Origin of the sequence: Sulfitobacter marinus, assembly GCF_900116285.1 — a bacterium.
GTDB lineage: Bacteria > Pseudomonadota > Alphaproteobacteria > Rhodobacterales > Rhodobacteraceae > Sulfitobacter > Sulfitobacter marinus.
In genome coordinates this window covers 226,845-341,309 of sequence record NZ_FPAJ01000003.1, presented here as the reverse complement: position 1 = coordinate 341,309, position 114,465 = coordinate 226,845, and the positions used below count along the sequence as shown (strand labels likewise).

Annotated in this window: 112 protein-coding genes (2 of these 112 running past the window's edge); 53 read left to right on the top strand and 59 right to left on the bottom strand. The window is 54.2% G+C overall.

All coding sequences use genetic code 11. The features are described from left to right. Both BM347_RS10525 and BM347_RS10520 read left to right on the top strand, forming a co-directional pair. Nucleotides 1-747, top strand: the 3' portion of a protein-coding gene (locus BM347_RS10525) for a flagellar basal body P-ring protein FlgI (RefSeq protein WP_425442460.1). The gene continues 354 nt to the left of window position 1, outside the view; the window shows 747 of its 1,101 coding nt (coding positions 355-1,101); its start codon lies beyond the left edge, outside the window; the stop codon is at nt 745-747. A gap of 503 nt (nt 748-1,250) precedes the next feature. Continuing rightward, nucleotides 1,251-2,924, top strand: a complete 1,674-nt coding sequence (locus BM347_RS10520; RefSeq protein WP_245764244.1) for an ABC transporter ATP-binding protein — start codon at nt 1,251-1,253, stop codon at nt 2,922-2,924. 338 nt (nt 2,925-3,262) lie between these two features. On the opposite strand, the gene BM347_RS10515 is transcribed toward BM347_RS10520, so the two are convergent. From BM347_RS10515 to fliF, 5 genes are all read right to left on the bottom strand, one after another. After that, the gene (locus BM347_RS10515; protein WP_093916417.1) at nt 3,263-4,492 is read right to left on the bottom strand and encodes a hypothetical protein; all 1,230 of its coding nucleotides are present in this window, start codon (nt 4,490-4,492) and stop codon (nt 3,263-3,265) included. Between the two features lie 119 nt (nt 4,493-4,611). Beyond that, nucleotides 4,612-5,352: a flagellar type III secretion system pore protein FliP gene (fliP, locus tag BM347_RS10510; RefSeq protein ID WP_093916416.1), complete on the bottom strand. Its 741-nt coding sequence runs from the start codon at nt 5,350-5,352 to the stop codon at nt 4,612-4,614. Next, the gene (locus BM347_RS10505) at nt 5,349-5,642 is read right to left on the bottom strand and encodes a FliM/FliN family flagellar motor switch protein (protein WP_093916415.1); all 294 of its coding nucleotides are present in this window, start codon (nt 5,640-5,642) and stop codon (nt 5,349-5,351) included. The genes fliP and BM347_RS10505 overlap by 4 nt, the downstream gene beginning before the upstream one ends. Then, nucleotides 5,635-6,231 (bottom strand): FliH/SctL family protein, encoded by a 597-nt coding sequence (locus tag BM347_RS10500; RefSeq protein ID WP_093916414.1) that lies wholly within the window; start codon nt 6,229-6,231, stop codon nt 5,635-5,637. Before BM347_RS10500 ends, BM347_RS10505 begins: the two co-directional genes overlap by 8 nt. Beyond that, nucleotides 6,228-7,868: a flagellar basal-body MS-ring/collar protein FliF gene (gene fliF, locus BM347_RS10495; RefSeq protein ID WP_093916413.1), complete on the bottom strand. Its 1,641-nt coding sequence runs from the start codon at nt 7,866-7,868 to the stop codon at nt 6,228-6,230. Before fliF ends, BM347_RS10500 begins: the two co-directional genes overlap by 4 nt. A 118-nt stretch (nt 7,869-7,986) precedes the next feature. Between fliF and BM347_RS10490 the strand changes: the two genes are divergently transcribed. The 9 genes from BM347_RS10490 to BM347_RS10450 all read left to right on the top strand — a co-directional run bounded on the left by BM347_RS10490 (nt 7,987) and on the right by BM347_RS10450 (nt 16,849). Then, complete coding sequence (locus BM347_RS10490) at nt 7,987-8,475, top strand: flagellar basal body-associated FliL family protein (protein WP_093916412.1); 489 nt, start codon at nt 7,987-7,989, stop codon at nt 8,473-8,475. A 10-nt stretch (nt 8,476-8,485) separates the two neighbouring features. Then, a complete protein-coding gene (locus tag BM347_RS10485; RefSeq protein ID WP_093916411.1) occupies nt 8,486-8,881 on the top strand; it encodes a hypothetical protein in 396 nt (131 codons plus the stop codon). Continuing rightward, nucleotides 8,878-9,498: a MotE family protein gene (locus BM347_RS10480; RefSeq protein WP_093916410.1), complete on the top strand. Its 621-nt coding sequence runs from the start codon at nt 8,878-8,880 to the stop codon at nt 9,496-9,498. Before BM347_RS10485 ends, BM347_RS10480 begins: the two co-directional genes overlap by 4 nt. A gap of 53 nt (nt 9,499-9,551) precedes the next feature. Beyond that, a complete protein-coding gene (gene motA, locus BM347_RS10475; protein ID WP_093916409.1) occupies nt 9,552-10,421 on the top strand; it encodes a flagellar motor stator protein MotA in 870 nt (289 codons plus the stop codon). Then, the gene (locus BM347_RS10470; RefSeq protein WP_093916408.1) at nt 10,418-12,346 is read left to right on the top strand and encodes a hypothetical protein; all 1,929 of its coding nucleotides are present in this window, start codon (nt 10,418-10,420) and stop codon (nt 12,344-12,346) included. Before motA ends, BM347_RS10470 begins: the two co-directional genes overlap by 4 nt. Before the next feature lie 117 nt (nt 12,347-12,463). Further along, nucleotides 12,464-14,578 (top strand): flagellar biosynthesis protein FlhA, encoded by a 2,115-nt coding sequence (gene flhA, locus BM347_RS10465; protein ID WP_093916407.1) that lies wholly within the window; start codon nt 12,464-12,466, stop codon nt 14,576-14,578. Beyond that, nucleotides 14,575-15,348, top strand: coding sequence for a flagellar biosynthetic protein FliR (locus BM347_RS10460; RefSeq protein ID WP_093916406.1), 774 nt, complete (start codon nt 14,575-14,577; stop codon nt 15,346-15,348). The genes flhA and BM347_RS10460 overlap by 4 nt, the downstream gene beginning before the upstream one ends. Beyond that, complete coding sequence (flhB, locus tag BM347_RS10455) at nt 15,345-16,430, top strand: flagellar type III secretion system protein FlhB (protein WP_093916405.1); 1,086 nt, start codon at nt 15,345-15,347, stop codon at nt 16,428-16,430. Before BM347_RS10460 ends, flhB begins: the two co-directional genes overlap by 4 nt. After that, nucleotides 16,427-16,849, top strand: coding sequence for a hypothetical protein (locus tag BM347_RS10450; RefSeq protein ID WP_093916404.1), 423 nt, complete (start codon nt 16,427-16,429; stop codon nt 16,847-16,849). The genes flhB and BM347_RS10450 overlap by 4 nt, the downstream gene beginning before the upstream one ends. A gap of 104 nt (nt 16,850-16,953) precedes the next feature. Here the strand turns inward: BM347_RS10450 and BM347_RS10445 are convergent, their stop codons facing one another. Genes BM347_RS10445 through BM347_RS10405 form a run of 9 tightly spaced genes read right to left on the bottom strand, consistent with a single transcriptional unit; the run spans nt 16,954 to nt 21,520 of the window. Then, on the bottom strand, nt 16,954-17,460 hold the full coding sequence (locus BM347_RS10445; protein WP_093916403.1) for a hypothetical protein: 507 nt from the start codon (nt 17,458-17,460) through the stop codon (nt 16,954-16,956). Nucleotides 17,461-17,471: 11 nt separating this feature from the next. Further along, a complete protein-coding gene (gene flgH / locus BM347_RS10440) occupies nt 17,472-18,200 on the bottom strand; it encodes a flagellar basal body L-ring protein FlgH (RefSeq protein ID WP_093916402.1) in 729 nt (242 codons plus the stop codon). A gap of 9 nt (nt 18,201-18,209) precedes the next feature. Then, complete coding sequence (gene flgA, locus BM347_RS10435) at nt 18,210-18,632, bottom strand: flagellar basal body P-ring formation chaperone FlgA (protein ID WP_093916401.1); 423 nt, start codon at nt 18,630-18,632, stop codon at nt 18,210-18,212. Then, nucleotides 18,629-19,414, bottom strand: a complete 786-nt coding sequence (flgG, locus tag BM347_RS10430) for a flagellar basal-body rod protein FlgG (protein ID WP_093916400.1) — start codon at nt 19,412-19,414, stop codon at nt 18,629-18,631. The genes flgA and flgG overlap by 4 nt, the downstream gene beginning before the upstream one ends. 28 nt (nt 19,415-19,442) lie before the next feature. After that, nucleotides 19,443-20,156: a flagellar hook-basal body complex protein gene (locus BM347_RS10425; RefSeq protein ID WP_093916399.1), complete on the bottom strand. Its 714-nt coding sequence runs from the start codon at nt 20,154-20,156 to the stop codon at nt 19,443-19,445. Beyond that, nucleotides 20,157-20,426 carry a flagellar biosynthetic protein FliQ gene (locus BM347_RS10420; protein WP_093916398.1) on the bottom strand — a complete coding sequence of 90 codons (270 nt, stop codon included), beginning with the start codon at nt 20,424-20,426 and terminating at the stop codon, nt 20,157-20,159. It lies immediately after the preceding gene. Further along, nucleotides 20,426-20,707, bottom strand: coding sequence for a flagellar hook-basal body complex protein FliE (gene fliE / locus BM347_RS10415; protein WP_093916397.1), 282 nt, complete (start codon nt 20,705-20,707; stop codon nt 20,426-20,428). The genes BM347_RS10420 and fliE overlap by 1 nt, the downstream gene beginning before the upstream one ends. 23 nt (nt 20,708-20,730) lie before the next feature. Continuing rightward, nucleotides 20,731-21,123 carry a flagellar basal body rod protein FlgC gene (gene flgC / locus BM347_RS10410; protein ID WP_093916396.1) on the bottom strand — a complete coding sequence of 131 codons (393 nt, stop codon included), beginning with the start codon at nt 21,121-21,123 and terminating at the stop codon, nt 20,731-20,733. A gap of 10 nt (nt 21,124-21,133) precedes the next feature. After that, nucleotides 21,134-21,520: a FlgB family protein gene (locus BM347_RS10405; RefSeq protein ID WP_093916395.1), complete on the bottom strand. Its 387-nt coding sequence runs from the start codon at nt 21,518-21,520 to the stop codon at nt 21,134-21,136. 82 nt (nt 21,521-21,602) lie between these two features. Here BM347_RS10405 and BM347_RS10400 point away from each other — a divergent pair, with 82 nt between their 5' ends. Then, a complete protein-coding gene (locus tag BM347_RS10400) occupies nt 21,603-22,967 on the top strand; it encodes a FliI/YscN family ATPase (protein WP_093916394.1) in 1,365 nt (454 codons plus the stop codon). Here the strand turns inward: BM347_RS10400 and BM347_RS10395 are convergent. The 6 genes from BM347_RS10395 to BM347_RS10370 all read right to left on the bottom strand — a co-directional run bounded on the left by BM347_RS10395 (nt 22,964) and on the right by BM347_RS10370 (nt 26,273). Then, nucleotides 22,964-23,752 (bottom strand): DUF1217 domain-containing protein, encoded by a 789-nt coding sequence (locus tag BM347_RS10395; protein ID WP_093916393.1) that lies wholly within the window; start codon nt 23,750-23,752, stop codon nt 22,964-22,966. The two genes, BM347_RS10400 and BM347_RS10395, sit on opposite strands and share 4 nt — an antisense overlap. Then, nucleotides 23,752-24,156: a flagellar biosynthesis repressor FlbT gene (gene flbT / locus BM347_RS10390; RefSeq protein WP_093916392.1), complete on the bottom strand. Its 405-nt coding sequence runs from the start codon at nt 24,154-24,156 to the stop codon at nt 23,752-23,754. Before flbT ends, BM347_RS10395 begins: the two co-directional genes overlap by 1 nt. Further along, a complete protein-coding gene (flaF, locus tag BM347_RS10385; RefSeq protein WP_093916391.1) occupies nt 24,153-24,524 on the bottom strand; it encodes a flagellar biosynthesis regulator FlaF in 372 nt (123 codons plus the stop codon). The genes flbT and flaF overlap by 4 nt, the downstream gene beginning before the upstream one ends. Nucleotides 24,525-24,600: 76 nt before the next feature. Further along, nucleotides 24,601-25,443, bottom strand: a complete 843-nt coding sequence (locus tag BM347_RS10380) for a flagellin N-terminal helical domain-containing protein (protein ID WP_093916622.1) — start codon at nt 25,441-25,443, stop codon at nt 24,601-24,603. 205 nt (nt 25,444-25,648) lie between these two features. Next, nucleotides 25,649-26,005, bottom strand: coding sequence for a flagellar biosynthesis protein FlgN (locus BM347_RS10375; protein ID WP_245764243.1), 357 nt, complete (start codon nt 26,003-26,005; stop codon nt 25,649-25,651). Beyond that, complete coding sequence (locus tag BM347_RS10370; protein ID WP_093916390.1) at nt 25,989-26,273, bottom strand: rod-binding protein; 285 nt, start codon at nt 26,271-26,273, stop codon at nt 25,989-25,991. The genes BM347_RS10375 and BM347_RS10370 overlap by 17 nt, the downstream gene beginning before the upstream one ends. A gap of 117 nt (nt 26,274-26,390) precedes the next feature. Between BM347_RS10370 and BM347_RS10365 the strand changes: the two genes are divergently transcribed. Beyond that, nucleotides 26,391-28,235 (top strand): flagellar hook-length control protein FliK, encoded by a 1,845-nt coding sequence (locus BM347_RS10365; protein WP_093916389.1) that lies wholly within the window; start codon nt 26,391-26,393, stop codon nt 28,233-28,235. A gap of 12 nt (nt 28,236-28,247) precedes the next feature. Then, the gene (locus BM347_RS10360) at nt 28,248-28,913 is read left to right on the top strand and encodes a flagellar hook capping FlgD N-terminal domain-containing protein (protein WP_093916388.1); all 666 of its coding nucleotides are present in this window, start codon (nt 28,248-28,250) and stop codon (nt 28,911-28,913) included. On the opposite strand, the gene BM347_RS10355 is transcribed toward BM347_RS10360, so the two are convergent. The 6 genes from BM347_RS10355 to BM347_RS10330 form a co-directional block, all read right to left on the bottom strand. Then, nucleotides 28,910-30,229, bottom strand: a complete 1,320-nt coding sequence (locus tag BM347_RS10355) for a UDP-glucose dehydrogenase family protein (protein WP_093916387.1) — start codon at nt 30,227-30,229, stop codon at nt 28,910-28,912. The two genes, BM347_RS10360 and BM347_RS10355, sit on opposite strands and share 4 nt — an antisense overlap. Nucleotides 30,230-30,290: 61 nt before the next feature. Beyond that, a complete protein-coding gene (locus BM347_RS10350) occupies nt 30,291-31,619 on the bottom strand; it encodes an NAD(P)/FAD-dependent oxidoreductase (RefSeq protein ID WP_093916386.1) in 1,329 nt (442 codons plus the stop codon). Further along, nucleotides 31,616-32,437, bottom strand: coding sequence for an ABC transporter permease (locus tag BM347_RS10345; RefSeq protein ID WP_093916385.1), 822 nt, complete (start codon nt 32,435-32,437; stop codon nt 31,616-31,618). Before BM347_RS10345 ends, BM347_RS10350 begins: the two co-directional genes overlap by 4 nt. Beyond that, nucleotides 32,434-33,309: an ABC transporter permease subunit gene (locus BM347_RS10340; RefSeq protein WP_093916384.1), complete on the bottom strand. Its 876-nt coding sequence runs from the start codon at nt 33,307-33,309 to the stop codon at nt 32,434-32,436. Before BM347_RS10340 ends, BM347_RS10345 begins: the two co-directional genes overlap by 4 nt. 2 nt (nt 33,310-33,311) lie before the next feature. Next, nucleotides 33,312-34,439 carry an ABC transporter ATP-binding protein gene (locus BM347_RS10335; protein ID WP_093916383.1) on the bottom strand — a complete coding sequence of 376 codons (1,128 nt, stop codon included), beginning with the start codon at nt 34,437-34,439 and terminating at the stop codon, nt 33,312-33,314. Nucleotides 34,440-34,526: 87 nt separating this feature from the next. Continuing rightward, nucleotides 34,527-35,612 carry a polyamine ABC transporter substrate-binding protein gene (locus BM347_RS10330; RefSeq protein ID WP_093916382.1) on the bottom strand — a complete coding sequence of 362 codons (1,086 nt, stop codon included), beginning with the start codon at nt 35,610-35,612 and terminating at the stop codon, nt 34,527-34,529. Between the two features lie 146 nt (nt 35,613-35,758). Here BM347_RS10330 and BM347_RS10325 point away from each other — a divergent pair, with 146 nt between their 5' ends. Both BM347_RS10325 and BM347_RS10320 read left to right on the top strand, forming a co-directional pair. Next, entirely contained in the window at nt 35,759-36,439 is a 681-nt protein-coding gene (locus BM347_RS10325) for a GntR family transcriptional regulator (protein WP_093916381.1), read from the top strand. Nucleotides 36,440-36,532: 93 nt separating this feature from the next. Continuing rightward, nucleotides 36,533-37,963 (top strand): aspartate aminotransferase family protein, encoded by a 1,431-nt coding sequence (locus BM347_RS10320; protein WP_093916380.1) that lies wholly within the window; start codon nt 36,533-36,535, stop codon nt 37,961-37,963. A 33-nt stretch (nt 37,964-37,996) separates the two neighbouring features. On the opposite strand, the gene argE is transcribed toward BM347_RS10320, so the two are convergent. Further along, on the bottom strand, nt 37,997-39,151 hold the full coding sequence (gene argE / locus BM347_RS10315) for an acetylornithine deacetylase (RefSeq protein ID WP_093916379.1): 1,155 nt from the start codon (nt 39,149-39,151) through the stop codon (nt 37,997-37,999). Further along, nucleotides 39,148-40,329 (bottom strand): M24 family metallopeptidase, encoded by a 1,182-nt coding sequence (locus tag BM347_RS10310; RefSeq protein ID WP_093916378.1) that lies wholly within the window; start codon nt 40,327-40,329, stop codon nt 39,148-39,150. Before BM347_RS10310 ends, argE begins: the two co-directional genes overlap by 4 nt. A 253-nt stretch (nt 40,330-40,582) precedes the next feature. On the opposite strand from BM347_RS10310, the gene BM347_RS10305 reads away from it, so the two are divergent. The 4 genes from BM347_RS10305 to BM347_RS10290 all read left to right on the top strand — a co-directional run bounded on the left by BM347_RS10305 (nt 40,583) and on the right by BM347_RS10290 (nt 45,895). Then, complete coding sequence (locus tag BM347_RS10305) at nt 40,583-41,683, top strand: ABC transporter ATP-binding protein (RefSeq protein WP_093916377.1); 1,101 nt, start codon at nt 40,583-40,585, stop codon at nt 41,681-41,683. 111 nt (nt 41,684-41,794) lie between these two features. After that, the gene (locus BM347_RS10300) at nt 41,795-42,910 is read left to right on the top strand and encodes an extracellular solute-binding protein (protein ID WP_093916376.1); all 1,116 of its coding nucleotides are present in this window, start codon (nt 41,795-41,797) and stop codon (nt 42,908-42,910) included. A gap of 104 nt (nt 42,911-43,014) precedes the next feature. Further along, a complete protein-coding gene (locus BM347_RS10295; protein ID WP_093916375.1) occupies nt 43,015-44,712 on the top strand; it encodes an ABC transporter permease in 1,698 nt (565 codons plus the stop codon). 4 nt (nt 44,713-44,716) lie between these two features. Further along, nucleotides 44,717-45,895 carry an ABC transporter permease gene (locus BM347_RS10290; protein WP_093916374.1) on the top strand — a complete coding sequence of 393 codons (1,179 nt, stop codon included), beginning with the start codon at nt 44,717-44,719 and terminating at the stop codon, nt 45,893-45,895. Nucleotides 45,896-45,967: 72 nt separating this feature from the next. Here BM347_RS10290 and BM347_RS10285 read toward each other — a convergent pair whose 3' ends face one another. The 5 genes from BM347_RS10285 to dapE all read right to left on the bottom strand — a co-directional run bounded on the left by BM347_RS10285 (nt 45,968) and on the right by dapE (nt 51,717). Then, nucleotides 45,968-47,197 (bottom strand): lytic murein transglycosylase, encoded by a 1,230-nt coding sequence (locus tag BM347_RS10285; protein ID WP_093916373.1) that lies wholly within the window; start codon nt 47,195-47,197, stop codon nt 45,968-45,970. Between the two features lie 82 nt (nt 47,198-47,279). Further along, a complete protein-coding gene (gene rnr / locus BM347_RS10280; RefSeq protein WP_093916372.1) occupies nt 47,280-49,547 on the bottom strand; it encodes a ribonuclease R in 2,268 nt (755 codons plus the stop codon). 3 nt (nt 49,548-49,550) lie between these two features. After that, nucleotides 49,551-50,132 (bottom strand): TIGR04282 family arsenosugar biosynthesis glycosyltransferase, encoded by a 582-nt coding sequence (locus tag BM347_RS10275; RefSeq protein WP_093916371.1) that lies wholly within the window; start codon nt 50,130-50,132, stop codon nt 49,551-49,553. Nucleotides 50,133-50,152: 20 nt separating this feature from the next. Continuing rightward, nucleotides 50,153-50,575: a GNAT family N-acetyltransferase gene (locus BM347_RS10270; RefSeq protein ID WP_093916370.1), complete on the bottom strand. Its 423-nt coding sequence runs from the start codon at nt 50,573-50,575 to the stop codon at nt 50,153-50,155. Continuing rightward, on the bottom strand, nt 50,572-51,717 hold the full coding sequence (gene dapE, locus BM347_RS10265) for a succinyl-diaminopimelate desuccinylase (protein WP_093916369.1): 1,146 nt from the start codon (nt 51,715-51,717) through the stop codon (nt 50,572-50,574). The genes BM347_RS10270 and dapE overlap by 4 nt, the downstream gene beginning before the upstream one ends. A gap of 366 nt (nt 51,718-52,083) precedes the next feature. Here dapE and BM347_RS10260 point away from each other — a divergent pair, with 366 nt between their 5' ends. Next, nucleotides 52,084-53,178 (top strand): Hint domain-containing protein, encoded by a 1,095-nt coding sequence (locus BM347_RS10260; protein WP_093916620.1) that lies wholly within the window; start codon nt 52,084-52,086, stop codon nt 53,176-53,178. Here the strand turns inward: BM347_RS10260 and BM347_RS10255 are convergent, their stop codons facing one another. The 3 genes from BM347_RS10255 to dapD all read right to left on the bottom strand — a co-directional run bounded on the left by BM347_RS10255 (nt 53,179) and on the right by dapD (nt 54,722). Next, nucleotides 53,179-53,517 (bottom strand): hypothetical protein, encoded by a 339-nt coding sequence (locus tag BM347_RS10255; protein ID WP_093916368.1) that lies wholly within the window; start codon nt 53,515-53,517, stop codon nt 53,179-53,181. It abuts the gene before it with no gap. Nucleotides 53,518-53,578: 61 nt separating this feature from the next. Beyond that, nucleotides 53,579-53,830 (bottom strand): GlsB/YeaQ/YmgE family stress response membrane protein, encoded by a 252-nt coding sequence (locus tag BM347_RS10250; protein WP_093916367.1) that lies wholly within the window; start codon nt 53,828-53,830, stop codon nt 53,579-53,581. Between the two features lie 64 nt (nt 53,831-53,894). Beyond that, on the bottom strand, nt 53,895-54,722 hold the full coding sequence (gene dapD, locus BM347_RS10245; RefSeq protein ID WP_093916366.1) for a 2,3,4,5-tetrahydropyridine-2,6-dicarboxylate N-succinyltransferase: 828 nt from the start codon (nt 54,720-54,722) through the stop codon (nt 53,895-53,897). Nucleotides 54,723-54,862: 140 nt separating this feature from the next. Between dapD and BM347_RS10240 the strand changes: the two genes are divergently transcribed. After that, nucleotides 54,863-55,705 (top strand): LOG family protein, encoded by an 843-nt coding sequence (locus BM347_RS10240; protein ID WP_093916619.1) that lies wholly within the window; start codon nt 54,863-54,865, stop codon nt 55,703-55,705. 15 nt (nt 55,706-55,720) lie between these two features. Here the strand turns inward: BM347_RS10240 and BM347_RS10235 are convergent, their stop codons facing one another. From BM347_RS10235 to BM347_RS10225, 3 genes are all read right to left on the bottom strand, one after another. Further along, the gene (locus tag BM347_RS10235; protein ID WP_093916365.1) at nt 55,721-55,933 is read right to left on the bottom strand and encodes a hypothetical protein; all 213 of its coding nucleotides are present in this window, start codon (nt 55,931-55,933) and stop codon (nt 55,721-55,723) included. A 220-nt stretch (nt 55,934-56,153) separates the two neighbouring features. Then, nucleotides 56,154-57,329: a dual-specificity RNA methyltransferase RlmN gene (gene rlmN / locus BM347_RS10230; protein WP_093916618.1), complete on the bottom strand. Its 1,176-nt coding sequence runs from the start codon at nt 57,327-57,329 to the stop codon at nt 56,154-56,156. 362 nt (nt 57,330-57,691) lie between these two features. Next, a complete protein-coding gene (locus tag BM347_RS10225; protein ID WP_093916364.1) occupies nt 57,692-58,570 on the bottom strand; it encodes a LysR family transcriptional regulator in 879 nt (292 codons plus the stop codon). A gap of 90 nt (nt 58,571-58,660) precedes the next feature. On the opposite strand from BM347_RS10225, the gene BM347_RS10220 reads away from it, so the two are divergent. Beyond that, nucleotides 58,661-59,398 (top strand): NAD(P)H-dependent oxidoreductase, encoded by a 738-nt coding sequence (locus tag BM347_RS10220; protein ID WP_245764242.1) that lies wholly within the window; start codon nt 58,661-58,663, stop codon nt 59,396-59,398. 265 nt (nt 59,399-59,663) lie between these two features. On the opposite strand, the gene BM347_RS10215 is transcribed toward BM347_RS10220, so the two are convergent. Next, nucleotides 59,664-60,194, bottom strand: coding sequence for an invasion associated locus B family protein (locus BM347_RS10215; protein ID WP_093916363.1), 531 nt, complete (start codon nt 60,192-60,194; stop codon nt 59,664-59,666). Nucleotides 60,195-60,368: 174 nt separating this feature from the next. Here BM347_RS10215 and BM347_RS10210 point away from each other — a divergent pair, with 174 nt between their 5' ends. Then, nucleotides 60,369-61,349: an asparaginase gene (locus tag BM347_RS10210; protein WP_093916362.1), complete on the top strand. Its 981-nt coding sequence runs from the start codon at nt 60,369-60,371 to the stop codon at nt 61,347-61,349. A gap of 70 nt (nt 61,350-61,419) precedes the next feature. Here the strand turns inward: BM347_RS10210 and serB are convergent, their stop codons facing one another. Continuing rightward, the gene (gene serB, locus BM347_RS10205) at nt 61,420-62,295 is read right to left on the bottom strand and encodes a phosphoserine phosphatase SerB (RefSeq protein ID WP_093916361.1); all 876 of its coding nucleotides are present in this window, start codon (nt 62,293-62,295) and stop codon (nt 61,420-61,422) included. Nucleotides 62,296-62,451: 156 nt separating this feature from the next. On the opposite strand from serB, the gene BM347_RS10200 reads away from it, so the two are divergent. Both BM347_RS10200 and serA read left to right on the top strand, forming a co-directional pair. Then, nucleotides 62,452-63,591 carry a phosphoserine transaminase gene (locus tag BM347_RS10200; RefSeq protein WP_093916360.1) on the top strand — a complete coding sequence of 380 codons (1,140 nt, stop codon included), beginning with the start codon at nt 62,452-62,454 and terminating at the stop codon, nt 63,589-63,591. An 80-nt stretch (nt 63,592-63,671) separates the two neighbouring features. Further along, nucleotides 63,672-65,267 (top strand): phosphoglycerate dehydrogenase, encoded by a 1,596-nt coding sequence (serA, locus tag BM347_RS10195; RefSeq protein WP_093916359.1) that lies wholly within the window; start codon nt 63,672-63,674, stop codon nt 65,265-65,267. 56 nt (nt 65,268-65,323) lie between these two features. Here the strand turns inward: serA and BM347_RS10190 are convergent, their stop codons facing one another. Beyond that, nucleotides 65,324-65,911, bottom strand: coding sequence for a LysE family translocator (locus BM347_RS10190; RefSeq protein ID WP_093916358.1), 588 nt, complete (start codon nt 65,909-65,911; stop codon nt 65,324-65,326). Between the two features lie 137 nt (nt 65,912-66,048). Here BM347_RS10190 and BM347_RS10185 point away from each other — a divergent pair, with 137 nt between their 5' ends. After that, the gene (locus BM347_RS10185; protein ID WP_093916357.1) at nt 66,049-66,783 is read left to right on the top strand and encodes a metallophosphoesterase family protein; all 735 of its coding nucleotides are present in this window, start codon (nt 66,049-66,051) and stop codon (nt 66,781-66,783) included. Between the two features lie 57 nt (nt 66,784-66,840). Here the strand turns inward: BM347_RS10185 and tdh are convergent, their stop codons facing one another. The 5 genes from tdh to ubiE form a co-directional block, all read right to left on the bottom strand. After that, nucleotides 66,841-67,884: an L-threonine 3-dehydrogenase gene (gene tdh, locus BM347_RS10180; protein WP_093916356.1), complete on the bottom strand. Its 1,044-nt coding sequence runs from the start codon at nt 67,882-67,884 to the stop codon at nt 66,841-66,843. Further along, nucleotides 67,881-69,068 carry a glycine C-acetyltransferase gene (locus BM347_RS10175; protein ID WP_093916355.1) on the bottom strand — a complete coding sequence of 396 codons (1,188 nt, stop codon included), beginning with the start codon at nt 69,066-69,068 and terminating at the stop codon, nt 67,881-67,883. Before BM347_RS10175 ends, tdh begins: the two co-directional genes overlap by 4 nt. Before the next feature lie 94 nt (nt 69,069-69,162). Then, on the bottom strand, nt 69,163-69,729 hold the full coding sequence (locus BM347_RS10170; RefSeq protein WP_093916354.1) for a helix-turn-helix domain-containing protein: 567 nt from the start codon (nt 69,727-69,729) through the stop codon (nt 69,163-69,165). Between the two features lie 114 nt (nt 69,730-69,843). Then, entirely contained in the window at nt 69,844-71,376 is a 1,533-nt protein-coding gene (ubiB, locus tag BM347_RS10165; protein ID WP_093916353.1) for a 2-polyprenylphenol 6-hydroxylase, read from the bottom strand. A gap of 1 nt (nt 71,377) precedes the next feature. Beyond that, the gene (ubiE, locus tag BM347_RS10160; RefSeq protein WP_093916352.1) at nt 71,378-72,130 is read right to left on the bottom strand and encodes a bifunctional demethylmenaquinone methyltransferase/2-methoxy-6-polyprenyl-1,4-benzoquinol methylase UbiE; all 753 of its coding nucleotides are present in this window, start codon (nt 72,128-72,130) and stop codon (nt 71,378-71,380) included. Between the two features lie 89 nt (nt 72,131-72,219). Here ubiE and mutM point away from each other — a divergent pair, with 89 nt between their 5' ends. From mutM to BM347_RS10105, 11 genes are all read left to right on the top strand, one after another. After that, the gene (mutM, locus tag BM347_RS10155; RefSeq protein ID WP_093916351.1) at nt 72,220-73,071 is read left to right on the top strand and encodes a bifunctional DNA-formamidopyrimidine glycosylase/DNA-(apurinic or apyrimidinic site) lyase; all 852 of its coding nucleotides are present in this window, start codon (nt 72,220-72,222) and stop codon (nt 73,069-73,071) included. Nucleotides 73,072-73,135: 64 nt separating this feature from the next. Further along, complete coding sequence (locus tag BM347_RS10150) at nt 73,136-73,912, top strand: enoyl-CoA hydratase (RefSeq protein WP_093916350.1); 777 nt, start codon at nt 73,136-73,138, stop codon at nt 73,910-73,912. Between the two features lie 167 nt (nt 73,913-74,079). Then, nucleotides 74,080-74,343 (top strand): 30S ribosomal protein S20, encoded by a 264-nt coding sequence (gene rpsT, locus BM347_RS10145; protein ID WP_093916616.1) that lies wholly within the window; start codon nt 74,080-74,082, stop codon nt 74,341-74,343. 519 nt (nt 74,344-74,862) lie between these two features. Continuing rightward, nucleotides 74,863-76,221 (top strand): chromosomal replication initiator protein DnaA, encoded by a 1,359-nt coding sequence (gene dnaA / locus BM347_RS10140; protein WP_093916349.1) that lies wholly within the window; start codon nt 74,863-74,865, stop codon nt 76,219-76,221. A gap of 134 nt (nt 76,222-76,355) precedes the next feature. Further along, entirely contained in the window at nt 76,356-77,474 is a 1,119-nt protein-coding gene (dnaN, locus tag BM347_RS10135) for a DNA polymerase III subunit beta (RefSeq protein ID WP_093916615.1), read from the top strand. A 60-nt stretch (nt 77,475-77,534) separates the two neighbouring features. After that, a complete protein-coding gene (recF, locus tag BM347_RS10130; protein ID WP_093916348.1) occupies nt 77,535-78,632 on the top strand; it encodes a DNA replication/repair protein RecF in 1,098 nt (365 codons plus the stop codon). Continuing rightward, complete coding sequence (locus BM347_RS10125; RefSeq protein ID WP_093916347.1) at nt 78,629-79,249, top strand: LysE family translocator; 621 nt, start codon at nt 78,629-78,631, stop codon at nt 79,247-79,249. Before recF ends, BM347_RS10125 begins: the two co-directional genes overlap by 4 nt. A gap of 78 nt (nt 79,250-79,327) precedes the next feature. Beyond that, nucleotides 79,328-81,742, top strand: a complete 2,415-nt coding sequence (gene gyrB, locus BM347_RS10120) for a DNA topoisomerase (ATP-hydrolyzing) subunit B (protein ID WP_093916346.1) — start codon at nt 79,328-79,330, stop codon at nt 81,740-81,742. 259 nt (nt 81,743-82,001) lie between these two features. Next, the gene (locus tag BM347_RS10115; RefSeq protein ID WP_093916345.1) at nt 82,002-84,500 is read left to right on the top strand and encodes a glycosyltransferase; all 2,499 of its coding nucleotides are present in this window, start codon (nt 82,002-82,004) and stop codon (nt 84,498-84,500) included. Beyond that, nucleotides 84,500-85,234, top strand: coding sequence for a CatB-related O-acetyltransferase (locus BM347_RS10110; protein WP_093916344.1), 735 nt, complete (start codon nt 84,500-84,502; stop codon nt 85,232-85,234). The genes BM347_RS10115 and BM347_RS10110 overlap by 1 nt, the downstream gene beginning before the upstream one ends. Continuing rightward, the gene (locus tag BM347_RS10105) at nt 85,231-85,992 is read left to right on the top strand and encodes a sulfotransferase family 2 domain-containing protein (RefSeq protein WP_093916343.1); all 762 of its coding nucleotides are present in this window, start codon (nt 85,231-85,233) and stop codon (nt 85,990-85,992) included. The genes BM347_RS10110 and BM347_RS10105 overlap by 4 nt, the downstream gene beginning before the upstream one ends. 8 nt (nt 85,993-86,000) lie before the next feature. On the opposite strand, the gene BM347_RS10100 is transcribed toward BM347_RS10105, so the two are convergent. Beyond that, on the bottom strand, nt 86,001-86,924 hold the full coding sequence (locus BM347_RS10100; RefSeq protein WP_093916342.1) for a glycosyltransferase: 924 nt from the start codon (nt 86,922-86,924) through the stop codon (nt 86,001-86,003). An 81-nt stretch (nt 86,925-87,005) separates the two neighbouring features. Here BM347_RS10100 and BM347_RS10095 point away from each other — a divergent pair, with 81 nt between their 5' ends. Genes BM347_RS10095 through BM347_RS10080 form a run of 4 tightly spaced genes read left to right on the top strand, consistent with a single transcriptional unit; the run spans nt 87,006 to nt 90,783 of the window. After that, on the top strand, nt 87,006-88,361 hold the full coding sequence (locus BM347_RS10095; RefSeq protein ID WP_093916341.1) for a KpsE/RkpR family capsule polysaccharide export protein: 1,356 nt from the start codon (nt 87,006-87,008) through the stop codon (nt 88,359-88,361). A gap of 9 nt (nt 88,362-88,370) precedes the next feature. Further along, a complete protein-coding gene (locus tag BM347_RS10090; protein WP_093916340.1) occupies nt 88,371-89,027 on the top strand; it encodes an ABC transporter ATP-binding protein in 657 nt (218 codons plus the stop codon). A 29-nt stretch (nt 89,028-89,056) separates the two neighbouring features. Beyond that, nucleotides 89,057-89,971, top strand: a complete 915-nt coding sequence (locus tag BM347_RS10085; protein ID WP_093916339.1) for a sulfotransferase — start codon at nt 89,057-89,059, stop codon at nt 89,969-89,971. Next, nucleotides 89,971-90,783: an ABC transporter permease gene (locus BM347_RS10080; RefSeq protein WP_245764241.1), complete on the top strand. Its 813-nt coding sequence runs from the start codon at nt 89,971-89,973 to the stop codon at nt 90,781-90,783. The genes BM347_RS10085 and BM347_RS10080 overlap by 1 nt, the downstream gene beginning before the upstream one ends. A gap of 32 nt (nt 90,784-90,815) precedes the next feature. On the opposite strand, the gene BM347_RS10075 is transcribed toward BM347_RS10080, so the two are convergent. Together BM347_RS10075 and BM347_RS10070 are read right to left on the bottom strand one after the other, a co-directional pair. Further along, nucleotides 90,816-93,350 carry a calcium-binding protein gene (locus BM347_RS10075; protein WP_245764240.1) on the bottom strand — a complete coding sequence of 845 codons (2,535 nt, stop codon included), beginning with the start codon at nt 93,348-93,350 and terminating at the stop codon, nt 90,816-90,818. Between the two features lie 79 nt (nt 93,351-93,429). Further along, complete coding sequence (locus tag BM347_RS10070; protein WP_093916613.1) at nt 93,430-94,830, bottom strand: DUF2793 domain-containing protein; 1,401 nt, start codon at nt 94,828-94,830, stop codon at nt 93,430-93,432. 141 nt (nt 94,831-94,971) lie between these two features. Between BM347_RS10070 and BM347_RS10065 the strand changes: the two genes are divergently transcribed. The 4 genes from BM347_RS10065 to BM347_RS10050 all read left to right on the top strand — a co-directional run bounded on the left by BM347_RS10065 (nt 94,972) and on the right by BM347_RS10050 (nt 98,774). Then, a complete protein-coding gene (locus tag BM347_RS10065) occupies nt 94,972-95,745 on the top strand; it encodes an enoyl-CoA hydratase-related protein (RefSeq protein WP_093916337.1) in 774 nt (257 codons plus the stop codon). Between the two features lie 9 nt (nt 95,746-95,754). Next, the gene (locus tag BM347_RS10060) at nt 95,755-96,900 is read left to right on the top strand and encodes a CaiB/BaiF CoA transferase family protein (protein ID WP_093916336.1); all 1,146 of its coding nucleotides are present in this window, start codon (nt 95,755-95,757) and stop codon (nt 96,898-96,900) included. 164 nt (nt 96,901-97,064) lie between these two features. Then, on the top strand, nt 97,065-97,583 hold the full coding sequence (gene idi / locus BM347_RS10055) for an isopentenyl-diphosphate Delta-isomerase (protein WP_093916335.1): 519 nt from the start codon (nt 97,065-97,067) through the stop codon (nt 97,581-97,583). 267 nt (nt 97,584-97,850) lie between these two features. Next, a complete protein-coding gene (locus BM347_RS10050; protein WP_093916334.1) occupies nt 97,851-98,774 on the top strand; it encodes a carbohydrate kinase family protein in 924 nt (307 codons plus the stop codon). Here BM347_RS10050 and BM347_RS10045 read toward each other — a convergent pair. From BM347_RS10045 to BM347_RS10030, 4 genes are read right to left on the bottom strand one after another with little or no spacing between them, the layout of a single operon-like run. After that, nucleotides 98,760-100,175 (bottom strand): hypothetical protein, encoded by a 1,416-nt coding sequence (locus BM347_RS10045; RefSeq protein WP_093916333.1) that lies wholly within the window; start codon nt 100,173-100,175, stop codon nt 98,760-98,762. The genes BM347_RS10050 and BM347_RS10045 overlap by 15 nt on opposite strands. Before the next feature lie 14 nt (nt 100,176-100,189). Beyond that, nucleotides 100,190-100,957, bottom strand: coding sequence for an SAM-dependent methyltransferase (locus tag BM347_RS10040; RefSeq protein WP_093916332.1), 768 nt, complete (start codon nt 100,955-100,957; stop codon nt 100,190-100,192). Continuing rightward, on the bottom strand, nt 100,954-101,358 hold the full coding sequence (locus tag BM347_RS10035) for a GtrA family protein (protein ID WP_093916331.1): 405 nt from the start codon (nt 101,356-101,358) through the stop codon (nt 100,954-100,956). The genes BM347_RS10040 and BM347_RS10035 overlap by 4 nt, the downstream gene beginning before the upstream one ends. Next, a complete protein-coding gene (locus BM347_RS10030) occupies nt 101,358-102,308 on the bottom strand; it encodes a glycosyltransferase family 2 protein (RefSeq protein ID WP_093916330.1) in 951 nt (316 codons plus the stop codon). Before BM347_RS10030 ends, BM347_RS10035 begins: the two co-directional genes overlap by 1 nt. A gap of 330 nt (nt 102,309-102,638) precedes the next feature. Here BM347_RS10030 and BM347_RS10025 point away from each other — a divergent pair, with 330 nt between their 5' ends. Beyond that, nucleotides 102,639-103,358 carry a sugar transferase gene (locus BM347_RS10025; protein WP_342742185.1) on the top strand — a complete coding sequence of 240 codons (720 nt, stop codon included), beginning with the start codon at nt 102,639-102,641 and terminating at the stop codon, nt 103,356-103,358. Nucleotides 103,359-103,363: 5 nt separating this feature from the next. On the opposite strand, the gene BM347_RS10020 is transcribed toward BM347_RS10025, so the two are convergent. Then, nucleotides 103,364-103,633, bottom strand: a complete 270-nt coding sequence (locus BM347_RS10020; protein WP_093916329.1) for a spike base protein, RCAP_Rcc01079 family — start codon at nt 103,631-103,633, stop codon at nt 103,364-103,366. A 114-nt stretch (nt 103,634-103,747) separates the two neighbouring features. Next, nucleotides 103,748-106,426 carry a preprotein translocase subunit SecA gene (secA, locus tag BM347_RS10015; RefSeq protein ID WP_093916328.1) on the bottom strand — a complete coding sequence of 893 codons (2,679 nt, stop codon included), beginning with the start codon at nt 106,424-106,426 and terminating at the stop codon, nt 103,748-103,750. A 175-nt stretch (nt 106,427-106,601) separates the two neighbouring features. On the opposite strand from secA, the gene BM347_RS10010 reads away from it, so the two are divergent. The 6 genes from BM347_RS10010 (at nt 106,602) to BM347_RS09990 (ending at nt 111,109) form a co-directional block, all read left to right on the top strand. Continuing rightward, nucleotides 106,602-107,450, top strand: coding sequence for a peptidylprolyl isomerase (locus BM347_RS10010; protein WP_093916327.1), 849 nt, complete (start codon nt 106,602-106,604; stop codon nt 107,448-107,450). A 6-nt stretch (nt 107,451-107,456) separates the two neighbouring features. Next, complete coding sequence (argJ, locus tag BM347_RS10005) at nt 107,457-108,683, top strand: bifunctional glutamate N-acetyltransferase/amino-acid acetyltransferase ArgJ (protein ID WP_093916326.1); 1,227 nt, start codon at nt 107,457-107,459, stop codon at nt 108,681-108,683. Further along, complete coding sequence (mutT, locus tag BM347_RS10000; protein WP_093916325.1) at nt 108,680-109,078, top strand: 8-oxo-dGTP diphosphatase MutT; 399 nt, start codon at nt 108,680-108,682, stop codon at nt 109,076-109,078. Before argJ ends, mutT begins: the two co-directional genes overlap by 4 nt. A 115-nt stretch (nt 109,079-109,193) precedes the next feature. Then, complete coding sequence (locus BM347_RS17770; protein ID WP_281247851.1) at nt 109,194-109,328, top strand: hypothetical protein; 135 nt, start codon at nt 109,194-109,196, stop codon at nt 109,326-109,328. A gap of 72 nt (nt 109,329-109,400) precedes the next feature. Next, complete coding sequence (locus BM347_RS09995; RefSeq protein WP_093916324.1) at nt 109,401-110,321, top strand: diacylglycerol/lipid kinase family protein; 921 nt, start codon at nt 109,401-109,403, stop codon at nt 110,319-110,321. Then, nucleotides 110,318-111,109 (top strand): metallophosphoesterase family protein, encoded by a 792-nt coding sequence (locus tag BM347_RS09990; RefSeq protein WP_093916323.1) that lies wholly within the window; start codon nt 110,318-110,320, stop codon nt 111,107-111,109. The genes BM347_RS09995 and BM347_RS09990 overlap by 4 nt, the downstream gene beginning before the upstream one ends. A gap of 12 nt (nt 111,110-111,121) precedes the next feature. Here the strand turns inward: BM347_RS09990 and infB are convergent, their stop codons facing one another. The 3 genes in view from infB to nusA are tightly spaced (at most 22 nt apart) and all read right to left on the bottom strand, a layout consistent with a single transcriptional unit that may run on beyond the window. Next, a complete protein-coding gene (infB, locus tag BM347_RS09985) occupies nt 111,122-113,608 on the bottom strand; it encodes a translation initiation factor IF-2 (RefSeq protein WP_093916322.1) in 2,487 nt (828 codons plus the stop codon). Nucleotides 113,609-113,617: 9 nt separating this feature from the next. Beyond that, entirely contained in the window at nt 113,618-114,238 is a 621-nt protein-coding gene (locus tag BM347_RS09980; protein ID WP_093916321.1) for an RNA-binding protein, read from the bottom strand. 22 nt (nt 114,239-114,260) lie between these two features. Then, nucleotides 114,261-114,465, bottom strand: the end of a protein-coding gene (gene nusA / locus BM347_RS09975) for a transcription termination factor NusA (RefSeq protein ID WP_093916320.1). 1,421 nt of this gene lie beyond the right edge of the window; only the last 205 of its 1,626 coding nucleotides appear in the window; the start codon falls outside the window, past its right edge; its stop codon occupies nt 114,261-114,263.

Below are 114,465 nucleotides of genomic sequence, written 5' to 3'. Positions count from 1 at the left end.
GGCGGCACCCTTATTATGACCCCCCTTAACGCTGCTGACGGCGAAATTTACGCCGTCGCTCAAGGTACAATTATCGCTGGCGGCGCTGTTGCAGAAGGTGACGCAGGACAGGTTACGCAAGGTGTCCCTACCTCCGGTGTCATCCCTTCAGGCGCGCGTGTCGAGCGCGAGATTGACTTTCAATTGGCCGCGCTGATGAATCTAAGGGTTGCCCTAAGAGAAGCCGACTTCACAACCGCAAGCAGAATTGAAGCTGCAATTAATAAAAATTTCGGAAGACGTGTCGCAATTATGCTGGATAGCGGAACCGTCCAACTGGATATTGAAAATACAAATATGGGTTCTGTCGCGCATGCACTTGGCCGGATTGAAAACATAACAGTGGAACCGGAGCGCAAAGCCCGCGTTGTCGTGGATCAACGGTCCGGCACAATTGTTATGGGTGAAGATGTTCGTATCTCTCGTGTGGCAGTGTCGCAAGGCAACTTGACAGTAAGGATTCAAGAGGAGCCTGTCATAGTCCAACCCAATCCGTTTGCGGAGGGAGAGACGCTCGCCGTCCCCCGTACGCAGGCAGATATCATAGAAGAGCCGGGGATAGGTTTGGCCGATATTCCCAGCGGTACCTCTCTGTCAGAGGTGATCGCGGGCCTCAATGCACTAGGTGTCTCCCCCAGAGATATGATCGACATTCTTAAAAGCATCAAAGCTGCTGGAGCGCTTCACGCCGAATTCTTGGTACGTTGAAACGTTATGCACCGTTGTAAATTATGTATGCTCAGTCATAGTATCAAAACTGCTGTTTTCAATATATTTTCGGGTGTGATCTGTGATCTCACCGACGCGTAAATGACGTATTTTGGCAGCGAATGGTGATTGTCACCGATGACCTGCCCCCCGAGGCTCCCTCATTCATAACTAGAGTTTGCGGGTGTGGTTTTCATATTCTTCATTGTCGGTTTGGACAAGCACGGCGTGCGCGGAGACCTCAAATTGCTCAAGCGCGCGACGCGCTTCTGCGGCTGTTTGGTTTCCGAGTAATGAGTGTGGCCTCCAAAATTACGGCCCATAGTAGGCTACAATCAGCTCTTTACAGCTCCTATATTCAGCATTAGCTGTCCCACTTACTCTAAAGGAAGCAGAGCACCGCTAACATGCTGAAAAGGTTAACAGCCACAATAAATAGCAAAATGATTGTACGGTTGCTTCGTGAGAACTTCCGGTTGCAATCTTTCAACTACAGCATCGCAATGACCGCCATGGTGGTTATTGCTGCGACAACAGCGCTCACAGCATGGATTATGGGCGATATTATCGACTCAATGACGGACACAGAGAGCCGCGGAAGGGTGTTTGCAGTTGCTGGTGCCGTTGCACTAATTTTCTTCACAAAGGGGTTGGCTACATACATACAGGTTGTCTCACTTAGTCGTGCCGGCAATAGCATAGTAGCTGCACAACAACGTAAATTGTACAACCGGATTCTCGAACATGGGGTGTCCTTTTTCAACACTAGCACTTCTTCAGATCTGCTTATGCGCGTTACCTATTCCGCACAGTCCGCGCGCACTGTAATCGATACTATTGTGGTAGGATTTGTTCGCGATTTGCTTACGCTTATTGGGCTCATCGTAGTGATGATTTATCAACAACCAATACTGTCGCTTTTTTCCCTCGTTTTTGGCCCGATCGCCATTCTAGGTGTGCGTAGAATTTTGACCTATGTGCGCAAGATTATGGAAGCTGAAATGGCTTCCATGGCAGAGATTATTAGGGTCATCCAGGAGACATCTATTGGCATCCGTGTGGTCAAGGCATTTGCTTTGGAAAATCAAATGGCCACTCGAATGAATGATGCAGTCGGCGCGGTTGAGAGTAGGGCAAATGCTATCGCGCGGCTTGAGGCGGCAACCAGCCCACTGATGGAAACTCTATCGGGATTTGCAATCGCGGCTGTAGTAGCTTTGAGCGCGATTAGCTTTTTTGGAGATAGCTCAAGCTCACCCGGAGAACTAATGTCATTTATCACAGCTTTGTTGATGGCTTATGAGCCGGCAAAGCGATTAGCGAGAATGCGAGTAACCATCGAGGCTGGAATGATCGGCGTCGGACTAATGTATCAAATTCTTGACACGCCCATAGCTGTTCAAGAAGCAGAAGACGCAGTACCTCTTCCTGAAGGTCCCGGTGAAGTAACATTCAAAAATGTGAGCTTTCAGTATGAAAATGGCAATCCGTTACTAAGCGACATGAATGTAGCCTTTGAGGCGGGCAAGACGACTGCATTGGTAGGCCCGTCCGGTGGTGGTAAGTCGACGATCATTAATCTAATCTTACGCCTTTATGACCCTGTAGAGGGCTGCATCGAGATCGACGGTTGCGATCTGCGAAAGGCCTCGTTCGAAGCGCTAAGGGACAGAATGGCCTTTGTCGGACAGGATACGTTTTTGTTTGGCGGAACTTTAAAGAAAAATATCGCGCTGGGGCGAAAAAATGCAACGGATGAAGAAATTATAGAAGCATCCAAAGCTGCAAATGCTCACGACTTTATTCAAAGTATGCCGCAACAATATGACACAGATGTTGGAGAAAACGGAGGCAATCTTTCCGGTGGTCAACGGCAACGTATTGCTATAGCCCGCGCAATCTTGCGCGACAGCCCGATATTGATTTTAGATGAAGCAACCAGCGCCCTTGATTCCGAAGCAGAGTTTTTGGTGAATGAAGCTTTGCAACGGCTGTCTAAAGGCAGAACTACAATCGTTATTGCCCATCGGCTGTCAACTATTTTACATGCCGACAAGATCGTGGTCATCGATAAGGGAAAGGTGGTAGAGCAGGGAACTCAAAGTGAGTTACTATCTCAAAATGGATTATTCCTGGCACTTTATAACAGACAATTCAACGGCTCAAGACACGAGTAAACTCAACCAACTTGTAGCATTCTGAAGATCAAGTTCATGTTGTTCCTTCTCAGCATCTCAATATAGGCCCAACCGCCCCCTCTGCGATCAAAGCAAACTGGCCCAACAGAGACCAAGCAATCCATTCCGGATATTCCTGCGGACACCTAGGAAACTAGGGGCTATTCATTCCTGAAGAGAAAGACGATGGACAAAATGGCCGCCTGAGTTCACATATTTAACCCCAAGGACTCGCGCAAGGCTGGAGGGAACTTGGGGCACAGGGCAGTATTTGCTCAGCTCTTTCCGTGATATCCGCTCCAGCCCCCACACGGTATGGCCCAGGCATCGCAATACGTTTATCGAAACAGTCGGATTTGGCCAAATAGTAATGCGGTTGGGCCAGGCCAAATACCAAACCTAAACGCTACTATGATCGCCAACACTACGGCCAGACCGACATGCATTACAGAAGCGGCCAAAGCCAAGCTTCGGACCTGTAGATCATCCGGGTAGAAACAAAAGGCTAGAAAAAGTAGAACCGCTATTGATATAAGGGTAATCAACTCTTTCCTTCCTGCGGTTAACTCAAGTATTTCCTCACACGCTCCAAGTAAGCTTTTACAATAGTGGCTAGCAACAAATAGAAAAACGCATAAAGAAAACAACTGCTGCTCATCACCGAAAACCGGTGCATAGATCTTTCCTAATCCGAGAGGGATCATCGAACAACCGCCACCAATTAAAAATATCCCCAAATTAAGCATAGCGGTCGACTCTATAAAGTCAAATTTACCACCGAAACTCAGGCTTGAAACCAAAACAGATTTCCCCCTATTAAGGAAGTAATTGAGTAATGGCAGCATGGTCATTGAGAACGTCCTCGCGATTAGGTATACTCCAGAATCTTGCATATCCAAAAAGATTGGCACGACTAAAATATCCATCCTGCTGAATACAAAACTAGCAAGAGAACTCGATACTATAGGGTTTTCTCCGTGCGCATTTTCCTGATTAGGAAGTGAAGAAAAAATGCCCCATCGAACGAGCACGAAAATCACTAATGGCGCAAAGATAATGGTCGCCATATTTTCGACGGTTATGAAGCCGATACCAATCAAAACCCAGTAAACGCATGCAGACAATATATATCTCGAACTACGAAAGTATGCGGCGACCACCAAATTTCTCGGCGTAGTGACGAAGCGCCGATTCCAAAAAACATCCACCAAGAAATATGTGGAAATAATAAAAAGTGAGAATATGTCATTGAGGTATATTGCTCTCAATATTACTACAAAAATCACCGAACCCGACACATAAAATCTCCAAATCCCGAATACATGACGCTCCATAAATGCCATATTTTTTTGTAAGGAAATTTTTCCACCTATAACCGATTTTAAAATTTTTCCAGTCGTTTCACACCACAGAATTAGAAGGAGTACTAACCCTGCGCTCTCAAGTCCGAAAGCGTCGAAAAATGTTAGTCCGATAATTAGTAGAGAAACATTGTTTAACAACTTTAAGATCATTAGCCCGAAACTGTGAGCTACGAAATTCGCAGGAACGAGCTCTGATTTTTTCATTCCGGCCCAATCCTTTAAGAAATATTAAACCAAGAAAAATTATAGCTCAACTGTGCTCCACCCACAGGAGCAATTTCATCAACCGTTACCCTGAATGATACGAATAATATCAGAGAAGCTCACATATAGCTCCGAACCAAACTCCCCGCGATCAAACTCCATCCATCTGCGACGACAAAAAAGGCAAGCTTGAAAGGAAGTGAAACCACTGAAGGTGGAACCATCATCATCCCCATAGACATCAAAATTGCAGCGACGACCAAATCAATTATGAGAAATGGCAGATATATAAGAAATCCGATTTGGAAAGCGCGTGTTATTTCGGAGAGCATGAAACTTGGAACAAGTAAGGACAAAGGTGCCTGTTCATCCAAGTTATTGGAATCTCTACTGTATCTCAGATCGGACAGTGCTGAAAACGTATCAATATCTATTCGAGAGACCATAAAAAGTTTGAACGGCTCGACAGACTGCAGGAATGCTGTTTCAATATCTATTTGTTGCGCAGTTAAGGGCTGAATTCCGTTTTTCCACGCTGCTAAGAACACTGGTTCCATAACAAAATACGTTAGGAACAAGGCCAAACTTACAATTAGCATATTTGGCGGCGACTGTTGCAGTCCAATACCTTGCCTGAGAATAGAGAAAACCGTTATTAGAAATGGGAAGCAGGTCACCATTATTGCAATACCTGGAGCCACACTCAGTACGGTCAACAAAAGAAATAGCTGAACAGTTCGCGCAGAGATCGATCCATCATCGCCGAGCGAAAAGGCGATGTCCTGTGCTGCAACCGGTGCTGCTTGGGCAAAAAGTACTGCTGCACCAAGCAGGCAAACAATTTTAATGCGCAGGATCATATAACCGATTGCATATCAACGATTTCGGTCAGTCGAACTGTCAGTTGATCCGATGCCTCGCCCTCTTGCTCTTCCAGAATGCCTCTCGCGATAAGCCTGTCACCGACGTATAATTCAACGGGGTCATCGACCCGACGGTCCAACGTTAGAATGGCATTTTCACCGAATGAAACAAGATCTCTGACAAAGGGCCTTGATTTTCCAACGCATACCAGAACTTCTATCGGTACTGATGTGAAGGGGTTAGACGGATCGGACGCGGCGTGGGAGGTGGAGGCGGGCTTATCCATAGGAAGCCTCCGAACCAGACTGTTCGACAAAGGCCGATAAGGTTTGAGTGATCCGCTCGCACATATCATCAATGTCAATGTGGCGCTCAAGTCCGCTAGATCTCAGATCAGCTTGCGCGGAACCAAGATCAGCATTCTCTTTGATGGTAAAGGGGAGATCCTTTTGATTATCCACAATTCCCTGAACTGCGCTTAAACTCTCTGGTGCCACATTAATTTCAATAGAATCTTCGGTAGATTGGGCTAGCACTTCACTAATTTGCTCGATCAAATTTGAACGTAACGCTTCTCGTGAAACACCAGGAAGCAACTTTTCCAGCATCGCGGTGGCGATCGGGCGAAGGCTAACTAAAAGCTTGCTCCGCGCCTCGTGATACGTGAATTGCATATCTTGAAAATTCTGCGTCAACTCAGCCAGTACTCTTTCTTGCTCCGCGCCATGTGCGGTTGTGGCATCCTGCCAGCCGGATTGATAACCATTCTCAAACGCCTGCAGGTTCTCCTCGGCGGTGGTCGCCAACTGAGGGGAGTTCATGCCATCTGTTTCGAGTTCCTCTTGGAACTCATCGTATAAATGCGCGAGCGTCATTGCACCTTCTCCTCTTTTTCCTCGAGCCAGGTTCTCAGAATCTCCACTGTCTCCTCTTGCTTGTCCCCGATCATATTTCTGAGTCGGTCAACCGGATTATCCTGACCCGGGTTTGCACCTGATTGCTGAAGCGCGCCGCCAAAATTGTTGTCGACTTCGCCATCTAGTCCGGGCAGATCAAAGGTAGGTAAATTTTGAGCCATCTCACCCGGCAATGGAGGGCCTCCTCCTTCAGTTTGGCCATTCGCACCCATAGGAAGCAACGCGGGTGGCCCAGCAGAGCCGGTCATATCGGGAGCCTTACTCAAAAGTGGCCGCACAACAAAGAGACCCAAGATGATCGTAACAAGCCCGAGAACAGCCATTTGAATAGCGGAAACCAAGTCAAGGTTTAGCCTATCAACCAAGGATGTACTTGCCTGAGTACCCGCTGGCGTAACGGATTGGAGGGCCATTGACTTGATCGTAATGATGTCGCCGCGGTCCTCTACATAGCCGACTGCAGATGAAACAAGTTCCCGGAGGGTTTCCAGCTCAACTTCACTTCGTGGTTGCACCACTTGCTCGCCGTTTTCATTGGTTGAGGATTCTTCGTTAACCAAAACAGCAACCGTCAGGCGTTTGATGGCACCCGGGGCGCGCAGAATCTCTCGCTCAGTTTCGGAAACTTCGTAGTTAACCCGCTCACGTGTTTCGGAGTTGGTTAATGACGAACCACCGCCACCGCCCGCGCCGTTTTCATCCGGCAGATTACTTGCGACCGTCACCGCGCCGTCACCGCTACCGGAGGAACTATTGTTGCGCGCTTCTGTCTCGGTGCTGATTGCAACCCGCCCGTCAGGATCAAACCGTCGCTCTCGTACCGATTCACTTTCGGTAACCGTCTCTACACTCACTTCGACAATTGCGTTTCCTGGGCCTACGCGCGCCTCCAAAAGACGTTCGGCCTTGTCCCGCAAAACAGCCGCCTTGTCATCGCCCTGAATAGCAGGCGCAGGATCATCACCTGACCCTACCAAACTGCCATTCGAATCGATAACCGACACATCATCAGGGTCCAGTCCTGCCACGGCCGATGCGACAAGGTAGCGAACCGCCTTGGCCTGCGCCGTTGATATCTGGCCCCCATTGGGCTTCAGAGAGACAGACGCTTTGGGCGTCACGCTTCTTTGAAAAGGATTCGAACCTGTTCCGGCAATATGAACCCTGGCCTGCGAGATTTGCGGGCTTGCAACGATGGTCCTCGCAAGCTCGCCCTCTTTTGCACGCCAATATGCTGCATCAAACATTTGCGATGTCGTGCCGAATCCGGTCAGATTATCCAGCAGCTCATAGCCACTGTTTCCATTAGCCGGCAGCCCCTCACTGGCAAGGGTCAAACGCAGCTCATCCCGCATGGTTGAATCGACGAATATTGCACCGCCACGGACATCAAAGGCGACGCCTTGCTGTTCTATCGCACGCACGACATCACCTGCCGCACCGCTGTCCAGCCCCGAATAAAGCAGCGTCAAATTGGGAGATGTCACAATTTTCGACATCATCATTATGCCGAAAAACATCGAAACCGTTGCGCCCACGATGGTAATTTGCTTCCCCAAACTGAGGTTCACCCAGATGTTCAGTAATTGCTGCACAGTCTCTCCATCTCCCCAAACATTCTGCTCGGTACTTGAAGTACAAATGGACCAACTGGCTTAATAATCGGTTAGTGCAATCAGGGTTATACAGCTTTCAACAAGAAAGCGGGCCACTATGACACAAACCGATTCCGAAGAAGCAGAAGCAGAGCCAAAAAAATCAAAACTACCTTTGATCTTGAGCGTTGTTCTCGCGCTTGTCGGAGGGGGAGCAGGTTTTTACCTAACTTGGAGCGGGACCATTCTGGGAGCAGCTCCGGACGATTCGGCTGAGGTCGAGGAAGAGGGCATTTCGCCAATTGACGATGTTGCGTATATCCCAATTGAGCCGCTGGTTATCTCGCTGCGAAAACCCTCAAAATCCAAACATCTGCGGTTTCGCGCCCAATTAGAAGTGCCGTCGCGTTACCAAGCAGATGTTGAGAAACTGATCCCACGTGTCACAGATGTTCTAAATACCTACTTACGCGCTGTAAGGGTCGAAGATTTCGACGATCCGGCCATCCTCGTTAGATTGAGAACACAAATGCTGTACCGAGTCGAAATGGTACTCGGCGAAGATCGCGTAAATAGATTGCTTGTTATGGAATTTGTTTTCACATGAGGGGGCCGCAATGGGGCTAATCGCAGACATATTGCTCGCTGCCGGTGCATTGGGTGCGGCATTCTACTGTTTCATACTGAGCAAGCGCCTAAAGCATTTCAATAGCTTGGAACAGGGCGTTGGCGGTGCCGTTGCGGTCCTTTCGTCACGGGTCGACGACCTGACAAAGACCTTATCGTCCGCTCAAGAAACCGCTGCGACTTCGGCAACTACCCTATTGGAACTGACCGATAAGGCCGAAGAAAGCTCAAGGCGTATGGAGTTGAGGATGGCATCGCTGCACGATATCCCAGAACTCGAAACGGCACCGGCGAACCCTGGCAAACTTCCCAAAAACGGCACCGCTAAAGAGATTCAACAAGAGCCGATGTTCATGCGCCATTCCAAAATGAAGGAAGACCAATGAAGCTTTATCATTACGCCTTAAAGTTTCGCGACGTGAGCTCTTTGACGCTTATTATCGCACTTTTCGTGGGATCTGCGGCAACGCGGTTAACATTAAGTGCCGGGTCAGCTTTTGCCCAAACACCCGAGCAGGATGTGACGCCTACGTCCGAACCAATGCAATTGGAAACGCCTAAAGAAGGCGGGGCACCCGCAGGAACTCAGCGGGATCGTTTGGGAAAACTTCTAAAAACTTTGCAAGAAAAACAAGCGCAGTTAACCGCGCGTGAAAAGGCCCAAGAAGACCGCCAGCGCGCTCTTGATGATGCAGCCCAGAGAATTGATGAGCGGCTTGACCAGATCGCAATTGCCGAACAGAAACTGCGCGACACACTCGCATTATCCAACAATGCGGCTGAAGATGATCTCGCACGCCTTACGACTGTCTATGAGAATATGAAGCCCAAAGATGCCGCCGCACTTTTTGAGGCGATGAAACCTGAATTTGCGGCCGGATTTCTGGGCCGCATGCGCCCTGATGCTGCTGCAAATATCATGGCCGGGCTTAAGCCGGAGTTTGCTTACACCATCAGCGTCATCCTTGCTGGCCGCAACGCGAACGCAAAGAAATCAGGATGAGCAATAAATGATCTCGGCTTCGCCCTACCTCGAAAATTAACAGTGAGTATAACATGATCGGCATAGTTGGTATTATTACGATTTTCGTGATGGTTTTCGGTGGCTACTTGGCTGCAGGCGGGAAGATGGGAATCATCCTGAAATCTCTACCTTTCGAATTTACCATGATCGGTGGTGCCGCTGCAGGAGCCTTCCTGATCAGTAACGACCTTCCAGCAGTCAAGCACACTCTTAAGGATGTAGGAAAAGTATTTAAGGGACCGAAATGGAAACACGAAGACTATCGTGATTTGTTATGTCTGCTTTTTGAATTGGTTCGGCTGGCGCGTCAAAACCCTATTGAGATTGAAGGCCATATCGAGGCTCCAGACGAATCCGCGATATTCCAGAAGTATCCCAAAATCTTAACGGATAGCGAAGCTGTAGCGCTAATTTGTGACACGATGCGGTCAGCTTCGATGAATTACGACGACCCCAATCAGGTAGAGGAGGTGCTGGAAAAACGGATGGACGCCAATCTAGAACACTCACTTCATTCTAGCCATGCTCTTCAAACGGTTGCCGATGGGCTTCCTGCGCTTGGGATCGTCGCCGCTGTTCTGGGTGTTATCAAAACAATGGCATCGATCGACCAGCCACCTGAAATTCTTGGGAAGCTGATTGGTGGTGCCTTGGTCGGGACATTTCTCGGCGTCTTCTTAGCCTACGGTCTTGTCGGACCATTCGCGGCAAAGGTCGCCGATGTTACCAAGGAAGACGGCCATTTCTACCTGTTGATCAAAGAAGTTCTGGTCGCAAACCTACACAATCACGCGACAAACATTTGCATAGAGGTCGGGCGCCAAAATACGCCATCCCACTGCCGCCCATCGTTCACCGAGTTGGAAGAAGCATTGAAAGAGTTAAAACAGGTCGCCGCATGAGGCAACTTTTTCTCTTTCTTTTCAGCGGCATGATTGGCTCAAGTGTTCTTGCCGAACCTATGCTCGTCCGTTCCGGAGAACACGGCGGGTTTACCCGCGTCGTTATCGACGCGGGCCAGAAAGCGACTTGGTCGGCAAAACACTCGGGTAAACTCGTCGAAGTTTCCGTCAAAGGGCCGGAGAACTCTTTCAACCTCGCGCAATTATATAACCGCATCACACGAGAGAGGGTCCAATCCGCAGATCAATCCGATGGCATTTTGCTATTGGAATTGGACTGCGACTGCAGCGTCTCGATTTTCGATTCCCCCCCAGGAATGATCGTTGTCGACATTGCATCACCTGATGTCGAACTCACCACGCCTCTCCTAGCGAAAGCGCCCAATCCTGTGGACGTGCCTAATGACCCAATCGAACCTAAACCAAGTAAAGAGAAAGAGCTCGTAAAGGCATTGCCTCCAAGCAATGATATCCTCGCAGGGCTCAGCATGCGGTCAGAAAGTACGGCAATATTTCAAGCTGCTATTGCTCACGATATCGGCAGCTTGGGAACCCAAGGCATTTTGAAAAAAAGCGTCCCCATTGGGCCAGAGGCTGGCTTGAAGAAAGTTCCGCCGCTAACCCTTGATCTAAGCAAAAACCCGCTATCAGAGTTTAGAAATGTCAAGATCGGAAGCTCTCTTGAAGAGAAGCTTACACAACAAAACGATGCCGGTACCGCAGAGTGTGGGGACACCGAGACACTAGCAAACTTGGGGGAAGCAATAGTCACCGGAGACTTCGCGAAGTATCAAGATCCGAACACGGTAATTGACCCACAACAGCAGGAAGATACAGTCAGAATCCTGGATTATTTGCACAATGGGCTTGGTGCCGAAGCCGCCCAACTCATACCGTATTATACCGGTAACGATGCAGAAATATCTTTTCTAAAGATGGTATCGGACCTATTTGAATATGGTCAATCCGATAAGGTAGATCAGGTATCATCACAGCTCAACTGTGCGCCAAGTCTAAAGATTTGGGCACTGGCTACATACAAAGGTAGCGGATCGGATCTTACAGAAGAAGGTATCAAAGATAGCCTACTATCTTTTTCAAAGTTTCCACGTCACCTGAGAAATATCATTCATCCACTTCTAGAAGAATCCATTGATAATATAAGGAAAGGGAAAAGTAGTAACGCAGCTTCAAATCAGCTCGCGGCATCTTTTCCGGACTTTCTAAAAACATTAAGTATGAATGCGGAGAAATCTGACTTCACAGACATTTTTTCCAATAATTTTTCACAAAAAGAGGATTCAACGCCTACCGTTAGCAAAACAACTAAATCGCTGGCATTAGCTGTCGAAGATAAAATTGGAAAAGGGCAACCTGCAACTCTTCAAGAAATGAAAGTAATTGATATGGAGGTTTTTGATGCTGCTGACACCGATGACGAGGGCCGCCTAACAGCATTGAAACTTAGCGCACTTCTTTCAAGGGGGGAGTTCTATAGCGCTTATGACCTACTGGGGCAGCAGAAAAGCAAAGACGTCGTATTGGTCGAGCGGATGGCGAATACTATGTTCGATAGCTTGGCCACACGCGCATCAGATGTTGAGCTTCTTGAGCTTGCCATGCCAATTGAGGAGAGGTTTCGAAGTCTTCTAGACCCTCAAACCATTGATAAAATATCGGCTCGCCAGAATAGCATAATGGCATCAATCGGCGTGGCCAGCGCGCCAAACCTCGGAACCTCAAATACCCGCGAAACCCGTGATCAAGCGGATGCGGTTGTATCACCTGCATTTAACACTGGCCCCTTCGCAGAGCTCGCCTCGCAAAACAACTCTGCCAGTAGGGACATCAACGTACCCACCGCTGAAGAGACCTTAAACTCAGCACAAGAATTTAGAGATTCTTTAGAAAAGTTGATTAGGTAAAGTTAACTACGCTGATGAGTTGCAGACCGAAATCTTTTTTCTTCTGTTCACCATTGCACGCGATCACATACCTCGATCATTCGCGCACGCATATCTTGGCGAATATTCTGCAGCTCAATGCAAACCGAAGCAAGGATACCTTCATTGAACAGGCCGGTAGAGAAAAGCGTTCTCTTCAATCCTACGGTTCTTCTAGCAATGGCATTGATGGCAATCATTATCATGATGATTCTACCGATGCCTTCCTGGGTGCTCGACGCCGGTTTGGCGATATCTTTTGCATTGGCAATTCTTATATTCTCCACCACCCTCTTCATTGACCGGCCATTAGACTTTTCTTCATTTCCAACGATTTTGCTCGCATCACTGATGTTGCGTCTGTCTTTGAACGTTTCGTCTACTAAACTGATTATTGGACAGGGCCACACCGGAACAGATGCCGCGGGTGATGTAATTCAGGGCTTCTCCCAATTCGTCATGGGGGGGTCAGTGTTTCTTGGCTTGGTCGTGTTTACGGTTCTGCTGATCGTCAACTTCATGGTGATCAACAAGGGCGCGACGCGCATGGCCGAGGTCGGAGCGCGATTTGCATTGGATGGCATGCCAGGTCGGCAAATGGCAATCGACAGCGATATGTCAGCCGGTGCGATCACCCACGAAGAAGCACGGCAACGTCGAGAGCAAGAACAGCTTGAAACAACGTTCTTTGGTTCTCTTGATGGGGCCTCGAAATTCGTCAAGGGTGACGCCATTGCCGGCTTACTTATCACATTGCTCAACCTGATTGCCGGTTTGGTCATGGGGGCAATCGTTCATGGCATGCCAATCGGAAAAGCGTTTGAGACCTATGCGATTTTGACGGTTGGCGACGGTTTGGTAACGCAAATACCAGCCGTCATCATATCTGTTTCGTCGGCATTGTTGTTGGCAAGAGGCGGAACAATTGGCGCGACAGACGTCGCAATGCTTAGTCAGCTAGGAAGGTTTCCCGCAGCGCTCGGGACAGTGGCCGTTCTTATGTTGATTTTTGCGGCCATTCCCGGCTTACCCTTTTTGCCATTTGTGTCTGGGGCTGTCGCCTTAGCGCTCGCCGCGTTCTTAAGTCACAAGGCTGCAAAAACCCCTGCCCCGATTGAGATTCTTGATGAAGATGAACCCGTCGTCGCAAAGCCAAAGCAAATAGGCGACATTCTGGAATTGGATGATATTCATGTCCAGTTTGCACCAGACTTGATCAACATGGTTTTAGACCCCGGCACAGGGCTGGATGCACGAATTGGAAACATGCGCACCCATATCGCCTCGGTTTATGGCGTCATTTTACCTGAAATCCGGATTACTGATCAGCCAAACCTAGAAGTCGGCACATATGTCATAAGAATTCAGGGGGTTGAGCAAGCCCGATCTCGGCTCAATGCCGACCAAGTGCTTGCCTTAGCACCAGATGATAAAGATATCCTACCTGCTGGACAAGATACGCAAGAGCCAGTGTATGGGGCCCCCGCCCGCTGGATTAACAGCCGCGATCAGGAGGAGGCGGCCCTTGCTGGTATCACCCTTGTTACACCGACAGAGATCCTGGCGACACATCTTCTCGAAGTCGTTAAACAGAATTTCAGCAGGCTTTTGACGCTCAAGTCCCTTCGAAGGCTCCTTACGGAAATGGTAAGCCTGTCCGACCAATCGCGTTCCGAGGCGAACCGAAAACTTCTAGACGAACTGATACCCGACAAGGTGCCCATCGATGTTTTGCATAATGTCTTGCGCCTGTTGCTGGACGAACAAGTATCCATCCGCAATCTGCCGTTGGTATTGGAGTCGATTGCCGAGGCGCGGGCCAGTAACTCGCAAATTCAGGCGATCTGTGAACATGTCCGTCAAAAGCTAGGCTTTCAGCTTGTTGCAGAACTGCGGCGCCCGGATGGGACATTGCCGCTCGTCCAGCTCGACCCCGAATGGGAACAGCGGTTTGAAGAATATCAGATTGGATCCGACCGAAGTCTGGACATTGCTCTGCCCCCAGATGTGTTCAACAACCTTGCTGATGGCGTTGCGGAATGCCTATCCGAGGCCAACCATAACGGTATTTTCGCCGCAGTTGTGACCAATACAAAAAGACGAAGGTTTTTGAAAACCGTCATGCAATCCCGCGGAATATCAAACCCTGTTCTTTCCTTTGAAGAGATCGGCCCCGAAGCACGTCCTGCATTGGTTGGCGTTGTTAAAGCATGATTTCTGCACTGGAGCCCTTGCAAGCGCTTTTAGGTGACAGTTTCTGGCATATTTTCATCGTTTTTCTAAGAGTAGGTGCCGTTGTTTCAGTGATGCCTGCATTTGGAGAGTCGATTATACCGACGCGGGTCAAGATAATTGTCGCAATTGCGTTCACCTTAATCGTCGCGCCCGCAGTGTCGGTCACACCCAGCCCGAACAATATCGGGACTTATGTTGGTCAAGCGTTAGCCGAAACCACCAACGGCCTTATGCTAGGGATCGGTCTGCGGATGTTTATCCTTGCCCTTCAAACGGCGGGGTCCATTGCCGCCCAATCAACATCTCTGTCACAGATTTTGGGCGGCGCGGCGTCAGAACCGGTTCCAGCGATGGGCTATATCTTGGTTTTTGCCGCTTTCGCATTGGCCGTCACGACCGGCCTTCATGTCAAAGCAGCCCAATTGATGATTTTCTCTTATCAAATGTTGCCGCTTGGGGTTTTCCCTAACGCAGCGGATCTATCGATGTGGGGCGTGCACCAGATCAGTTTGGCGTTTTCCCTCGCCTTTACGCTTGCAGCTCCGTTTGTGGTGCTGTCGCTGCTATATAATCTGGCCCTTGGTGTGATAAATAAGGCGATGCCCCAACTGATGGTCGCTTTTGTCGGGGCCCCGCTTATCACCGCGGGCGGCTTGTTTATCTTGTGCATTGCGACGCCCGTCTTGCTGCAAACGTGGTTGGAAGCACTGAACATGTTTATCCTTAACCCGTTCCGTGTACGACCATGAGTGATCAGGATGATGATCAAGAAAAGTCATTTGACGCCACAGCGGAAAAGCTTGCCGAGGCTCGAAGGAAGGGCGACGTCCCTAAATCAACGGACCTCTTTACCGCGGCCGCTTACGCAGGGTTATTCATATCGATCAGTTTTATCGGCCAAAACTCGGTAGATCACTTGGCTACGGCATTGGTCTCTTTACAAAAACAAGCGCCGGACCTGATACAGATATTTTTTGAAGGGTCTGCATTCAGCATATCAGGCGGTTTGTTGGCGATCATTTTTCTAGCGATGCTGCCCATCTTTGGATTGCCAGCCGTTTTTGTTGTCACCGCAATATTTGCCCAAAAGGCACTGGTATTTGCACCGTCAAAGCTGGTGCCAAAGCTGTCTCGGATTTCCATCATCTCAAATGCAAAGAACAAGTTCGGGCGAAACGGGTTATTTGAGTTCGGCAAGAGTTTTCTAAAACTTTGTATATATTCAACCTGCTTGGCCGCGTTCTTTACGTTCCGCATGGCAGAAATTATTGCGGTCTTGCGAACCGACCACCAAACCGCCATCGCGCTTATGGTCAAACTCAGTCTGGATTTTCTGTTAATCGCCGTCTTGGTATCAGCAGGTATTGGGGCGGTAGATGCGATTTGGCAGCATTTCGAACATCTAAGAAAAAACAGGATGTCGCGCAAAGAAATCCAAGACGAGCAGAAAAGCTCGGAAGGCGATCCACATCTCAAGCAAGAGCGCCGCCAGAGGGCCATGCTGATTTCACAAAGCCAAATGATGGCCGATATTCCAACCGCAGACGTTGTTATCGTCAACCCCACTCACTATGCGATCGCGTTGACCTGGAGCAGACTGCCGGGTGAGGCACCGGTATGTGTTGCGAAAGGGGTCGACGAGATAGCCAAAGCAATACGCTTAGCTGCGACCGACGCAAATGTTCCGCTCCACAGTGATCCACCCACGGCACGGGCGCTCTACGCGACAACAGATATCGGCGACATCATAACACCCGACCATTTCCCCGCAGTGGCCGCCGCGATCCGCTTTGCCGAAGCGATGCGCCGACAAGCAAGGGGCCGCGTATGAAGCTGAACAAGAAACTTCTAGACATCGAGAGAATCTTTGAGGTTCAATACGAGAAGAAGCAAAAAGAGTTTCGTGAGTTAACCTTACAAGAAGCCAGATTGCGAACCGAGATCGCAGAGTTAAACAGCCGATATCTGGAAAGCTGTGAAATTGGTAATGCGCGCTTTGAAATGCGATCTATCGGCGCGGATGTGGCATGGAACGCGTGGGTAGGCCGAAAAAAAACCGAACTAAATGTCGAACTTGCTCAAGTTCTCGCTGTTAAGGACCAGAACCTCAGACTGGTCAGGGAAGCGTTCGGAAAACTCTCGGTTGCCCGCGAGCTCAGCCGAAAAATGCGCCTTAAGCACAAGAATATGCTGCGAGAGAAGGCTCTCATTCAGGCGATTGAAAATTCCACCCAAACGCATAGCAGCTGAAGCGCAAAACGGTTCAAAATATCGCAAGATTGTATCGTTGCTGGCTCTACCATTGGACATAACCACGAGAACGCTCGGCTTCGCACGCAGGTGGTCCCTGGAAATCAATAATCTTGACGTGCGATCTCTAGTATTAAGACGTCGTAAACAGCCTCTTTTCCTACATCACGCTGTGCAACTTCAACAAGCAAACGCCGCAAGCTGTTCAGCTTATCGACCCTTGTGAACTCACCATTGAATCCCCCCAAATTTGCATGGGTGAACAGCACCTGCAAAAAGGAATCACGCAACTTTGGCTCTTTTCGCAGGACGTCGTCTTTCTTCAAATCGGTTGTTTCAATGCTGAGCGACATCACGATCAGCGACGCCACACGTTCATCTATAACGATTGGGACAACAAATTGGTTGTTAAGCTTAACATACTCAATAACTTCGTCGGGATCTCTCGGTGGTTGATCCGGAGATCGGGTGGGCAGGGGCTCATCTGTTTCGCCTTCCTCAGTTGGTGCCTCGACGACCTCCACCTCGGGTGCCGGCTGCAAGAATTTTCCCGCACCAACACCAATAGCAGCAAATAAAATGAACACGATTATGGGTAAAAGCTTTTTCATAACGGCTTTCTCTAGAATGGAAGAACGGCCTCAAGAATTTGTTGACCTATTCGAGGCTGCTGCATATCGCTGATCTGGCCGCGGCCGCCATAAGACACACGCGCGGACGCAATTTTGTCATAAGTTATCTCGTTTTGGCGCGAGATATCTTCGGGCCGTACAAAGCCAGTTACCAAAAGCTCTCGTAACTCAAAGTTCACCCGCAGTTCCTGAGTCCCCTCGATCGACAGCACACCGTTTGGCAAAACGTCCACAACTGTTGCGGCCACCCTCAACGTAAGCTTTTCGTTCCGTTTGACCGACCCATCACCAGAGGAACTGCTATTGGAACTCAGGTTTACCAAATCGGCAGACGTCGCCCCGGCGGGCAGTTTTTCATCCAAACGCTGCGGAATGCCTAGAAGGCTTGGCACCGAAAGAGTTTCAGAACCGGAACGGGAGCGATCACTCTGATTAGAAATCTCTGCATTCTCGTCGATCTCGACCACAACGGTCATGATATCACCGCGCTGCATTGCCCGCCGATCTCCAAGCAGCGAATTCCGTCCGCCTGACCAAAGCGAGGATTCATCCACCATACGCACTGGCTTAAGGCGCATGGGGAGAGAATCGTACACCATCGCGCTATGTTCGGCCCCCTGCAACGCCTCACTAAAGCTTGGTGCGCGGCCTATATGATCAATTCGCGCACAGCCGGCCGCGCTGACAAAAATACCGATAATCATACTGATCTTTTTCATACGCACTTCTCAATTTGCAATCTGAACTGACCCGTCCGGTAAAACCTGCCCAAAAATCGTGGCGCGCGAGGCAAGGTTCATGACCCTGATATAATCACCTACGCCGCCCCGCTCTAATGCGCGCACCTCGGTCGCAATGCGCAGTCCATTGCCCGTAAAAAAGGCACCCACAATCTGATTTCGGTTAATGATCGCCGGCGGCCCAATTTCGTCGAACCGAATGGGCCGCCCAGCATAGAGAGCAACACGCGCCTCCTTCCCGATCACATAGCTCAGGCGATCAAACACATCCGCGTTTTGACCTCTGTGCAATGCCACATCGTTTTCACGAATAATCGCGTCTGCCCTGATGGTGCGGGTGGGCACAACCATGTCAGCCAAACATGAAGACGCGATAACAAAGGGCGATATAAAATACAGATACTTAATCATCGGATTTGGGTCGTCGCACCCATCATTTGATCTGCTGCCGAAATGACTTTCGCATTCATTTCATAGCCACGCTGCGCTTCGATCAGCTCGGTGATCTCACGAACAGCATCGACGGAACTATCCTCGAGGTATCCCTGCCGCAACGTCCCCAACCCATTCTGCCCGGGTGTAGATGCAAGCGCCGGTCCGGACGCTTCGGTCTCGATGAACAGGTTGCCTCCCAAAGCCTCCAAGCCTTTTGCATTGCTGAAACCTGACATGGTAAACTGCCCCAATAATTGGCCGGCAGTGTTCCCGTCGAAGTAAGCGAAAACTTCGCCGCCTGAATTGATTGAAATGCTGCGGGCGTCCTCGGGTATGACAATTTCAGGTGAAACCGGGAACCCGTCGGAGGTAACGATCAATCCCTCTCCGGTCCGTTTAAGACCACCGTCACGGGTAAACGCGACCTGCCCAGAAGGGAGGGTCACCTCGAAATAGCCTTTCCCTTCAATTGCGACGTCAAGATCTCCGCCCGTCTGGGACAACGCGCCCTGACCCAGCTGCATTGAAACCGCGGCCGGACGAACTCCCAGGCCAAGCTGAACACCCGTCGGCAATACCGTTCCATCCGAAGCGTTAATCGACCCAGCACGTGCAAGCTGTTGATAGTGCAGGTCTGAAAACTCGGCGCGGCGGGCATTATAGCCGGTGGTGCTCATGTTCGCGAGGTTGTTCGAAATTGTTTCAACGCGCATTTGCTGCGCGCTCATTCCGGTTGCGGCAATTTTTAGGGCTCGCATTTGGCTACTCCGATATCTTTACTTCAAGTTACTGAGACAGTGATTTCAACGCGGTGCGCATTCGTTCATCTTCGCTTTCAAGAAAGCTCTGGCCCATTTCATAGGCGCGCTGGACCTCAATCATCCGCGCAAGCTGACCCACGGAATTGACGTTTGACCCTTCGGTAAAACCATGGGCAACACGTGCATCCTGCGCCTGTTCAAAACCTGCATCGGCGCGAAACATCACCCCGTCTTCGCGCACCAAATCAAGCGGCGCATTTGGACGTACAATGCCCAGCTGGGCAATCGGCGCACCGTTAACACTTAACGTGCCGTCAGAAGAAGCTGACAGCGGGCCCGCATCAGCCGGAACAAATATTGGGGCACCACCAGCATCCAACACGCGATAGCCGTCATGGGTAACCAGCTCGCCTTGGGCATTTGATGAGAACGAGCCCGCGCGGGTTAACCGCTCGCCACGTGGCGTCTCGATCAAGAAATATCCGTTGCCTTCGATCCCGAAATCGAGACTGCCGCCCGTTTGCGTCAGAACGCCTTGCGTGAAGCTGGTATTGTGTACATTCCCCATACCCATAGACAGGGAATTTCCATTATTAACACCTTGAATATATTCAGAAAAAATGACACCTTCAGACCGAAACCCGGTGGTAGCCAAATTCGCAATGTTATTCGCGACAACCTGCAACTCTCTGGCAAGACCAGTTTGGCGGGTCAGGATCGTATAGCTTGCGTTGTCCATTTAGCCTCCAATGATCAGCGGAACGATGCGGTCGTGAAAGAACGAGACGAGCGCTTCTGTCATGAAGCTCATCGATATCCAGAAAACCGCGCCAATCGCGGCAAGTTTTGGGACGAAAGTAAGTGTCATTTCCTGAATCGATGTCAGGGCTTGGACCAAGCCGATTGCAACACCGGTAACCAACGCAACGGTTAGAATTGGGACCGATATTGTTAAGGCAACCCATAAGCCTTGTCGCATTGTGTCGTAGAAAACGACTTCGGTCAGCATTACACAGGCATCCTTAAAATTTCCTGATAGGCCTCGACCACTTTATTCCGCACAGCGACGGCGGTCTCGACGACCAATTCGGTCTGCGCCAACGCTTGGACCAGCGCGTGCGGATCAGCATCACCAATCATAGATTCTTTGGCCGCGGTTTCGCTATTGGCAAGAACTTGAGCGAAATCAGAGGCCGTATCTTGCAAGAGTGAAGAACTGTTTTCATCAGCCAAGACAGCCGGCTTGGCTGCGGAGTATTTTTGAGCAGCGGAAATTGCTTTGATATCCATTCTGGATCTCCTTTGGTTTTAGGTTAACGGCGCAAGAGGTCCATCAGACCTGCTGACATCTTGCGCGTCTGTTCGAACATCTTCAGGTTCGCCTCGTAACTACGCTGCGCTTCTTTAGCGTCAGTGAGTTCGATAAGAAGGTTAACGTTTGAGCCGTCATACTCACCCAAATCATTGGCAAGCGGATGCGAGGGGTCATAGACAGTTTCCAAGACACTTTGATCCAAGCGCACCGGCCCGGTTTGGACTGTCGATGTGGTGTTGCCATCCCCAAATGCCGTTTCAAACGAAACCAGCTTTCTGCGATATCCAGGCGTGTCAGCATTTGAGATATTTTCTGACAGGTGGCGCAGCCGAGTTGCCTGGGCGCGCAGGCCGCTAGACGATACCTCAAGGGATTTAGAAAAATCGCTCATTTATTATCCCCTACTTGCTGATCGCAGTGCGTAAAACGCTAAGGGCGGACTTATAGATGGCCAAAGCACGATCATGTTGGCGCTTTGCCTCTACAGATTTCAGTATTTCGGTTTCGAGCGAAACGGCATTACCATTCGGTTCGGCTTCTGCCTTGGATTCAAAGCTTTCAATATCCCGTGATCCGGCCAATGACCCATGCAAATGACCGGCCCTGGTCGCGCGCGGCAAAATTGACATCGGATCACTGCGATAAGTCGAATGAAAATCCGGGATATCTTTTGCGACATAATTTGGCGTATCCGCATTCGCCACATTCTGCGAAATAATTGCTTGGCGCTGGCCTGCGTGTACCGCCATCGCAGAAGACATACTGAACACTTCTAACTGCTCAAACATCAAAGGATTCTCCTTCGTTGGATTTCAACCAAGGCTTAACCCTGATTCCTTTAGAAACAGTTTGCACAGGGAAGAGAATTGTATGATTGAAGCCAAAGACATTCAGGCCGTTATCCATCAAATTCGAAATATCAAAGCGGCCACGCCGATCGGCCGTGTAACGCGTGTCGAAGCTGGCGTCGTGCATGCCTCGGGGCTGGGCGGTAGCGCCAGAATTGGTGACTGGACAAAAATTTACCTAGGCAATGGCGGTATGCTGTCGGGCGAGATCGTTCAACTCGTTGGTGAAACTGTGATCATTCTTCCCGATGACACACTAGATGGCATTGCCCTAAACGATCGGATTGCGCTGGGGAATCCTGGGCAAATATTCCCTTCAAACCATTGGATCGGAAGAATAATTGATGCCAATGGCAATCCTTTGGATGGCAAACCATTAAGTCCCGGCAGCGAAGTTCAGCAGCTTCGCGCGCATCCGCCAAAGGCCGCGACGCGAAAACCGCTTGGCGACCGGCTGGGAACCGGACTTGCAATCACCAACACCCTTTTACCAATCGCGCAAGGTCAGCGCATAGGGCTTTTTGCCGGGTCAGGCGTGGGTAAATCCACCTTACTCGGAACACTCGCAACCGAGATGAAATCCGATGTGGTGGTTATCGCGATGATAGGAGAACGTGGAAGAGAACTGAGACATTTTGTCGATAATGTTCTGGGCGAGTATGGGTTGAAACGCGCCGTTGTTGTCGCGGCAACTTCAGATCAATCACCGCTTTTGCGCCGCCGATGTGCATGGACTGCGATGGCTGTCGCCGAATATTTTCGGGATCAAGGAAAATCCGTTCTATTCTTGGCTGATTCCATTACGCGCTTTGCCGAGGCACATCGTGAAGTTGCCGTGGCAGGTGGCGAGGCCCCGGTTTTACGGGGTCATCCGCCATCAACCGCTCATCTTATAATGCAGTTATGTGAACGGGCGGGGCCTGGGCAATTGGGTCGAGGGGATATCACCGCGATCTTTAGCGTTCTTGTGGCAGGTTCGGATATGGAAGAGCCCATCGCTGACATTCTTCGGGGTGTATTGGATGGGCACGTCGTGTTGGAGCGGGAAATAGCTGAGCGTGGAAGGTTCCCTGCCATTGATCTCTTGCGGTCAGTTTCGCGATGTCTCCCCGACGCAGCCACCGAAGCCCAAAACAAGACCATCCAAGAAGTACGCAGAATTACATCAACTTATGAGCACAACTCAATCATGATTCAGGCTGGGTTATACTCTCCAGGTTCGGATCCGGATATTGACTTGGCAATCGCCCTATGGCCCGCGCTCGAGGAGTTCTTAGGAAGCCATGATAGTGGTGAGATTTCGCAAAGCTTCAATCAGCTGGAACTTCTTTTGCGCCGGACGAAAGCTGCAGCCAAGCAAAGCAGCGCCGTCAAAACTGCGACCTAACTTTGCAACAAGGTCAAGGCGATTGATCCAGATGACAGGCTGGAGTTGAAATTGCTCAACTGTTCACGGACAATGTATGTTGTGATCAAATCCTCAAGCTGAGCGGGATCTGAGAACACAGAAATATCATCCGTACCAAACTGCTTTTTGGCCCTGTCCTTGAACACTGCAAGTTGCTGATCAATATCGATCTGGCCAAATGCCTCAGGTAAATTGAGAGCATTTTCAAAGACGCTCCGCAAAGGTGGGTCACCCATAATGGTGTACCATTTCGTATCGATTGACCCATCAGACGCAGCCAGTTCGCTCATCTCACGCTGAGTATACAAGGCAACCCTCATTGTGCTGTCTTGTTCGCCAGCAGCAACCTCAAAACTATTCGCCTGATATAGTTCAATCATGTTTGATGAAAAATCAGGTGCGGATGTTCGCAAGACCTCTCCCGGCCCAAAACCAAAAGCTTTTGAAAATTCAGCGTATTTCGGGTCCGCGAACCTGTTTGCAAGGGAATCGTCATTCGACGTTCCTTCCTCAAGAATCTTCTGAATGAAATACCGGTTGTCTATATCATCCCGCAGACCGTAAGCGCCAAGTGCAACGCTGAGCAGCCGCCGGTCCTTTACAAGATCTTCCGCCGTTTCGATACTCGATATTTTATCTTGAAAATACTCCGTATCCCGCTGCAACTCAGCAGATTTGGAAAATGTCTCGAATTGGCGATCGTATGTATTCTGGAGGAAACGCCAACCCGTCAAACCTGAAAATGGTATGATTGGTTGGAACATTACCTCGACCCCACCGCCAACAAGCGGTCCTCACGCGGGAACAAAGATTTCAGAGCTTTCATTGCACGATAATGCTGCGTTGCGATGATTGCTGTGCTGGCTTCGGTCAATACAGCCCGGCTGTCAGCGTCCGTGAATACTTGGCTCAGTTCTTCAATCTGGCGAAGGAGCGACAGATATACCTCATCTGGTTCGCTATCCCCCGAAAGAACCAGTTGCAGCGCGTAACATACCCGTCTGACTGGTGTTTTGGCATCTTCGGGGTGGATCGCATCGCGAAGGCGCAGAATATTAGCGTCTGGGGTCATAATCGCCAATCGACTACGGCGGTCACCATTCTCGATGACTGCGCCATTTATGAGAATGCGCTCTTTAGGGCTGAGCTTAAGAACAAGACCCGTCATGATGCTGGTCCTTCCGATCTAAGGCCGCGTAAAATTGCGGTGTTTACCTCGAGCAATGGCACAGCGGACGCGGTTTTTCTGATGACCTTGGTCGTATGTTGGTTTGTGAATTCTGAAAGATAGAAGATGCGGGCGCGCAGATCATCGGGAAGCAAATTTTCCGAATCAGCGACATTAACAGCCAACATGCGCCAAAGCTTCCTGTTTTCGTGAAGAGCACTAAGCAATGGGCTTAATTCATCCGCTTCAATAGCTTTCTTAAGCCGGTAAGTGATCTTTGCGATCACATCATATTCCATGCTTCTGTTGGACTTTGTTGGTGCCGTGGTCGGCGCATAAGCCCGCTGAGCTAAATTCGTTGCATTCACTGGGAAGCCTTTCCTGTATTATGAAGTTCCGCTGCGAATGTCCCGGGCGCAATCATGCGCGCCCGGGACTGTTCGCTTACCGGAAGAGCGACAGGATTGTCTGCGGTGCCTGGTTTGCAATGGAGAGCGATTGCACACCCAGCTGCTGCTGAGTTTGCAGCGCTTGAAGCTTCGCGGACGCCGCTTCCATATCAGCGTCTACCAGAGAGCCGATACCGGATGTCACAGCATCGCTTAGCTTGCTCATGAATTCTCCTTGGTCGGAGATCCGTTGAGCAGACGCACCAAGGGCTGCTGCACCGTCAATTGCAACGATCAAGAAACTTTCAATGTCGGAAAACGCAGTTGCCGCAGTGACGGAATCAGTGATCGGTGTGATGGTTGAGGCATCCAGATTGGTGGTAAAGTCGGCTGTGGCGACATCAATCGTGGTTACTGTAGGTGCACCTGAACCAACGCGGTCCAGCGATGAAACCACTGTCAAACTGGTACTGGCATTTCCGTCAATATCAGCTTTAAGAAGGTTTACGCCGTTGAACTGAGATCCTTCTGTGATCGCAGTAATCTGGGCAATCTTTTCCTGCATGTCCGCATCGATTTTTGCGAAATCAGCAGTTTCAGATTGTCCAGCGACGGAGAGCGCCTTCATTTCTTTGAGCGTTTCAACGATTTGTTCTGCACCAGCAGAGGCAACCGCTACCGTGGATTCGCCCACCGCGAGAGAATCCTGAACCGCTTCAAAGCCGGCGACATCAGACTCCATGACCTTGGAAATCGCCCAGATCGCAGAGTTATCTTTTGCAGTATTGATGTCCTTACCTGTGGAAATTGCGCTTTGTGTCGCAGTCAGGTCCCGGTTGATGGAACGAAGAGTTTGAAGCGCAACCATTGCGCCGTTGTTTGTGTTAATGCTCGACATGAACATGTTCCTTTAGTCAATGACGCTTTGCGTCCGTTTGCGGCCCTCCCCCCTGGGGCTGGACCAAAATGCCATTCTGACCTGTGCACACATTCAACTACAAAATGGTGCGCCACCCGACCTCGGATGCACCTGCACCATGTTCTTGTTTCGCTTAACAGCTCCCTAATTTTGCCGGACCCAATGACCCGCATTTGATTCAAAATCAGGCGCGGCGCTCGACCGAAGATTTGGGCGCGACCTCTACAATGCACTTGTCGCCATTCTTATCGTAGGTCTCGAGAGATGCCTGTACCCGGCGAAACGCCGCCATCCGGCGCGTGACCTTACGAATTCCATCAAGCGCATTATTTAGAAGCTCTTGGTTGCGTTTTACCTTTATATCCAGCAGCTTAAGCGATGTGTCGTCGTCGAATTTTGCACTGTTCAACGCCTCAATCAGCTCCTCTTTTTTATCTGCCATATTAGTGAGGAGCTCTAGCTTTCCCGTGATTAACGCGGACCGCTCGGCCTCTAGAACATCATCTAGTGACTCAATTAATGTATCAATTTGTTGGGTCATCGGTTTTGTCTCTCAATGCTTGAAATAGGGTTTCCGTAAGGCCAATACCGCCGGCCTTAACAATCTGCATCGCCTGTTGTTGCAACAGAAATGATCCAAATTGCTCTTCTCCTGCTCCCCCTCCGAAACTGTCTCGGGCTTCACCAAACCCCGCAGACTTCAACATTTCAGCCAGAAACGTGGCTTCGAGTTCTTGCGCAGTTTCATAAAGACGCTTCTGCGGACCATTCACCTGACCCGAGACGCCCCGTATCGCCGGGATATCCATGTCATTATTCCTTAAATTGCACCTACTTTGCTGATCATGCTCAGAAACCGGTAAACAACCGGTAACTATCTCTCGTCATATTCGTCGCGAACCGGAATACCCTTTTGGAGTAGTTAGATGCAGTTGTCAGATGCGCTCAGTTCAGTGAACGGAAATGGGGCAAAAGCAGATCGCCAATCGACCGCGGTAGACAGCGGTTATCAGAACTCGCCGCCAGCGGCAGGTACGAAATACACACAGTTTTCCGCAATATTCACCGAACTCACGCAAGCGGAGGAGACCCGCGAAAGTGGTGACATCGCTGGTAGACACCCTAATATCACTGGCACTGACGCTGAGGAAACACATCCTGAAATGCGAGGTGAATCCCGCGTCGAAACAGATGCTGCCCAGCGTGACGAACAGCTAGCGGGCGAAAATGAAAACGAAGAACTCGCGATGGGTGACAAAGCCCCTATTGAACGCGGTCATCGGCGCGCGACAGGTGAACCAACAGACGGCAGAGGCACCACTCTTCAAAGCGCGGCAGAGGCTTCGCTTTGGCCTAAAGCTGGAGAAAATCCTAGGATTATACCGGTTGGGACGGATACGCACGGCCGTTCTGGCGAAACAAGGACGGCGCAGGCCGCGCCAAAGGCGAACCCGGCGCAAATGCTTTCGACACCTGCTCAGGTGCCCCCACAACCGGCGGAAGATCAGCCTAATAACCTCGTTCTTCAAAAAGTTTTATCTCAACAGGCTGTTCCAACAACTAAGAACTCTGAGGTTATTTTCGCAGCCAAATCCGCCGAAAATGGCGAGGTATTGTATCACGCAACTGATTCAAAAAAACATGCATCTGAATTGCCACGCCAGAACTCTGGGGAACGAACAACAGCTTCAAATAGTGCTCAACTGAACCCGGTTCAGGTAGGGTCATCAACAGAGCCTAGGCATCTGGATGGCAAGGGGTCAGGCCAAATTTCCCGGGTGTTTGATCCTGCAGAGACGCAAAAACTGGTAGCCGTACCAAATGCGCTAGGTGAACCCAAGCCTTCAAAAACTGAACCCGCAACGCCTCACAATGAGCTAAGCACAAAGGGTGCGCTTAACCCTCGAAGAGATCTGAAAAGCACATCCAATGAGTCAAAAAATCAAGATAAAGTTGTAGCCAAACCGGATACCACACAACCCTCGCAGACTGGCCTTGCAGCGACAAAGCCCAGTGCGAACTATAGTTTTGTGACAGCTTCGAACGGTCAACCATCGTCACCCCCCCAACTTGGAATAGCGACAACCAAAGCCGGCCGCGAAGTACGGAGCGACTTGCCAAGTAAGGATAGGCCAGAGACCAAAACCTCCGAGGCTGCTAAAACTCGAACCACTTTGATACCTCAGGCGCGCGCCGCGAATATGGCGACATCAGCCGCGCAACTTCATCAATCCAGCGACACAGCAGATAACCTTCGCCTCGGGCTTGGCGCGTCTGATGCTGACACAGAGGCTGAACTGATACAGACACCTCTGACGGAGCAGTCCCGTAGCGTGTCACAGACACCGACACAGTTCGCCGTCAAAGCTGCAATCCCGCAACACATCCCGCCCCAATTGGCCGAGGTAATCCACACAAGCGGCAGCAAGACCGTGGATGTGGCGCTGAGCCCCGAAGAACTTGGGCGTGTCAGGCTGTCCATTAGCCAAGCGGAAGCGGGTCTTATTGTAAATGTGCAAGCCGAACGACCTGAAACTCTCGATATGTTACGACGCAACATTGACCAACTTGACCAAGAACTAAAGCTGCTCGGTTATGCCGATCCTGGGTTCTCTTTCAGCCACGAAGGCGACGGTACGCCACAGCAATCCGATATAATAGCCAATGAAAATTCGCTTATGGAGGATCAACCTGAACTACCCGCCGCTGACGCAATTGCTGAAAACGCCCCTACGCCGCTGGGCGACACGGGCCTTGATATTCGTATATAGGAAGAAGTTTACATGACAGTCACTGCAACAAGTTCAGCCGCCTCAACAACACAAACCGCGACAGCTGCCGTACAATCCAAAAGCGTAATATCGTCTGATTTCGAAACATTTCTGCAGATGCTGACCACGCAGGCACGCTATCAAGATCCGCTTGAGCCTATTGATTCCTCGGAATACTCTGCGCAGCTGGCGCAATTTTCTATGGTTGAACAGCAGGTAAAGTCCAATGATCTGCTCACCGCCTTATCGGCCCAACTGAGCGGCGGCGGCATCAGCCAAATCGCAAGCTGGATCGGGATGGAGGCACGAACAACGGCCCCTGCCGAGTTCAGCGGCTCCCCCATCACTGTTCTGCCGACTGCAACAGCCGGGGCAGATCGCGCTGAGCTGGTTGCCTACAACGCGCAGGGCACGGAAGTGCTGCGGAGCCTTATCCCCGTCTCTGACGAGCCTGTGCAATGGGCCGGCGTTTCCTCAAACGGCACCCCTTTTCCAGCCGGAACTTACAGCTTTAAGGTTGAAAGCTTTAAGGCCGGGGAATTAGTCAATGAGACAGAAGCCACAACCTATTCACGCATCACGGAAGCGAGGATTGAAGAAGGTGCCACACATCTGATCCTTGCCGGGGGAAGTAAGATTACAACAGCAGATGTCACAGCATTACGAGAGGCCGATTAAACGCCATACCCCGCGCGGCCAATCGAAACATAGGCGCTAAAACCTGCATTCTCCGCGTCTTTGGGGCTATAAATATTGCGCAGGTCAGCCATGACAGGCGTCGACATACGCTCGGCCATCCGCTTTAAGTCCAGTGCCCTGAATTCGTTCCACTCGGTCAAAATCACCAGCGCATCCGCGTCTTGTGCGGCCTGATACACATCGTCAAGCCACGACACACCGGGCAATAATGCCTCTCCTTCGTGCTTGCCTTGGGGATCCACCACACGCACCTTTGCACCGTTTCCGACCAATTGCGGCACGATGGTAAGGCTGGGTGCATCGCGCATATCGTCAGTGTTGGGTTTAAAAGTAACGCCTAGAACAGCAATGGTTTTACCGTTGACCGATCCGCCGCAGATATCGACCACTTTATCGACCATTCTGCGCTTCACCTCATCGTTCACCTTAATCACAGTTTCTGTTAACTGCATCGGGACCGCATGATCTTGCCCCATGCGTGCAAGTGCCTGCGTATCCTTTGGGAAACAGCTCCCGCCATAGCCAGGGCCGGCATGCAGAAACTTGGACCCAATCCGGTTATCAAGGCCCATTCCCTTGGACACCATTTTCACATCTGCGCCTGTACGCTCGCACAGCGACGCGATCTCGTTGATGAAGGTGATCTTCATCGCAAGAAACGCGTTCGCCGCATATTTTATCATCTCGGCGCTTTCCAAACCAGTGTACATAATCGAAAATTCACGCAGCGATAGGGGGCGGTATATCGCGCCCATCACCTCAATGGCGCGGGCACTCTCAACGCCAACAACAACACGGTCTGGACGCATAAAGTCATCAATCGCGGCACCTTCGCGCAGAAACTCGGGGTTCGACGCGATATCAAAGTCGGCTTCGGGGTTTGCCTCGGTAATAACCTTTTGAACTTGCCGGTTTGTGCCGACGGGGACTGTCGATTTGGTCACGATGACGGCATATCCGGTCAGGGCGTCCGCAATTTCGATCGCGGCAGCCATGACATATGTCAGATCAGCATGCCCATCCCCCCGGCGTGTCGGTGTGCCAACCGCGATGAAAATAGCATCAGCACCGTCAACCGCGGCTTGTAAATCGGTGGAAAACGATAGACGGCCCGCGCTGACGTTTTTAGCCATCAGGTCGTCCAGACCGGGCTCGTAGATTGGGACAATCCCTTGTTCAAGCTGGGCAATTTTGTTCGGGTCTTTATCGACGCAAACAACATCATGGCCGAAATCAGAAAAACAGACACCGGACACCAAACCGACATAGCCCGTGCCAATCATTGCAATCTTCATCGGTTCGGCCCCTCAAATTCTATTGATAAAAGTTGATAAGAAGCGCGTTTGGGAAGATGCGCTATCGATCTGCGAGCCCATACCACAGATAGGCAAACGGCAACAACGCCCGCCGGAACCTGCCCAACTCAAACCGGGATAAGGGTGTTCGAACCGCAGCCGGGAAAGGCATTGTATCCGTTTCCCCCAAAATCGCATTGGCCGCCAACGCGCCGCAATATGTTCCCATTGCAACACCATTTCCATGATAACAAAGGCTCGCGAATATGCCTTTATTGCCCGGCAGCCCTCCTACGAATGGCATGTGGTCCCGGGACAGACAGACCATGCCCGACCAGCTATAGGGGGTTTCAACATGTCTCCAAGCTGGAAAAAACTGTTCGAAATCACGCCGGACCTGCGCAGTCGCACGCGCTTCGGCAGCGGGGCCCGTCATCAATCCGCCGCGCATTCCGAAAAGCATCCGGCGATCAGGCATCAACCTAAAATAATGCAAAAGGTATCGGCTGTCATAGACCATCTGATTGCTAAACCAGCCCGCCGCCTCGATTTCTGCTTCGGTAAGCGGGCGCGTCACGATCACGCTTGATTGCGCGGGCATGTATCGGCCCGCCAGCCAATTTGGCATACCTTCCGAAGAATACCCATTCGTCGCGACCAGCAGTTGCTTGGCCTTAAGAGATCCAATTTTGGTCTGGACCTGATAACCGCGCGATGTCTTGACGATGTTTTCCGCTGCTGTGTTGTGGAAAATGACCGCGCCAGCCTTCTCGGCGGCACCTGCCAGCCCCGTCACGTATTTTCGCGGGTTCAAGGCAAAGCCGGCCGGAATTGTCAACGCGCCATGGAAATCCCCACGCAGCCCATGAGCCGCAAGCTCCCGCTTTTCGATCAGCGTCGCATCAAGACCGTAGTTTTCTTTGATTTCCGGAACGCGCGCGCGCAAATCAGCCATATCTTTTGGCCTATGGGCCAGTTCGGTCTCGCCCTCGGAATGACGATCAATCTCGATATCATGCTCTGTTGTTAGGGTATCAACCATCTTGACCGCGGCCAGTTCAGCCTGCCGAAAAGCAATCCGGCTATCGCGGCCGAACTTGCGATCAAGGGCCTGATCGCTAAGCCGCCCGCCACCGAGACAGCAAAACCCGCCATTGCGTCCCGAGGCACCCCAACCGACATAGCGGTTTTCCAGCACGGTGACCTTTACACCGGCCTGCGCCAGATGCAGGGCCGCTGAAAGCCCTGTGAACCCGCCACCAATGATCGCGACATCGCAGGTTTCATCGCGGTCCAAAGCAGGGCGGCCTACATCCTCGCAGGTTTCATCCCACCAGCAAAAAGCGCGTGGCACGTCGCTATAAGCAAAATCATCGAAAATACGCTTCACGTCGCCCCACGTTCCGCTGCCTGCATATCCTGTTGTGCCTTGACCGCATTCCGCTTGGAAATCAACGACGCACTAATCACCCCCACTGTAACGATACCAATCATAATCGTCGACAATGCGTTAATCTCTGGCGACACGCCCAAACGTACCGCGCTCCAAATCTTGATCGGAAGGGTGGTTGAAGACGGGCCCGTGGTGAACGACGCAATGACCAAATCATCCAGCGACAAGGTGAAAGCAAGCAACCAACCCGAAATCACAGCTGGCGCAATAATGGGCAGGGTAACGAGACGAAACGCATCAAACGCCGAACACCCCAGATCAAGTGCGGCTTCCTCAAGCGAGCGATCAAATGACACCAGCCGCGATGAGACCACAACCGACACGTAACACATTGAAAATGTTGTATGCGCCAGAACGATCGTCAGCACGCCGCGGTCTAATCCAATGCCGATAAACAGCAGCAAAAGCGACAGGCCAGTGATCACTTCGGGCATCACGAGCGGCGCATAGATCATGCCCGAGAATAACGTGCGGCCCAAGAAACGTCCGCCGCGCACCAACACATAAGCAGCCATTGTACCCAGTATCGTCGCCAAAGTGGATGATGCCACAGCGACCTCAAGCGTGACCAGCGCAGCATCCAAAAATGCCTCGTTCTGGACCAGTTCGCCGTACCACTTGGTCGAAAACCCTGCCCAGACGGTCACCAGTTTCGAACTGTTGAAGCTGTAGATCACCAACAACACCATCGGCAGGTACAAAAACGCGAACCCAAGGGTCAGCGATGTGACATTGAACCAGCTTGTGCGCCTCATGTTTCGGCCTCCGCTTGGCGCTGTTGGTTGCGCTGGAACAGAATGATCGGCACGATCAAGATCAGCAACAAGATTACTGCAACGGCGCTGGCCACCGGCCAATCACGGTTGTTAAAGAACTCCTCGAACAGCACTTTGCCGATCATCAATGTACCCGAACCGCCCAAAAGCGATGGAATGACAAATTCGCCAAGCGCCGGGATAAAGACCAGAAAACAGCCTGCTATGATGCCGTTACGAGACAGCGGAATTGTCACCAGCCAGAATGCTTTGATACGCGAACATCCCAAATCTTCGGCCGCTTCGATCAGTGATTCATCCAGCCGATCAAGTGCGGCATAAATCGGCAGGATCATGAACGGCAGATACGTATAAACAATCCCGATATAGACTGCTGTCGTTGTGTTCATAATAGTCAGCGGGGTGGAAATCAGACCCGTCCACAGCAAAAACTGGTTTAGAAAACCCTCGTTGCTTAGGATGCCGACCCACGCATAGACGCGGATCAGAAAGCTGGTCCAGAACGGCAGGATCACCAACATCATCAACGTGGGCCGCCATTCCTCGGGTGCACGCGCCATGCCATAGGCCATCGGATACCCAACCAGCAGCGCCAGAGCCGTCGATATCAATGCGATCTTCAGACTGCTAAGATAAGCTTTCCAATACAGATCATCTGTCGTCAGAAAAACGAAGTTCTCAAAATCAAAGGCTTTGATCATCTGGCCAAAGCCGTCTTTCATCGTCGGCGTATAGGGTGGGATAGATAGCGCCAAATCAGACAGCGATATCTTGAACACGATAAAGAACGGGACCAGAAACAGCGCCAAAAGCCAGCCGTACGGGACCGCGATCAGGAAAAATCGCCGCATACTCATTGCTCAAGCAACACGCCAGCGGTCGCGTTCCACGAGATCCAGACTTTGTCCTCCCAGGTGATGCTACGCCGGGAAAGACGGCGGGTATTCGCCGTCTGTGCCTTGATGATTTGCCCGCCCGCCAGTTGAACATGATAGGTGCTGAGGTTGCCCAGATACGCAATATCCAACACGCTGCCCTGCACGGCGTTCTTTGCCTCTTCGGGCTTTTCGGTCGTGATCGCGATCTTCTCTGGCCGGATGGCAAGATGCGCTTTCTGCCCATCGCTGAACGGCAGATCAGAGCTCGCTAAAAACGGCGGCTCATTCTCGGCCCAAGCAAGCGAATACATGCCATCACCCGCTGGCTTGACCGTACCTTCGATAATGTTCACGTCCCCGATAAAATCAGCGACATACACTGAATTAGGGGCCTCGTAGATACCATCGGGCGTTGCGACCTGAATAATGCGCCCTTCGTCCATCACGGCAACCCGGCTTGCGACGGTCATCGCCTCTTCTTGGTCGTGGGTCACGATGACAAATGTCGTCCCGGTGCTCTCTTGGATATCCATCAGTTCAAATTGGGTATCCTGCCGCAGCTTCTTGTCCAAAGCGCCAAGCGGTTCATCCAACAGCAACAGTTTAGGTGCCTTTGCCAAGGACCGCGCAAGGGCAACCCGCTGACGCTGGCCGCCTGAAATCTGATGTGGCTTTCGACCTGCAAACTTGGTCAGGCGCGTCAGCTTGAGCATCTCTTCGACACGTGCCGCAATGTCTCGTTTGTCCATATTGCCGCGCTTGAGACCAAAGGCGATATTCTCCCAAACGCTGAGATGCGGGAACAATGCATAGGACTGAAACATCATGTTCACAGCGCGTTTGTTGGGCGGAATACCGGCAATATTCTTGCCCGACAATTCCATCTTGCCCGAGGTCGGGTTTTCGAATCCCGCCAGCATACGCATCATCGTCGTCTTGCCGCAGCCCGACGGCCCCAGCAGCGCAAAAAATTCTCTCTCGTAGATGTTCAGTGTCAGGTCATCGATCGCGGTGAAATCACCGAACTTCTTGGTAACGTTCTCAAACCGGATCAGCGGCTTTTCGTTCGGGTCATCCCAAGGGGCGAATACTTTCTGGCTCACTTAGGGGTATTCCTTTGCACTGCCCTTTTGCCGGGCGGGGTCAAAAAAAGGGGCAAGGCCGAATGGCCCCGCCCCGCCAGAACCAGCTTAGGTACCGGATTTAACCTTGGTCCAAAGACGCGTTACAACACGTTGAACCTTGGGCGCATAAGGCGACGTTGTATAGAGGTTTTCCAGTGTCGCCGCGTCTGGGTAAATCGCGGTATCCCCGATCACGTCCTCAACCAGAAACTCCTGGCTCGCCTTGTTGCCGTTCGCGTAATAAACATAGTTGGACGCGGTGGCCATGTTCTGCGCATCCATGATGAAGTTCAGGAATTTATGCGCGGCGTCAGGGTTCGGCGCATCCACGGGGATCGCCATGTTGTCAAACCACATCAAAGCACCCTCTTTCGGTGCGTAGTATTCAATCTCAACGCCATTTTCTGCCTCTGCTGCGCGATCACGCGCCTGCAAAATATCGCCAGACCACCCAAAGGCCACGCAGATATCGCCGTTGGCCAATGCGTTAATATATTCAGAGCTGTGAAATTTTTGGATAAACGGCGCGATTGCCGCCAGCACGGGCTCAGCTTTGGCGATCGTTTCAGGGTCCTGCGCATCGGGGTCTTCACCAATATACTGCAGCGCTGCAGGGATCATTTCCGCCGGCGCATCCAGAAAATGAACGCCGCATTCGGCTAGCTTTTCCATGTTCGACGGATCAAGCACCAATGCCAGCGAATCTACTGGTGCATCTTCGCCCAGGACTTCTTTGACCTTGTTGATGTTCACGCCCAGACCGGTGGTGCCCCACATATAGTTAATCGCATATTCGTTGCCGGGGTCATATTTCGACACGCGGTCGTCAATGACGTCCCACATGTTACCGATGTTCGTCAGCTTGGATTTATCCAGCTTTTGGAACGCACCGGCCGAGATTTGGCGCTGCAAGAATGTACCGGACGGCACGACGACATCATAACCAGAACCGCCAGCGAGCATTTTGGTTTCAAGCACCTCGTTGCTGTCAAAGACGTCATAGATCAGATCAATGCCCGTTTCGGCTTCGAACTTTTCAAGCAGGGATTCGTCGATGTAATCGGACCAGTTGTAGACTCGGACTTCCTCGCCCAGCGCGCTTGTGGCGATCATTGCAGTGGCCGCAACGCCACCCAGAATACGATATTTCATTCTTTGCTCCCGTTAGATAGGCTTGGTTGATCCAGACCTTTGGTCAATTTGATCAAGTTTTGCGTCTTACGACAAGATAATTTATGATTTCACGCAGGCGCCGATAGCGCAAGCAACACAAGCTGAACAGTTTTTGGGCACACTGAATGATCCGCTCCGACATACAAACACCCCCGGCGTCTATTCAAACGACAGGCACCAGAATTCCGGCCCATCAGCACGTCTATCAACAACTGCGGAGCCAGATTCTTTTTGGCGATCTGGCCCCCGGGCAACCGGTGACAATTCAAGGGCTGATCACGGCGCTGGGCGCAGGCATGACACCCGTCCGCGAAGCATTGCGCCGCCTGATTGCCGAAGGTGCATTGGTGCATCAGGGAAACCGCCGTGTTTCAGTGCCAGTCCTGTCGCCAGAAGGCGTCGAGGAACTTGGTTTTATGCGAAAAGCGCTAGAGGCCGAGCTTGCCCGCCGTGCCGCAACCCGCATGACCAAAGACGCTTTGACGGCCCTCAAACAGATTGATGATGCGCTGAACGATGCCATTTTGCGGGGTGATATTGGCGACTACCTGACGCAAAACTATCTGTTCCATTGCAAGATTTATCACAGTGCAGATGCGCCGATCATGGCCGAAACCGTTGACCGGTTGTGGCTGCGTTTTGGCCCATCGCTGCGGGTGGTATGCGGGCGCTTTGGCACATCTAATTTGCCCGACAAACACGCGGACTTATTGGACGCTTTTCGTGTGAAAGACCCTGACGCGGCAGCCCAGGCGATGGCCGAAGATGTCAGCCAAGGCATCCGCCAAATCCAGGCGTCAGTCTAATACAACGCAGTTTTAATCCGATTCGATTGACTCCGCATAATTTGATCATATTCTGCGCTTAACCGTTCTCCTACATTCCTGAGGTGCATATACATGTCCTACATCACCAACCACTTGCCCACTGCCGAATTGCAGGCGCTGGACGCCGCGCATCACATGCACCCGTTTACCACAAATGATGAATTGGCCGAAAAAGGCGCGCGGATCATCACCAAGGCCAAAGGCGTATTCCTGACCGACAGCGAAGGGAATGAAATCCTCGATGGGATGGCGGGGCTTTGGTGTGTGAACATTGGCTATGGCCGTCAGGAAATGGCCGACGTCGCCGCGCGCCAGATGCTTGAGCTGAACTATTACAACACGTTCTTCATGACATCCCATGTACCGGCAATCGCCTTGGCCACAGAAATCGCAAAGCTCGCCCCCGGTGATCTGAACCACGTGTTCTTTGCCGGCTCCGGGTCCGAGGCAAACGATACCAACATCCGTATGGTGCGCACCTATTGGGCGATGAAGGACAAACCCGAGAAATCGCACATCATCAGCCGCAAGAACGCCTATCACGGGTCGTCGATGGGGTCAGGGTCGCTGGGCGGCATGACCTATATGCACGAACAAGGCGGCATGCCGATCCCGGGCATCCACCACATCAATCAACCCGATTGGTGGGCCGAAGGCGGCGATCAAACACCCGAGGCATTCGGCCTTGCCCGCGCACAGGAACTTGAGGCGAAAATTCTTGAACTGGGTGCAGACAATGTCGCGGCCTTTATCGGTGAACCCGTCCAAGGGGCTGGCGGGGTTATCGTGCCCCCCAGCACCTACTGGCCGGAAATCCAACGCATTTGCGATAAATACGATGTTCTGATCATCGCTGACGAGGTGATCTGCGGGTTCGGTCGCACAGGCAATTGGTTCGGCTCGCAAACCATGGGGATCAAACCGCATATCATGACAATCGCCAAAGGCCTCAGCTCTGGCTATCAGCCCATCGGCGGGTCGATTGTATGTGATGAAATCGCCGAAGTGATCGGTTCGGGCGAATTCAACCACGGCTACACTTATTCCGGTCATCCGGTTTGTTCCGCCGTCGCGCTGGAAAACCTGCGTATCATGCAAGATGAAAAAATCCTAGATCACGTGAATAACGTGGCTGCACCCGCCCTACAGGAAGGGTTGGACAAACTGGCCGAGCATCCGCTTGTGGGCGGCGTTAATGTATCGGGCATGATGGCATCCCTGCCCCTGAGCCCACGCAAGGAAACGCGGTCGAAATTCGCAGGGGCTGCAGGCACTGTCGGCTATATGTGCCGCGAACGCTGCTTTGCCAATAATCTGGTCATGCGTCACGTGGGCGACCGGATGATCATTTCCCCACCGCTGGTCATCACACCCGAGGAAATCGGCACCTTCATGACCCGCGCCACGAAAGCGCTGGATGAAACCTATACCGCGCTCAAGGATGAAAATCTTTTTCATGCAGCCGAAGACCACATCCACGACGCTGACTCGCCTTTGGGTTAAACGGCATTCGGGGCGCGGGATGTCCTTGCGCCCCTACACCAACTTCTGACCAAGACGTTCCAACATACCAAGACAGCTTTCGAGCTGATCAATGCTGACGAATTCATCGGGCTTATGCGCCTGCGCGATTGAGCCCGGCCCGCAAACGACCACATCCATGCCCATTTGCTGAAACAGACCTGCTTCGGTCCCAAATGGGACAACATCAGCGCCGTTCGCGCCGACCAGCCCCGCCACAAGGTCACGCGCGGCGTTTTCGCTCATCGGCTCAAGGCCCACGACCTCGCCCAATGTCTCGGTCGAGATATCGGCCTGAGGGTACACCGCCCGCATTTGCGGCAGCAAATCCTGTTCGATAAACGCTTCCATCGTTTCTTTGACGAAACGCAAATCGCGCGTCTGCACCGGGCGGAACTCCCAATCGACCTCGGCCTTGCCGACGATCACATTATGCGCATGCCCGCCACGAATTCCGCCAATGTTGATCGTGGTATAGGGTGGATCAAATCGGCTGCCCTCGGGGACCCGCGCGCGCAAATCCTCGCGCAGCGCCATGAGCCGGGTGACATAGCGCACCGCATACTCGGCAGCATTCACACCCAGATCGGGGGAGGACCCGTGCCCCTCAAGCCCCTCAAACCGCGTGGTATATTCACAGCAGCCTTTATGCCCCTCAATCACGCGCATCTCGGTCGGCTCGCCAATGATGGCGATGTCGGGCTTGATGCCAAGGCGGTTCAGCTCGGGTATCAATGCCTGCGCGCCCAGACATCCGGTTTCCTCGTCATAGGTAAACGCGAAATGCACGGGGCGTTTCAGCGGCAGCGTGGCATAGTGTTCCGCCATCACCACAGTTGCCGCGATGAATCCCTTCATGTCGCAGGTGCCACGGCCGTAAAGCAGCCCGTCGGCCTGACGCATCTGGAACGGATCGCTAGACCAATCCTGATCGGTCACCGGCACCACATCGGAATGCCCCGACAGCAACACGCCGCCCGGCACATCCGGCCCCAATGATCCGAATAACGTCGCCTTTGACCCGGTTTCATCGCCAAAGATATGTGTTCGCGCGCCCAGCGATTGCAGCCTGCCGGACAGGTCGATGATCAGTTCAAGATTGCTATCGGTTGAAACAGTCGGATACGCGATCAGCCGGTCCAGCAGATCAACGGTGGCTTGCAGCGTCATTTGACGAACATCTGCCGGGGTCTGTTGCAGAACGTCTCGGCAGCACCATCCTCGCGAATGCGGATGCTTTCGGTGATCTCGATCCCCCAATCCTTCATCCAAAGACCGGGCATAAAATGGAAGGTCATGTTCGGCTCAAGCACGGTTTCATCCTCGGCGCGCAGCGATATCGTGCGTTCGCCCCAATCCGGTGGATAGCTCAGGCCGATGGGATAGCCGCAGCGCGCGCCCCGTTCGATCCCTGCCTTCTCCAGCGGCGCCGCCAATGCATTTGCAACATCGCAGGCACGGTTGCCGGCGCGGGCTTTGTCCAACCCGGCTTCCAACCCTTCGATCAATGCCGCCTCTGCCCGTTTCAGGAAATCAGGCGGTGTGCCAAGGAAAAGCGTCCGGCAAAACGGTGCATGATATCGGCGATAGCACCCTGAAATCTCAAAGAATGTCGCCTCGCCCGTCGCAAAGGGTCTGCCATCCCATGTCAAATGCGGCGCGGCTGCGTCAGAACCAGACGGCAAAAGCGGGACAATCGCCGGGTAGTCGCCCCATGCCCCGTCAACACCTCGAATTGCATCGCGGTAAATCTCGGCGACGATTTCGTTTTTGGGCACGCCCGGTTCAACCCGTTCGATCAACCCATCAACGATCTTTTCCGAAATCAACGCCGCTTTGCGCATGAATGCCAATTCCGGTTCGGATTTAATCCCCCGTTTCCAGTTCACCAAAGCAGTCGCATCAACCACTTGCGCCTTTGGCAAGCTTTCGCACAGCGATGCATGCGCCTTGGCAGAATAATAGTAGTTGTCCATTTCGACGCCGATGCGCCCCGCCTCTACCCCGGCGGCGGCCAGATGAACCGCAAGATCCTGCATCGGGTGTCGTTCGGTAGATTGCACAAAACCGTCTGCGTAGCCCCGCACAGAATCGGCATCCATCCACACCGTTCGCAACGCGCCATTGGTGTCTTGGTTACGGCCCCACCAAATCGGATCGGCGTCTGGCAAGACGATGACGCCCTGATGCACATAAAATGACCATCCGTCATACCCAGTCAGCCACGCCTGATTGCTGGGGTCCGTCACAAACAAGGCGTCCAAGTTTCGCACCGCCATCTCGCTGCGCACCAGCTCAAGACGACGGCTATATTCTATTGGTGAAAATGGAAGGTCGATGGCGGGCATTATGGGTATCCTTAAACAACATATCAAAAAACAGCTTGGTCCAGCTTTTCGACAGCAGCAATGAAATAACGAAACCGAACATGCCTAATCCGCAGTCATATCAACTGAATTTGCCAAATTTGCAGGAATTTGTCCTGTAATTGTACGGTTTTCCATCAAACCCGTGATAATTGGTTGCAAACCACAACCCGGACGGTTTTAACTTTCTGCCAACAAGGGCGCATGAACGTCAAAATAAACGGGGAGCCAGCTTTTGGCAGATACTTCAGCAACAAATGCGTTTGTCGAATTCGAACGCGTGCAGAAAAGCTATGACGGTGAAAATCTTGTCGTCAAAGACCTGAACCTATCCATGCCAAAGGGCGAATTTCTGACAATGCTAGGGCCATCGGGGTCGGGCAAGACGACTTGCTTGATGATGCTGGCCGGGTTTGAAACAGCCACCCACGGCGATATTCGCCTTGATGGGAAATCGATCAACAACATCCCGCCACACAAGCGCGGCATTGGCATGGTGTTTCAAAACTATGCGTTGTTCCCGCATATGACGGTTGCCGAAAACCTCTCCTTCCCGCTCGAAGTTCGCAAAATGGGCAAGTCCGACCGCGAAGAAAAGGTAAAGATCGCGCTGGACCGTGTGCAGATGGGTGACTTTGGCGGTCGCCGCCCTGCCCAGCTTTCTGGTGGTCAACAGCAACGTGTGGCCTTGGCCCGCGCCTTGGTGTTTGAACCCGAACTCGTCTTGATGGATGAACCGCTTGGTGCCTTGGACAAACAACTGCGCGAAACCTTGCAGTTTGAAATCACGCATCTTGCCCACGAATTGGGCATCACCGTGGTTTACGTGACCCATGACCAAACCGAAGCGCTGACAATGTCAGACCGGGTTGCCGTGTTTGAGAACGGTCGCATCCAGCAACTGGCCCCGCCAGATTTGCTGTATGAAGAGCCCGAAAACAGCTTCGTCGCGCAGTTCATCGGCGAAAACAACACGCTGGAAGGCGTGGTAAAAGAGATTAAAGGCGGCACCTGTCTGGTGCAGCTGGACGGTGGCGGCCTGATTGAGGCCAAACCGATCAACGTGACCCAAGCCGGCGAACGCACCCGCGTATCGATCCGCCCGGAACGCGTTGAATTTAACAAAGATCGCATGCCAGATGGCGCGCACACACTGAAAGCCGAAGTGCTTGAATTCGTCTATATGGGCGACATTTTTCGCACCCGGCTGCGCGTCGCAGGCACCGACAACTTTATTATCAAAACCCGCAACGCACCCGATCAGGTGCGCTTGAAGCCGGGCCAACAAATCGAAATCGGTTGGCTGGCAGAGGATTGCCGTGCGCTTGACGCTTAAGGTCAAGAGACGGACTGCGGCCCTTATTTAGGGTCGCACACCAAGAGGCTGTGGTTAAGCCCGTTATCACATCCTCAAGAACTAAACGGGCAATAGTTGGGAGACTATCTAATGAAATTTACAACAACGCTACTCGCTTCTTCTGCGATTGTTGGCGCTGGTACATTGGCCTTTGCCGATGCACACGGCAACATGGCCAAAGAGATGACACTTGTTTCCTGGGGTGGCGCATACCAAGCCAGCCAAGATAAAGCATATGTTCAGCCCTATCTGGAAATGCACCCCGACGTGACAGCCGTTTGGGACGAAAGCTCGGCTGAAGCCGTGGCCAAACTGCGCGCCATGAACGAAGCTGGCAACGTAACATGGGATCTGGTCGACGTCGTAGCGGCAGATGCCATTCGTCTGTGTGACGAAGGCCTTGCCATGGAAATCGATGCCGACGAAGTGCTGGCCGCAGCACCCGATGGCACATCCGCATCCGACGACTTTGGCGATCTGCTGGTCAGCGACTGCTTTATCCCACAAATCGTTTACTCGACCACATTCGGCTACCGCACAGACATGGTAGGCGACACGCCTCCCACGAAAATCTGTGACGTATTTGATACCGACGCATACCCAGGCAAGCGTGCCTTGGAAAAGCGTCCAATCAACAACATGGAATGGGCTCTGCTTTGTGACGGCGTTGACAAGGCCGACGTATATGACGTTCTGGCCACACCAGAAGGTCAGGAAAAGGCACTGGCCAAACTGGACACCATCAAAGACGACGTGATCTGGTGGTCCGCTGGCGCTGACACGCCTCAGCTGTTGGCCGATGGCGAAATCGTTATGGGTTCCACCTACAACGGCCGTCTGTTCAGCGTGATCGAAGAGCAAAAGCAACCCGTTGCAATGCTTTGGGACGCTCAGGTGTTTGACCTTGACGGTTGGATCATTCCAGCAGGCCTGCCAGATGACCGTCTGGCCCGCGTCATGGACTTTGTGAAATTCGCGACAGACACACAGCGCTTGGCCGATCAGTCCAAATACATCAGCTACGGTCCTGCCCGTTTGTCCTCCGCTCCTTTGGTGGGTCAGCACGCAGACATGGGCATCGACATGGCACCACACATGCCAACCGATCCAGCGAATGCTCAAAACACGTTCCTCTATAACTACGAGTTCTGGGCAGACTACCGCGACGATATCGACGCGAAGTTCCAGGCATGGTTGGCGCAATAAGCCTCTAAAAACCAAACGGGAGGGGGCCAGCTTGGCCCTCTCCACCCCCAAAACGTTTATACCTTTTTCCGATTTTCACGACGATCCAACCCCATGGGGCCGATATGAGCGATGCAAACAACGCGACCACAGCACCAAATTCTGCCCTTGCGGCGGAACGCGCCGAAGATGAATACACCGGCCCAATGCTTGCCGCCGATGGCACACCGCTCAAGCGCAGCCTGAACCGCGCATTACGCCGCCAAAAAATCAGCGCGCTTTTGCTCATCGCGCCTTTGCTGATCTTTGTGTTGGTCACGTTCATTGCACCAATCGCGGATATGCTGTTTCGGTCGGTGGAAAACCAGATCGTCCAAGATACCCTGCCCCGCACAACAACCGAGTTGAAAAACTGGGACAGTGAAGGCGGCGAGCTACCCGATCAGACCGTGTATAAATCGCTGTACCAAGACATCTATGTCGCCCAGGAACGCAAATTGCACACCCGTCTGGGGTCCCGTCTTAACTATGAACTGACCGGTGCGTCGTCCTTGTTCCGCAAATCAGGCCGCGGCGTTGATGACATCGGTGAGGTTTACCAAGACCAGTTCGAAGACCTGAACGCCTTTTGGAAAAAGGGTGAAAACTGGAACGATGTTCTGGGGTCTGACGCGTGGCTTGCCGCCATGAACGACTGGAAGAAAGCATCAGGCGACGCGCAGCCACCTTTTGAAATGCGTGACGGTATTGCCGATATCCTACCACAAACAGCTGACTACTATTCGATCTTTGCCGATTTCGTCCAGAATGAGGACGAAGATAACCTGTACAAAGAAGACCCATGGCCGCTGATCTATTCCGCCTTCTATGATGATCTAACCGGCCCCACCGCCGAACAAGTGGCCACCTATGCTGGCCCCGGTGCCACCGAACTGGCCGAAGCCGCCGCAGCCGCGCCAAGCTTTGCCACAGTCGATTACATGGACGCCTTTGCTGATATCGACAAAGACTGGGTGGAACTGCCGATCTGGCAAACCATTGCGACCTACAGCCCAAAGTTCACCAACGGGTACTTCCTGAATGCCGTGGACATGCAAAAGACCCCCGATGGCCCGGCCCTGCGCCCAGAAGACGAACGCATCTACTGGACCCTGTTCAAGCGCACCCTGTTCATGTCGGTCTGCATTACACTTAGCTGCATTTTGTTGGGCTACCCTATCGGCTGGATCTTGGCCAACCTGCCCGCACGCACCGCGAACCTGCTGATGATCCTTGTTCTGTTGCCGTTCTGGACATCGCTCCTCGTGCGCACCTCCGCTTGGAAGGTCATGCTGCAACAACAAGGGGTCATCAATGACACGCTGGTCTGGCTGGGTGTTGTCGCCGATGATAGCCGGCTGGCGCTGATCAACAACCAGACAGGCACGATTATCGCGATGACGCATATCTTGCTGCCCTTCATGATCTTGCCTTTGTATTCGGTGATGAAAACCGTACCGCCCAGCTACTTGCGTGCCGCGAAATCGCTGGGGGCGACCAATTGGACAGCCTTCTGGCGGGTCTACTTCCCGCAATCTGTGCCGGGTATCGGGGCCGGGTCGATCCTCGTGTTTATCCTGTCGATCGGCTATTACATCACACCCGAGATCGTTGGCGGCAGAACCGGTACATTCATCTCCAACCGCATTGCCTATCACATTTCCAGCTCTCTGAACTGGGGTCTGGCGGCGGCGTTGGGTGCCATCCTGCTCGCGGTCGTTCTGGGCCTCTACTATGCCTATGACAAAATCGTCGGCATCGATAACGTGAAACTGGGGGGCTAAGGACATGGTCGCACTCACACCAATCTCTCGCAAACCCGTTTCATTCTATGTGCCCGTGGTGGCAGCCGCAGGGGCCATTGCAGGCCTCTTCGTTGGCACTGCCAACGGCAGCGGTTTCATGGGCGTCATCGTCGGTGCCATTATCGCTGGCGCATTGGCGTTTCTGCTCACCCAGATCGTCAAAAACGAAAAGCTGGGCCGCTGGGCCACCACGGTCATCGTTGCGATCGTGGGATATTTCGCAGCCGGCATTCCCGGCCTGATCATCGGCGCAGCCTTTGGATGGTTCTTTAGCTGGTTCAGCTTTTGGCTCTACGAGGGACGTTACCGCGCCAGAGTGGCACCCTATCTGACCCCCGGTCAGGTTCTGTGGCATTTTGCATTTCGGGTGATCTGCGGGGCAATTTTTATCTTCCTCATCACGCCAATTCTGGTGGTGATGCCGCTTAGCTTCAACGCCGAAAATTTCTTCACCTTTACCCCCGAGATGCTCAGCTTTGATCCGGCTGGTTACTCGCTCAAACACTACCGCGATTTCTTTAACAGCTCCGACTGGCAAGGTGCCGTTTTGAATTCGATCAAGATCGCACCGGCAGCGACATTCCTCTCTGTCTCCTTCGGTACGCTCGCTGCAATCGGGCTTAGCCAGCAGCACGTCCCCTTCCGCCGTGCCATCATGGCAATCCTGATTTCGCCAATGATTGTACCGTTGATCATTTCTGCGGCAGGCATGTACTTCTTCTACAGCCGCGTTGGCCTGCAAGGCACCTATCTGGGCGTGGTTCTCGCCCACGCCGCACTTGGCATCCCGTTCGTGATCATTACCGTCACAGCGACCCTCGTGGGCTTTGACCGCTCACTTACCCGAGCGGCGGCAAACATGGGCGCAAACCCGGTCACAACATTCTTCCGCGTGCAAATGCCACTGATCCTGCCGGGTGTGATCTCGGGCGGTCTCTTTGCCTTCATCACCTCATTCGACGAAGTCGTCGTGGTCCTCTTCGTCGGCTCGGCTGGTCAAAAAACTCTGCCGTGGCAAATGTTCACGGGCCTGCGTGAACAGATCAGCCCGACCATCCTGGCGGTCGCCACGATTCTGGTGGCCATCTCGATCTGCTTGCTGACGGTGGTTGAACTGCTGCGCCGCAGATCGGAACGCCTGCGTGGAATGTCCCCGGCCTAAGCTCTTCCAAATGGACTAAAACCCTCGCCGAAGGCATGCCCAAAACCCGCAGGGGTTTTGGGTTTTTCTTTTCTACCGTACCGCTCGAACCCGATCCAACAGCCGTAGCGACGCATAACCGTCCGGCAGCAATCCCTGCGCTGTCTGAAAATTGCGCACGGCATTGATCGTCAACGGGCCAATCTTTGCGTCGATCTTCACCGTATCAAACCCAAGAGCGGTCAGCTGCGTTTGCAACTCAATCCGTTCATCATAGGTCAGCGCCCGATCTTGCAGCGGCCAGCTATGCGCAATCGGTGCACCTCCGGCGATTCTGTCGCTTAGATGGCCGACACCGATCACATAGGCATCCGCAGTATTATACCGCTCGATCACCGCAAAGTTCGAAAAGATCATAAAGGCCGCCCCCTCCGCACCGCCGGGCAGCAAAATGGACGCAGGGCCATGATCGCGCACGGTACCGCCACTGGTATTTGTGACACCAATCGCTGTCCATTCGGCGGGTGTTTTCAGCACCTTGCGGTCTGCCAGCAAATAATCGAACCCGTCGGGCAGCGTCACCTCGACACCCCAAGGCTGCTCATACGTCCAACCAAAGTGTTTGAGATAGGCCGCTGTTGACGCCAGCGCGTCGCGGGGGTCATCGCCCCAGATGTCACGCCTCCCGTCTTTGGTGAAATCAACTGCGTAGCGTTGAAAGGACGATGGCATAAACTGCGTATGCCCCATCGCCCCGGCCCAGCTTCCCGTCATATTGGCAGGAACGGTATCGCCCGCCTGCAAAATCCTCAACGCTTCCAAAAGCTCCGCTTCAAAGAACGCCTGCCGCCGCCCGTCATAGGCCAAAGACGCCAGCGATCCGATCACACTATCCCCGCCACGAAACGTCCCATAGGCGCTTTCCAGCCCCCAAATAGCGACAATAATTTCCTTATCGACACCGTATTGTTCTTCTATCTCAGACAGGGCCGCGCGCTGACGGCCAAGCGCCGCTTTACCATTTGCAATCCTGAGATCAGAGGCTGCAGTTTTTAAATAGTCCCAAATGGTTTTGGTAAATTCGGACTGGTTGCGATCCCTGCGAATGACGTTTTCATCATAGTGAACGCCCTTGATTGCCGCATCAAAGACAGAGGGACTAATCCCTGCATCCAACGCACGTACGCGAAAATTATCTAACCACTGTTGAAGACCCGCATCACTTCCGACCACGCTATGATCCGGCGCAGTTTGGGCCGCAGCAGGTGCCACCCCCGAACCCAAAGCAAACAACGCGGCCAGCACCAAAACCCGAGCATTCATTATCAGTTCCCTACGCTACTTCTCCGCACGAGCGTAACGACAAACCAAGATCCCAGAAAGCCCTGCAAAGATGATGCGCAGACTACCGCCGCGTCCGTTTCACCTTGCGTTTAACCTTGTCAGCCTTGCGTTTGGCCTTGACCCCTTTGCGTTTGGGGTTCGTTCGACCAGCCGGGCTTCGTCCGCCGCGCCCGCCTTGCGGCAGCGCCTTGCCCTCAAGCGTCAACAGTTCCAGCGCGATACCGCCCGTGACAGGGACAGCCTCTGCCAGGCGCACGGTCACACGTTGGCCGATACCGATCAAAATCCCTGTGTCAGACCCCATCAAGGTATTTGCCTCGGGATCGAAATGGAAATATTCGCGGCCCAAGGATCGCATCGGCAGCAATCCATCCGCACCGGTTTCATCCAGCTTCACAAAGGCCCCGAACCGCGCGATACCGCTGATCCGGCCCGAGAATTCATTGCCCACACGTTCAGACAGATACGCCGCCAGATAGCGATCGGTCGTGTCCCGTTCCGCCGTCATAGAACGGCGCTCGGTATCCGAGATATGCGCGCCGGTTTGTTCGATTTCTTCGATGTCTTGGGGCGACAGGCCATCCTTGCCCCAGCCATGCGCCGTGATCAGCGCACGGTGAACAATCAGATCGGAATAGCGCCGGATCGGCGAGGTGAAATGCGCATAAGACCGCAGCGCCAAACCAAAGTGCCCGATATGCGCGGGGCCGTAATAGGCTTGGGTCATCGACCGCAACGTCGAAAGGTTAATCAGCTCGGCATCGTCCGATCCCGCAGCATCGTTTAGCAGCTTGTTCAGGTGTCGCGTATGCAAAACCTGACCCTTGCCAAGCGTATACCCTGCCGCCTGCGCCGTTTCCCGCAGCGCATCCAGTTTGGCTTGCGTTGGTTCTTCGTGAATGCGGAACAAAAGCGGTGTTTTCTTTTCTACCAAGGTTTCGGCAGCGGCGACATTCGCCAGCACCATGAATTCTTCGATCAGACGGTGCGCATCCAGACGTTCTTTAAAATTCACCGATTTAACTGTCCCGTCGGGGTCCAGTTCGATCCGCCGTTCGGGCAGGTCCAGATCAAGCGGCTCGCGCTCCGTTCTGGCCATTTTCAGCGCGTCATAGGCGGCATAAATCGGCTTCAGAACAGGCTCTAGCAAAGGGCCGGTGCGGTCATTCAGGCGACCCTCAATTGCGTGTTGCACTTCCTCATAATGCAGCGACGCGGGGGATCGCATAAGCCCGCGATGAAAACTGTGGTTGATCTTTTGACCCTTGGCATCCAACACCATACGCACCGCGATACAGGCCCGCGGCACGCCCTCGTGCAGGGAGCACAGATCACCCGACAAGCGGTCTGGCAGCATCGGCACAACCCGGTCCGGGAAATAGGTGGAATTGCCGCGTTTGCGCGCCTCGCGGTCCAGTGCGGATCCCAGTGTGACATAGGCCGCCACATCCGCAATTGCGACCCAAACCACATGGCCGCCCTCGTTCTTGGGGTCCTCATCCGCATGGGCATAGCACGCATCGTCATGGTCCCGTGCATCGGACGGATCGATCGTGATCAGCGGCATATCACGCAGGTCTTCGCGACCTTTCAGACCAACAGGCTTGGCCGCGTCTGCCTCGGCGATCACATCATCCGGGAATGCATCAGGAATGCCGTGCTGATGGATTGCGATCAACGATACGGCCTTGGGCGCCGAGGGGTCTCCTAAACGGTCCACAATCCGCGCACGTGGCAGGCCCATGCGACCCTTGGGGCCAGCCTGCTCGGCCTCGACCAACTCGCCATCCTTGGCTCCATAGGTCGCGTCTGACGCGACGGTCCATTCCTTGTCGCCACCTTTGTCGATGGGAACGATCCGCCCGCCTTCGGTGGTCTTACGAAAGATACCCAACACCTTTTGCGGGTTCGACCCGATCCGGCGGATCAACCGCGCCTCGTAATGATAATCCTCGCCCGTGACCAAGGTCAGCCGCGCCAGAATGCGGTCGCCCGCCCCCAATGCAGGGTCCGAAGCGCGCGGAATGACCAATACAACGGGCTCCACCCCTTCGCCCGCCCACTCCATCGGCTTGGCAAACAGATCGCCATCCTTGTCGGGGCCGGTGACCTGCAGAACGGATACCGGCGGCAGGCGATCAGGGTCGCCATAGCTGCGCTTGCGCTTTTCCAGATGGCCTTCGGCTTCCAGCTCTTTCAGCACCCGCTTAAGATCGATACGCGCAGCACCTTTGATCCCGAAGGCCTTGGCGATGTCGCGCTTGGCAGTCAGGGTTGGATTGGCGGCGATCCAATCAAGGATCTCGGGCTTGGATGGTATTTTGCTCATGCTTTAGCAGGTAGCACGCGCACCCCGGTTCGTCATGGGCAAATCGTCGATTGTATCTACGTCCTGCAAGGTCGTGATTTTTGCGATGCGGTGATCTGGCAGTGTCGCGATGGTATCGGCCAGCGCATGTTCCGAGGACCAGCGCACACCATCGAATAAACCGGGTGGCACAGCGCGGGCACGTTTCAGCCCGATCAGCCAATATCCGCCATCCGGTGCAGGGCCGAAAACAGCGTCGTGCCCGCCCAACGCCTGAAACGCCTTGGCAATTTCCGCGCGGTTTATGCCGGGAATATCCGCGCCAATCACACAGACAGGCCCCGCCGGTGCCCCCCGCAACATCCGCGCCATACGGTCCCCCAGATTGCCCTGCCCCTGCGGTGCCCGCGCGATACCCTCGGGCCAAACGCGACTGCAAAGGCCCGCGCGATCAGGTGTCACAGCAAGCATGACGTTCCAGCGCGGGTCTTGGATATTGCGGATCAGGCGGCGGGTTTGATGGCGAAACCACCACGCGGCGGCGGTCATCCCCAGATCACGCCCAAGCCGGGTTTTCACCCGTCCGGGGCGCGGCTCCTTGACCATGATAACCAGCGTCCCCTTTCTCAAAGCGACAACACCATTTCGCGGTGGTCGATCCCCGCGTCGTCAAAGACCGGACCCTGCGCGACAAAGCCCAGTTTTTCATAGAAACCCAAAGCATGGACCTGCGCGCCCAGCTTGACCGTTTTCACGGTTGAGTGTTCACGCGCCTCGTCAATCGCGGCGCGGATCAGCGCTGCCCCCAGCCCCGTACCGCGATGTGATTTCAAGACGCAAACGCGACCAATTTTGGCAGCATCACCCTTGATATGCAGGCGCGCCGTCCCAATCGGAATTGCGTTTTCCGTCGCCAGAATGTGAATGCCATCCGCATCATGACCATCTATTTCCTCGGCTTCTGAAACACCCTGCTCTTCGATAAACACGATCCGGCGCAGCAGATGGCAACTGGCCAGATCATCGCTGACTGCGATCTCAACGCTCATGCGAAATAGTCCTTTAGGATGCGTGTGTAGATCGCCTTGAGCTGGTGAATCTGCGCGATCTCGACGTTTTCATCCACCGCATGCATGGATTGTCCGACAAGGCCAAATTCAACAACCGGACAGTGGTTTTTCACAAACCGCGCATCAGATGTACCGCCCGTCGTAGACAGTTCGGGCGTCACGCCTGTTTCGGCAGCAACCGCCTTAGACACCAGATCAGACAATGCACCCGGAGGGGTGATAAAGCTTTCGCCGGAAATCTTTACCTTCAGCTCGACAACCACACCAAATGCGTCGCGGATGGCGGCAACCTGTTCTTCCAGCCATTCCGTCAGGCTTGCACCGGAATGTGTATCGTTGAACCGGATATTGACCGTCGCGCGGCATTCGGCAGGAATCACATTGGTTGCAGGGTTTCCGGTATCCACCGTGACCACCGCCAGCGTGGAGGGGTCGAAATGGTCGGTCCCTTCATCGAGGGTGTGCGACGCAAGCTGATCCATCAATCGCATCATCGCTGGCAACGGGTTGTTAGCGCGGTGTGGATAGGCGGAATGGCCCTGCTTGCCGATAATACGGAAATGCGCGTTCAGCGATCCACGGCGGCCGATCTTGATCATTTCGCCCATCTTATTGGGGCATGTGGGTTCGCCGACCAGACAAACATCCATCCGCTCGCCCGCCTGCGCCATATAGTCCAGCAAAGCGCTCGTGCCATCGATGCCTTCGGCTTCCTCGTCACCGGTGATCGCCAGCACGATGGACCCATCTGGCGGGGTGTCGCGCACAAAATCCACCGCAGCGGCGGCAAAGGCCGCAACGCCAGATTTCATATCCGTGGTGCCGCGCCCGTACATGACCCCGTCTTTGATTTCCGCGCCAAAGGGCGGGTAGGTCCAATCCGCTTCATTCCCAATTGGCACCACATCGGTATGCCCGTTGAAACCGAAACAACGCGTGTTGCCCTTGTTTCCCCAGCGGGCAAACAGATTGCGAATACCACCGCGATCCGCCCAGGCGCATTCGAACCCAGCACCGCTTAGCAAATCATACAGAATGTCCTGGGCCCCCGCGTCCGCCGGCGTCACAGAGGCGCATTTCACCAGCTTTGCAGTAAGATCAACGGGGTCAATATGCGTCATTTTCGGGTCCTTTAGAGTAATTTTTCTTTGGTTAACCTACACTTGTGTCGAAAAATGCGCGGTGCCAAGGGGGGCGACAACGAAAATGATAACAGTTAGTCAATTTCCGTGCTATCTTTGACCACAATAATATGACCCGAGGCAGGGTATCAGCTGGCATGACACTGGAAAACCGGGTCATCCATCAAAACAAGAATTGACCACGCGCGGGGCTAATCCCTCGTGGGTCGCGCTGATCTAAATGCCTCATCTACGCTTTAAGGTGGCAAGCATGGTGGCAGCGTCAGAATATCCCCAAAGGGCGATCTCTTCACGTCACCGTGTGGCGACGTCGCAGTTTAGCTCTCTGACATGGTGGACGGGCCGATGACATGGATTGCGCTCGCACATCAGGACGACCGCCGGTTTTCGCCCTTGGGTCTTGGAGGCGACAAACGCAGTACCCCCGTCTGCGGCACCGGGCAGGATGATCTGCTTACCCGTGGCAGCCTCATGTTCGAAACGCGGCAAGCACCAGGTAGCAAGCCAAAGCTTCTGCTGGGATTTAAGTCCACTTTCCCCTGGCTCCGCAGCTTGGCATTTCAGGCCATTCCGGGGGGCGGTATCGCCTTGGTTCAGGTGCAGGGCGAAGACATCGTTCATGCCGCGATCCAGCACAAGAACAGCGGCCGCAACGATGTCATGCGCATCACCTATTCATGGGACAGTACAGCGAAATGGGGCCGTCTTTCGATGGAAGACCCGGAAAGCAACCGGTTGGTGACAGTGCCCGTTGCCAACCCCAAACCGATTTTGGTCGATGATCTGCGCAATATGATGTTGGGCCGCACCGATCAGGCAATTTCGCCCGACGTTATTTTTGCGGGTTTGTCCGATCAGATTGAACCCATCGGCCCCATGCCGACACTGTTGCCATCGACCCCGCTTGCCACGCCATGGGGTTTCAAACCGCTCTCTGCCCTCAAACGCGGCGACACTGTCACCACGCAGGATTCGGGCGTCGTACCCGTGTTGCAAACCGTCTCAAGAACCGTACCTGCCTGCGGCAGCTTTGCCCCGATCCGGTTGCGCGCACCCTATTTCGGGCTGCAGCAAGATATCATTGTTGCCCCGGATCAACGGCTGGTCATCGACGGCCCCGAGGTCGAATACCTTTTCAGCAAAGAGGCGGTGCTGATCCCCGCACGCCATCTGGTGAACGGGTTTGCTGCCATACAAGAAACCTGCGGGCCGACCATCACCTACGCACAGCTTTTACTGCCCTCGCACGAAACAATGATCGCCGCAGGCACGCCCGCAGAAAGCCTGTATATCGGTCGCCTGCGCCGCCAACCCGATCAGATCGCCGGCAGCATTCTGGCCGGGGTCGACCGCAGCCTGCTGCCCGAACATCATCAGCCTGCCCATACTGTGTTGAAGCGTTTCGAGGCGATCACCCTCGCCAGTCGCCGCGCGGCGTGATCAGTCGAAAAATGGCGTGATATGCGCAACGATGACCGAATTTTCATCCAGCGCCCGTGCCATCAACGCACGTTCATCATCATCAATATCATGACCTTCGGCCTCGCGTTCGGCCAGGGTGCCGTATCCGGTCACATCCAGCGGGTTCGTTTCCGCCTGCTTTAGGATCGCCACGGTTTCGCGCACGGCTTCGGCCTCGTCTATGCCAGAGGCAAAGCACATCAACGCGGCACCAGTTGCCTTGTCCGGCAGCCCGTCACCGTCCTTGCGCCCGATTTCAACCAGCAAAGTATAGACCTGCTGGCGGGATGGTTTCTTGGGTTTTTTCTGGTCCGACATAAAAAGAGCCACCGCATAAAGATGCGGCAGCCCTAACCTGTTCTGAAGCGTCTGAAAAGGGTCAGCTGCGCCCGCGCAACATGCGCCATGCCCAAATCACCAGACATGCGCCAGCCAAACCGACGAAAAGCTGGGTCAACCAAGCATCCGCTGCATAGATATCAAGCAGGCCAAGAATGAAGTTCAGCACCACTGCGCCGATGATCCCCAAACCGATATTCGCAAATATTCCGGTGTCCGCCTTCATGATCATGCTGGCGATCCAGCCTGCCAAGCCGCCCACAATGATCGATCCAATAAAACCTAAACCCATAATCGCACTCCTTTGTCATATGCCCTTGGCGATTGGGTCGCCAAAGGCATCGTTTCGTTTCACCTTAGTCGCGCAGCAGCTCGTTGATCGATGTTTTCGAACGTGTCTTTTCATCGACGCGTTTGACGATCACGGCGCAATACAAGTTCACACCGTTCTTCGAAGGCATCGAACCCGCGACGACAACAGAACCTGCTGGCACTTCACCATACATGACTTCGCCGGTGTCGCGGTCAAGGATTTTGGTGGACTGGCCGATGAATACGCCCATCCCCAGAACGGACCCTTCGCGGACAATACAGCCCTCAACCACCTCAGAGCGCGCACCGATAAAGCAGTTGTCTTCGATGATGGTCGGACCAGCTTGCATGGGCTCCAACACGCCGCCAATGCCAACGCCGCCGGACAGGTGCACATTTTTACCGATCTGTGCACAGGAGCCAACAGTGGCCCACGTATCAACCATCGTGCCGCTGTCGACATAAGCGCCAATATTCACAAAGGACGGCATCAAAACAACGCCCGGTGCGATATAGGCCGATTTGCGCACAACACAGTTGGGAACGGCACGGAAACCGGCGGTTTTCCATTCGTCGTCGCCCCAGCCTTTGAACTTGCTGTCAACCTTGTCCCACCAGCCTGCGCCTTGTGGGCCGCCGGTTTGATGTTCCATATCTTTGATGCGGAAACCCAGCAAAACAGCCTTTTTCGCCCATTGGTTCACATGCCAATCGCCATTTGCCTGTTTTTCAGCGACACGCAGTTTACCGCTGTCCAGCGCGGCCAATGTATCTTCGATCGCGTCGCGCTGTTCGCCTGTGGTGGCAGACGTAATCGTGTCGCGGGCATCCCACGCAGCTTCGATAGCGGTTTCAAGTTGGGCGTTAGACATAGGGTTGGCTCCGGAATATGGGGTCAGATGTTGCGCAAGGCTATACCCCCGTCACGTTGTGCACGCAATCATAACGACTGGCGTGGATGTTTACACTGCACGCAGTCATGCTATCTGCAACGATCAAGCCGGAGGATTTGATGACCGATCACACACGCCACCCCTTGCGCGATGCTGTCGCTGACAGCGCCAAAGCAAAGGAAGTACCCGATACCCCGCAAACACGCGCACCCGCCTATCGCCTGGCCTTTACCGATCAGGAATTCCTGGGCCACGACGCATTGCGCCCGGTCAGATTACAGCTGGAGCTGCTAAAACCTGAAATGGGGCTAGATGCGCACGGTGTCCAATCGACCATCGTCTTGTTTGGCGGCGCGCGCATTCCCAGACCCGCGGAAAAGGATAAGGCGCGTACCAAAACGCTGGCCGATCTTTCGCATTTCTACGAGGAAGCGCGCGAATTTTCACGGCTGATGACGCTAAAATCACTGGAAAGCGGCGGCCAGGAGAATGTGATCGTCACAGGGGGTGGCCCCGGCGTGATGGAGGCGGGCAACCGAGGGGCCGCAGAAGCATGCGGTCAATCTATCGGGCTAAATATCGTGCTGCCGTTTGAACAGGCGCCGAATGAATATGTCACGCCTGAACTGTGCTTTAACTTTCACTACTTCGCGATCCGCAAAATGCATTTCCTCATGCGGGCGCGGGCAATTTGCGTGTTCCCAGGGGGCTTTGGCACCATGGATGAAACATTCGAGGCGTTGACCCTTATACAAACCGGCCGCATGTCGCGTGTGCCGTTTTTGCTATTTGGCCGCGCGTTCTGGGAGAAGATCATCAACTGGGAGGCCCTTGCCGATGCGGGCACCATCTCGGCCGAAGATCTGGATCTGTTTAGGTTTGTTGAATCTGCCGAAGAGGCGATGCATGTGATCGACAATTGGGAACCTGCGCCTGCGCGGGATGCGCTTCCGGGCAGGTAAATTCGGTCCGGTGGATCAGGCGCACAGCTCAGGCGGCAAGCTGCATACCTTTACGTGATGCGGAAGGGTCTCTAGGATGTGACCATTTTCCGTATCGCGTACGTGGTATCCAAACCCGGTCAGCCGGTGTTTCCATTCACGAAAAGATAATGCGCGCTCGCGTTCACGGGTAATCAAAGCCATAACTTCGGCAGTGATGAAAGCGTCATTCTGGGTGATAATAGCCATTATATATTGCTCCCGATTAATGTGATTGATGGAGCCAATATCTTTGAGACGATGTTTTAATGTCCCCTAAACGGCAGGAACGCAGCGCAGAGTTAAGAACACCTGTTCCTAACTTAATGTCCCAGAATTTAGTAAATTTTCACGATGCAAGAACGCCATTCACCACAATCGCGCCGGGCAAACAACGGTTCAGCCTTGGCCGACACCACTGTGCTTTAGGTCACAAACCCGCATCTGCCTCGATTTGCTTGCGCGATTTACGGGCGCGTTCGGTCGCTGATTTCAACTGACCGCAAGCCGCCATAATATCCTCGCCCCGTGGTTTGCGAACAGGCGATGCATAGCCTGCCTTATACACAATCTCAGAGAACGCACGGATACGGTTATTCGACGACCGCTTGTAGGGCGCGCCGGGCCACTCATTAAACGGGATCAGGTTGATTTTGGCGGGGATTCCGCGGATCAATTCGATCAACCGGTGCGCATCTGCGTCGCTGTCATTCACCCCGTCCAGCATCACATATTCAAAGGTGATCCGCTCGGAGTTGCTGACCTTGGGGTAGGCGCGCAGGGCTTCGATCAATTCAGCGATATTCCAACGTTTGTTGATCGGCACCAATGTGTTGCGCACCTCGTCCGTGGTCGCGTGAAATGACACCGCCAACTGGCAGCCGATTTCCTCAGCCGTGCGGGCAATTTCAGGCACCACGCCGGACGTCGACAGCGTAATCCGGCGGCGCGACAGTTGGATGCCTTCTGGGTCCATCGCGATCTTCATCGCGTCGCGCACATTCTCAAAATTATAAAGCGGCTCGCCCATACCCATCAAAACGATATTGGACAGCAAACGGGGCGCGTCGGTGATTGCACCGGGCACCGGCCATTCGCCCAGATCGTCCCGCGCCACCATCACTTGGCCAATAATCTCGGCTGCGGTCAGATTGCGCACCAGCTTTTGTGTACCCGTGTGGCAAAACGAACAGGTCAAAGTACACCCGACCTGAGAGCTGACACACAATGTACCGCGCCCTTCCTCTGGGATATACACCACCTCAACCTCGTGCCCGCCTGCAATGCGGACGAGATATTTGCGTGTCCCATCTTCTGACACTTGCTTGGTCACCACCTCTGGCACGGCGATCACGAATTTCTCGGCCAGCTCGGCGCGAAACGCCTTGGACAGGTTGGTCATGTCCGCAAAATCACGCGTACCCCATTGATATATCCACTGCCAAATCTGGCCGACCCGCATCTTGGCCTGCTTTTCAGGCGTACCATGGGCGATCAAAACCTCGCGCATCGCGTCACGTGTCAAACCGACAAGGTTAATCGGCCCGTCCGGCAATTTGCGTGGGAGGGTCATAACATCTTGGGTGATCGGCGCGGTCGCAGACATGGGGATTCTCCGGGATGTGTTTGAGCGCTCTATATAGGCATTCGCGCCCAGATCAAAAGGAAAGGCATATTGCAGCGGACCTTGGCCGAGCGTAAGCCGACGTTTCCACCTACAAAACGCGAAAAAGGCCACCGCTGGCTGCACAAGCGGCTTTCCAGACGTATTGATAATCGTGACCAAGCCGGGAACGATCATCACAAGGGCGAACGTCCGGCTTGAGCCCATTTTGACAAATGCTGCATGGTGCACTAACGGCGGCTTTTGTGTTAATCGCGGTGCTGGAATCAAGGTTTGCCTGATGTCTCTAAATGTTGCGTGATTGAAAGAAAATCGGAGTAGGTATAATTACTGAGCCCGGTTTCTTATCGAAACACACCCTGACCGGCAGCGTTTATCCAATCGATCAATAGTCTAATTCGTTCAGATTTCCTTAGGTCTGGGTGCGTCACAAGCCAGAGGTCCGTGGCAAGTTCAGGAAGAAATGTGCCGTGTCTAGTCAGGTCTTCACACTCATCCGCCAGGTAGCATGGCAATACTGATACCCCAATTCCGTGCTTCGTCGCCCAAAACATGTCCAGAACAGAATTGCTCCGATACCGGCATAACTGGTCGTAGCCATTGATCCGCATCCAGTTCTGCAACGTGGGGTAGTGAATGCTGTCATCGGGTCCGATCCAAGCCAGACGGGAAAGATCTACATCGCCAAGGTCGCGAGACAACATGTCTTGTGACGCATAGACGGCCTGCTTGATCACTCCAACTTTCTGAACCGACATTGAATGTGGAATGGTGGATGACGGCCTTATCGCGAGATCTGCCTCTCGTCTTGTCAGGTTTAAAAAGTCGTTCGAAACTACAACTGACAGCTCGATATCAGGGTACTTCTTACCGAAGCTGGCAAGAGCTTGGCCGAGCCAGCCGAACAGCAGTGAATCTGTTGTCGTCAACCGTACGCTTCCAGAAGGGCGAGAATCTTGACCAGTTATCTGCCGTTCCGTGATATCGACTTCGTGCCGCAGCCTATCAAACAAATCGCAAATTTCGATCGCGGCGGCAGTGGGCGTATACCCCGTTCTTGACCGCTGAAAGAACACTGCGCCTAGTTTATCTTCGATCAAATTGAGTTTTCTGTAAATGGTTGGATGGCTAACGCCTAAAGCACGCGCTGCTCCACTTAACGTTTCTGTCGAGCGAATTGCATGGATAAGGGAAATGTCGTCCCAAGATAATCTATTGTACATTTTTGCAAGCTATCTCGTCAATATTTTTTCTAACTACGTCACAAATGTACATGATACCTCTGTTTGAAAGCAACTTTCGAATGGATAACTATGATGAAAGCCCTGATCGTCCTGTGCCACCCAGAACGTAAATCCTTCAATGGCGCGCTGGCAGAACTGGCGAAATTGACGCTCGAAGGGCAAGGGTACACAGTGAGAATAACCGACCTCTACCAAGAAGGCTTTGACCCGGTCGAGTCTGGGAAGCACTTTTTGCATCGGGAAAATCCAGATGAATTTTCAGTTCTTGGAGAGCAACGGCACGCATTTCAGACTGGTCGGCTTCCAGCGGATGTGGAGCGTCAAATAGCGCTTTTGGAAGAGGCCGACTTTGTGCTGTTGCAGTTCCCAATCTGGTGGCACAGCGTTCCTGCAATGATGAAAGGATGGATCGATCGTGTGTTTGTGAGCGGCGGCCTTTATACCAGCACCAAACGGTACGATCGGGGTCACTTCAGCGGCAAGGTTGCGATGTGCGCAGCAACGATTGGCGCGCCTGCCATCGTGATGCAAGCTGGTGGTCGGGCTGGAACCATCGGGCAAATCCTATGGTCGACGCAGTACTCCCTTCACTACATGGGGTTTTCCGTTCTTCCTCCATTTCTGGCAGATAGCGTTCAGGGGCATGGATATACCACGGACGGCGCGGAGACGAACAAACTTCGTTTGGAAAGCCATAAACAGAGCTTGATTGATCGGCTGCGGGCGATCCCCACAACCGATCCGATTGCGTACCCCACGTGGAAGGATTGGGACGAACTCGGCGTAGCCAAGAGAGTTTCTCAATAATTAAAAACAGGATAAAGCTTCTTGAACAATTTCCCCGGCACTAGTTCGTTTTGAACCTTCTTCTGCAGACATTGGCCCCACTGCAGCGAAATAGCGCTTTGTCCCGCACTGGCGACATCCGGGAGAATCAAATAACCCCCGCAGATTTCTGCGAGGGCATTAGCCTATTCAGAACCACAATGGTTTCGGGGTTAATAGTGACCCTTCGACCCATCCGGTAAAGGGCTTGCTAGCTGCGAGGCCCCTTCAAGTATCGCCGAAGGTTTTAGCCGCCGCAACGTTTCGCGGCGTCCTCGACAGCCGCGGTAAAGCCCAGCAGCGAAAATGAATCCTTTGTTTGCGTGCCGCGACCGGAACGCCCGGTCATGATTGCAGTGGCACCGCGCTTCATCGCTGTAATGATTTTTTTGTCATCGTCAGGGGTTGCTGGCCACGCCCATTCACCGTCGGTGAACAGCTCGAATGTGTTACCGCTGATGTCCATATTTACGGTCGACCCAGAAGCAAAAGGATACCCACCGGTAAAGGCAACCTGGCCTTTGGCCCCCGCGCTTGGGCGATAAAATACCATCAACAGCGTCTGCCCACGGTTCACGGCAACCACACGGCCATCGCGGGAATTCACCATTTCCTTGGGCGTTGAAACACCCCAGCATTCGGTCGGATTATCCTCGACGAACACGCTCCAGTCGGTTTTCGCAGCAACACGGTTTGTACTTTGCGACTGCGCCAATACGCCCGTTCCAGCGAACCCTGCTAGCGTCAAGGCAAAGCCAATCGTTCTCAATGTCATCATTTACCTAGGCCTCCAGCCGCCCTAATCCTCAACATTTTACCAACTCCACCGGCTGCCCTTCAATTGGCGCTCTTCAAAGGAACTGTATTTATCTCGACAACAAGCATAATAACGTCAAACAGGCGACCGGTGAAACCCTGATTGGCAGGAATTCGCCCAAGAAAAGGACGAAAAATGACCCAACCAGCCCCCTTTGCCGAGATTTGGCGCGGTGCTTTCCTTGAAAGCGTTCATTCAGGCCATGCCGTTGTGTGTGATGACAGCGGCCAAATCGTCCATGCATGGGGCAACCCGGACGCGGTTATCCTTCCACGGTCTTCGGCCAAAATGATCCAGGCACTGCCGCTTATCCGCTCTGGTGCGGCAGACGCTATGGGGCTGGGCACGCAGCATCTTGCCCTCGCCTGCGCGTCGCATCAGGCGGCTGATCTGCACACCGGGATCATAGGTAAATGGCTGGATACAATGGGCCTTTCCGACGGCGATTTTCGCTGCGGTGCCGCCGTCCCCGGCGATATAGATGCGCGCGATGCCCTGATCCGCGCCTATGAACAGCCTTGCCAAATTCACCACGAATGCTCTGGCAAACACGCGGGCTTTCTGACTGTGAACAAACATCTGGGCGGCGGTGCGGATTACGAAAAACCCGATCATCCCGTTCAAAAGGCCTGCCTTGACGCCTTCGAAGAGGTCACAGGCCTAAGCACATTCGGCTATGGGATCGACGGATGTTCCGTGCCTAATTTTTCAACGACCCTGCACGGTATGGCCCGCGCGATGGCCCGTTTTGCCGCCGCACCCGACGGCTCTGCCGAGGCACGCCTGCATCAGGCGATGCGCCTGCACCCCGAACTGGTGGCCGGCGAAACCCGTTCCTGTACGGATCTGATGCGTGCGATGGATGGAAAGGTCGCTATCAAAACCGGGGCCGAAGGATTCTTCATCGCGATCCTGCCGGAGCAAAAGCTTGGCGTCGCACTCAAAGCATCCTGTGGCACCCCGCGTGCAGCCGCCTGCGCCATCGCGTCCATTTTGGTGAAACTCGGGGCGCTTGACCCCAACCACCCTGAGGCGCTGAAATACCGCAACGCTCCGATCATAAACCGGCGCGGCATTGTCACAGGCAGCCTGAAACCCGCGCCGACATTCGCTTAAAATGCGCGCTACCCCATTCCAAATGGTCTAAAATCCCGGGGTATGGGGCAGCGCCCCATGCACCTATCGATTATGCGATAAATTCGTCTTTGGCATAGCCCTGCACATATAAAAGGGCCGTCAGATCGCCAAAGTTAATCCGCACATCGCATTCCGCCGCCACAGCGGGTTTGGCATGCAGTGCAACGCCCATCCCCGCACGGTGCAACATGCCCAGATCATTCGCGCCATCGCCAACCGCTAACACGTCGGCCTCAGCCAAACCCAGTTGCGCCGTGATCCCTTCCAACGCATCTACTTTGGCCTGCTTACCCAAGATCGGATCGCGCACATGTCCGGTCAGTTTTCCGTCCTCAACCAACAGCGTATTCGCACGATTCTCGTCAAATCCGAGCGCCTGCGCCACAGATGCCGTGAACGCCGTAAACCCACCCGACACCAGCGCCGCATAGGCCCCGTTCGCCTTCATCGTCGCCAACAGCGTTTTGCCACCCGGCATATAGGTAATCCGCTGCTCCAGAACCTGCCCGATGACAGCCTCGTCCAAGCCCGTAAGCAGCCCCACGCGTTCCCGCAGCGCACCTTCAAAGTCCAACTCGCCGTTCATGGCCCGCGCGGTGATGTCCTTGACCCGATCGCCGACGCCTGCCTCATCGGCCAACTCATCAATGCATTCTTGCTGGATCATCGTGCTGTCCATATCGGCCAACAGCATTTTCTTGCGCCGCCCTTCGGCAGACACGATGATCAAATCGACACCCATCCCCTGACACTCGGCCCAGATATCCCAGCGATTTCCTGGCATGCGCAACATGTCAAAACTCGCCGCCTCATCCGGGGCCAGCCAAACCGCGTCACCGCCCCCCCATGCATTACGCAAGCTATCGACCAATGCGGCATCCAGCTGTGGTCGATCAGGGGAGGTTAACAAAGTCACATTATGCATCGTCGAGTTTCCGATCCGCGTCAGAGCTGTCGTAAAAAGCCAATCAAGCGGCGTTCTAGCGGCATTTTCCCGCTTGTGCCAGACCGCGCGCCCCTCTAGACGCAGCGGTGGGACACCCTTCCCCAACGAAGGGCGCTTATCTGAAAGGGTAGCTAAATGGCTATTACGACACCGACCTCGCGGCCTATGAATCCGCGTTTTTCCTCTGGCCCGTGTGCCAAACCCCCCGCATATGATCTGACCAAGCTTGCAATCGCGCCTTTGGGCCGCAGCCACCGCGCTGCACCGGGCAAAGCTAAATTGCTTGAGGCGATCGAAACCACCCGTGAAATTCTGGGCGTACCTGCTGATTATAAAATCGGCATCGTGCCCGCATCCGATACCGGTGCCTACGAGATGGCAATGTGGACCATGTTGGGCGAACGCCCCGCTGAGATGGTCGCGTGGGAATCGTTCGGCGCGGGCTGGGTGACCGATGCTGTCAAACAGCTCAAAATCGAACATACCGTCCACACTGCCGACTACGGTCAGATCGTGGATATGGCGTCGATCAACTATGATAACGATGTTTGCTTTACCTGGAACGGCACCACCTCCGGCGTGCGCATGTCTTCTGGCGATGTGATCCCGTCGGACCGCAAGGGCCTGACCCTGTGTGATGCGACATCCGCGGCATTCGCCATGGACCTGCCGTGGGACAAGCTGGATGTGACCACCTTTAGCTGGCAGAAAGTGCTCGGCGGTGAAGCGGCCCATGGCATGCTGATCCTTAGCCCGCGCGCAGTTGAGCGGTTGGAAAACTACACCCCCGCATGGCCCCTGCCCAAGATTTTCCGCCTCACCAAAGGTGGCAAACTGATCGAGGGTATCTTTAAAGGCGAAACCATCAACACGCCCTCAATGCTTTGCGTCGAAGACTACCTACTGGCGCTGGACTGGGCGAAATCCGTTGGCGGCCTGCAAGGGTTGATCGGCCGCGCGGATGCCAACACCGCTGCGATTGCCAAGTTTGTGCAAGACCACGATTGGATCGATTTTCTCGCCACCGATCCCGCGACGCGGTCCAACACCTCTGTCTGCCTCAAGTTCACAGATGATCGCATTACAGACGGTGCCGCCTTCGCCAAAGCAGTTGCAAAACACCTTGCCGACGAAGACGTGGCATTGGACGTTGGTGCCTACCGCGATGCCCCTCCGGGCCTGCGCATCTGGTGCGGCGGCACGGTTGAAACCTCAGATATCGAAGCGATGCTGCCGTGGCTCGCTTGGGCATTCGAGACCGGAATCAACGCATAATTCCGGGTTCCCCGCCCTGCGCCGCGCGTAGGGTGGGTGCCAACCCACACCCCATTCTATCTTACAAAGGAGCGCCAAACATGGCCCCCAAAGTTCTCATTTCCGATAAACTCTCGGACGCCGCCGTTCAAATTTTTAAAGACCGCGGCATTGACGTCGATTTCCAACCTGATCTGGGCAAGGACAAAGACAAACTGGCCGCCGTCATCGGCGATTACGACGGTCTTGCCATCCGCTCGGCTACGAAAGTGACCGAAAAAATCCTCGCGAACGCGACCAACCTCAAGGTCATCGCCCGCGCCGGTATCGGCACTGATAACATCGACAAAGACGCCGCATCGAAAAAAGGTGTGATCGTCATGAACACGCCTTTCGGCAACATGATCACCACCGCCGAACACGCCATCGCGATGATGTTCGCCGTGGCGCGTCAAATCCCCGAAGCCTCCGCATCTACCCACGCGGGCAAATGGGAAAAATCCAAATTCATGGGCGTCGAGCTGACCGGAAAAACCCTTGGCGTCATCGGTGCGGGTAACATTGGCGGTATCGTTTGCGATCGCGCCCGCGGCCTGAAGATGAAAGTCGTGGCCTATGACCCCTTCCTAAGCGAAGAAAAGGCCAAGAAAATTGGCGTCGAAAAGGTCGAGCTTGACGAACTGCTGGCCCGCGCCGATTTCATCACGCTGCACGTCCCCTACACCGACCAAACCGCCAACATCCTGTCCAAGGAAGCCTTGGCCAAGACCAAGAAAGGCGTGCGCATCATCAACTGTGCCCGTGGCGGTCTGGTGGACGAGGAAGCCTTGGCCGAAGCGCTGAAATCCGGCCACGTCGCTGGCGCGGCCTTTGACGTTTTCAAGGAAGAGCCTGCCACCGAAAACCCGTTGTTCGGCCTGCCAAACGTGGTCTGCACCCCGCACCTTGGGGCTGCCACGACCGAAGCACAAGAAAACGTGGCCCTGCAAGTCGCCGAACAAATGTCCGACTATTTGCTGACCGGCGCGGTTTCCAACGCGTTGAACATGCCATCGGTTACGGCTGAAGAAGCCAAAGTCATGGGCCCATGGATCACATTGTCCGGCCACCTTGGTGCATTCATTGGCCAGATGACGGACGAGCCGATCAAGGCGATCAACATCCTGTATGACGGTCAAGTGTCCGAGATGAACCTGAACGCGCTGAACTGCGCCGTGGTTGCCGGCATCATGAAACGCGCCAATCCTGACGTGAACATGGTCAGCGCGCCCGTGGTTGCCCGTGAAAAAGGCATCCAGATCAGCACCACGAACCAAGACAAATCCGGCGTGTTCGACGGCTATGTCAAGGTAACGGTTGTGACCGAAAAGCGTGAACGCTCAATCGCGGGCACGGTATTCTCGGATGGCAAACCCCGCTTCATCCAGATCAAAGGCATCAACATCGACGCGGAAATCGGTGCGCATATGCTCTATACAACCAACGAAGACATCCCCGGCATCATCGGGACCCTGGGCCAAACGCTGGGTGCAAACGGTGTGAACATCGCGAACTTTACCTTGGGCCGCTCGGCAGCCAAAGGAGAAGCAATTGCATTGCTGTATATCGATGATGTGGTTCCCCCGGCGACAATCAAAGCGCTGCAAGACACCGGGCTTTTCACCCAAGTCAAAGAGCTTGAATTCGACGTCGCCTAAATCTTGGCTGACGACTAAAAAATCAAAGCGCCCCCCTCAAGGGGCGCTTTTTTCATTCAGCCAAGCAGCATCCAGATTGCGACGCTGGCCAAGGTCACCCCAAAACAGATATTCAAAACCCGTGCTGATCTGCCATCGCGGAAATGCAAAGCAATACGTTCACCAAGAATCGTCCAGATCAGAAACGCGACAAAGTTGTTCAGCGTAAATATGACTGCGATCCAAACGACGTCGGTCCAATCGGCCGATGCCGGTAAAAACTGCGAATACATCAATGTCATAATCACATAGGCCTTGGGGTTAAGCACCAACAATGCCGCGCCACCGACGAACCCGACCGGCACGCCATCCAGCGCGGCGTCACTGGACTGCGCCCTTAAGAACGTCATCGCGAGGTATAAAACATATGCCGCCCCCAACACGCGGATCAGGTCAAACAAGCGAGGAAACTGCTCCATCGCTGCGGCAAAACCTAGCCCGACCGCCCCCGCCAAGATGATTGTCGCGAAGTGGTAGCCAAAATTGGCAGGCAACGTCGCACGAAGCCCATAGCGTGCACCAGTCGCTGCGAAAAAGATATTGCCGGGACCCGGGCTGTACGCGAGCGGAAAAAGAAACAGTAAAAGCGCGATCAGCATTTCCATGAGCCCAAATCCTTTTGATCACTAAAGCGCACAGGCATGCCAGTATCGACCCGTTTCTTGCTGCAAAATCACCAGCTTGGCTTTCCCTTTCTAGGCGGATCAGGCATCATACCCCCAAGCAAAAAGGAAACGCGTTTATGTCCACGCCAATCTACGCCGTTGGCGATATCCACGGCCAACTCGACGATCTACACCGCGTTCTGGAACTGATCGAAACCGATGGCGGAAAAGATGCCGAAATCGTATTTTTGGGGGACTACGTTGATCGCGGCCCCGACAGTAAGGGTGTCGTCGATCTGTTGATGAACGGCATCGCCGGCGGCCGCAACTGGACAGCCATACGTGGCAACCATGATCGCTATTTCACCCGCTTTCTGGACGATCAAACGGTGTATGACCCCGCCACACGGGCCGATCTGTTCTGGATGAACCCACGTTTGGGCGGCGACAAAACCCTGCTGTCCTACGGTGTCGTCGGTGAAGATTACGCCCCCGTTGACCCAATCCACAAAGCAGCACTCGAGGCCGTTCCCCAAGCGCACCGGGATTTCTTGGAAAGCCTGCCAAACATCCACACAACTGATAACCTGATTTTCGCCCATGCTGGCCTGCGCCAAGGCATACCAATCGAAGACCAAGTCGAAGACGATCTGATATGGATTCGCGGCGACTGGCTCACGGAATATCATGACTTCGGCCGCCCCGTCGTGCACGGACATACCGCTGTCGATTATCCCGAACACCATGGCTACCGCATCAACCTTGATGCTGGCGCGGGCTATTTCAAACCGCTTCAGGCCGCAGTCTTCGAAGGGTCAGACGTCCATGTCATATCCGACAAAGGCCGGGTTCCGCTGCGCCCCACAACCTAATTCCAAATGGACCTAAATCCCAGGGGAGTCTCAGCATCGCCGGAACGGGGCTGGCCCCTAAACCCCGGTCCAATCCAGAATAACCTTGCCGGACAAACCGGATTTCATTGCCGTAAATCCAGCTTCATAATCATCCGCGCCGAACCGATGCGTAATGATTTTTGACACGTCCAAACCATTTTCCAGCATGGCGATCATCTTATACCACGTCTCGAAAATCTCGCGGCCGTAGACGCCTTTGATGGTAATCGCCTTGAATACGATGCGGCTCCAATCGACGGGTGATTTTCCCGGCGGGATGCCCAGCATGGCGATGCGGCCGCCCATGGTCATCGCCTCGACCATTTGATCCAGCGCCCTCTGGTTGCCAGACATCTCCATCCCGACGTCAAAACCTTGCTTCATCTTCAGCTTGGCAATGACATCGTGCAGATCTTCCTCAGCGACGTTCACCGGTGTCACATCCGCGACCTGCGCGGCCAATTCCAGCCTCGCGGGGTTTACATCCGTGATCGCCACATGCCGCGCACCAACATGACGTGCGACGGCGGCAGCCATAATGCCAATAGGGCCAGCACCGGTAATCAACACATCCTCACCCACCAGATCAAAGCTCAACGCGGTGTGGACGGCATTGCCAAGCGGATCAAGGATCGCCCCGATGTCGTCAGGAATTTCATCAGGCAACGACACGACGTTAAAGGCGGGTAACCGTAGGTATTGCGCAAATGCCCCTTGCTCATTCACCCCGATGCCGCGTGTTGCGGGATCAAGGTGAAACTTGCCCGACCGCGATTGCCGGGATGTTTTGCCGATCAAATGCCCCTCGCCCGAACATCGCTGTCCGATACTTAGCTCCGTGACATTGCGCCCAAGCTCCACAATTTCTCCGGCGAACTCATGGCCCGTAATCAGTGGGACGGGCACGGTGTTTTGCGCCCAGTCGTCCCAGTTCCAAATATGGACATCCGTCCCGCAAATACCGGTCTTGTTGATCTTGATCAGCACATCATCAGGGCCAATTTCAGGCAACGGGGCACGGGTCATCCACAACCCCTCGCGCGGCTCTGACTTGCACAGCGCTTTCATCTGGTTGCTCATGTCAAAACACCACAAGCCTTGCCTGCCACCTCGAACGCCACCAATGCGCGGTCCAACTCATCCTTGGTCAATGCCGCGTTCATCTGCGTTCGGATCCGGGCCTGCCCCCGCGGAACAACCGGGAAGAAGAAGCCGCTGACATAGACGCCTTCCTCGAACAATTTGGCCGCCATATCCTGCGCCAATTGGGCCTCGCCGAGCATCACAGGAATGATCGGATGTTCGCCGGGCAACAGATCAAAACCCAGCTCGGTCAACCCTTTACGCCAATAGGCCGCATTCTCAAACAGCCGCGTGCGCAGGTCATCGCCTTGCTCAACCAGTTCCAGCGCTTTGATACCGGCCATCACAATCGACGGTGGCAAGGAGTTCGAGAACAGATAGGGCCGCGCGCGCTGGCGCAGCAGATCAATCACGGGCTGCGGCCCTGCAATATAGCCGCCAATCGCACCACCAAGCGCCTTGCCCAGCGTACCTGTCAGAATATCCACATCGACGCCGAAATGCGCCGGCGTGCCTGCACCTTTCGGCCCCATGAACCCTGTTGAATGGCAATCGTCGACCATCACCAGCGCTTCGTATTTTTCGGCCAAGCGGGTCACCTCGGGCAGATTGGCCAGATAGCCATCCATGCTGAACACGCCGTCCGTCGCGATCATAATGAAACGTGCGCCTTCTTCGCGGGCCAGTTTCAACTGCCCCTCAAGGTCGTTCATGTCAGAGTTCGCATAGCGATAGCGTTTGGCCTTACACAGCCGGATACCGTCGATGATCGACGCATGGTTTAGACTATCTGAAACGATTGCATCTTCGGGTCCGAAAAGCGGCTCAAACAGCCCGCCATTGGCGTCGAAACAAGCAGCAAAAAGGATAGAATCATCTTTGTTTAGAAACTTTGCCAGCTTCTGTTCAAGCTCGCGGTGAATATCCTGCGTGCCGCAAATAAATCGGACAGATGCCATGCCAAAACCTTTGGGCTCCATGGCATCTTGGGCGGCTTTGATCAGATCGGGATGGTCCGCCAAACCAAGGTAATTATTGGCACAAAGGTTGATAACCTCATGCCCCCCGACAGTAATATTACCCGACTGAGGAGAAGTAATGAGCCGCTCGCGCTTCATCATGCCATCGGCGTCGATCTGCGAGAGCGTGGTCGCGATATGATCTAGATAGGTTTGGGTCATGGCAAAGCTCCTTTTTCAAAGCTTCTACCATAACGGAATGCAGTCCGGAAACAGGGAAAATCCCATATGGCGGAAAATTTCCTATATTTTGGAACTACGCATCCTGAACAACAAGGAACGCGCGAACCGGCCCGTTGATCGCTTTGATCGCATGGGGCACATCGGCCGGATAGCGCGCGGTATCACCGGTGTGGATGACGCTTTCGGCATCCCCGCTTTGCAGGCCAGCCGTGCCCTGGATAATCGTCAGATGCTCGCGGGCACCACGGGTATGGGACTGACTGTCCAGAATGCCGCCCTCGTCTATCAAAAGCTCGTAAACCTCATGTTTTCCTGCTTCTTCAGGCGGAGAGAGGATGCGAATATGGCACCCTGACCCAAGATTATGGATCGCTGGCACCTCTGCCGCGCGTAGTATTTCGATCTGGGCCGGGCTTTGCGTGTTGTCCAAAAGCCCCGCAAAATCCACCTGTAAGGCCCGTGTCAGGTTCCACAGCGTGGCAATGGTCGGGCTGCTTTCGCCCCGCTCAATCTGACTGACCATTGACCGCGAAACGCCAGAAAGCTTAGCCACCGCATCAAGGCTGAGACCTTGTCCGGTGCGGGCTGATTTGAGCCGTGCGGGAAGTTGGGTTAAAATGGCATCCGATTTATCCGTCATAGTGGATAACTGCACATCGGACATCCCCACTGTCAATGCTCATGTCTTTTGCAAAGCGCCGGGGGTTTTGCACCCCCGGACCCCCGCAGGATATTTATGAGCCAGAGAAAAGGGTTAAAAGAACCAATCGGCAAGCGCTGCGACAGCCAATGCGGCGGTAGCGCCAAGGATGGCGGCAACGGCGATCCAGCGTTTAAATCCGTTTCTTGGCTGCTCTTCCTCTTGTTGTTGGCGGATCAATGCGTTTTCGACCAAACCGGGCAAGCGAGGGCCGAAGCGTGCCAGAACCCGTGCCGTATTTGCAAGATCGCGCAGGACGGCCTTGGGGCCGATGGATTTGGAAATATAGTCGGTGACAATCGGGTTAGAGACTTGCCAGATGTTGATATGTGGGTTGAGTGAGCGTGCCACCCCTTCGACCACGACCATTGTGCGTTGCAACAAGATCAGTTCGGTGCGGGTTTCCATTCCGAAACGTTCGGTGACTTCAAACAGATAGGTCAGCAACCGGGCCATGGAGATACGTGTGGCGTCCATACCAAAAATCGGCTCGCCCACGGCGCGCAGGGCGCGGGCGAATTCATCAACATCTTTGTCGGCAGGCACATAGCCTGCTTCGAAGTGAACCTCGGCGACGCGCTTGTAATCGCGGCGGATGAAGCCGAACAGGATTTCCGCATAAACACGGCGGGTATATTCATCAATGTGCCCCATGATTCCGAAATCATAGGCGATGATATTGCCGTTTGGCGCAACCTTCAGGTTGCCTTGATGCATGTCGGCGTGGAAATACCCGTCGCGCAGCGCGTGGTTCAAGAAGAGCTGCAACACACGATCGCCAAGGGCCACGCGGTCATGTCCTGCCGCATCGATCGCCGCATTGTCGCCCATCGGAACGCCGTCGGCCCATTCAAGGGTCATCACCCGACGGGCAGAAAATTCCCAGTTGATCGCAGGCAGCTGAAAGCCTGCGTCGTCCTTGGTGTTTGCTGCAAATTCAGATGCAGCGGAGGATTCAAGCCGCAGATCAAGTTCGCCGCGTACAACGCCATCGAAATGTTCGATCACCTCTATCGGGCGCAGGCGGCGCGACCCGGGCGAGAAAATTTCGACCATGCGGGCGGCGAGGTAAAAGGCGTCGATATCCTTGCGAAAGGCCTTTTCGATGCCGGGGCGCAGAACCTTGACCGCGACGTCCTGCCCGGTTTCCGCCACGGTGGCGCGGTGGACCTGCGCGATTGAGGCCGCGGCAACAGGTTCGCTGAACGCGGAAAAGATCGCATCTACCGGCAGCCCGAGCTCTTTTTCGACCTCGGCTTTGGCCTTTTCGATGGAGAACGGCGGCAGTTTGTCCTGAAGCACGCGCAATTGCACAGCCAGTTCATCGCCCACAACATCGGGGCGAGTCGACAGAACCTGACCGAATTTGATGTAGGCGGGCCCAAGCGCGGTGAGCGCGCGCGTCGCGGGCGGCATCGACGGATCACCGGCGTAGCCCAGAAACTTGAACGGTTTGCCGAGCGCCTTGGCCACGAAACGCAGCGCCGGGGTGGCATCAAACGCATCCAGCACGACGTTCATCGCGCCGGTACGTTCCAGCGTGGCACCCGTACGGACCAGCCGCCAAATATTGTGAGGTCCGCGCATGTTACAGTTTCCAGCCAGAGTGTAGTGCCGCAACGCCCATTGTCAGGTTGCGGTATTTTGCCTGCTCGAACCCGGCGGCCCGCACCATCCCCAAGAATGTTTCCTGGTCAGGAAAGTTTCGGATGGATTCAACGAGATACTGATAGCTGTCGCGGTCATTGGCGATCAACTGGCCCATGCGAGGAATCACATTAAAGCTGTAGAGATCATAGGCTTTTTGCATCATCGGGTTCGGCAGTTGGCTGAACTCAAGCACCATCAGACGGCCACCGGGACGCAACACGCGGTAGGCTTCGTTCAGCGCCTCTTGGGGGCGGGTGACGTTGCGGATGCCAAAGCTGATCGTATAGACGTCAAATGTATTATCCTCGAACGGCAAAGCCATCGCGTCGCCCACGACCCAATCGAGGCTGTCGACCATGGCCGCGGCTTCGGCCCGTTTGCGCCCCTCGACCAACATGGGCTCGGTCAAGTCCAATACCGTTGCATGACCCGATCCGGCACGTTTCAAAAACTTGAACGACACATCCCCCGTACCGCCAGCCACATCCAGCAGCTTTTGACCAGCACGCGGGGCCAGCCAATCCATCATCGCTTCTTTCCAGATACGGTGGATTCCAACGCTCATCACGTCGTTCATCACATCGTATTTACTGGCTACAGAGTTAAAGACACCCTGCACACGCTCGGCTTTTTCGCCTTCGGCCACGGTTTCAAAGCCAAAATGGGTGGTTTTGTCGCTATCGTTTGTCATGGGGTCTTGTGGTCCTTTGATCTGCACCTTTGTTATAGGGCGTGCGGGGCCGTGTACAATGCGCCCCTTTTGTCACAGGGGAATGAACTATGCCTGAACTACCCGAGGTCGAAACCGTACGCCGCGGTCTGTCCCCCGTGATGGAGGGGCAGGTGATCGCACGTGCCGACATCAATCGCCCCGATCTGCGATGGCCCTTTCCACCCGATATGGCGGCGCGGTTGTCTGGCTACAAGGTCGAGCGTTTGCGCAGGCGGTCGAAATACATCCTAGCCGATTTATCATCGGGGGAATCACTGCTGATTCACCTGGGCATGTCGGGCCGGATGCTGATATCCGGCGATCCCTTGGGGCAATTCGTGCATGACCATCCGTCACCCGAAAAGCATGACCACGTGGTTTTACACATGGCCAACGGGGCGCGGGTGACATTCAATGACCCGCGGCGTTTCGGTGCGATGGATCTGTTGGATACCCAAAACGCGGATGCCCATAAATTGCTGTCTTCAATCGGGCCCGAACCCTTGGGCAATGATTTTCACGAGGCGCATTTGGTTGCCGCGTTGAAGGGGCGCAACATGCCGATCAAATCCGCGCTTTTGGATCAACGCATCGTGGCGGGTCTTGGAAATATCTATGTCTGTGAAACGCTTTACCGGGCGGGCATTCACCCCACACGCAAAGCCGGACGTATTTCCGCAGCTCGGGTTGCAGGGCTGGTCCCTATCATTCGACAAGTGCTGGAAGAGGCCATCGAGGCGGGCGGATCAACCTTGCGGGACTTTAAACAGGCGGATGGCGAATTGGGATATTTCCAACACAGCTTTGACGTCTATGGCCGCGAGGGGGAGCGCTGTCGAAGCGAGGGCTGCACCCACCAGGTCGGCAGAATCGTTCAGTCCGGCAGATCGTCCTTCTACTGTGCGCAATGTCAAAGATAGCTTGAAACGGCCCGCGCCCGTGATATTCACATGTTTCAAAGTGTAACAAGCGAAAGCATTCTTGATGGCTTATGAAACGATCACGGTCGATGTAGAAAATCACATAGCACTGGTGACGTTGAACCGACCCGACGCAATGAATGCCTTGAACGACGTACTGCTCAAAGAGCTTGCCGATGCGCTGAAGGCCGCGCAGGATAACGAAAAAGTGCGCTGTATCGTCATCACGGGTTCCGAAAAAGCATTCGCCGCAGGTGCTGATATTGCGATGATGCGCGACAAAAGCTTTGTCGATGTGTTCACCGATGATCTTTTCACGGCGGAAACCGATCAGATCACGCGGGTCCGCAAACCGATGATTGCGGCCGTTTCGGGCTATGCCCTTGGCGGGGGCTGCGAACTGGCGATGATGTGCGACTTTATCATCTGTTCCGAGACCGCCAAATTTGGCCAGCCCGAGATTAATCTGGGCGTTGTTGCCGGCATCGGTGGCACCCAGCGTCTGACGCGGGCGATCGGCAAATCCAAAGCCATGGATATGAACCTGACGGGCCGTTTTATGGACGCAACCGAGGCAGAGCGCGCAGGACTGGTTTCACGAGTCGTGCCTGTGAAAAAGCTGATGGAAGAGGCCATGGGTGCCGCTGCCAAGATCGCTGAGAAATCAATGATCTCAACCATGGTGGTCAAAGAAGCCGTGAACCGCGCATTCGAAGTGCCGCTGCGCGAAGGTTTGCTGTTTGAACGCCGCGTTTTCCATTCGCTTTTCGCGACCGAAGATCAAAAAGAAGGCATGTCAGCGTTCCTTGAAAAACGCGAGGCGCAATTCCGCGACAAGTAAAAACACCTTGCGGGTTTGCAAAGCCCGCGATGTTCGACTATAGGCCACTCAATACATGCGCGTGCAGCCCGCTCTGGCTAGAATCACCTTATCGGATAATGGATCCGGTCGTTGGGTTGTGTCGCGTATCCGCAATTTGAACAGACCCAAGATGAAGGATGATCCTCATGGCAAATACACCACAGGCAAAAAAGCGCGCCCGTCAAAACGAAGCACGTTTTCAAATCAACAAAGCACGTCGTTCGCGCATCCGCACGTTCCTGCGCAAAGTTGAAGAAGCAATCGAATCCGGTGACAAGGAAGCTTCCGTTGCGGCACTTCGTGCAGCTCAGCCTGAATTGATGCGCGGCGTTACAAAAGGTGTGTTCCACAAAAACACAGCTTCGCGGAAAATGTCGCGCCTTGCGTCGCGCGTCAAAGCGCTCGGCTAAATCAAAAAGTTTTCAGCTAAGTTGTTGAAAGAATAAGGCATCGCTTTGCGGTGCCTTATTTTGATTCTAGGAACACGTATTGCGGGAAAGAGATTCTTTTCGGCCAATCACTGAGTCAAGTTTGAAGATGTGTTGAACGAACGGCTTTTACATTGCTAGAAGTGTTGAGCGCGATTCATTTCGCTGGGGGGATAGGCCCGAACGGACCTTTGCATTTGCTAGGATGCAGTTGTTCACACGGGGATATTCTGGATGGCCTTGCTAGAGGTCCCCGGAAAATTCTGCAGATGCTGCTCACCGCGCATTCGCCCTGTCTTTAGATACTTCGAACGGTCCGTTCGACAGCAGTGCTTGGTTTTCAAACCGGCGACCCTGTCGAAATGAACCTTGTAAAATTTGTCCAAGGGACGTTTGGCCGGTTTTCTGATGGGACCGGGATAGCGGTCTGCTGCCTTTTGACAACGGTAACATGTGCGGTCAGCCACTCGGTTGTCGCTGACGATTGGGACAGTTGAGTAAATGACGCAAGAGCAGTGGGCAAGAATCAGAAGCCGCCTTTTAAAAACAGTAGGGCAAAATAATTTCACAACTTGGATCGACCCCCTTTCACTAGGCGGCACCGAAGATGGCGTTAGCACGCTGTTCGTCCCAACCAATTTTTTCGGCAACTATGTCAGCCAGAACTTTGCTGATCTCATCTTGCACGAGATGCAAAATGAAGAAGACGGAATCACACGTCTTAGATTTGCTGTGGGCAACTGCGAAAAACCGGCCGCGCCCGAAGTTGTTAAACCAACAGCCAAGCCCGCCCCTGTGCAGGCCGCCAACAATAATACCTTGAATACGGCACCTTTGGACGCCCGCTTTAGCTTTGATAACTTTGTTGTCGGTAAGCCGAACGAACTGGCACATGCCGCCGCGCGCCGTGTTGCCGAAGGCGGGCCTGTCACATTCAATCCTCTTTTTCTGTATGGTGGCGTAGGTCTGGGTAAAACCCACCTGATGCACGCGATTGCGCAGGAATTGCACATCCGCAAACCAGAATTGAACGTGCTTTACCTGTCCGCAGAACAGTTCATGTACCGCTTTGTCCAAGCTTTGCGTGACCGCAAGATGATGGATTTTAAGGAAATTTTCCGCTCCGTTGACGTGTTGATGGTCGATGACGTTCAATTCATCGCAGGCAAAGACAGCACGCAAGAAGAATTCTTTCACACATTCAACGCGCTGGTCGATCAAAACAAGCAGATCATCATTTCCGCCGATCGCGCCCCCGGCGAGATTAAGGATCTTGAGGATCGTGTGAAATCCCGCCTGCAATGCGGTCTGGTCGTCGATCTGCACCCCACCGACTATGAGCTGCGCTTGGGTATCCTGCAAAGCAAGGTCGAAGCCCAGCAAAAGAACTATCCCGGCCTTGAGGTCGAAGCGGGCGTTCTTGAATTCCTTGCCCACCGCATCACGACAAACGTTCGCGTGCTCGAGGGTGCCCTGACCCGCCTGTTTGCTTTTGCGTCCCTTGTGGGCCGCGAAATCAACATGGACCTGACCCAAGACTGTCTGGCCGATGTTCTGCGCGCCTCTGAACGCAAAATCAGCATCGAAGAAATCCAGCGCAAGGTTTCCGACCACTACAATATCCGCCTTAGCGATATGGTCGGCCCCAAGCGTCTGCGCAGCTATGCACGCCCCCGTCAGGTGGCCATGTATTTGTCCAAAAAGCTGACCAGCCGGTCACTGCCCGAGATCGGCCGACGCTTTGGCGGTCGCGATCACACAACGGTCATGCACGGCGTAAAACGCATCGAAGAGCTCAAGCAAAGTGACGGACAAATCGCTGAAGATCTGGAATTGCTGCGCCGCGCATTAGAGGCGTAAACCCTATATCCTTGGCAGAACAGGTGCGAAGGCCTTGACGGGCCTTTGTTTCGCGCTGAAAAGTCAATAAAACCCTTGTGAATACATTGGTATCGGGTAATTTGCCCTCCCGGACTGCCGGAATGGAGATGGATATGAAATTCAGCATCGAACGCGCCGCGCTGCTTAAAGCGGTGGCACAGGCCCAATCAGTGGTCGAGCGCCGGAATACCATTCCGATCCTTGCCAACGTACTGATCGAAGCAGAAGGCAGTGATGCCTCGTTCCGCGCCACCGATCTGGACATCGAAGTGGTCGACAAGGCCCCCGCTCAGGTCGAGCGTGCAGGTGCCACAACTGTTTCTGCCACAACCCTGCACGAGATCGTGCGCAAGCTGCCGGACGGCGCGCTGATCACGCTGACATCTGACAGCGCTGCAGGCCGCCTGACGGTCGAAGCGGGCCGATCAAACTTCTCGCTGGCGACATTGCCGCGCGAAGATTTCCCTGTGATGGCAACGTCAGAATACCAGTCGAACTTCAAAGCACCTGCACCTGTGCTGCGCCGCTTGTTCGATAAGTCGAAATTCGCCATCTCAACAGAAGAAACCCGCTATTATCTGAACGGTGTTTACATGCACATTTCGGAAAGCGAAGGCAGCAAAGTTTTACGCTGCGTCGCCACCGATGGGCACCGTCTGGCCCGGATTGATGCACCAATGCCCGATGGCGCGGATGAAATGCCCGGCGTGATCGTACCGCGCAAAACTGTCGGCGAATTGCGTAAGCTTCTCGATGATGACGCGATGGAAATCGCGGTATCGGTATCCGAAACCAAGATCCGCTTTGCGACACCTGATATCACGCTGACCTCCAAGGTGATCGACGGCACCTTCCCTGATTACACGCGGGTTATTCCGCAGGGGAACACCCGCAAAATGGAAGTCGACGCCAGCGATTTTGCCCGGGCAGTTGACCGTGTTGCAACAGTAAGCTCGGAACGGTCCCGCGCCGTAAAACTGCAACTAGACGAAGACCGTCTGGTTCTGTCGGTCAACGCACCTGACAGCGGCGCCGCCGAAGAAGAACTGGTAGTGGCCTATGCAGACGAGCGGCTGGAAATCGGGTTCAACGCGAAATACCTGCTTGAGATCGCAAGCCAGGTGGACCGCGAAAACGCTGTATTCCTGTTCAACTCTTCGGGTGATCCGACATTGATGCGCGAAGGCAATGATATGTCCGCCGTTTATGTCGTCATGCCGATGCGTGTGTAACGCGTCGGAATTTTTCAAAAATTCCGGTCCGTTTTCTTTGAAAGAAAACGTTGCTGACCGATGACACAGCTATTTATCTCAAATTTGATGCTGTCGCATTTCAGGTCGCATAAACGCGCAGTGATCGAAACTGATGCGCGCTCCGTAGCGATTCACGGGCCCAATGGCACGGGTAAAACCAACATTCTCGAAGCTGTTTCGCTTTTGTCCCCCGGGCGCGGCCTGCGTCGGTCCAGCGCCCTCGACATGACCCGCCGACCAGAGGCGCTTGGCTGGAAATTGACGGCCGTCGTGCATTCGCTCTGTCAGGTTCACGAGATCGAGGTTTGGTCGGAAAACGGAGCCGCACGGCAAGTGCGCATCGACGGCAAAGCCACCCCGCAAACCGGGCTTGGTCGTATCGCTCGTATACTATGGTTGATCCCCTCCATGGACCGATTGTGGATCGAAGGGGCAGAAGGGCGGCGGCGTTTCCTGGATAGAATGACGCTCAGCTTTCTGCCGGATCATGCGGAACAGTCCCTTGCTTATGAAAAGGCCATGCGCGAACGCAATCGGTTGCTGAAGGATATGGTGCGCGAGCCGTCGTGGTACATCGCCTTGGAACAGCAGCTTGCCGAAGCCGGGGCCGCAATCCATACCAATAGGCTGGCCGCGCTCGAAGCCATTACCGAAGCCCAAAATCAGGCGGAAACCGCATTCCCAACCGCCACGCTCACGCTGGTCTGCGAGATGCCCACATCGGCGGCAGAGCTGCGCGCAGCACTTGCCGATAACCGGATGCGCGACCTTTCCGCGGGGCGTACCTTGATCGGCCCGCACCGCGCTGATCTTGAGGGGGTATATGCCGCCAAAGACGTGCCCGCACGTGACTGTTCCACCGGCGAGCAAAAGGCACTGCTTGTGTCGCTGATCCTTGCGAATGCCCGCGCCTTGGCCGCCGATTTTGGTGCCCCGCCGCTGCTTTTGCTAGACGAAGTCGCGGCGCATCTGGACGCAAACCGCCGCGCTGCGCTCTACGACGAAATTGCAGCCCTTGGCGCGCAGGCGTGGATGACCGGAACCGGGGCGGAATTATTTGACACGCTGGGCGATCGCACGCAAACCCTTGAAGTCACTGAAACCGATGGCATTTCTGACGTAAGGATGCAGCCATGACAATCGCCCTGCCCGATCTGCTGCTTTACTGTAGCGCTTTGGTTATCCTGTTCCTGACACCCGGCCCTGTCTGGTTGGCCATCATGGCGCGCGCATTGTCCGGCGGGTTCAAATCCGCGTGGCCGCTTGCCTTGGGTGTGTCTGTTGGCGACATGGTCTGGCCCTTGGTCGCGGTGCTGGGCATCAGCTGGATTCTGTCGGTCTTTGACGTTTTTATGCTTGGCATGCGTTGGATCGCGTGCGGTGTTTTCATCGTCATGGGCGGCCTGTTGATACGCAATGCCGGTGACAAGATTGACCGCGACAGCCGCCTGACAAAACCCGGTGCCTGGTCTGGGTTTGCCGCCGGATTGCTGGCGATCTTGGGCAACCCCAAGGCGGTTTTGTTCTATATGGGCGTCTTACCCGGCTTTTTCGACCTGCGGGTTATCACCTGGCCGGACGTCGCGGCGATTATCCTCGTCTCTGTCGCAATTCCGCTGATCGGCAACCTCGCCATTGCAGGATTTGTCGGCAAAATGCGCAGGCTGATGACCAATCCCAAGACCCTGAAACGTATCAATATTGTGGCTGGTAGCCTTCTTATTCTGGTGGGGCTCTTGATCCCTTTCCTTTAACACAAAATCTTGTGGCTAGGACGTGACAGTAGTGGCAAAAACCACTATAAAATGGGTAACAAAAGAAGGTTTCCCAGAATGTCAGACTCAGATCAGATTCCAGAGGAATATGGTGCAGATTCTATCAAAGTTCTCAAAGGGTTAGAAGCTGTTCGCAAGCGTCCCGGTATGTATATCGGTGACACGGATGATGGCTCTGGTCTGCACCATATGGTGTATGAGGTCGTCGATAACGGCATCGACGAGGCTTTGGCCGGCCACGCCGATGCTGTGAACGTCACAATTCACGACGATAACTCGGTTTCCGTCGGCGATAACGGCCGCGGTATTCCTGTCGGCATTCACCAAGAAGAAGGCGTTTCCGCAGCCGAGGTTATTATGACCCAGCTACACGCTGGCGGTAAGTTCGACAGCAACTCTTACAAGGTTTCCGGCGGTCTGCACGGCGTTGGCGTTTCGGTTGTAAACGCCCTGTCCGATTGGCTGGAACTGCGCATCTGGCGCGAGGGCAAGGAACATGTTGCCCGGTTCGAGGGGGGGTTCACCACTGAACACCTGAAAGTGGTCGGACCGACCGAGCGTACCGGGACCGAAGTGCGTTTTATGGCGTCGACCGAGACGTTTTCGAACCTCGACTACAGCTTTGAAACGCTGGAAAAGCGCCTGCGCGAACTGGCGTTCCTGAACTCTGGCGTGCGCATTATCCTAACAGATGAACGCCCCGCCGAACCCTTGCGCACCGAGCTGTATTACGAAGGCGGCGTTAAGGAATTCGTTAAATATCTCGACCGCTCGAAATCTGCCGTCATGCCGGAACCGATTTTCATCACCGGAGAGAAAGACGACATCGGCGTCGAAGTTGCCATGTGGTGGAACGACAGCTATCACGAGAATGTCCTGCCCTTTACCAACAACATTCCACAGCGCGACGGCGGCACACATATGGCCGGTTTCCGCGGCGCGTTGACCCGTACGATCAACAACTACGCACAGTCCTCTGGCATCGCGAAAAAGGAAAAAGTCACCTTTACCGGCGACGATGCCCGCGAGGGGTTGACCTGCGTGTTGTCGGTCAAAGTACCGGACCCAAAATTCAGCTCGCAAACCAAAGACAAGCTGGTCAGCTCGGAAGTGCGCCCCGCTGTCGAAGGTTTGGTAAACGAAAAACTAGCCGAATGGTTTGAAGAAAACCCGCAAGTCGCAAAGATGGTGGTCAGCAAAATCATCGAGGCCGCTCACGCCCGCGAGGCAGCACGCAAGGCCCGCGATCTGACCCGCCGCAAAACAGCGATGGACGTGAATTTCCTCGCTGGCAAGCTCAAGGATTGCTCTGAGAAAGACCCAGCGAAAACCGAACTCTTCCTCGTGGAGGGTGATTCCGCTGGTGGCTCAGCCCAAACCGGACGGGACCGCCAGACACAGGCAATTCTGCCGCTGAAGGGTAAGATTCTGAACGTCGAACGTGCACGTTTCGACCGGATGCTTGGCTCTCAGGAAATCGGCAACCTTGTGATGGCGCTTGGCACCGGTATTGGCCGCGACGAATTCAACATCGACAAGCTGCGCTATCATAAGATCGTCATCATGACCGATGCGGATGTCGACGGCGCGCATATCCGTACTTTGTTGCTGACATTCTTTTATCGTCAAATGCCGCAACTTATTGAAAATGGTCACCTTTATATCGCCCAACCGCCACTTTACAAAGTGTCGCGCGGCAAGTCCGAGGTGTACCTGAAAGACCAAGCCGCCATGGAGGATTATCTGATCCAACAAGGCATTGATGGCGCGATGTTGCGGCAAGGCAATGACGAGGAAATCACCGGTCAGGATCTGGCACGCGTTGTCGATCTGGCACGTCAGATGCGCCGGGTGCTTGAAGCCTTCCCAACGCACTACCCCCATCACATTCTGGAACAAGCCGCAATTGCAGGCGCTTTTGTCCCCGGTGCGGTGGATTCCGACCTGCAAGGCGTCGCGGACAAGGTGGCCGAGCGTCTGAACCTGATCGCATTGGAATGGGAACGCGGCTGGCAAGGCCGGATTACCCAAGATCACGGTGTCCGTCTGGCCCGCATTCTGCGCGGCGTCGAAGAGGTGCGTACCCTTGACGGCAAATTGCTCCGCTCCGGCGAGGCCAAGCGCTCTGGCGGCTTCACGCAGCACCTGCAGGAGGTCTATAACCTTCCGGCAACGCTTGTCCGCAAAGACCGCTCGCAAATGATCTACGGCCCGATGGACCTGCTCGAGGCCATCCTTGCAGAGGGCGAAAAAGGACTATCCCTGCAGCGCTACAAAGGATTGGGAGAGATGAACCCCGACCAGCTGTGGGAAACAACGCTAGACCCCGACGCACGTACCTTGTTGCAAGTTCGCGTGGAAGACATGGCCGAGGCCGATGATCTATTTACCAAGCTGATGGGCGATGTCGTCGACCCACGCCGAGAGTTCATCCAGAAAAACGCCCTAAACGTGGAAAACCTGGACTTTTAGAAGTTTTGTAGGGAAGCCGGTTTGCGCTGCGATCCGGCAATCAGAAAATCTGGCCTCAAACCCGTCATTCCCTGCATCGAGTATTGAGGGCAGGCGCACGGAAGCTTTGCAATGTGGCGTGGGGGTTTTTCCCTGTGCCTACAATAAAGGCTTCCGCGCCCGCTCAAAGGGCGGCTCCTTGCGCTTTTAACCTCACCTTAAGTACGCGCGTGCTGATCTGAAGTTCAATCTAAAGAACTTAGAATCGAAAAGGCTGATTTTGTATAAACAGCTCGCCGCTCTTTTTGCCCGCTACATTTCCGCGCATCTGAAAGCGGAGGGAAAGCCGCACGCGTTTTACGCATCTGATGGTCAGATCATTGGTGCGATCGACCTTATGACGGTGGCCGGTGGGCATATTCGGGTTGCAGGCTGGTCCGGCGCGACCGAGGTCGTGCTACATATGAACGGGTTCACCGCCAGCGCCCGGCCCGACCTTCTTCGCGATGATGTGGCCCAGACATATGGGCTGGATGCCCACTTGGGTTTTGATTTTTCTGTACCGCTGGGCCCCTTCAGCCTCGCTGACGTCGCCAGACTTGGCATCGTGCTTCACGGCGCAGATCCATCGCAACAAACGATTGGCCGGCCACTGCCAATAAAGCGTATTCGCTGGATTCAGATGCGCATCTTATTCACCTTTGTTTGGCTCATGCTCATTCAAACACCGTCCGCAATCGGCTGGCTTGCTACCCGCGATCCGAAATATCGCGCGCGCATAAAACAAGGGCTACGCCTGACCACCGCGCCAACCTCTCTCGCGCTTGATCCCGCATTATTTCGCGAAAATGATAGCCCTTCTCCGTTTAAACCAGACGACAGCATTACAATTATAATGCCTGTTTTTAATGCTTTTGATCTGCTTCAAGACGCGCTCAGGCGCATTAAAGACCATACTGATTTGTCTTGGCGTTTGATCTTGGTCGAGGATGCATCGACAGATAGCCGCGTACTCCCGTTTCTTAGGGAGTGGAAAACAAATAATTCAGAGCAGGTTATCCTATTAGAAAATAAGGAAAACCTCGGCTTTATCCGTAGTGTAAACCGCGCCTTTGAGCAGGCGCTGTTGTGGACCAATCCGGTGGTTTTATTGAACTCCGACGCGCTGGTTCCCGCCAATTGGGCCTCGCGACTGATCGCCCCCATCAAGCTGCGCAAGCACGTCGCCACCGTCACCCCCATGTCAAACAATGCCGAAGTTTTTTCGGTCCCTTTGATTTGCCAACCTCAGGAATTAACCACCCGGCAAGGCGACATAATTGATCAAACAGCGGCATCTCTAAATCAAGCGTCAGGACTGATTGAAACCCCCACCGGCGTGGGTTTCTGTATGGCAATCAACTTTGCATATCTTGCCAAGAACCCAAGTTTTGACACGGTGTACGGGCGTGGCTACGGGGAAGAGGTTGATTGGTGCCAGCGAGTTAAAGCAATGGGCGGCCAACATCTAAGCGCTGGTAATCTGTTCGTTGAACACCGTGGCGGTGAAAGCTTTGGGAGCGAAAAGAAACAACAACTCATTGCGGAAAACAATAGGAAGGTCAGGCACAGATTTCCGCATTTTGACAATGATGTTCAACGCTTTATTCAGTCTGACCCGCTACGCTCAACGAGGCTGGCGCTTAGTCTTGCGTGGCTGGGCGCGCAGGACGCCTATCCTGTATCGATCTACCTTGCGCATTGTATGGGCGGCGGTGCCGAGGCCTATCTTGCCAATCGGATCACAACAAAACATCACGCCTTGGGACGGTCAGCAGTGATACTACGGGTCGGCGGCAAACAACGATGGCAGATCGAGCTTGTCACACCCGATGGCACAACTTCCGGTCACACTGACAGCCTTGATTATGTTTTGCAGATGTTGGCCCCAATCGCCCGCCGTCGCATCATATATTCCTGCGGCGTTGGCGACAGTGATCCGGCATCTTTACCCGATGCGCTGTACAAGCTGAGCAATAATGGCCGTCACACGATCGAGGTTTTGGTGCATGACTATTTCATCATCTCGCCGTCTTACACATTGCTGGATGATGCCGGGATATATCATGGTGTTCCAACAGTTCACGATGGCCCGGACCTCTCAGACTCTCAGAAAATACCACTGCAGGATTGGCAAAAATCTTGGTCTTACCTGTTAGACCATACGAAAGACATCATTACATTTTCGTCCAACAGCGCAGAGATCGTGAAGACGGCCTATCCCGCGATCTCTGACAAGATTTCAATCAATCCGCATCAGCTTTTACAGCAGGTCCCCGTTATTCAGTCGCGCCCTACCCACACGCGGCGGGTCATCGGCGTGCTTGGTGATATTGGTCTGCAGAAAGGTGCGGGACTTATCCACGACCTTGCTCTGACACTTGATCAAAACGATATCGGTCTCGCCATCATCGGGAATTTTGACGCCGCATACCCGATACCTTCCTCCATTCCGGTTCATGGGCGTTACCAGATTGAAAGCCTTCAACTTATTTGCGACCGCTACGGTATCACAGACTGGCTTATCCCTTCGATATGGCCTGAAACCTTCTCGTTTACGACGCACGAAGCGTTGGCCACCGGATTACCTGTTCACGCCTTTGATCTAGGTGCCCAGGGCGATGCTGTCTCCAAGGCGAACAATGGTTTCCCGATCCCGTTCACCAAAGGCGAGCATCAAAACGCGAACCTCAAGGATCATTTCCGCAAGACACCGTACTCGATCGAAAGCGCCGCGTGATGCCCCAGATATCGGTACCAATCAAAAAATTGCAGGCTGCTGGGGTAGAGGTCTTGAACCGCGGTGGCCCCAACGTGAAGCTTCCCGAGCACAGCATTATTGAAACACCTGCCAGTTTGAAATGGACGCAATATGAGCATTCCCTCGAATTGGGTGCATTTTCCTATCAGGTTTCGGGATACTGTTTTGCCGCGCGCATTGGGCGGTATTGTTCATTCGGCGAGAGCGTTCAAATCGGGCGGCAGAACCACCCGACACATTGGGCATCGACGAGCCCAGCCTTTTATCTGGGTGACAAGCTGTTTGACCTCGGAGACGGGTTTGCAGCAGCTGAACATTATCACAACTACAAGTTCACCTTCGAAGGACCGCCAACAAAGGTAAAAATGTCGAAGGTGGGGAACGACGTCTGGATTGGCCATGGTGCCTATATTGCCGCTGGTGTTTCGATTGGTGACGGTGCCATCATCGGTGCCCATGCTGTTGTGACACGCGATGTCCCGGCCTTTGCCGTCGTCGCCGGAAACCCCGCAAGCATCAAAAAGATGCGGCTGCCAGCCACGTTGATCACCCCCATGCTGCGCAGTCAGTGGTGGCAGTTTGCCCCGTGGCAAATGGATCATCTGGACCCGTCCGACCCGGCTGAGTTTTGCAAGGGTATCCACCAGATGCTTGGGGACACACCCCCCTACGAACCTGAGAAAATTGACCTAAGAAAAAGCGACGCATCATGAAGAAAATCATCTTTCTTCATATCCCGAAAACCGCCGGGCAAACCGTCCATTCAGAGCTTGCCCGCGTTGTGGGTGAAGACCAGACATCGCCGGTCAGAGTCCACAATCAAGCACCTGACGACGGGCAATTCCCCCCCGGTTACACACTCTATTCCGGCCACTTGGATTGGGCCGGTTTGGACCAATTCGACGCTGATTGTTTCGCTTTTACGATCCTGCGCGATCCGTTCGAAAGAATTGCCTCGTTTTATTTCTATCTGCTTCAAAAATCGCTGGATACTGATCTCGACACCCTGAACGCTCCAGAGAATATCGGATTAAAAACCATCAAGGAACGAATGGTGGATGACTACTTTTTTGGTGGGGACGCGAATTGGCAGCAATTCATCCGTGATCATTACGACAATTTCTATTGCGCATATTTCGCGACACGCAAAATTCGTGGGGCCGCGCAGATAGCGCATATCTCGACCCGCGAGCAGTTAGCTTTAGCAGAAAAGGGCGCCGCGCAGCTTGACCGCGTTTATGCCATCGAAAGCCTCATGGCGCTTGAGAAAGACATCGCCCAGCTAACCGGCCAACAGATTTCAATTGTCGACAAGCGGGTGAATGTCGGACCGAAATCCCAAGGATCTAAACGATGGCCCCAACTCCTCGGCCAGATCGAAAGCGACGCGAACAAACAAAAGCTGGCAGACTTTTGCGCCACTGATGTCGAACTTATGCAGCGGCTTTGCACGCATGGGGTCTTATTATGAACCGCGCATCACAGCTTTCCCAACCTTGCCAGCGCCCGCAGGGCAAGATCCCCACCCAGACTTTGGCGGTAAACACCAATCGATTTCGGGACTACCCGCCCATCCGATGCCGGCTGCGCCCGCCAGTCGATAAAATCGAACAGAACTCGACGGTTCTGGCGGGTCAGAATTGGCGACAAGTCCGAAAGGGCGCGTACATTGCGATCCACCCATTCCGCAAACACGCGTCGCAACACAATTGCGGCGCGCTGTCCTGCATGGCTGCGGTTGGAGCCCAACAAATTGTTGTCATGTTGCCGGTACAAAAGCCCGGGCCTCGCGTCATGAATAACATCAAATCCGGCCCCGGTCACCGTCTGGTACACCCACCAGTCATGGAAGGGGACGCCCTCATTCAGCACGAGGGGCAACGTGCTGGTCAACAATTCGGTCACATCCGGGGGCATCACAATCGTATTGCCACGCAAGATATTCTGAACCAATGCATTTCCGAAGCCGAAAGGGCGCTGATAATCCGGCGATATGCCGATCGGGTTCAGGGCGGCATCTGTAAAGATACTGCGGCAGGCATAGATCTGCGCCCCCGTCCCACGCCAAATCATATTAACCGCCCGCGCCAGTTTATCGGGCATCCACACATCGTCCTGGTCGGCAAATGCGACCCACGCCCGCGTCAATTCGGGGCGCGACAGCAACGACATAAAGTTTCGCGCGCACCCCTGGCCCGGCCCCGTCACCAGTTGAATATCTCGGTCCGGATGGTCGGCAGCAAACCCGCCGACATGCACCAAAGTATCGTCATCCGATCGGTCGTCGCTGATCCACAAGGTCCAGTCTTGATGCGTTTGGGCAAGAATGGACTCAAGCTGAGCCTGAATATACGGCCCACCATTTTTCGTGCACAGCAAAATATGAATATGTGGCGACTCCACAGCCCCAAACCCCTAACACCAACAATCACCCAGCTACCAGAAACCACAGATCGATTAATATTCGGTATGCAGGCTTAGCAGATGGCACGCACACACCCCCTTCAAAGCCAGGCTGCTGAACGCGCCGAAAACCTTCCCCATGATGTTCGCAAAGCGTTGAAGATCCGCGAGCGCAAGGAAGCGCTGGCGCGTGTAGAAGAACAGCGCGACATCAAAAAGGCCGCGCTTGCCGCGAGAGGGCAATTAAATGTTGAGAAAGCTAACCAAAACCTGCCTGCGGTCCCTCAAACACCGGACGTAGTCGCCCCTCCGGTGCGTCCGGCCCGCATCAAGCCCCGCCACCGGTTCATTTTTTTAAGCTTTGTTATCTGCGTCTTGGGTACAAACTTGATCGCAGCTTGGTACCTATGGGAACGCGCGGCAGATCGATTTGTCTCTGTCGCGGGTTTTTCGGTCCGTGCCGAGGATTCGAGTTCAGCCATTGAGCTTTTGGGCGGCATGGCTGAGCTGCCGGGTTCCGGCTCCCCGGACGAGGATATTCTTTACGAGTTTATTCAAAGTCAGGATCTGGTGCGTACCGTCGATAACGCGCTTGATCTACGCCGTCTGTGGTCAAAGGCAGATCCGGACATCGACCCCGTTTTCAGCTACCACCCGCCCGGATCAATCGAAGATTTGACCGATTACTGGCTGCGCATGGTCAGCGTATATAACGACAGCAGCACCGGACTGATCGAACTTGAAGTCCAAGCGTTCACCCCGCAAGACGCCCAAGATATCGCGCGTTTTATCTATGATGAAAGCAGCAGGATGATCAACAGATTGTCCGATATCGCCCGCGAGGATGCGACGCGGCTGGCTCGAGAGGAGCTCGAGACCGCGGTTCAGCGGCTAAAAATCGCCCGATCAGATATGACCAAGTTTCGCAACCTGCATCAGGTGGTCACCCCCGAATCGACGCTTTCGATACAGACGGGATTGCTATCCTCGCTTGAGATGCAACTGGCAGAAACCCTTATAAGTCTTGATATGCTTGGCCAGATCAGCAGCCCCAAAGACCCCCGTGTCAAACAAGCCATCCGGCGTCAAGGCGTGATCGAACAGCGGCTAAAGCAAGAACGGGCAAAGCTGGGGATCGGTAGCGAAGACGGGAGTGTCGACAACCCATTGGTCGATCTGGTGGGTGAGTTTGAAAGCCTCATGGTTGATCGCGAGTTCGCCGAGCAATCCTATGCCGCGGCCCTTATCGCCTATGATGTTGCCGTATCGGAATCGCGCCGCCAAAGCCGGTATTTAGCCGCTCACATCCAACCAACCCTTGCTGAAACGTCGATTTACCCCGACCGGTTGCTTACCATTGCGCTTGTAGCGCTGTTCAGCCTACTGATCTGGGCGATCATGGTAATGGTTGGCTATTCATTAAGGGATAGACGCTAGAAAAAGCCGATGATCCTTCTGCAAAACCTATCGAAATCCTATTACCTTAACGGCAATCGCAAGGTGGTCGCAGATCGCATAAATGCGACTTTCCCCAGCCGGGTTTCCGTAGGTTTGCTAGGGCGCAACGGGACGGGTAAATCAACCTTACTACGTATTATCGCGGGCACGGCAGACCCCACTTCCGGCGCGGTGCTCAGCGATGGAAATGTCTCGTTCCCGGTCGGGTTTTCAGGATCATTTCACCCGGATATGACCGGGGCCCAGAATACCCGTTTCGTCGCACGTATATACGGTGCGAACAGTGATGCACTGATGGAATATGTCGCCGATTTTGCCGAGTTGGGACAGCAATTTCATGCGCCAATCAGATCGTATTCGTCAGGCATGCGATCACGACTGGCCTTTGGAGTATCGATGGGCCTGACCTTTGATACCTATCTGATTGACGAAATAACGGCCGTGGGCGACGCCGCATTCAAACGCAAAAGCAAAAATGTATTTGCCGACCGGATGTCGAGGTCAGGATCTATTTTCGTCAGCCATTCCATGGGGTTAATGCGCGAAATCTGCGACGCCGGCGCGGTGCTCGAGAACGGTAAACTGTTTTACTTTGACGATATTAACGAAGCGATAGAACTGCACAGCTACAATATGAAACCCTGATCTCACGCATTTGGACAAGGTGACATTTCATGCCAAATCCTGCATTTCCATCAACAGCCACAATGGTTTTTTGCATTGGCGCGCAAAAAGCCGGAACGACATGGCTGTATGATGCCTTGCGGTGCAGTGACCAAATACATTTTTCGCGCAACAAAGAACTGCATTATTTTGACGTCATCGCTGGCAAAGGGCAGCAGATGTTAGACATGCGTGTGCAGGCCGCCACAATTATTGCCAAGCGGTTGATCCCGCAACTTGGTAACCGAAATTGTGCGAACCTGCGCCAGTTACGTGATCTTACAGACCTTTTGGGAATCTACACATGTGAACCCAATGATCATTCCGCGTATCTGGAATATCTGCTTGAACATTATAAAGATCAGCAAGTCGTCTGTGATATCACCCCCGCCTACGCGATTTTGGACCGTGAAACCTTTGCGCAAATGGGTCAGATCGGGTCAGCAAAATTCATTTTCATCCTACGAGACCCGGTCACGCGGATGTGGTCGCAAATCAGAATGGCAATCAAAGCGGCCTCCCCGCCCGCAACTTCGTTTCAGGATGCATGCATAGCCCGCGCTCAGCACCTGATCCAAAGCGGCCGCCTGCCAAAGATTGAACGCGCTGATTACAAACGCACAATAGTCGAGCTTGAGGAAGCGATACCGCCAGACCGCATCAAGTATGTATTTTATGAAGACATGTTTAACCCGGCCAGCATGAACAGCCTATGCGGTTTTCTTGGGATTGGACCCATCGAAATCGAACCGCAAAACCATAGTAATATTGGCACTTCGGCAGCCATGCCCGCGGAAATTCGCGCGGATTTCTGCAATGCCTTTGCCACACAATATGACTATATTCACGGCCGGTTCGGCGGGATGGTTCCCGATAGCTGGGCCGCAGAATGCCGGCCAGATACCAGCGTGAACAGAACTGGCTAATGGCCGTCAAACCCATCACCCCAAATTTACGCCCTGTAAACCGCCCACAGTATTTTATGGCGGCGCGCACAATCAGTGCCCTGATACTGCGCGAAATGACGACAAGCTATGGCCGATCTCCAGGCGGTTATCTTTGGGCGTTGGCCGAACCGGTTCTTGGCGTCGCGCTACTGTCGGCAATTTTTTCAATCGGCTTTCGTAATCCGATGCTGGGCACGAATTTTGCAATGTTCTATGCGACCGGTCTGCTGCCTTTTTTAATGTTCAACGATCTCAGCACAAAAATAGCGCAGGCAATTAACTATTCAAAACAATTGCTTGCCTACCCCCGCGTAACATTTATTGATGCCATCGCAGGGCGGTTTATTCTGAATTTTCTCACGCAGATGCTTGTCTGCGTTATTGTATTTTCTGGCATCACTCTGATCTTCGAAACCCGAACCACACTTGAGTGGAAACCGATCATGTCTGCGCTTTCGATGACTGCTTGCTTTGGGCTGGGGCTTGGGACGTTCAACTGCTTTTTGATGTCCATGTTTCCAATCTGGCAGCGCATGTACAGCATTCTCACCAGGCCACTGCTGTTGATTTCCGGTGTGATCTTTACCTTCGAAGCGGTGCCGCAGCCCTATCAGGATTGGCTTTGGTATAATCCGCTTGTCCACATTACCGGGACAGTGCGCGCGGGACTCTACAACGGTTATCACGCCACATATGCAAACCCGATCTATGTCTATGCTGTTTCAATTCTGCTTTGTTTTTTCGGTCTCGTCTTTCTGCGCCGTTATCACCGCGACATTATGGAACTTTGATAGCTGCAAAAAACTCAAAGCTGCGCGTGCAATCACATAACCTCAAAATCGTTATCCAAGACACTGATAGATGTCACATTCAGCAACTCAAGTGTGTTACCGTTTCCAAAGTCAAACGAAACAAAACCGTCGCCGTTCACGCTTGCATATGCTGTCAGTTGTGACAGGCTCCGTTCGCCGCCACCCCACAGCATTGCATCCAAAACCAGCGTATCAATTTCGTTTTGAAAGTCTGTAATCTGATCTTGGCCTGACCCAAAAAAGAACTGGTCTGCACCGATCCCACCGGACAGGATATCGTCGCCAGCCCCGCCATCCAAAGTATCATGACCTGCGTTCCCTTTCAGCAGATCATTCCCGGCCCCACCATCAAGGATATCTGACCCATTGTCGCCCTGTAAACGATCGTTACCGGAACCGCCGTCAAGCGTATCATTATTAACTCCGCCCGCTAACTGATCGTCGCCATTTCCGCCCTCCAGCTCATCAGCACCCGCATTTCCGTACAGATAGTCATCTCCGCTTCCTCCGAATAAGTCATCGGACCCGGCACTACCGGACAATGTGTCATTGTCATTGCCGCCCCACAATTGGTCCGCATTCAATCCGCCGGTCAGTACGTCATTGCCGTCGTCGCCATACAGTCGATCAGCGCCACTATTCCCGACAATCACGTCGTTCCCGTCGCCCCCACCCAGCGCATCATACCCGTCGCCGCCCCACATGAAATCGTCGCCGTCATTGCCGCGCAACGTATCCCATCCGATACCGCCCCATAGCTGGTCATTACCTGTTCCACCTTCCACCACGTCGCTGCCCGCGTTCCCATAGAGATCGTCAGCCCCCTCGTCGCCCCTGATCGTATCATCGCCGCCCATACCATATACGGTGTCATTTGCGGCCAGCCCTTGCAGCAGATCCGACGCGGCGTCGCCGTCCAATCGGTCATTCCCGGCGGTACCCATCAGGTTCAATGCAACAGGGTTCACCGGTGTAACGGGGCTATCTGGCTCATCGGGCAACACCATATTTTGCGGAATATACGACGTGGCCAATGTGATCCGGGGAAGCATATCTTCGTAAGTGATCGCATTCCCATCTGCGCTTCTGATGGTCAAACTTTCGTCACCCAGTGTCAGAACCGCCCCGTTGCTGGTCGACTGAAACATGGATACTGGAATGCTGCGCACCAGCGACCACCCTGACAGATCAAGAGTATCCTGCGTGGTATCAAAATCGCTGATTGTATCGGCAGTACCATCAGCAGTCATGATAAAATGATCGGCCCCGCCGCCGCCCGTCAACAGATCAGCCCCAGTGCCATCCGCCAGAAAGTCATCACCAACACCGCCCGATATAGTGTCGTTTCCCCCATTGCCCGTCAGAAAATCATCGCCTGCCGTGCCGTTCAGGTTTTCGGCGGCCCCCGTGCCATAAATCGGTGTAGCCCGACCCGAGATATCGAGGGTAAACGTGCTTAAACCTGCCTCAACACCGGATGCTATCGCAAGATGCAGCGCGTTATTCTGAACAGAAAAACCAAGCGCGGATGGGGCATCCAGCGTCGTATTCAGCGCATCCACGATGGTGCTGAGGTGCACAAGCCGCCCATCTGGTGACAGCTCGAAAATTGACACGCCATCGTCAGCGCCCGCCGCTGCGACGTAAGCGCGATCATTGTGAACGACAGTCTCCAAAAGCGTTACATCATCAAACCGCGTGTTCAATGTATCAAGCCGGTGATCCGTCAGCTGCATCGTTCCATTAGCGCCCAATCGCACCACTGTTAGGGACCCGCTGGCCGATGATCCCATCACCCCAAAAGACTGACCGCCAATCGCGACGACCGAAACCGCACTGGGCCCCGCGATACCCACCCCATCGTCGGCAGAGATGCGCGCAGCCTCGGTCGGCCGGCCGCTGCTATCCAGCGTCATGCTGATCAATGCGTTTTCCGAGGCAGAGGCCACTAAAAGCTGCGGCGTGCCACCAACATGCGCCACGCTAAGCCCGGTCAGCGCGGCCTGTGATTGCGATCCTACGCCTGCATTCTGAACCTCGGTGACAGTCCCGTTAGCGTTGATACGCCAGGTCCCTACCGTATCCGAACCTCTTGTAATTCCGTATAAATATGCCTGCCCGCCCACAACTGCGACCTCGGCCCCCAGCATCTGCTGAGGCAACGTTGCACCTGTGACGGCGGATACAGAGGAGAAGCTGCCATCGGCGGCAAGGTCGATCTTCGTCAGCGCGGCATTCTGCACACCCGTCAAATACAAGCTGTCGCCAACAAGCGTGATCTTGTTGACGGACCCCGATTGCGCGGCACCTGCGATGGCACGGCTGTCCAACTGGGTCAGCCCCCCATCCGCGACGATCCGATAAGCCAGCAAATCGCCGCCGCCAAACCGCGAAGTTGTATAAAGAACGGAACCGACAGACGTATAATGGACCGCCATGTCGGTAACGTCAGTCAGAAAGAAATCTGATCTGCCCGGCAAAGTTGCTTTGTGTTCGAACGCCATTTTACCATTTCCCAGATACGTACCCGGGGTGATAATGGTCAAAATTCGTTAACCGCTGATACTAACTCTGTGGCAACTTCGTGACGTTCTTAATCAATTCTATCCATTTGGACGGGCACGTTTACACGTAAACAGCGCCGGTCTGCGTTGTCCCCGCAACGTCACCCGGCAGGACCACCGCCCCGCTATCGATCACCGCATTTGCAGATAGATCATAGCGTGTTCCCGTGGCACTACCCGCAAAGCTTTGCCCGGCAAATCGCGCGATGCTTGTATGGCTACAAACGCAAAAAGCATCTACGAAATCAGGCGTTCCGGTTAACGTTACCGTCTGCCCGTTCCCTTCAAACCGTGCGCCGTCAGATAGATGCAGGTGATAGCCCGCATCACCATCGATCCCGCATACACCACCCAAAGTCAGCCGCGCACCACGCAGCGCAACATGCCCGCCAGCGTCACCGAAATTTACACTATCCAGAGTCAAATGGCTATTCCCGCTTGCCGACACCGTTGCATCCACGCTGCTACTGTTTTGCAACCGTAGCCCGTACAGGGAAACATCCCCCTTCGCGATGATGAACGCTTGATCCGGTGCATCAATCACAACCAGATCGGGCGTCCCGGTGTTACCCTCAATCACCAACCATCCACCACCAGTGAGGGCGCAATCCACCTCAACTGGCTGCACAAGACTATAGGTGCCATCCGCCAGCTTTAGGGTGATGTCATGGCCGCCTGTGTCGATGCTCATCGCCGCCTCGACCCCCTTGGCAATCGACGCAAACGCGCCAGCGCCGGCGCTCAGCCCGTCGTTCCCATCATTGCCGAGGCTCTGATCAACATAATAGCTGCGCGGTGCGGTCAATATTTCGCGCCATCCCGCCACGGCAGTTTGAATGCGACCGCTCGCCGCATCCACGCGCAAGGCCTCGACCCAGCTTGACCCGTCCGCACTCACCTTAAGAGTGAAATCATCGCTTCCGGCGGTGCCCATTTCGGCACGCCCGCCATAGCCGGTCTGGAATAGCAAACTCGCCGTATCCCCTTGACCGGATTTGTTAACCTTCAGCTGATGCCCGCCGCCCGCATGGTTCAACAGCACAGCATCCGATGATACCGCCAGTTTGTTATAGCCGTCAAAGCTGGTTCCGATCCCCAGCCCCGGTAGATTGTTCAACTCGGGCTGTTGCCCGGCCCATACTGCCCCGTCAAAGACAACATTCGTGTTGATATCACGGGCATACGCGCTCCACCCGGCCAGAGGGGCGATAAAACGCCAGCTCGCGTCGAGGAAAACAGCGATATTGCCGCTTTGCCCCGCCCAGTCGCCCTGACCGTTTGCAGCCACCACATACCTATCTCCGTCGACGGCAGTACTGGGTGGCGCAGACTGATCCGCAGATAAGACCACCAACTGCACAATCGAATCCAAAAGGCTCAGCGCATCGTTATGAGTCACATGCTTTTGCGCTTGGGCAGGCTGAATATAGGGCATCGAAAGGATCGGCGAGGTATCAGACATGTGCGGGCTCCGTGGGTTGGGCATCAGATCGCGGCCAAGCTGCGCCAAACCGGTTAACGTGCCGTAGACCCACCGAACGCTCAGCACCCGTTTGCCTATCCTATCGATCAATGCTTTGCTGCCCTCAATCAGGAGGAACCCATGACAGACGGTCTAAATATCGAAACCTCGGACGGCGTGACAACGATTGCACTGAACGACCCCACCACCCTTAACGCGCTGACCCCAGAGCTTGCGGTATCGCTGACTGCCGCACTGGAAAGCGCAGCACAAAACAGCCGCGCGATTATCCTGACAGGATCTTCCCGTGCGTTTTGTTCCGGCGCAAACCTGCAAGCGCGTCCAACTGCGAAACCCGGCCAGATCAACGCCGGATCAGCGCTGGACGAGGCATATAACCCGCTGATGATGGTCATCCGCAATCTGGACGTGCCTCTGATAACCGCTATCAATGGGCCTGCTGCAGGCATCGGCGCGTCCATCGCTATGGCCGGTGACATCATCATCGCGGGTGAAAACAGTTACTTCCTCGAAGCATTTTGCCATATCGGTCTGGTTCCCGATGGAGGTGCCACATGGATGCTGGTGCGCAATGTCGGGCGGGTGCGCGCCGCCGAACTTGCCCTGCTTGGTGAAAAGCTCGCTGCGCAACAGGCGTTTGACTGGGGCATGGTCACCAAGGTTGTCGGCGATGACGATGTCATGCCCACTGCCAATACATACGCGTCGCGCCTTGCAAACGGGCCGACCCATGCGCTCGGGCTGATGCGGAAACTGCTCTGGCAAGCAGGCGATGGCACCTTCCAAGAACAGTTGGCAGAGGAACGAGACGCCCAAGCCTCAGCCGGGAAACACCCGCATTTTGCCGAAGGCGTCGCTGCATTCTTGCAAAAACGCAAAGCCAATTTCGAATAGGAGCACCCCATGCCCGGTCCCTTGAGCGGTTTGCGGATTATCGAGTTTGCAGGCTTGGGCCCGGGTCCTTTTGCCTGCATGATGCTTGCCGACCACGGGGCCGAAGTGATCCGGATTGAACGGCCCGGCGGCACCCAAGGCGGCCCGGAAACCGACTCTAGCAAGGATATCTTGCTGCGTTCGCGCAAGCGCATCGCCGTTGATATGAAATCAACCGGTGGCAAGGCGGTTCTGCGCGATCTCATCGCCACTGCGGACGGCCTGGTCGAAGGGTTCCGCCCCGGCGTGATGGAGCGTTTGGGCCTTGGCCCCGATGAATTGCTGAAACTGAACCCCAAACTGGTCTACGGCCGCATGACAGGCTGGGGTCAAACCGGCCCCTTTGCCCAGATGGCCGGTCACGATATAAACTACATCGCGCTGTCGGGTGCGTTGCATGCCTTTGGTCGCAAAGGCGAAAAACCAACGCCCCCGATTAACATGATGGGTGATTTCGGCGGCGGTGCCATGATGCTGGCCTTTGGCATGGTGTCTGCCCTTTTGCACGTCCAGCGTGGCGGCGACGGCACAGTGATCGATGCCGCGATGACCGATGGTTCCGCGCTGCTGATGTCGATGATCTACAGCTTTCACGGCCAAGGCTGGTGGAAGGATGAACGCGGCGTCAACATGCTGGACACCGGCGCGCATTTCTATGACGTCTATGAAACGCGCGACGGTAAATTCATCTCGTTAGGGTCGATTGAACCGCAGTTTTACGCACGCATGTTGGAATTGACTGGCCTTACTGATGATCCTGAAATGGCCGCCCAAACCGACCCGACTAAATGGGACGATATGCGCGATAAACTGACCAAAGTAATCGCAAAGAAAACCCGCGATGAATGGGATGCGATCATGGCAGGCACGGACGCATGCTATGCGCCGGTGTTGTCGCTGACCGAAGCACCAAACCACCCCCACAACCAAAGCCGCGGGGCATTCACGACGGCTGGCAATATGCGCCAACCCACCCCCGCACCGCGCTATTCCACAATTCCAACAAGGCCCCCCGAAATGCCCGACGGACAAACCCACACGCGGCAGATATTATCTGAGCTGGGCTATTCAGACGCAAAGATCAAAGAAACCCTTGCCCAAGGCGGCGTGTCCTAGCGGCTGTCAAAAGCGGCAATTGCGAACGACGGCTTCAAATTCATGCGCGCCCGGTATTAAATCTACAAATACCCGAGACGCGCGCCTATATAGACCCCTGATCGGCAGCATTCTAGGATCAGCAAGCTGGTACAGCGAAACAGCACAATTACACGGATATCACGATGCGCACTATGATTCCGGCATGGGTTAACGGGACACTAACACCTGTGGAAAAGCTTGAGGTGCATCAACGGGGGCTGCGCCACAAGGCCATCTCGGTTTTTGTAATGCGCGGTAATGAGACGTTGATTCAACGCCGCGCGCTGTCAAAATATCACACACCCGGTCTGTGGGCGAACGCCTGTTGCACGCATCCGTTTTGGGATGAACCCGCATTGGCCTGCGCCAATCGGCGGCTGGACGAAGAGCTGGGGATCACCGGGCTGCGCCTGATGCACCGCGACCAGATCGAATACCGCGCGGATGTTGGCAATAAGATGATCGAACATGAACTGGTTGATATCTACACCGCCGACGCGATCGCCCTGACCAGCATCACACCAAACCCGGACGAGGTAATGGATACCGCCTGGGTCGACCTTGAAGAGCTGGCCCGCCAAGCCCACGAAGAACCTCAGAAGTTTACACCGTGGCTTCGTATTTATCTGGCCGATCACAAAGACCGCATCTTTACCCCGTGATACGAATTGGCCGCAATAATGAGGCTCTAAATTTGGGTTTAGAGACGAAATTTGGCCTAATCGTCATCCGCCTGCACGCGTGTATTAATAATAATGGCAGGCCACTTGACCCTTTCTACCCCCTATCCCTTCGTCGTAATTCGACTCTAAACCGTTATTTTGTCCCATATAACTACACGAGAGAGCCACGTAATCAGCCCAACTTTTCTCTGGACCGTTAGCGCTCACACCCTTATCAAACAGCAAAGCCAGACCGTCGGAGGCCCTATGATACTGTGTTGCGGAGAAGCATTGATCGACATGATCGAAGGGGATGACGCGTTCATGCCCCATGTTGGTGGTGCAGTATTTAACACCGCTTGCGCCTTGGGACGGCTTGAACAAAAGGTCGGATTTGTCTCTGGCCTGTCGACCGATATGTTCGGAACCCGGTTGCAAGACGCCCTGCATGCCAGCCACGTTGACACCTCGCATATGATTTTCTCGGATCGTCCCACCACATTGGCCTTTGTCCAGCTGTCCGGCGGGAATGCCACCTATACGTTTTACGATGAAAATACGGCGGGCCGTTGCCTTGACGCGGCGAACCTTCCGACCATCCCCGACACTGCCCGCGCGCTTTATTTTGGTGGCATCAGCCTGATTGGCATGCCCGCAGCTGATTTCTATGCCGCACTGGCCGTTGATCAAGCAGACAAACGTGTCATCATGATTGATCCTAACATCCGGCCCCAGTTCATCACCAACCCCGCCGCATATCGCGCGCGTCTGGCCAAAATGATCGCCGTAAGCGACATCCTCAAAGTATCCGATGATGATCTGAACTGGATCATCGACGGCCCTGCCACGCTGGACGAAAAAGCTGCAGAAGTCCTGGCTCAGGGTCCGAAATTGCTGCTTCTCACCAAAGGCAGCGAGGGGGCAAAAGCATATCTTGCCAGCGGTCAAACCGCCGAGGCTAAGGCCCGTAAGGTTGATGTTGTCGATACCGTGGGCGCTGGCGATACCTTTAACGCTGGGGTGCTGGCCAAGCTATCGCAGATGGGATGCCTGACCAAACAAGGCATCGCGAAACTATCAGCGGAGGATGCGCGGGCCGCTTTGGGTTTGGGCGTAGAAGTGGCGGCCATAACAGTGTCGCGCGCTGGCGCGAACCCGCCGCTACTGTCGGAACTCTCAATCCCGATCTGATGAGGCACCCTCAGGTGGGGTAAAGATCACAAACTGGTCCGATCCCGTGTAACGCAAATGAATTTCGCCTTGATCTGCCACCCCTAAGTCTGGGCGCGCCGGGCATGCGTCTGCATCCGTATCGCAATTGATCGCCTCCCGGCCGGTCAACTGCCGCAATCGCAATGAAAACGCTTCGCGCGACTGAATGCTTGCCTCCTGCCCAGAGGCAATGCGCATGGGGTTTCCATAGATGAATATCGGCCCCTCACGCGGTTCAATATCTTGGGCAATCGCCCTTGTCTCGGCCTGCCAAGCACGGAACTGGCCGTAAAATAGAAACACCTGAATGAAATAGACGCCTATGATCAGCATAATGGCGTTTCGGCCCAAACGACTGGGCACGCTGCTTGTCCAGCCCAGCGTTTCCACCGCCCGGACAATCGCCATTACGGCAAAAACCCACATGAACACAAAAGCACGCGGCGGAACGATGACGCCGATTTTCAGAACCTGCACAATCACCAGCGCAATTCCCACAGTCAGCCCCGCAAGGATATAGAGCGCCTCCATCGGGCGGCGTTTCAGCAATATCGCGAATGAAGTGATCGAAAGTGCTGGAAAAAACAGGATCAAAGGCCAAAAGCCAAAAGCATTACGGTGAAAGATAATCTGAAATGTTTCTCTTAACTTGGGTAGGTTGTCGATGATCCCGGCCATACCGCTTGCCGACGTCGCCTGACGCCAATCGGCCACCGGCACGCCAAACACACCATGCACCTGCCAGTTCAATGCATAAACCACCAGCACCGCCGCGATAAAACTGACACAAAACAGCATCAGCAATCCTGCCAGATCACGCAGTGTCCGGTGCTCGGTCCTCGCAATGCATGTCGCAAGCAAAAGCAAGGGATAGGTCGTATAGGACATAAAGCTAACGATCGCGAACCCCGGCAAAAGCGTGCGCAGCATACGGTTTGAAACCTTGCACGCCAGCAGCCCGTATAGGGCCACCACCGCAAGACCGGGGGTCAACGTATTGAACCATGGTGAGATCAGCATCGCAGAGGGCGACACCATCAGCATCAACGCCATCAGCACAGTGAACCCGTTGGTACCCTTGGGTCCGCTCGTCGCCACCGCGATGGACGAAACAACCAATGCCCACAGCCCTTGGTACAAGGCAAAGTTTACCCAAGACGGGGTAATCACCGGACGCAGATGCCAGATGTAATTCAACCAACGCCCTTCATGGAGCGTCTTGTTCCAAAACATCGCTGCATCGCCAAAAAGCGCAGGATAATCATCGTGACGGATCATCGGATCGGCCAAATTCATCGCCGACATCAGCATCACCGCAATGAAGGCGACCAGAAAGGTCGGCCACAGCTGCACGCTATTACTGTTTAGGGCGCTCGCCATCACCGCGCGAAGACCTAAGTCGTGCCCACGGTCTTTGCCCGGCGGGCGCGGATGGCCAAAACCAATGCCTGTGCTTTTGCGATAATCGTCACCGCAGGGCGGGGCAGCAGTTTGACCAACGCCAGCCGCAGGTGCCACCCGATATGGCCCGCCTGCCGCACCGGCTGACCGACAGCAATTTCAGTGTTTAGAATATCCTGAGGCAGCCCCTCGCGACCCGCCGTGTTCACGTACAAGATCGTATTATAACGATACCAAGGCGCAACATCTTTGTTGTTCTTCAGCTCGGGGCGCACGCAATCAAATCCAACATAGCCACGCGCGGCAAACAAATCCTGCCAAAACGACAACGGCTGTTCATTGATATGAAACTCACCACCTTGGCCGGGAACCGCCGCGGAAAACAAAACCCGATCCGATGCGGTCGTCAGACTATCAACGAGGGTTTCTGACGCCGCTATTGGCAAATGCTCCCCGACCTCAAGGCTTTGTGCCAGATCGAAACGGCGCCCCATTTCCACAGGTTTCGTCAAATCAGCAGCCAGAAAATTTTCGGGTGCAACGGCAAGCTGATCACGGCTTACATAATCGCCATCAACAGCCAAAACCTCAGCTGCGCCAGCGCGCTGCCATTCATCCATCCAGACCCCTCGCCCGCTGCCCAGATCAATAACGCTCTGCGGCTGAAGTTTTGGAAACAGAAGCGCGATCAATGGCTTGGCCGAGGCCCGCGCGCTTTGATTGATATAGTCAAAAAACGTATCACTGTAGACATGACTCATGATGTGATTTCCGTTCTGGAAAGAGGCAACGCAAAGACCCACAGGGCCATGAAAACAAAGTTCTGTACCGGCAAATACAACGCCGCAATGACGGCTGCCGCCCAATCAGTCAGCTCCATGAGGTCGGGCAGAAATGACGTGATCAGGGCCGAACTGACGAACCCCAAGACAACCATCACACCAAACCGCAGTATCTGACCAAAATCGTTTAACGGTCGGCCAAAGGTGAACGCGGCCTGACCCACGTATTGCAGCATCACCGCCAACACAAAAGCAAACCCGTTGGCCAAAACCTGCGAAACGTCCATTGCCAGAAACGCCATATACAATAGCACATAGGCCAAGGCCGTGCTGCTTCCGATCAGGCAAAACCTGACCAGTTTGTAGTCTGAAATCGGCATCACGCCCGCAAACGCTGGGGTGCTTGCGTGACATCGCGTGTGTCATCGCTCACGAAGTACATTGGGCGATCTTTGGCCTCGACATAGAGACGGCCAATATATTCGCCCAGTATCCCCAAGGTCAGCAATTGCACCCCTGAAAAGAAGCTGACCGCCAGCACCACTGAAGCCCAGCCCGGCGCGGTCTGATACACCACCAGCGAATAGATCACATAGACCGCCATCAGCCCCGCCATCAACAAGCTGATGAACGACAAGCGTGTCGCGAGCTTGAGCGGCTTGGTGGAAAACGCTGTCATCGCATCGATTGCAAAACGCATCATGGCACGCAGCGGGTATTTGGTTTCACCTAGCTCGCGAGGCGACCGGATATATTCAATGCCGACCTGCTTAAAACCGGCCCATGCGAACATCCCGCGAATGAACCGCGCCTTTTCTGGCATTGCCAAAACAGCATTCAGCGACCGCCGGTTCACAAGCCTGAAATCGCCCGTATCCTGAGGGATCGGCACATCCGACATTGCGTTCAAAAAGCGGTAGAAAAGATGTGCGGTGGCTTTCTTGAACATCGTCTCGCCGCGCCGTTCGCTGCGGCGACCATAAACCACGTCAAAACCGCGATCCATCATGAACATCATATCGGTCAGCAGCTCTGGCGGATCTTGCAGGTCGGCATCCAACATAAAAATGCGCGCGCCTTGTGACGCCTCCAGACCGGCGGTCAGGGCGATTTGGTGACCTCTGTTTGCGGATAACCTCACCCCGACGATCTGGGGGCACGACAGTTTCGCGGCCTCAATGGCCGCCCATGTCCCGTCAGTTGATCCATCATCTATCAGGATAATTTCGGCCCGGTCTTTCCAAGGCGTGATCGCCTGCGACAAGCGCGCGACCAAACCCGGGATGGACTCTTCCTCGTTCATGCAGGGGACAACAACTGAAAGATACATTCGGGCACTCCGCCAGGATCAACGACCTGCTCAGAGGTAAGTTGGATATGTGTCCGAAATTGGGCGAAGGGTGGTCCAAACTTGGGATATCGCCGCTCGGTGTTGCGCGAAAACATCAAAGCCCTGAATACGGTCAAGCGCAGAGCGTTAGAGCACCATCAATCGGAGTTCGAACACTGGAAATGGGCGATATCTCGAAACCCTCCCCAAAGGTGGTCTTTGGCCTGCGCATGACGCGCTAACCATCGAACTGTTTAGATATGGTTCAACTTGATGTCATTTAATCCAGATACCCGACCCAACTTAACCCGAATTTAGCGGGCATTCCGCATGATCCGCCAATCACCTATCGATTTGAAAGGGAAACGCGGGCAACTCATGGCGTTCGTCTATCACAGCTCACGGCACAACAGGCTCTTGCGCAGGGTCCCGCACCAGGGGATTTACGCACGGGGTGGAAAGCGTCTGTTTGATATTGCGGTATGTCTGGCCTTGTTGCCGGTCGTTTCTTTGACGATCCTGCTGCTGTGGGTCATCGCAAAATCCCAGGCACCATCGGGTTTCTTCGCCCATCCTCGCATCGGCAAAAATGGCGTCATGTTTCGATGTTGGAAAATGCAGACAATGATCGAAAATGCGGATCAGGCGCTACAGGATATTTTGGAATCCCACCCCGACAAAAAATCGGAGTGGGCAGCCACCCGCAAGCTTTCCAACGACCCTCGCATTCTGCCCTTTTGTGGGTTTTTGCGCCGGTCAGGATTGGATGAGCTGCCCCAGATTTGGAATGTCTTGCGGGGCGACATGTCACTGGTCGGACCGCGCCCGGTCACCGAAGCAGAGCTCGTATTATACGGCGAGGGCATAGCGGATTACTTGGCGATCAGGCCCGGTATCACGGGACTGTGGCAGGTCACGGCACGCGGCGCGCCCTGCTATGTCCGCCGGGTAAAACTTGACCGCCAATACGCACGCAGCGTGACCTTCATCGGTGACGTGCGCATTCTACTTTCCACCCTTCCGATTTTGTTGCGCCCCACCGGACAGTAACCCGGTTAGACAAGTCCCGTAACGCCTGACGCCGTTGTGCCAGTATTCAAAACACGCTCAATTCGAAATGGGTACACCACACCTGCCATCAAGCTTGGTAGCGTCACTGTATCGCCGCCTTTCAGCACAACCGCCAGATCGCCAGCACCCGCCACCATAACGGCACGTGTCACCTGCGCGACATCTGCCGCGTCGTCAGGGGTAATTGAAAAACCACCACAAATTGGCCCCGTCAGACCGGCGCTATAATCGTGAAAATTGTCAGTGATAGGCATATCTTTCTCCGTAATGAGGCTCGGTAACCCTCCTTTACGAAAATTTAGCTATCCTTAACCAAACGCGCGCCCTGCAAAGCAAGACGCGCGTTTCATTCGATCATGATCTAGATGTTAGACAACACGGCCATGGCAATGTTTAAACTTTTTACCCGATCCACATGGGCACGGATCATTGCGCGATGGGTTTCCCCAGGTCGTCGGATCATCCTCTTTAAAGCCCTCTATAGCAGCTTCATTTTCAACTGCCGGTGCCGCAGCGGGGGCCTGACTTGCCTGCATCTGGGCAATCATTTCGCGCTGCTCTTCTTCGGTCATTGGCCGTATCTGACCCAGCTTTTGGGTAACATCAGTCCGTAAACTATCGAGCATCGATTCAAACAACTGAAACGATTCGTTTTTGTATTCGTTCAAAGGATCGCGCTGCGCATATCCACGAAAACCAACAACAGACCGAAGATGCTCTAGCGTCAGCAAGTGGTCGCGCCATTTCGCATCAATCGCCTGCAAAAGAACCTGCTTTTCGATGTTGCGCATGTTCTCGGCACCGAACTGTTCGGCTTTTTGCGCCATCTGCTCGTCGCAGGCATCGGTCAGACGTTCGCGGATCACTTCGTTATCCACGCCTTCTTCCTCGCACCATGCAGCAACAGGCAGATCAATGTTCAACTGCTCCAGAACAGCACGCTGGAAACCTTCTGTATCCCACTGATCTGCATAGGTTTTCGGGGGCATGTACTGATCAATAAGATCATCAATAACCTGCTCACGCATGTCCGAAGTGATCTCTGACAGGTCCGCAGCTTCCATAATGTCACGGCGCTGACCAAACACAACTTTACGCTGCTCGTTCATCACGTCATCGAACTTCAGCAGCTGTTTACGGATGTCAAAGTTACGGCCTTCAACCTTTGCTTGGGCGCGCTCAAGCGACTTATTGACCCACGGGTGAATAATCGCCTCGCCCTCTTTGAGGCCCAAGGTTGTCAACACTTTCTCAAGCCGTTCCGACCCGAAAATACGCATCAAATCGTCTTCTAGCGACAGATAGAAAGACGAACGCCCGGGGTCACCCTGACGGCCAGACCGGCCGCGCAACTGATTATCAATGCGGCGGCTTTCGTGGCGTTCCGACGCCAGAACATACAGACCACCAGCCTCGATCACTTTTTGCTTTTCATCCGCGTGCTCTGCTTCGATCTTGGTACGAACGGCGACCGGATCGGCGTCGGGGTCCGCATCAAGCGCTTCCAGCACTTTCAATTCAACGTTGCCGCCCAATTGAATGTCGGTCCCGCGACCGGCCATGTTCGTCGCAATCGTCACAGCGCCAAACTTGCCCGCGTCTGCAACAATCTGCGCCTCTTGCTCATGCTGGCGTGCGTTCAGAACATTATGCGGAATGCCCGCTTCCGTCAGCATCTGGCTTAGCATCTCGGATTTCTCGATAGACGTCGTCCCGACCAAGCACGGCTGCCCCTTGGCATGAGCAACCTTCACCTCTTCAATCATCGCCTGATATTTCTCAAGCGCGGAACGGTAAACTTGGTCGTCCTCGTCAATACGGGCGACGGGGACGTTCGTGGGAACGACAACAACACCCAGACCGTAAATTTCCATAAATTCTTCGGCTTCGGTTTCGGCAGTACCGGTCATCCCAGCCAGCTTGTCATACAAACGGAAGTAATTCTGGAAGGTCACCGATGCCAGCGTCACGTTCTCTGGCTTGATATCGACGTTTTCTTTGGCTTCAATCGCCTGATGCAAGCCGTCAGACAGACGGCGCCCCGACATCATGCGGCCAGTAAATTCGTCGATCAGCATGATTTCGCCATCACGCACGATGTAATCTTTGTCGCGCTGGAACAGCTTATGCGCGCGCAAGCCTTGGTTCACGTGGTGCACAATCGACGTGCTTTCGGGGTCATACATGGTCAGACCTTCCTCAAGCAGGCCGCGTTTATGCAGCTCGGCCTCAAGGAATTCGTTCCCTTCATCGGTAAAGGTCACGTTGCGGGTCTTTTCGTCCAGCTCGTAATGGTCTTCTTGCAGCAGCGGGATCACGTCATCGACGATTTTATACATCTCGGAGCGGTCTTGCGACGGGCCAGAAATAATCAACGGTGTACGCGCTTCGTCGATCAGAATGCTGTCGACCTCATCCACAATCGCAAAATTATGGTGACGCTGGAAAATCTGGCTAAGCTCAGATTTCATGTTGTCGCGCAGGTAATCGAAACCCAATTCGTTATTGGTGGCATAGGTGACATCGCAGTTATAAGCGGCGCGTTTGTCTTCCTCGGTCATGTTCGACACGGCAGCGCCGGTTGTCAGACCCAGCGATCCAAACACCTTGCCCATCCAGTCAGCATCGCGCTGCACCAGATATTCGTTCACCGTAACGATATGCACACCCTTGCCGGTGAGCGCGTTCAAATAAGCGGCCAACGTCGCGGTCAGTGTTTTACCTTCACCGGTCTTCTGCTCAGAGATATTGCCCTGATGCAGGAAAATCGCCGACATCAACTGTGTATCGAACGCCCGCAAGCCCAAGGTGCGACGCGCGCCCTCGCGGCAGTTGGCAAAGGCTTCGGGCAGCAGGTCGTCCAGGCTTTCGCCATCCAACGCCCGCTTGCGCAGTTCCTCTGTTTTCTCTTTCAGACCTTCGTCGGTCAAAGCAAGAAATTGATCTTCCAGCGCGTTGATTTGCTCAACCAGCGGGCGGGTCGCCTTGATTTTGCGGTCGTTGGGTGTCCCAAAGACTTTTTTGGCGAGTGTTCCGATGCCCAGCATGTAATCTCCTGCCGAAGTTATGATCTATAGCGCTGATCTGCTTGCCGAGCCGCCGGACAACCCCTAGATACATGGCTGAACCAGCGCCAAAGCCGCGCCCATAGGGCGATGTAAGGGCCGTACCAAACCGTGTCAATGTGCAGCCCCCCGTGGCGGCCAAACCTAGGACAGATACATGCAGAAAACCCTCACTTTCTTGGCCCCCCTTTTTGTTGCCGCATCGCTTGCCCTGCCCGTCGCAGCACAAGACGAGGTCAAAGCCGATACAGTCGTCGCAACGGTCAATGGAACGGATATCACCCTTGGCCACATGATCATTGCCCGCGCCACCCTCCCCGAGCAGTATCAGCAGCTTCCACCCGAGGTGTTGTTCAAGGGTATTCTTGACCAGTTGGTGCAACAAACTGCACTGGCGCAAAGCTTTGAGGGGCAATTGCCTAGTCGTGTGATCATGTCGATCGAGAACGAGCGTCGCCAACTGGTAGCGGGTGAGGTGATCGAAAAGAACATGGCCGCCGAAGTCACCGAAGAGGCCCTGAACGAGGCCTATGAAGAGACATATGGCTCTGCCGGACCTACGGATGAATTCAACGCTGCGCATATTCTGGTCGAAACCGAGGAAGAGGCCCAAGCCATTATCGCCGAAGTCGAAGCAGGTGCCGATTTTGCCGAGGTCGCAAAAGAGAAATCAACCGGCCCGTCAGGCCCGAATGGCGGCAGCTTGGGTTGGTTTGGCCCCGGCATGATGGTCCCGGAATTCGAAACGGCTGTGGTCGCGCTGGATGTCGGCGCAGTTTCCGAACCGGTTCAGACCCAGTTCGGCTGGCATGTTATCAAATTGACCGACAAACGCCTGAAAGACGCGCCTGCGCTGGAAACCGTAAAAGCCGAGCTTGAAACCCAGATCCGTCAGATCCGTGTGCAACAATCGATCGAAGAGATCACAGCCGCCGCAGATGTTGATCGCGCTGCCGCTGAAGGGATCGATCCCGCAATCCTGACCAACCTTGGCTTGCTGGAGTAACTCAAGATGGGCAAGGTCACTGCTGTTTCCCCCCTCGCACCTGCGCAATTCCCCGATCTTCCTGTTATTGACGGGGTGCGCTTTGCGACAATCGCCGCTGGTGTCCGCTATCAGGGGCGCACCGATGTGATGCTGGCCGAGCTGGCACCGGGGTCAACCATTGCCGGCACCTTTACCAAATCCGCAACACGCGCGGCACCGGTCTTGGACTGTCAGGCCAAGATCGGCGGCACCTCGGGTGCCGGTGCTGCCATTTTGGTGAATTCGGGCAACGCCAATGCCTTTACAGGCAAGGGTGGGGTAACCGCGGTCGAGGCGATCACCAAAGCGGTCGCTGACGTATGTGACATCCCGCAGTCTCGGGTGTTCACCTCCTCCACCGGCGTGATCGGTGAACCTTTGCCCCACGATCGCGTGACCGCCGTGTTATCCGATCTCAAGGCCAAGCTTGCCGACGACGGTATCGCCGATGCCGCCAAGGCGATCATGACCACCGATACCTTCCCAAAAGGGGCCAGTGCAAAGGTCACGATAGGGTCTAAAACAGTCTCTATCGCAGGGATTGCCAAGGGTTCCGGTATGATCGCGCCGGATATGGCCACCATGCTGGTCTATATATTTACCGACGCGGTGGTCAGCCAACCCGCGCTTCAGGAAATGCTGTCTAAACACACCGATACGACATTCAACTGCATCACCGTCGACAGCGATACGTCGACCTCTGACAGCCTGATCCTAGCCGCGACCGGTGCGTCCGGCGTTGATGCCAGCGACAGCGAAGAGTTTTCGAACGCCCTGCATGATCTGATGCTGAACCTTGCGCATCAGGTCGTTCAAGACGGTGAAGGTGCGACCAAGTTCGTCGAAATCGCGATCACCGGTGCGGCCACGGACGAAGACGCCAAAACCCACGCCATGGCGATTGCCAATTCCCCGCTGATCAAAACCGCGATTGCGGGTCAGGACCCGAACTGGGGCCGCGTCGTGATGGCCATTGGCAAATCCGGTGCTGCCGCCGACCGTGACCGCCTGTCGATCCGTTTCGGTGATATCGAAGTGGCCAAAGACGGCTGGCGCAGCCCGACCTATTCGGAAGAGGCCGCCGCGGCCCATATGAAAGGCCAGAACATCGTGATTGGCGTCGATCTGGGCCTGGGCAACGGCAAAGCAACGGTTTGGACCTGTGATCTGACCCACGGCTACATCGAAATCAACGCGGATTACCGTTCGTGAAGACGGTATTGGTTTCGGCTGTCGCCCTCATTGACGTGGATGGGCGCGTTCTTCTGGCGCAGCGCCCAGCCGGAAAATCTATGGCTGGCCTGTGGGAATTCCCCGGCGGCAAGGTTGAAACAGGCGAAACCCCCGAGGTTGCCCTGATCCGTGAACTCCAAGAAGAGCTGGGAATTGACACATGGGCATCTTGCCTCGCCCCGTTAACCTTTGCGAGCCACAGCTATGATGATTTCCATCTGCTGATGCCCCTCTTTGCCTGCCGCAAGTGGGAGGGAACGCCCCAAGCTCGGGAGGGGCAAACCTTAAAATGGGTGCGGGCAAATGCCCTGAAAGACTACCCGATGCCGGCCGCTGATGTGCCCCTAATCCCTATTTTGCGAGACTGGCTGTGACGTTGTAAAGGTTGATGTTTTTGGTCAGTTTTAGCCCTTAATCGTTAATTTTTTCTAGACAGGTCAATCATGCCACTTATAAGTGAAATAGTTAACACTTCTGGGGGGAACTGGGATGCTACGTACAATCACAATCGGAACGACCGTGTCGGTACAGGGTATTTTTGTCCGCGACATGCCTGATGGCCGTGTGTCGGTAAAGGTTGATAAAGAGGTTTATGTAGGCAAGCCGATCACCGCCAAGAACTGATCTGAGTGCATGAAGTTTTGAACTATTTGATGATGCCGCGCGTTAAAACCGAAGCACATCAACAGGTTCAAAATGAAACCCGACAGCGTAACGATTATCCTAAATAGCGGGTCCGGCCGCAAAGACGGCCAAGACCGCAAGAAATCGATTGAAGATCGGTTCAAGCATCACGGTATCAAAGCAAGTTTTGTAGCATTTGAACCAAACAGCGATCTGGCGAAGGTCGCTAAGACTACAGCACAATCAGATCCTGACACGGCGATTATCGCAGCCGGTGGCGATGGCACCATCTGCGGTGTGGCGGCGGGATTGCGCGGTCTGCCCAACCAAATGGGGATCATCCCGTCGGGCACTTTCAACTATTTCGCGCGGTCGCTGAATATCACCGAAACGGTTGATGAAGCAGTAGATGTTATCGCAGCCGGTCTGACGCGCAACACCGACATCGCCATGATCAACGACCGGGTATTCCTGAACAATGCCAGCATCGGGGCCTATCCCGCGATCTTGCAGACCCGTGAAGGCGTCTATGAGAAATGGGGGCGCAGCCGAATTGCTGCTTACTGGTCCGTTGCCAAAGCATTGGCGCGGTTTCGATCCCCGCTAAAGCTGACGATTACCGTTGACGGGAAATCGTTCAAGCACCGCACTTCGCTTGTTTTCGCCATCACCAACGCGTTTCAACTTAGGGAAATGGGGTTGAATGGCGAGGAATGTATCGAAAACGGAGGTATGGTGCTATTGATCGCACCCGATACCAACCGGTGGAAACTATTTAAACACGCGGCATCGCTCGCCCTGGGGATCGCAAAGCCCCAGACGGATTATGAAATGCACTGTGGTAACGAAATTGATCTGGACCTGCGGAGCCGCAAGCGGCCCGTTGCCTGCGACGGAGAACTATCGCGCATGAAAGGGCCGTTCAAACTGCGCATGCAACGTGATGCGCTGACTTTGATTGTGCCGGTTGGGTCAGAAACGACAGTAAGATGAGCAGGGTAATCCACCTTTCTGATCTGCATTTTGGCCGGGACCGCCCCGACCTTCTGAACCCCCTACAGGATAGCGTGAATGGATTGAACGCTGATCTTGTGGTGATATCGGGTGATCTGACGCAGCGGGCCCGGCACCACCAGTTTGAGAACGCGAAGCGGTTTGTCGACAAGGTTGCCGCGCCAGTTTTAATCGTGCCGGGCAACCACGACATTCCACTGCACCGACCGGTCACACGGTTTCTGGCACCTTTTCGGCGCTATAAACGCTGGATCAACGCAGATCTGACGCCGCAATTCGAAACCGATGATATGGTCGTGATCGGGGTAAACTCCGTTGACCGGTTCGCATGGCAAGCCGGTCGTCTGTCAGCACGACGGCTAAGGCATGCATGCACCGCCATGGAACGCGCCCCCAAACACAAGGCGCGGATCATCGTGATGCATCATCCTCTGGAACATCCAGTACAGACCAAAAAGAAACCCACACGCGGGGCAAAGCAGGCGTTAGATCAGCTGCTATCAGGCGGTGCCGACATGATTTTATCGGGGCACCTGCATGCATGGCACGCCGAGAATTTCAAAGTGACGTCGGGCACACACAGCGCGGTGCAGCTGCATGCAGGCACAACCCTATCAACCCGCCTGCGCGGCGAACCGAATGATTTCAACCTGATAGACATCTCGCCCACGTCATTTGATATTCAACGGCTTAGCTTTGACGAAGACAGTCAAAGGTTTGAAACGACAGAAGCCCGACAATTCAGCCGGGCTTCTCTCAATTCCTGATCTCGACGCGGATTAGTCGAGCGTACGAACAACTTCTTCACGGGTGAAGATCTCGATGACATCACCTGCGCGGATATCTTCGTAGTTTTCAAACGCCATACCACATTCCTGGCCGGAAGGTACTTCGGCAACTTCGTCTTTGAAGCGCTTGAGCGTTTTCAACGTGCCCTCGTGGATCACTACGTCGTCGCGCAGCAAACGTACACCAGCGGCGCGGCTTGCTTTGCCCTCAGTCACCAAACAACCTGCAACCTTGCCAACACCGGTCACCTTGAACACCTCTTTGATCGACGCGTAGCCGATAAAGTGTTCGCGGATTTCGTTGCTCAGCAAGCCACTGGCCGCGGCTTTCACGTCGTCAACCATATCGTAGATGACCGAGTAATAGCGAATCTCAACGCCTTTTTGGTTGGCAGTCGCGCGGGCCGATGCGTTGGCACGTACGTTGAAACCAATGATTGGCGCGTTTGACGCTTCGGCCAGACCCACATCAGTGTCGGTAATTGCACCAACACCCGAATGCAGAACCCGCACGCGGACTTCGTCGTTACCGATTTTTTCCATCGCCTGAAGGATCGCCTCGGCAGAACCTTGAACGTCGGCTTTGATCAGCAATGGCAGCTCGGACACGTCAGCGTCAGCCTTGGCAGTCGCCATAAGCTGTTCCAGCGTTGTCGCAGCACCCGCAGCAGCACGTTTATCTTTGGCAGCTTTCTCGCGATATTCAGCGATTTCGCGTGCCTGTGCTTCGGTATCGGTCACGTTCAAAACGTCGCCCGCACCTGGTGTACCGTTCAGGCCAAGAACCTCAACCGGGACAGAGGGACCGGCTTCTTTGACGCGTTCGCCCTGATCGTTGATCAGCGCACGCACCTTACCGTACTGTTCACCCACAACGAAAATGTCGCCTTGGCGCAGCGTACCGTTCTGAACCAGAACCGTCGCCACAGGACCACGACCCACGTCAAGCTGCGCTTCGATCACGGCACCAACGGCGGCGCGATTTGGGTTGGCTTTCAGTTCCAGCAGTTCAGCCTGCAGCGAAATCGCCTCAAGCAGTTCATCAAGGCCCTGACCTGTTGCGGCCGAGACTTCGACGTCCTGTACTTCACCGGACATCTTTTCAACGATGACTTCGTGCTGCAGCAGATCGGTGCGCACTTTGTCAGGGTTGGCTTCGTATTTGTCGATCTTGTTGATCGCCACGATCATCGGCACTTTGGCCGCTTTTGCGTGGTTAATCGCCTCGATCGTTTGAGGCATGACAGCGTCATCCGCCGCCACAACCAATACAACAATATCAGTCACTTGTGCACCGCGCGACCGCATGGAGGTAAACGCGGCGTGGCCAGGTGTATCAAGGAATGTCAGCACTTGATCATTGTCGGTTTTCACCTGATAGGCACCGATGTGCTGCGTGATGCCACCCGCTTCGCCGGACTGAACCTTGGCTTTGCGGATCGCATCCAGCAACGATGTCTTACCGTGGTCAACGTGACCCATGATCGTGATGACCGGAGGACGCGTAACCAGATCTTTCGGATCGTCCACCTCTTCCTTGATCACGTCTTCGACGTCAGCATCGGAAACGCGGACTACTTTGTGGCCGAATTCTTCGATGATCAGTTCGGCAGTATCGGCATCAATCGTTTCGTTTTGTGTTACCATCATGCCGTTGGTCATCAGCGCCTTAACAACAGCACCAACACGTTCCGCCATACGGTTTGCCAGCTCGGAGACAACAATCGCCGGGGGCAGGTTCACGTTGCGCACGACCTTTTCGCGCTCAACCGTGCCACCCATCGCTTTTTGACGCTGGCGTTCCTGCTTACGCTTCATCTGCGCCATGGAACGCTGACGGCCGCCTTCGCCACCAGTCAACGCCTGGTTAACTGTCAGCTTGCCAGAGCGACGGTCGTCGTTGCCTTTGTTGCGTTTGTTGGTTTCCTCGCGGTCGCCTTCTTTCTTGCGGGCCACGGGGGCCGGTGCGCCACCTTTGGTGTTCGGCATCTTGGCCGACGCGGGCTGTACCGCGGGCGCAGGGGCTGCCGCTGCAACGGCTGCTGCTTCGGCTTCTTGCTTGCGACGCGCGTCCTCTTCGGCTTTCGCCTTCAGGTTTTCCTCGCGCTGGCGTTCCTCGGCCTCTTTGGCTTCCGCTTCTGCACGGCGGCGCTCGCGGTCTTCGGCGCGCGCTTTTTCTTCAGATGCACGTGCTTCCGCTTCTTCCGTCTCGCGGGCGCGGGCCGCTTGAACAGCCTTTAGACGGCGTTCCATCTCGGAATCTGTGATACCTGCAGGGCGTTTCTTGGGATCCCCAAGAGACGCGTTCGATCCCGTGCCGGTTTTGGCGCCCACAGGTTTTGGCACCACAACGCGCTTGCGCTTGGTCTCGACCACGACGTTTTTGGTACGCCCATGGCTAAAGCTTTGCTTTACGTTACCCGGGCGCGCAGGCGCGCCACGCAGGCCCAATGTCTTTTTGCCGTCACTATCGCTCATCTAGCTCGTCTATCCTTTCGGGTGACCGTTGCCACCCTCGTTTATGCGTACGCCTCTTAGCCGTTGGGCCTCCTCTACAACACGAGAGGTGAGTCCACCAGAGGCGAGCGCCCCATGTATCACAGTTTGACGACCGAATGCCAAACCCAATTCGTCTGCCGTCAGCCAACCAATGTAATGGCCAAAGTGCGGCGTGCTTAATTTCGACTTACCGCGACCGGATCCATCAACCGCTTGGATCAGAACTTCGGCTTCTTCCATCTGCAGCCAACTTTTGACCTTTTCGTATCCTGCCACGGCCTTGCCAGCCTTGCGTTGCAGCGAAATCAGGTCGACCACACGGCGGACAAGTTGCTTTTCAACCTCGTCTACCAATCCTTCATCAACCTTAACAGCCTGTTTAGCCGCGCGGGAAAACAGGCCTTTCTTTACGGCCAGCAACAAGGCGTCGCGATCTGCCGCCACATAGATACCCCGACCGGGAAGCTTTCCCAGAATATCCGGGAAAACCTGCATGTCAGGGCCGACGACGAAACGGATCAGACCATTCTTGGGCTGCACTTCGCCCGTGGCGATGCATTTCCGCTCTGGACCGTCTTGCCGATCTTTAGAAACGCCACCGCGCACCATACCGTCCCCCAAGGCCCTGCGATCAGGCCTCGGCCTCCTCGTCTTCTGCGCCGTCAATGTCTTCTTCTTCGACTTCGGCGACCTCAAGCTCGGCCGGATCGACCCAACCCAGCAATACGCGGGCCGTCATGATCAGGTGCTGCGCTTCTTCCAGCGACATGTCAAACGGTTCCAACGTGCCATCGTCTTTGGTCCGCACGCCATCAACTGTGGTCCAGCCACCGGCC

Bases quoted from the DNA above. Each gene is read 5' to 3' on its own strand.
- BM347_RS10520 (WP_245764244.1), top strand. From the start codon at position 1,251: ATGACCGCCATGGTGGTTATTGCTGCGACAACAGCGCTCACAGCATGG.
- BM347_RS10515 (WP_093916417.1), bottom strand. From the start codon at position 4,492: ATGAAAAAATCAGAGCTCGTTCCTGCGAATTTCGTAGCTCACAGTTTC.
- fliP (WP_093916416.1), bottom strand. From the start codon at position 5,352: ATGATCCTGCGCATTAAAATTGTTTGCCTGCTTGGTGCAGCAGTACTT.
- BM347_RS10505 (WP_093916415.1), bottom strand. From the start codon at position 5,642: ATGGATAAGCCCGCCTCCACCTCCCACGCCGCGTCCGATCCGTCTAAC.
- BM347_RS10500 (WP_093916414.1), bottom strand. From the start codon at position 6,231: ATGACGCTCGCGCATTTATACGATGAGTTCCAAGAGGAACTCGAAACA.
- BM347_RS10490 (WP_093916412.1), top strand. From the start codon at position 7,987: ATGACACAAACCGATTCCGAAGAAGCAGAAGCAGAGCCAAAAAAATCA.
- BM347_RS10485 (WP_093916411.1), top strand. From the start codon at position 8,486: ATGGGGCTAATCGCAGACATATTGCTCGCTGCCGGTGCATTGGGTGCG.
- BM347_RS10480 (WP_093916410.1), top strand. From the start codon at position 8,878: ATGAAGCTTTATCATTACGCCTTAAAGTTTCGCGACGTGAGCTCTTTG.
- motA (WP_093916409.1), top strand. From the start codon at position 9,552: ATGATCGGCATAGTTGGTATTATTACGATTTTCGTGATGGTTTTCGGT.
- BM347_RS10470 (WP_093916408.1), top strand. From the start codon at position 10,418: ATGAGGCAACTTTTTCTCTTTCTTTTCAGCGGCATGATTGGCTCAAGT.
- flhA (WP_093916407.1), top strand. From the start codon at position 12,464: ATGCAAACCGAAGCAAGGATACCTTCATTGAACAGGCCGGTAGAGAAA.
- BM347_RS10460 (WP_093916406.1), top strand. From the start codon at position 14,575: ATGATTTCTGCACTGGAGCCCTTGCAAGCGCTTTTAGGTGACAGTTTC.
- flhB (WP_093916405.1), top strand. From the start codon at position 15,345: ATGAGTGATCAGGATGATGATCAAGAAAAGTCATTTGACGCCACAGCG.
- BM347_RS10450 (WP_093916404.1), top strand. From the start codon at position 16,427: ATGAAGCTGAACAAGAAACTTCTAGACATCGAGAGAATCTTTGAGGTT.
- BM347_RS10445 (WP_093916403.1), bottom strand. From the start codon at position 17,460: ATGAAAAAGCTTTTACCCATAATCGTGTTCATTTTATTTGCTGCTATT.
- flgH (WP_093916402.1), bottom strand. From the start codon at position 18,200: ATGAAAAAGATCAGTATGATTATCGGTATTTTTGTCAGCGCGGCCGGC.
- flgA (WP_093916401.1), bottom strand. From the start codon at position 18,632: ATGATTAAGTATCTGTATTTTATATCGCCCTTTGTTATCGCGTCTTCA.
- flgG (WP_093916400.1), bottom strand. From the start codon at position 19,414: ATGCGAGCCCTAAAAATTGCCGCAACCGGAATGAGCGCGCAGCAAATG.
- BM347_RS10425 (WP_093916399.1), bottom strand. From the start codon at position 20,156: ATGGACAACGCAAGCTATACGATCCTGACCCGCCAAACTGGTCTTGCC.
- BM347_RS10420 (WP_093916398.1), bottom strand. From the start codon at position 20,426: ATGCTGACCGAAGTCGTTTTCTACGACACAATGCGACAAGGCTTATGG.
- fliE (WP_093916397.1), bottom strand. From the start codon at position 20,707: ATGGATATCAAAGCAATTTCCGCTGCTCAAAAATACTCCGCAGCCAAG.
- flgC (WP_093916396.1), bottom strand. From the start codon at position 21,123: ATGAGCGATTTTTCTAAATCCCTTGAGGTATCGTCTAGCGGCCTGCGC.
- BM347_RS10405 (WP_093916395.1), bottom strand. From the start codon at position 21,520: ATGTTTGAGCAGTTAGAAGTGTTCAGTATGTCTTCTGCGATGGCGGTA.
- BM347_RS10400 (WP_093916394.1), top strand. From the start codon at position 21,603: ATGATTGAAGCCAAAGACATTCAGGCCGTTATCCATCAAATTCGAAAT.
- BM347_RS10395 (WP_093916393.1), bottom strand. From the start codon at position 23,752: ATGTTCCAACCAATCATACCATTTTCAGGTTTGACGGGTTGGCGTTTC.
- flbT (WP_093916392.1), bottom strand. From the start codon at position 24,156: ATGACGGGTCTTGTTCTTAAGCTCAGCCCTAAAGAGCGCATTCTCATA.
- BM347_RS10380 (WP_093916622.1), bottom strand. From the start codon at position 25,443: ATGTCGAGCATTAACACAAACAACGGCGCAATGGTTGCGCTTCAAACT.
- BM347_RS10375 (WP_245764243.1), bottom strand. From the start codon at position 26,005: ATGACCCAACAAATTGATACATTAATTGAGTCACTAGATGATGTTCTA.
- BM347_RS10370 (WP_093916390.1), bottom strand. From the start codon at position 26,273: ATGGATATCCCGGCGATACGGGGCGTCTCGGGTCAGGTGAATGGTCCG.
- BM347_RS10365 (WP_093916389.1), top strand. From the start codon at position 26,391: ATGCAGTTGTCAGATGCGCTCAGTTCAGTGAACGGAAATGGGGCAAAA.
- BM347_RS10360 (WP_093916388.1), top strand. From the start codon at position 28,248: ATGACAGTCACTGCAACAAGTTCAGCCGCCTCAACAACACAAACCGCG.
- BM347_RS10355 (WP_093916387.1), bottom strand. From the start codon at position 30,229: ATGAAGATTGCAATGATTGGCACGGGCTATGTCGGTTTGGTGTCCGGT.
- BM347_RS10345 (WP_093916385.1), bottom strand. From the start codon at position 32,437: ATGAGGCGCACAAGCTGGTTCAATGTCACATCGCTGACCCTTGGGTTC.
- BM347_RS10340 (WP_093916384.1), bottom strand. From the start codon at position 33,309: ATGCGGCGATTTTTCCTGATCGCGGTCCCGTACGGCTGGCTTTTGGCG.
- BM347_RS10330 (WP_093916382.1), bottom strand. From the start codon at position 35,612: ATGAAATATCGTATTCTGGGTGGCGTTGCGGCCACTGCAATGATCGCC.
- BM347_RS10325 (WP_093916381.1), top strand. From the start codon at position 35,759: ATGATCCGCTCCGACATACAAACACCCCCGGCGTCTATTCAAACGACA.
- BM347_RS10320 (WP_093916380.1), top strand. From the start codon at position 36,533: ATGTCCTACATCACCAACCACTTGCCCACTGCCGAATTGCAGGCGCTG.
- argE (WP_093916379.1), bottom strand. From the start codon at position 39,151: ATGACGCTGCAAGCCACCGTTGATCTGCTGGACCGGCTGATCGCGTAT.
- BM347_RS10310 (WP_093916378.1), bottom strand. From the start codon at position 40,329: ATGCCCGCCATCGACCTTCCATTTTCACCAATAGAATATAGCCGTCGT.
- BM347_RS10300 (WP_093916376.1), top strand. From the start codon at position 41,795: ATGAAATTTACAACAACGCTACTCGCTTCTTCTGCGATTGTTGGCGCT.
- BM347_RS10295 (WP_093916375.1), top strand. From the start codon at position 43,015: ATGAGCGATGCAAACAACGCGACCACAGCACCAAATTCTGCCCTTGCG.
- BM347_RS10290 (WP_093916374.1), top strand. From the start codon at position 44,717: ATGGTCGCACTCACACCAATCTCTCGCAAACCCGTTTCATTCTATGTG.
- BM347_RS10285 (WP_093916373.1), bottom strand. From the start codon at position 47,197: ATGAATGCTCGGGTTTTGGTGCTGGCCGCGTTGTTTGCTTTGGGTTCG.
- rnr (WP_093916372.1), bottom strand. From the start codon at position 49,547: ATGAGCAAAATACCATCCAAGCCCGAGATCCTTGATTGGATCGCCGCC.
- BM347_RS10275 (WP_093916371.1), bottom strand. From the start codon at position 50,132: ATGGTCAAGGAGCCGCGCCCCGGACGGGTGAAAACCCGGCTTGGGCGT.
- BM347_RS10270 (WP_093916370.1), bottom strand. From the start codon at position 50,575: ATGAGCGTTGAGATCGCAGTCAGCGATGATCTGGCCAGTTGCCATCTG.
- dapE (WP_093916369.1), bottom strand. From the start codon at position 51,717: ATGACGCATATTGACCCCGTTGATCTTACTGCAAAGCTGGTGAAATGC.
- BM347_RS10260 (WP_093916620.1), top strand. From the start codon at position 52,084: ATGACATGGATTGCGCTCGCACATCAGGACGACCGCCGGTTTTCGCCC.
- BM347_RS10255 (WP_093916368.1), bottom strand. From the start codon at position 53,517: ATGTCGGACCAGAAAAAACCCAAGAAACCATCCCGCCAGCAGGTCTAT.
- BM347_RS10250 (WP_093916367.1), bottom strand. From the start codon at position 53,830: ATGGGTTTAGGTTTTATTGGATCGATCATTGTGGGCGGCTTGGCAGGC.
- dapD (WP_093916366.1), bottom strand. From the start codon at position 54,722: ATGTCTAACGCCCAACTTGAAACCGCTATCGAAGCTGCGTGGGATGCC.
- BM347_RS10240 (WP_093916619.1), top strand. From the start codon at position 54,863: ATGACCGATCACACACGCCACCCCTTGCGCGATGCTGTCGCTGACAGC.
- BM347_RS10235 (WP_093916365.1), bottom strand. From the start codon at position 55,933: ATGGCTATTATCACCCAGAATGACGCTTTCATCACTGCCGAAGTTATG.
- rlmN (WP_093916618.1), bottom strand. From the start codon at position 57,329: ATGTCTGCGACCGCGCCGATCACCCAAGATGTTATGACCCTCCCACGC.
- BM347_RS10225 (WP_093916364.1), bottom strand. From the start codon at position 58,570: ATGTACAATAGATTATCTTGGGACGACATTTCCCTTATCCATGCAATT.
- BM347_RS10220 (WP_245764242.1), top strand. From the start codon at position 58,661: ATGATGAAAGCCCTGATCGTCCTGTGCCACCCAGAACGTAAATCCTTC.
- BM347_RS10215 (WP_093916363.1), bottom strand. From the start codon at position 60,194: ATGATGACATTGAGAACGATTGGCTTTGCCTTGACGCTAGCAGGGTTC.
- BM347_RS10210 (WP_093916362.1), top strand. From the start codon at position 60,369: ATGACCCAACCAGCCCCCTTTGCCGAGATTTGGCGCGGTGCTTTCCTT.
- serB (WP_093916361.1), bottom strand. From the start codon at position 62,295: ATGCATAATGTGACTTTGTTAACCTCCCCTGATCGACCACAGCTGGAT.
- BM347_RS10200 (WP_093916360.1), top strand. From the start codon at position 62,452: ATGGCTATTACGACACCGACCTCGCGGCCTATGAATCCGCGTTTTTCC.
- serA (WP_093916359.1), top strand. From the start codon at position 63,672: ATGGCCCCCAAAGTTCTCATTTCCGATAAACTCTCGGACGCCGCCGTT.
- BM347_RS10190 (WP_093916358.1), bottom strand. From the start codon at position 65,911: ATGGAAATGCTGATCGCGCTTTTACTGTTTCTTTTTCCGCTCGCGTAC.
- BM347_RS10185 (WP_093916357.1), top strand. From the start codon at position 66,049: ATGTCCACGCCAATCTACGCCGTTGGCGATATCCACGGCCAACTCGAC.
- tdh (WP_093916356.1), bottom strand. From the start codon at position 67,884: ATGAGCAACCAGATGAAAGCGCTGTGCAAGTCAGAGCCGCGCGAGGGG.
- BM347_RS10175 (WP_093916355.1), bottom strand. From the start codon at position 69,068: ATGACCCAAACCTATCTAGATCATATCGCGACCACGCTCTCGCAGATC.
- BM347_RS10170 (WP_093916354.1), bottom strand. From the start codon at position 69,729: ATGACGGATAAATCGGATGCCATTTTAACCCAACTTCCCGCACGGCTC.
- ubiB (WP_093916353.1), bottom strand. From the start codon at position 71,376: ATGCGCGGACCTCACAATATTTGGCGGCTGGTCCGTACGGGTGCCACG.
- ubiE (WP_093916352.1), bottom strand. From the start codon at position 72,130: ATGACAAACGATAGCGACAAAACCACCCATTTTGGCTTTGAAACCGTG.
- mutM (WP_093916351.1), top strand. From the start codon at position 72,220: ATGCCTGAACTACCCGAGGTCGAAACCGTACGCCGCGGTCTGTCCCCC.
- BM347_RS10150 (WP_093916350.1), top strand. From the start codon at position 73,136: ATGGCTTATGAAACGATCACGGTCGATGTAGAAAATCACATAGCACTG.
- rpsT (WP_093916616.1), top strand. From the start codon at position 74,080: ATGGCAAATACACCACAGGCAAAAAAGCGCGCCCGTCAAAACGAAGCA.
- dnaA (WP_093916349.1), top strand. From the start codon at position 74,863: ATGACGCAAGAGCAGTGGGCAAGAATCAGAAGCCGCCTTTTAAAAACA.
- dnaN (WP_093916615.1), top strand. From the start codon at position 76,356: ATGAAATTCAGCATCGAACGCGCCGCGCTGCTTAAAGCGGTGGCACAG.
- recF (WP_093916348.1), top strand. From the start codon at position 77,535: ATGACACAGCTATTTATCTCAAATTTGATGCTGTCGCATTTCAGGTCG.
- BM347_RS10125 (WP_093916347.1), top strand. From the start codon at position 78,629: ATGACAATCGCCCTGCCCGATCTGCTGCTTTACTGTAGCGCTTTGGTT.
- gyrB (WP_093916346.1), top strand. From the start codon at position 79,328: ATGTCAGACTCAGATCAGATTCCAGAGGAATATGGTGCAGATTCTATC.
- BM347_RS10110 (WP_093916344.1), top strand. From the start codon at position 84,500: ATGCCCCAGATATCGGTACCAATCAAAAAATTGCAGGCTGCTGGGGTA.
- BM347_RS10105 (WP_093916343.1), top strand. From the start codon at position 85,231: ATGAAGAAAATCATCTTTCTTCATATCCCGAAAACCGCCGGGCAAACC.
- BM347_RS10095 (WP_093916341.1), top strand. From the start codon at position 87,006: ATGGCACGCACACACCCCCTTCAAAGCCAGGCTGCTGAACGCGCCGAA.
- BM347_RS10090 (WP_093916340.1), top strand. From the start codon at position 88,371: ATGATCCTTCTGCAAAACCTATCGAAATCCTATTACCTTAACGGCAAT.
- BM347_RS10085 (WP_093916339.1), top strand. From the start codon at position 89,057: ATGCCAAATCCTGCATTTCCATCAACAGCCACAATGGTTTTTTGCATT.
- BM347_RS10080 (WP_245764241.1), top strand. From the start codon at position 89,971: ATGGCCGTCAAACCCATCACCCCAAATTTACGCCCTGTAAACCGCCCA.
- BM347_RS10070 (WP_093916613.1), bottom strand. From the start codon at position 94,830: ATGTCTGATACCTCGCCGATCCTTTCGATGCCCTATATTCAGCCTGCC.
- BM347_RS10065 (WP_093916337.1), top strand. From the start codon at position 94,972: ATGACAGACGGTCTAAATATCGAAACCTCGGACGGCGTGACAACGATT.
- BM347_RS10060 (WP_093916336.1), top strand. From the start codon at position 95,755: ATGCCCGGTCCCTTGAGCGGTTTGCGGATTATCGAGTTTGCAGGCTTG.
- idi (WP_093916335.1), top strand. From the start codon at position 97,065: ATGCGCACTATGATTCCGGCATGGGTTAACGGGACACTAACACCTGTG.
- BM347_RS10050 (WP_093916334.1), top strand. From the start codon at position 97,851: ATGATACTGTGTTGCGGAGAAGCATTGATCGACATGATCGAAGGGGAT.
- BM347_RS10045 (WP_093916333.1), bottom strand. From the start codon at position 100,175: ATGGCGAGCGCCCTAAACAGTAATAGCGTGCAGCTGTGGCCGACCTTT.
- BM347_RS10040 (WP_093916332.1), bottom strand. From the start codon at position 100,957: ATGAGTCATGTCTACAGTGATACGTTTTTTGACTATATCAATCAAAGC.
- BM347_RS10035 (WP_093916331.1), bottom strand. From the start codon at position 101,358: ATGCCGATTTCAGACTACAAACTGGTCAGGTTTTGCCTGATCGGAAGC.
- BM347_RS10030 (WP_093916330.1), bottom strand. From the start codon at position 102,308: ATGTATCTTTCAGTTGTTGTCCCCTGCATGAACGAGGAAGAGTCCATC.
- BM347_RS10025 (WP_342742185.1), top strand. From the start codon at position 102,639: ATGATCCGCCAATCACCTATCGATTTGAAAGGGAAACGCGGGCAACTC.
- BM347_RS10020 (WP_093916329.1), bottom strand. From the start codon at position 103,633: ATGCCTATCACTGACAATTTTCACGATTATAGCGCCGGTCTGACGGGG.
- secA (WP_093916328.1), bottom strand. From the start codon at position 106,426: ATGCTGGGCATCGGAACACTCGCCAAAAAAGTCTTTGGGACACCCAAC.
- BM347_RS10010 (WP_093916327.1), top strand. From the start codon at position 106,602: ATGCAGAAAACCCTCACTTTCTTGGCCCCCCTTTTTGTTGCCGCATCG.
- argJ (WP_093916326.1), top strand. From the start codon at position 107,457: ATGGGCAAGGTCACTGCTGTTTCCCCCCTCGCACCTGCGCAATTCCCC.
- BM347_RS17770 (WP_281247851.1), top strand. From the start codon at position 109,194: ATGCTACGTACAATCACAATCGGAACGACCGTGTCGGTACAGGGTATT.
- BM347_RS09995 (WP_093916324.1), top strand. From the start codon at position 109,401: ATGAAACCCGACAGCGTAACGATTATCCTAAATAGCGGGTCCGGCCGC.
- BM347_RS09990 (WP_093916323.1), top strand. From the start codon at position 110,318: ATGAGCAGGGTAATCCACCTTTCTGATCTGCATTTTGGCCGGGACCGC.
- infB (WP_093916322.1), bottom strand. From the start codon at position 113,608: ATGAGCGATAGTGACGGCAAAAAGACATTGGGCCTGCGTGGCGCGCCT.
- BM347_RS09980 (WP_093916321.1), bottom strand. From the start codon at position 114,238: ATGGTGCGCGGTGGCGTTTCTAAAGATCGGCAAGACGGTCCAGAGCGG.